Origin of the sequence: Mesorhizobium sp. M0047, from assembly GCF_040323315.1 — a bacterium.
Lineage (GTDB): Bacteria > Pseudomonadota > Alphaproteobacteria > Rhizobiales > Rhizobiaceae > Mesorhizobium.
Window position 1 is genome coordinate 1 of sequence record NZ_JAMYUW010000006.1, and the last position, 115,343, is coordinate 115,343.

A 115,343-nucleotide genomic window follows, 5' to 3' on the forward strand; every position below is an offset into this window, starting at 1 on the left:
TTTTTGAATGGCAACCGTGGCAAGGCGGCGCGCGAACAACTGACACTGATCCGGATTTACGAAGAGCTTTGCAGTCTCGGCTACGGGGGGTGGCTATGACGCCGTCCGCCGCTACGCGAAGAGCTGGGCGAAGGCGCAGGGGTCGGCGACGGCGGACGCCTATGTGCCGCTGTTCTTCGCGCCGGGCGAGGCCTACCAGTTCGACTGGAGCCACGAGATCGTCCTGATCAACGGCGTGACGGTGACCGTGAAGGTCGCCCATGTCCGGCTCTGCCACAGCCGCATGATGTTCGTCAGGGCCTATCCGCGCGAGACGCAGGAGATGGGTGTTCGACGCCCATGACAGGGCTTTTGCCTTCTTCGGCGGCGCCTGACGCGCGGCATCTACGACAACATGAAGACGGCGGTGGAAACGATTTTGTTGGCAAGGACCGCCAATACAATCGCCGCCTCCTCCAGATGTGCAGCCATTATCTGGTGCAGCCGGTCGCCTGCACGCCAGCGTCGGTCTGGGAGAAGGGTCAGGTCGAGGACCAGGTCGGGCTGGTGCGTGAGCGCTTCTTCACGCCCAGGCTGCGCTTCAAGACCTATGAGGAGCTGAACGCCTGGCTGCATGACAAGTGCATCGCCTACGCCAAGGCGCACCGTCACGTCGAGCAACCGGAACGAACGATCTGGAACGTGTTCGAGGAAGAGCGCGGCAAACTGGTCGAGTATCGCGGCCCCTTCGACGGATTCCACACGGTGCCGGCCTCGGTGTCGAAGTCCTGCACGGTTCGCTTCGACAACAACAAATACTCGGTCCTGTCGACGGCCGTCGGCCGCCCCGACAGATATTCCTGAACAACCTGACGCTTGAACGTGATGCTGTAGCTGCGGTGTCTTGCCATGGTTCTCTCTCCGAAAACCTGCGTGTTTCGGTAATTCCCGGACACCCTTTTCGCTAAATCCCGGACAGTGATTTCGGTAATTCTCGGACAGCGTTTCCGCTAAATCCCGGACAGTTTTCGGGAGCGGATTTAACGGTCGGTTCTCGGCTGCGCCGTTCTGGCAGTTTGGCCTCTCACGATGACGTTGAGAGGGGCCATGCCGAGACGGAAGCAAGCGAGACGAACGAGTGTGAGGGATATCCAAGCGATCTTGCGCCTGACCCATGAGCAGGGTCTTTCGGTGCGTGAGGTGTCAGAACGGCTGAAGATCAGCAAGACGACGGTATCGACCTATTTGCTGCGGGCGCGGGAGGCCGGGCTGGCATGCTGGCCGCTGCCGCCCGGCCACGACGAGGCGACGCTTGAGCGGCTGCTGTTTGGCCGTGCCGGTCGTCCGCCGCAAGACCTGAGCGAACCGGACTTTGCGCTGATCGCCAGGGAGTTGAAGCGCAAGGGGGTGACGCTGACGCTGATGTGGCAGGAGTATCGCGCCGCCCATCCGGACGGCTACGGCTACACTTGGTTCTGCGAGCACTTCGCCGCTTTCGAGCGCCGGACGAGCGCCACATTCCGCAACCGGCATGCGGCGGGCGCGGTGATGCAGACGGACTATGCCGGGCAGACGGTGCCGGTGATGGATCCGGCGACCGGCCCCATTTACCCGGCGCAGATTTTTACGCGGTGCTGGGTGCCTCCAATCTGACCTTCGCCTTTGCCAGCTCCAGCCAAAAGCTGCCGGACTGGATCGAGGGCCAGGTGCGAGCGCTCGCCTTCTTCGGCGGTGTCACCAGAGCGATCGTATGCGACAACCTGAAGGCCGGTGTCGTCAAGGCGCTGTGGTTCGAGCCGACGCTGAACGCGACCTTTGCAGCCATGGCCGAGCATTACGGTACCACCATCCTGCCGACCCGAAGCCGGAAGCCGCGGGACAAGGGCAAGGTCGAGGGCGCGGTGCTGATCGTCGAGCGTTGGATTCTGGCACGGCTCAGGAATAGATCCTTCTTCTCGATCGCCGAGCTCAACGCGGCGATCGCCGAACTGCTCGAGGATCTGAACAACCGGCCGATGCGCCATGTCGGCCAAAGCCGCCGCGAACTGTTCGAGGAGATCGAGCGGGCCGCCTTGAAGCCGCTGCCGGCAGCACCGTTCGAATACGCCGAGTGGAAGTCGGCGAAGGTGCATCCTGACTACCATGTCGAAGTCGACAAGACCTTCTACTCGGTGCCGCACCGGCTGATCGGGCGCACCGTCGAGGTGCGGCTTACTCATCGAGTGGTCGAGATCTTCCACGATCACCAGCGTGTCGCCAGCCATGTGCGTCGCTCACAGCGTTCCGGCCATGTCACCGTCAACGAACACATGCCCAAGGCGCACCAGCGCTACGCCAACACCACGCCGGCCAGCCTGATCAGCCGGGCGGCCGGGATCGGCCCCAACGCCGCCATTCTGGTCGAGCGCATGATGCGCGACCGGCCGCATCCGGAACAGGGGTATCGCTCGGCCATGGGCATTCTGTCGCTGGCGCGCCGCTGGTCTGGCCGGCATGGCTGCCGCCTGGCGCGAACTGGCCGAACGGAACAACGCCAACGAGCTCAGCCGTGATGAGTGGCTCGGCCTGATGCTCGACCGCGAGGTTGCCATACGGGCCGACAAGCGCGTCCGGAACCGGCTCGCCTCAGCCAGGTTGCGCTTTCCCGAAGCCTGCATTGAGGACATCGACTTGGCCGCGCCGCGCGGGCTCGACCGGCGCAGCACCATGGCGCTCGCCCAGGGCGAATGGCTGAAGGCGCATGAGAACCTAATCGTCACCGGCCAGACCGGAACCGGCAAGTCGTGGCTGGCCTGCGCCTTCGGCCGGCAAGCGGCACGGCTCGATCATTCCGTGCTCTATGTGCGCGTGCCGCGCCTGTTCGAGGATTTGGCGCTCGCTCGTCTCGATGGCCGCTTCCCACGCCTCATTGACAAGCTCACCCGCGCGCAACTGCTCATCCTGGATGACTTCGGAACCCACTCCCTCACCGACCAACAGCGCTTCCATCTGTTCGAAATCGTCGAGGAACGCTATCGCCGCAAATCCACCCTGATCACCGCCCAGGTCCCGGTGGCCAGATGGCATGACTTGATCGCAGACCCAACCGTCGCCGACGCCATTCTCGATCGGATCGTGCACAACGCCCACCGCGTCGTGCTCCATGGACCCGCGGCTCGCCAATCAAGGCTTGGCAATCGAAAGGGTTCGGCGGCTCCAGCAGATCGATGCCCTGCTGTTGTCGGCACGCGCGGAATGTTTTGGCCTTGGCGCGGACTTCTACGTCGTCGCTCAGAATGACGAAGAATGAACGCTCATCTGCATTCGTCGACTGGCAATGGCCTCGACGAGCAAAACGGGTTGAGTCAGGAGATTGGCGCAGATGAGTGACCCACAAATCCATCGCGACAGCCTGGCGGCATGGCGGGCGTTGTCGTCGATGGGCTGCTTGGAACCAAGCGGTCGTGACAAAGACCTCGTTGAACAGCTTAAACGGCGAATCAAGCCAAATGCCGAAGCTTGGAACAGGCGTTGAATGAAACCTCTGTCGCACAGTTCCTGGCTGTTCTTCTGGCTACGATACAGCCTTTCGCCGCTATGTTTCGCAACATCCTAACTGACGAATGGCTGGCCGCTTATCACCAGGGCGAGTGCCGGCCGCTGCCGCGAGGCATAGCGCCTGAAACCCAGCCGCCAGGCCTGGACGACGCCGCTCGGGTCCCGTTTGTAATGTCGTCGTAGAGATTGGTGCGGTCCACAGCCGCCCGAACTCGATTGGTTTGATAGGACATCGCGGATCTCCGCGACGGGCGCCGGAGGCTTTCCTTCGGCTCTCAACCCGTCACGAAAAACCGGCCCGCACTCTCGCGAAAGCGGCAAAACCAAGCCTTAGAGCTGCACGCCCGAGATGAGGCGCCTATCCGCAGCTTCGTCGTGGCTCGAAATGGAACTAGGCGATCGCTGCAGTGGGAGGCAGCAAGGCTGAGCAGGCGCAGGCTGGAAACGTCCTCAGCACGAGGACAATTATTTTTACTAGTAATCGCCAGGAAACGGAAACTTTGGCGCGGCGATTGAGATCCCGAGCTTGGTTTGAAGTGGACCCCCAAGATGGGCGCGCAAGGCGGCATCGCAAACGGCGTAACCCCAGTTCATCAGCTTGTCCTGGAGTGGACGGGGCATTCGCTCGAGCCTTGTCGGCAGTTCGGCAAGCGGCGTTGGGTCTCGCGACGCGCACTTCAAGGGATCGTCGACCAATTTGTAGTCATCAAAGCGCGTGCGTACGCCCCAGAATGTTCCTGTACGCTCACCACTGTTGAAAGACTCTATTAACTGGCGTTTGCGCAGGCTGCGAACCTGATTATCAACCGTGTCGAGGATGCGAAGAGAATGTCGGGGCCAGTCATGGTGTGGATTTTCTTCGGCGACGATCTTTTGTCCAGCGTCACTCACCAGGACCGTGGCGAACCGCTTGATCGTTTCCAACCCGAGATTGTCGTAGACCCCGCCGTCGCTCAAAACGGCATTTGTCGTGAAGGGAGCCCGGTTCAGGTCGGCTCCTTCCACGAGTTCGGCAGGCTGTGGGATTGGCAACGTCAGCGGCGATAAAAAGGGAGGGAAGGCGGAAGACGCGGCGACTGCGACGCTGAGCTTCACGTCAGGATTTCTGATAAGTCCTACCCTGTAATCTCCCATATAAGGCCGCGAGAAGCGCCAGATCGCACCTGACTGTATGTTCGTGGCATTGATCACGAAACGAGGTGCCGTGCCCGCCGTATCATCGGGCAGTTGCGCCAGGCGTGCTCCTTTGAACAGGACTTCGTCGTAAGCGTCGGCCAGTCGCTGGCTGATCGTGCCCGGCAAAAAGATGCCCCCGAATATGGCTCCGGCGTCAACGGTTGTATCCGCCATCGCTCGAATGCCGTCGACAAAGAGGTCGAAACGAGCCGCTTTGCCGCCCGAGAATTGAAGTTCGTTCCAGCGTAATCCCAGATAGGCGGAGGTAATTGAGCCTCCCGACACGCTGGATATCCTGGCGATTCTGCCAAGTAGGCCCACTTCGTTCAAACGATACAAAGCGCCAACGTGAAACACCATCGCGCGATAACCGCCACCTGACAGCGCCAACGCAACCGAATCAATGAAATTTTCTTTGGGGCGGTCCGCCAAGTCTGTCGGTTCGCTGGGCACAAAGTCTCCTCCAGAATCGCTGCTTGATATCATCGCATGAATAAAGTGTCAGAATCTAGCAATATTTGTAAAGCGGGGGCTTTTATCTCTGGTAAACTTCTTGCCATAGAGGATTCTGGAAAACACTAATTGCCACTGACGTAAGCGCCTAACCCATTCATGCGAAAGAATGCACGCCTAAAACCTGCAAAGGCCTGCGACGAACTCGTTTCCCATCGGATTTCGTCCGCGGCTTCCCTTTCTTTTTCCTGGGCCATGAGCTGGCGAGCCGCGTGCATTTTTGTGACGAGCAGTCTGAGGGTAGTGAGACACTTGCCGCGCTCCTCAAGAAGCTCCGTGCGGTTCAAACCAAGGATTTCGATCGTTTTCTCGGCTCTCGTCTTGATCCACGGACTGTCGGGGCAAGCGACCACGTAAACAAGCTTCGCGGTTTCCTTGACATGGTAAGCGAGGAAGTTTTCCGGGTCATCTGCGGCGTCACAAGGGTCGATCAGATAGGCGCGCTCACCGGCCAACGGCGTATTTTCCTTGCCAACACGGTTGGCTTCGCTTTCCACTGGAAAATGGTTGAGCTTGTAGCGCTGATTGCAATATCGGCAGCAGAACAGAAGGTTGTTCCAGTCATAGGCTAGCCACCAATAGCCGTCATGAGTTGGCGCCAGTGTCACTTCGGCCTTAGGCCGGAAATGGTCGATGTCAGACTCGCGATTTACATCGCGTCGCCTCTCACAATAACCACACTTTTTTCTTTGCATCGCCCAAAGGGCCCGGCGGACCTCCTTGTTTCCCCACAAGGTGGGAAACTCCTTCGACAACGGCTTACGCTTTGCAGCGATCGCCCTAATTGTGGTCTTTGCTTCAACGACCGCTGGACTTGCGAGCTCAATCGGGGCATTGGCCGGGCGATCGATACGGATCATGACATTCGACCTTCTGCCAAACTCTTTGCATCGACCAGGCGCTGTAAGTCTTCGATGTCACGTCTCAATTTTGCCTGCAATTCCGCGTCCCTTTGGTCATCAGCGGCTAAAGTAGACCGCGACTCCAAGGCATCTTCCTTCATCTTTATGTCTAGTTCATTGCCGCTTGCGCGAGCTTCACTGAGCTCCTCAACTATCCTTTGAGTGGTCACATCGCGCGCCGACTTGAGACCAAATGCGCTCGATGTCATGATCTGATCGTAGGTCCATCCGCGATAGGGTTCGAGTTTTTCTGCCAAGACGGCGTTGGAGGTTTGCTGAAAGCGATACATCGCCGCATCGCCCTCATCGAGGTCTGACAGGCCACCAGCGCAGAGTGGGGAGTGGGACGATGCGATGAACTGGACCTGCGGAAACTGTTGGCTTAGTTCGAGCACGATCTCACGCTGCCAACGTGGGTGAAGGTGCTTTTCAATCTCATCAATTACGACGACGCCCGAAATCTGTCCGGCGATGAGATCGGGGTTGTAGAGGAACGTCCAACCCAAGAGATCAGAGAGCCATGCCAGCGTCGCCAGATAGCCGTCGCCAATCGCACCCACCGGCACGAACGGACCCCAGCTCCCCTTTATCGAGAGGCCGGATTGGCCAAACTCCGTACTGTGTGGTGGAAGCCGCAAGACCTGCTCGATCTGTCGGCAGATTCTTTCCATGTCCGCGCCAGCGCTCATTAAACGCCGAAGGGCGAGCTCTGGATTCTGCAGCAGCGCCTTGGGGTCGAACAGACTCAAAACGGCGTCGGCAATTGCATAGCCAGAATAGGATTCGCTGCCGAAGCCATTGCGTAGAGCACCATAAGCACAAACGAACAGAGCTTCGCGCGGGAAGAAAGCCGATGTTGTCTGGCTCAAGTCGACGCGCTGATCCGCATTGCGGGCAAGTTTTGTTTCGGTCCAAATCTCCGGGTCGGCCGGATCGGATGACTGCAGCTGCACACGAATACGCCCCTCAGTCTTGCCTTGACGAAGCAGCTCACCCGACATCCGGCCCATAAGCCCGCTGGCGCCGGTCTGGTCGCAAAGCGCCATGGCGATGCTGCGCAGGATTGTCGTCTTGCCGAGACCATTGTCGCCAAGCAGCATGGTCCAGGGGCGCGGCTTGCCATCCTCAGAGAAATCGATCGTGATTGATTCAAAACATCTGATGTTTTCGAGCTCGACGCTGAGGATCTTCAGTGTTCTGATAGATTTGCCCGGAACAAGGGGGCGACTGCGGACGTCCGCCAGTATCCTTAGAATGACGTCAGAGCGGACTGCATAGTTCTGCGAGAGAAAGCCGCCGCTGGTGTGCAGGCCAATTGCTTGCCCACTCTCGAGGTCGACGACGAGAGCCCCTGAGTTTGTACCTGGCACCGTGCAATCGTGGCACAGCTGCGTTTCTTCAAGGCGCGTCAAGAAGCCGGGGGCGAGCGTCTTTCTGTCATGAACGTTGCCGTAGATCTGTTCCATCAACTGCCTGTCCTTGGCTCGGCTGTCGAATGTCAGGTACCCTATCGTCGCGACTGCCTGGTCCGGGAAGATGGTCGTGGCGAGCTCGATGGGCGTTGGCAAGCGGGCGTTGCCGGCATGTACATCGATTTCCAGGAACGCTACATCGGGGCCCGGGCGGTTCTCCACATGCAGCACTTTCATCACCCGAAAGAGCAGCGTGTTCAGGTCGTCGAACTCCCGGCGGAAGTCGATGGTCGCCGCAATCGGTCCATCGGCACCATTCCTAAAGGCAAACTCCTCTCCTACGCGCTCCACAAACACCTCTGCCACATGGCGATTGGTGACGAGAATGTTTTCGGCCACAAGCCAGCCGGCACCGACCCATTCGTAGCTGAAGCCGGTCAGTTCGATGCGACCCACTGTCCGGATCGCATGATCAAGTATCGGTCGTGCTGTCTTAAGTCGAGCGCTCCAAATCGCATCGTTTTCAATGCCATCGATGACAGCTACATCGTCTCGAATTGTCAGAAGCGGGCGCGCTTGGCGCAGCACCATGCTCTCAAGCGCCAAGTCTTGGTCAAGGTCCGCAGGACCCGCGCCTACTGGAGCGCTGGGTTTAAGGCTCGACGCAAGGTAAGGCCCATCTGTGCGGAGAGATGCATTGTATCTGCGCAGTCGTTGAAGCTGTTGCTCATTTGCCATCGCCGCCCGCCCCGCCCGAATGTCCGCGCCAAGATCTGTTCCCGACTGCCAGTTCACACACTGATAGCCCCGGCGAACCGATGCTACAACGGCCGAGTTGCAGGATGCACTTGGTCTGACCTTATGTTCAGCGATGAGATATCTCCCTCAAAGAAGAAAGCTGAGGCTGGTCGCCAGCAAACAAAAGACGAGGAAGCGAGATAACACTCGACCACCGGTCTGATCAGTGATCGCTCGGCAGTAAGCCCTAGCAGGCTGTTGAAAAAGGGGCTCGCGGTTGGGGTAGCTCCGTGATTCACTCATTTCGCGAGAATGCGGAGGGTGAATCGTGCGCGGCGGCGACAATCGAACTGGCGAGTTGTTCAGCTACGTTGATCTCGAGGCGCGGGTTCGGCGCGATCATCCACTGCGCGCGATCCGTCGGATAGTGAATGAGGCGCTGGCAGCGTTAGAGCGGGACTTCGCGGCGCTGTATTCGCCGATCGGGCGACCTTCGATCCCGCCGGAGAAGCTGCTCAGGGCAATGCTGTTGCAGGCGTTCTATTCGATCCGCTCTGAACGGCTTTTGATGGAGCGGCTGGAATACGATCTTCTGTTCCGCTGGTTCGTCGGCATCGGCGTTGACGACGCGGCCTGGGATCACTCGGTCTTCTCGAAGAACCGCGACCGGCTGCTGGAGGGCGACATCGCGGCGAAGTTCTTGAACGCTGTCCTGGCGCAGCCCAAGGTGAAGAAGCTTCTCTCCACGGATCACTTCTCAGTCGACGGCACCTTGATCGAGGCCTGGGCGTCGATGAAGAGCTTCAAGCGGAAGGACGGCTTGGATGAGCCACCGTCGGGTGGCGGGCGCAATGAGGAGGCGGACTTCCATGGCCAGAAGCGCTCGAACGAGACGCATGCCTCGACCACTGATCGTGATGCTCGGCTGTTCCGCAAGGGGAAAGGCAAGGAGGCCAAGCTCAGCTTCATGGGGCACGGGCTGATGGAGAACCGGCATGGTCTTCTGGTTGATGCCTGCCTGACGCTGGCCGACGGGCATGCCGAACGAGTGGCGGCTCTGCACATGATCGAACCCCGCGCCGAGCGACCGCAAGCCATCACCCTCGGCGCCGACAAGGCCTATGACGCGGAGGACTTCATTAACGAGTTGCGCTCGATGAAGGTGACGCCACACGTGGCGCAGAACACGAACGGGCGCCGTTCCGCTATAGATCGTCGCACGACCCGGCACGTCGGCTATGTCGTCAGCCAGCGCATCCGCAAACGCATCGAGGAGGCGTTCGGCTGGATCAAGGTCATCGCAGGTCAAGAGAAGACGAAGTTCCGCGGTCGCGACCGCGTCGGATGGGCCTTCACCTTCGCGGCTGCCGCCTACAATCTGGTGCGGCTGCCCAAGTTGATCGCGGTGCCGACATGAGCGCGCCGGCGGACTGCAAGCTGATTGACCGCTGGCATATCGTCGAGGCCGATCTGTGGGATTGCGGCTATCTCAGCCTCTGCGGTCCCGCCATGGTCACCATCGGGGCCGACAACACCGGTGAGATCGCCTTTGGCGCTCTGCAAGCCAGCCTCGATCTCAACTACGGTCCCTCGATGGTATTCTTCACATGGGCCGGCTTCGACGAAATGGACGAAGCCACTGGTGATGGCTCCGCCGAACTACTCGACGACGGCTCCATCGAGATCACATTCGCCTATCACAATGGCGATGAGGCCATCCTCAAAGCCAAACGGGACACTTCTTCAACAGCCTGCTAGAAGTGATTGATCTGGAGGCTTGACCCCACCCCGATTGCGAATGGCCACCATTAGAAATTCAAAGTAGGAGCAAGTAAAAAATTTGCAGGCTTGCGTGCCGACACCATTTGACTACAGTCACTTGGAAGCAGACTGGCGGAAAGGCCACGTCGCTGGTGCGGGGAGTGGCGGCAATGCCGACAAAAGAAAAACCTGGGGCGAGGACCGCCAAACCTGCGGCGAAGGCAAGACCACCAGCGAAGAAAAGACCGGCCGCCCCCGCGAAACTTAGGCGCATTACGGCGGCTGGACGCGTCGATCTATATTCCGCTCGAGGCTATCTTGACAGCGGCACGCTCGACGAACTGACAGTCAACATTCCGTTCGACGTTTATTTCCAGGATCCCGCAGTCCGCGAAGCGACCAAGGCCTACAATTTCGATGAGGCTTTCACTGTTCCTTGGGAGCCGGGCATCTCTCACGGCCCAACAAGTGCCCGCTTCGTTGTAGTCGACTATGACGGCACCACGGGGATGATCAACCCTCCCGCTGAATGGGATAAGGATGAAAACGTCTTTCGCGACGTCAATAAGGTCGTGCTCAATCGCAACAATCTCAAAACGCCGCAATTCCACCAGGTCAACGTTTGGGCAACGTTGCAGAACGCGCTCAATTTCTACGAGAGCGGGGCAGGCCTTGGCCGCCGTATCAGCTGGGGATTTGAAGGCAACCGCCTGATCATCGTGCCGCACGCTGGCTACGGTGAGAACGCCTATTACGATCGCGACAGCAATTCCCTGCAATTCTATTATTTCGACCACAATGGCGAGCGGGTGCATACCTGCCTTTCGGCCGATATCATCAATCATGAATTCGGCCACGCTGTGCTCGATGGGGTGCGGCCCCTTTATCGCGAGTCCGTGCAGGTCGAGACCGCTGCCTTCCACGAGTCCATTGGCGATCTCTCGGCGATCCTCATCGCGTTTCGGAACACCAAACTTCGCAAGCAGATCGGCGTGGTGACGGGCGGCGATCTCGACAAGGACAGCGCATTGTCCAGTCTTGCCGAACAGTTCGGGCGTAAAGACGAAAAGCCTTATCTGCGCACCGCGCTCAACAAGCTGACCTACAAAGATGTTAAGGACAGCCCAAGCCACCACTACATGTCGCAGGTGATAACCGGCGCCATGTTCGACATTTTGCGCGATGTGTATCGCTACAACCGAGATGTTCGAAAACACAGCGTGCCGCAATCGCTATGGTTCACGGCGAGCCGGATGCAAAATCTGGCCATACAGCCACTCGATTTGCTGCCGCCGGTCGATGTCACCTTCGCCGACTACGCCGAAGCGGTCCTACGTGCCGAGCAGATCGTCAACCCTACTGATCCCGACGGCTACCGCGGACTAATGTTGAGGGCCTTCGGCGAGCGCGGGCTCCTGAGCAAGGCGCGAATCAAGGAGCTGAAGAACGAGCCGGCCGTGCTGTCGCCCGTCGAGATGAGGGTGTTTCACGAAGCCTGCGATATCGCCGCCTCGCGAGCCAATGCCTATCGCTTCCTTGATGATAATAGGCGCCAGCTCTTGATCCCCTATGGCGCCGATCTCGTGGTCAGCGATCTGTCTACCGCGGTGAAATTCACGACACGTCGCCGCAGGCAGGCCAAGCACGTGCTGCTTCAGTATGTCTGGCGTGAGGATGTGCCGATTAGAGGGAGCGAGTTCGGGCAATTCGATGGCCAGACGACCGATCTATTGTGTGGCGGGATACTCGCTCTCGATATTGATGGAAATCTCCTTGCCTGGGCACGCAAACCCGGCACGCTGCCGCTCATCCGAGCTGCCCGGGGGGAAGACAAGAAGGTTGATCGTGAAGCAGACGCTGGCACCCTTCGCCGAAAAGCCTTTCTCTCTTCGCTCGCGGCTCGTATCCGGGCTGGAAACGTCGGCGGCGCACCGGCCGGTGGCGCAATGGGACTGCTGCAGAAATCGATTGCCCCGCTGAACTCCTATGTGGTTGACGGCACGGTCCGCTTCGGCGTCGCACCGCATATCGGCATTGGCGACCATACCGAGGACCAACACAACCAGATGGGAGACAGATCGTGGTCGATAAGCTCTTGATCCGGGCCTATTCCGTTGGCGTTGGCGACTGCATCCACGTGACGATTCCGAAGGCACGGACTGACGATGCCGACTTCCATATCCTGATTGACTGCGGAACGCGGGGAAAGGCTGAGGTCATCAGCCTCGCGCTTGACCATCTCAAAACAAATCTGCCCAAAATCGATGGCAAACACCGCCTCGACCTGCTGTTGGTCAGCCATGAGCATGAGGATCATATCAAGGGCTGTGACCCCGCAGGGTTCAAGGATATCAAGATCGACAATCTGTGGATGAGCGTGGCGATGAATCGTGAACATCCGCAGGCGAAGTTCAAGCACAAATTGCATGACGACGTCGCGCTTGCCATGCGCAGCATCGCTGAGCGAAATCTTTCGCTCAGTCCAGAACTGCAGGACATCGTCTCGCGTTACAACATCGGTAACGACGGAGCCGTCACTGCACTCACCAATTCGTTGCCCAAGCAAAACGGCATTAAGCCACTCTATGTCCATGCCGGGCTGGCGCCGGCCCAACTTAAGCCTGAGACATTGGCCGGAGCGGCGTTCAAGGTTCTGGGGCCCCAGGAAAATATCGACTACTATTATCTGGGCAAGGATGCCGGCAATGTCGTGCAGACTTTTGCTTTGGCGTCGACTGACGCCCTGCGCTCGCCAGCGCAAGCCGCGGCACTGGATGCCTCGCCGCCGGCGAACATCAGCGGTACCGACTTCCGGCGTTTGCGATCGCGCATGATGTCAACCGCCTTTGCCTTCGCCGAAGAGGAAGGAGAGGTCGTAAACAACACCAGTGTCATTCTCCTCATAGAGTGGCGTGGCCGCCGACTGCTGTTTGTGGGCGATGCCGAGTGGAATGCAGCCTATGTCGAAGGCAAGAAGAATTTCGCGTGGAACGTCGCCTGGAAAAAGCAAGGTCCCGAGCTCGGCAAACCAGTCGACTTTCTCAAGATCGGCCATCACGGGAGCACCAATGCGACACCGTGGAATGATACGGAGGACGGCAAGACTACTGAGCCGAGCACCATCCTCGATGCCATCTTACCAAAGCCCAAGGGCAACAAGAAACCCACTGCCTTTGCTGTCGTATCAACCGACCGGACCAAATATGATCCGATTCCCAAATCGCCCCTTTTGCTCGAAATCGGCAACCGGGTGAGCAACACCCGCGACTACTTCTCGCTTCTTGGCGAGGACCGGGCAAGAACTCTGCCGCTCTACGAAGAATACGAAAAGCCATGGTTAGACAAGCCGCAACCCTGGCGTACCGACATCGAGACGATGATCAGCGGCGACAGCTTCGTCGATATCGAGATCGAACCGGCGGCCGGCCACTAGCCGGGGAATAGCTTGGCCGTACGTTTCTTCTCGCTGGCCGAGAAATTGCTCAGGCGCCAAGGCAAGAATTTTTCAAAGATCACCAGTGAATTGATGGACATCAACAAATACTATCACTCTCCCGAGCACCCAATTGCGGACGAACGGGATGCCTTTCCAGCACCGCCATGAAATGGCAATGCGAACAATTGCGCCTGTCTTGGACTTGACCCGTGAATGCAAGCGACCGGTAACGGCCTACAACAAAAGCAAGCAGTTACCCTTGAAGGCGAGGTAAGCCGCTCGCCCCTATCCGTGCACAGTGTCGGCCTTGGCGATTGCCCCTCGCCACCCGGTCGGGTGGCACCCGCATCGCCGGAACTTCGGCAACCGTCGCTAAAAAATGGCGATTTCGCCGAACTTTTTCGACCCATAAGCCCGACCAGAGACCGTATTCTGCATGCTTGGTCCTTGAGGATTGCGAATGCACAAGCCAGCCAAACCGCCACTGTTCTCATATTTGGTCAAGCCGCACTTTCGGTTAAAATCGCCGGATCGCCTTCTCTCTGAAGCGGACTTTGATCTTGCCCGAATAACTGTAGAGGATTTTCGGTTCGTCACTAGGGAGATGACCACAAATCTGGCGGAACTGCCCGCTGAAATTCGCGGTCGCAGTACCATTCTGCGGCGTCTGCTATCGGAGAGAGACTTGTTCAACGCGGGACGCCTGTTGATCCCGAGTTCGGGCCTGAGAGTTCGCGCGCGGATGCTGGATTTCGACCCTATTCACCCCGCCGTGCTTTTGACGTGCGGTAACTACCCTTGGGCCGGGGATCGGCTCCCGAATATCGCTGCTGTGTTCTCGCTAAAGGGGCAACCTCCTTTGACCGGGACCCCTTGGCGATTTCGGGACGACGCCGACGTCTCCCTCTCGGAATATCTGGAAGGTCTCGCGATCGCGGTACTTGGAACACCGGTGCGGCGGAGAGAAGTCATTAAATACGTCGCGGATAAGAAGGCCGCGCATGTTTCGGATCGTCGGAAACACTTAAGCGAGCAAGCAATCGACAGAGCATGGTCTCACATGTCGATCACAATTGAAAGCCAAGGAAAAGAAAAAATTCAACTGAACATGGTATATCTTGAGCTTCTTGCCGTTATTCAGGCGTTGAGATCGAGCGAGAGCATCAATGACTATATCACTAGAATGGATAAGTGGCTGAAATCAGCCGAGATTGTCTATCCGGAAGGGGCCAGATACGAGAATGTCAACCTGCCCATTGAACCGCTTTAGCGACGGAAAATCGGCGCCGACATACGTCGATGAAGCCTACCCCAGAGCAGATACACAAGTGCCAGCAATTCGGGTTGTGGCGTGACCCAGAAAGTTCGAAAAGCTTCCAGGAACCCCAGCGCGCGCGCCGCCGGAACCTGGCCGAGAATGATGGCGGAGCCGGCAGCAACGAAATTGATGGCGACGCCGGAGACAATCTGGCCGCCCTAATGGGTGATCGAGGCGAAACTGTGCACCAGCGCGAACAATGACGGCGGTGAACCGCGGCCGCCCAGGCGCCCGCCAGGCAGGCGAGCAGCAACGGCCCGGAGAACACCAGTTGCTCGGCGGCGATGGTGCGGGTCGCATCCTGCACCGCCATCATGGCGGCGCCCGCCGAAGCGAGCATGGCGAGTAATCGGACAGCAGGCACAGCATTCAATCCCCGAAGGCGTCAGTCGACATTCGACAAGAGACATATGGCGCGGGCGCGAGCGCTGCGGCTGCACGACAGACGAAAGCGGTTCTCAATCCGAGGCGATGCCGTTCTTGATCCGTGTGAGGCGGCTTTCGCCTTCCTCCGGGCCGAAGCAGCTTTCGACATCATTGCATTCCCGGCAACTGGGCGCGCTGCACAGCGAAAAACCTTCGGCCTCGCAGAGCTTGCGGTAAAAGTATTTCTTCCATTTCATGTTTTGGGTGTTGCCGGCCGCCAGCGTCGGAAAATGCGAGGCGAGCAGGCGGCCGAGGTCGGTTCGATCAAAAAGGCCAAGGTCCTGCCAGAGGTGGTCATTGCGCATGGCACGCCGAGCGATGATCCTGGCGAAGCGGGCGCTCGCCTTGTCGCCCGGTCGGGCATGCGCCAGCAGCAGTCCATGCAGAAGTTCTTCCTCCAGATCCGGCTCGGGCTCGCTCACCTCTTTCAAGGCAAACGCGTTGATAGGAATAGCAGGGAAACAGCGGGCCAGGACATCGCGCAGCTCGGCGCGCGAAAGTCCGGTTGCCTCGGTCGCCGTCGCCTCGCCGGCCTCGATCTCCTCGAGCGCACGTGAAAGCACACAGGCAAGCACATGCTGGTCGAGCCTCCTCTCCAGCTCGATCTGCTGCCATTGGCCGGTGCTGAGCCGGGCATAGTGTTGGGCAAATCTGGTGCCGTTCACCTGGTTTGTCCTATCAAGTCATGCAGCGACCCGGCCGGCCGCAACTGGGTGGGGGAGTTCTTCGGGTAGAGGCAGTCGCGGAGCCTCGCGGTCGAGTAGTTCGGTAATTTTCGTCTGGTCCATCGGCTCTGTCGCAAATTCTGTGATTGGAAGAGGCGTTTCGCGAGCCCCCGCCCTGCCGTTTGCGCCTCATGGGGAACACCTCGGCGTCGGAAATGCACCTGCGGAGTGGGACGTGGACCGCCCCGGGAAAGAGGTCGCGCGCCGGTCCTTTCCAGGGCGGCCATATGGTCGACCCCATTCAAGCCCGCCAGACTCAGGGTTGAATGACGTCCGATTCAAAGCGTCAGCGAGTGAGTTCCAGCGCACGTTCAGGACAGGATCGCACGCCTCGTGATGCAGGCAGTTCATCCCCTTCCGCAACTTCAATGTCACCAAGCAGGATGTAACCGTCATCATCGAGTTTGAAGATGTCAGGCGCTTGCGCCGCGCATCGCGCGTGGCCCTGGCATTTGGCCTTTTGGACGATGATGCGCATGGCACTGCCTCCATTGTTTGTGCCCGGCTCGGGGCGGGCCTAAGACCAGTCCATGATCAAATTTTCGATCCCGAACACATGGCCGCCAGAAGTTATCGGCGCCGTACCCTGCTTGATCCTGAAAGCCGGGATGCGCGCCAGCCACTCCTCCAGGCCAATGACAATCTCCCGCCGGGCAAGGTGTGAGCCAAGGCAACGGTGGGGACCATAGCCAAACGCTGCGTGGCGGTTGTCCTCCCGCTCCAAATCAATCGTGTTGGGGCATGCGAATTCCGCCGGGTCACGATTGGCAATCATAGTGGCGCAGGAAACATAGTCCCCCTTCCGGATCGGCGCGCCTTCGAAGTCGATATCTTTCGTGGCCACGCGGATCAACTGAATGGGCGGATAGGCCCGCAGCAATTCTTCGGTTGCGAGCGGGATGCGGTCCGGTTCGCTCCGCAGCAATTGCTGGTCTTTGAGGTTGCGTGCGAGGTACGCCAAGTCAAAGCCTATAGCTGCTGCGACCGTGTCGAGCCCAGCGACGAAGACAAGCACGCCGATGCCGCGGACTTGGGTGTCCGTCAGCCGGCGGCCCTCGACCTGTGCCTGCACGATAAAGGTCATGAAATCGTCAACCGCCTCCTGGCGGCGCATGGCTGCAAGTTCGTCGATGAATGCCACGATCGTCCGGGCAGCCACAGGTCGTTCCTTATCGTCACCGTGGAGCAGATCTTTCCCCCAGCCGACGAATGTTTCGAGTCGGTCATCGGGCAACCCCAGAAAGCGAAGAAAGGTGCTCACCGCGAAAGGAAAGGCAAAATCCTTCATCGCGTCGCAGCTTGTGCCCGATGCGACAATTCTATCGATCAGCATGATCGCTTGCTCGCGGACAGCCGGCTCCAACACCCTCACCCGCTTTGGCGAAAGCAGCGGACTGAGCAGTGAGCGAAAGACGCCATGGGCCGGTGGATCGAGCTCAAGCGGGATCGTCGGCCAGTTTTCACCCAGTATGGAGGAGAAGATGCTGCGATGGCTGGAAAAAGTCTCTGCGTCCTGCAGCACCCTCCGCTGGTCCGCGGCACGGGTGATGACCCAGGTACCCCGGCCATCTTGCGTGTTGTAGCGGGAGTAAAAGATCGGAGGCCCGTCATGTACGCAAGCGACAGCTGCGTGTGGATCCCCGTCGGGTGTTGGTGGCATCCCTGGCGATGTAAACAGGCTGAAGTCCCTCACCATTTCGGGTGGGACATGATCTGGAACGGGGTTGGTCGCCATTTTGTTTTCTCTACATTGGCGTTCATGGCTCGATTGAGATCGCACGGCTGTTCATAAATTCGATTTCCAGCATGGGCACGTCTCTTGTCGGGCGCCTTCTAGATTCTGTCGCCTGATACAGCCCACCTGCACCAGCGCGGATGAGATCGGTTGCGAAGTCGATCAGAAGGGGCATCTCCGCCGCTCTGCGGTCATGAAGCAAAGCCGCCGCTATCCCCGTTGGGGTTGAGAGGCTGGTCAATCACCTCTGAGCTCCGTGACGCACTGCTGATGCCCTGCTGATCAAATCGTCGAAGCAAGTCGCGTGCCGGATAGGCGTACCCATGGCGCTGCACCAAGCAATGCCAGCCTGCACTGGGCCCGCGGCTGGGATCACCTGTCCATCATTCTTAGGACAACGTCCGACAACCGACATCCGTGGTCGGTTTTGTCGAGTCCGCGACATCAAGCTGTTCGGCTTGGCTGCTGCTGCACAGCCTTCCGGTCGACGAGCGAGGAGATCGCTCGCACGGCCCGGATTGAGCAACGACGCGATCCAGCGCAAGGATCGACTGCGGTCCGATAAGACCCGACGGCGCTTGCGCGCGATGATCGGAATATCAACAAGGTCGAGCCGCGCTTCGGTTCGGTGTTGATGGCGTATGCGTTTTCGCTCGCAGGCGCTGCAAGGATTTTCGGTCAGACGGCGATGCACTCGTGCGCACCGGTCCGGCCGGCGACCAGCTTGACTGTATCGATGCGGTCCATTCCGGCGTGCATCACCTGACCGTGCGCATCCGCTACGAGGGCAAGCCTTTCCGCTCATGGACCTAAATTTCCTCGCGAGCCGCTGTCGGAACGTGGTGCCGAGTCCTATAGCGGCCGGTTCAATCCGAGGGCCTGTCGGCACACTCTATACATCCCTGTCGCTCGGACCGGGAATGCGTGGCAGACTCTCGGCCAGAAATCGCCAGTCGCTGCGCTCGCGTTCGCCTTCCTTGCGCGTGCCGAAGAACTGGATGATCATCTTGCCGTCGGCGCCATAGGCTTCAATGGACGTGACGTGACCGTCCCTCGTCGGCTTGCGCACGGCCCAGACCTCGCGGATGTGATGGGTCCTCAGATGCAGATGGAAGGTCTCGTCGAGCACATTGATCCGCGGCCCGATCTGCTTGACCGACTTGATCGGGCCGGAATGGATCTGGATGCAACCACGATTGCCGACAAAGCACATGATAGGCATCTCGTCTTCGGCCGCCTGTTGGAACAGGGCGCCAACGGCATCATTGTCGAGCAGCCAAGCGTAATCTTCGTCGGCCATACGCATTGCCTGGCAGCGGCTGAGCTTCAGTGTCTTCAACATATGGTAGAACTGATGCACGTCGCTCAGCCGGCTCCAGTGCTCGCGTAGGTCGTCGGCCGTGGCGGCTTGGTCTGGACTCACTGCGTTATCGCGCGCACCGCCCGCTTCGACCGATATGATCGGCTCCTGGTCGTAGGATACGAGCTCTGCCGTCAGATCCTGATAGGCGTGCAGGTTCGAGGCGGGCCTGAGATGTACTTTGTGCATCGCCTCGCCGGCGGCATCAAAGAATTGCAGGCTGCGGCGGATCTCGGCTCCCTCGCGCTTCTCGACGGCGAAGCCATACGCCCACGCTTCCGGGAAGATGCGCAGGTCGATGTCGTCGCCGAGCACCATGGCATGCTGGTTGCCGGTGACCACTTTGTCGTAGACGCCGATCTTTTGGTGCACGGCACTTTCGTTGCGGGTGAGCGCCATCACCTCGCCGACCGCTTCGAGGCCCGTCAGCAGATCATCGACGCGCGGCTCGATGCGCACCGCGCCGTGACCACAATGCGCCGCGACCAATTCGGCTTCCGAAATGCCCAATCGAGCGGCGAGATCATGCTCCCGGATTTTCGGATTGTCTTTGCACGCCCGCCGTATTTCGTCGGGCGACGGTTTCTCGCGTTGGTCCATGTCTTACCCCTGCTTCCACCTACGTGTGAGGATCAGCTGCCCTGCCCGGGAATCTTCAGCCGATAAGGCGCGCCGAAATGCTCGATCCTGATCTGCTGCTGGCCCATGAACAAAGTGTCGCTGGACAGCGTGCACACGGCGTCGCACCCGCGCGAAAACCCGCGAGCAGGCACATGCCGATGGCAGCATCCCATCGAGCCGGTCGGCGGCTATTGGGCGGTGGTGAGCGAGTGTGGGTGTTGTCGCAATCGGCCAAGCGGGCATTCGGATGCCACGGGCGGCGCTGCTTTGCCAAGCGAGGCGTATCTGACCCGGTCCTGACATGTTGCTCCCTTGCTTCGCCCCATCCATCGCGAGGGCACCCACGGCATGATTGTGGATCGGCATGCTCTTGCCGCCCCGCCAAACGGAGCCTCAAAAACCGTGCCAATTGCGCCGAAGCAAGCTCAGAAGAAGTTCTGTATTTGGTGATGTGAGTTCAACCAAGAACTCAGGCCCAACATCCCTCGTGGCAGACCCGACAAACCCGACAGTACGTGTCGGTTGGCCGACAGCTTCGCAGCAATGCACTCACAAGAAGCACGGCAGTGTCAGAGATGCCGCGCTGTGTTGAAACCTTTCTTCGCTTTGGCACGGTGCATGCGACGTGATGCGCAAGCAGGTCCCGGACTGAGGAGAATGGAGCCATGATTACGCTCACCGACAACGCCGTTGCCGCCTTCAAGACTGCTCTTTCCCGCGCCAGCGAGCCGGCGGAAGGCTTTCGCATCATGGTCGAGGCCGGCGGCTGCGCCGGCTTCAAATACTTAATGGGCCTGGAGAGCGTGTCGCGCGAGGGCGACGCGATCACTGACACCGATGGGATCAAGCTGTTCGTGGACACGGGCTCCCAACCCCATGTCGCCGGCATGACCGTTGACTTCCTCACCGGGCTCGAATCTTCCGGCTTTGTCTTCGATAACCCTAATGCGCGCGAGAAGTGCGGCTGCGGCAAGTCCTTCAGTTAAACGCCCGAAGGCCCTATGCGGCCGTCGGACTCATTTTGCGGCAGAGGAGACTTATATGGCCGGCACGACAGATGTCCCCGTCCCAAAGACCAAGGAAAACGGATCTCGGGAGCCATTCGCTTCCGGTAAGGTGCAAAGAACGCCGCCTCCCGAAACAGCTCGGGTCCTGGTGTCACCCGAGCTGCTTGCGGACAGATCGCGCTGCTGTGCCAAATTCGGCTCATCGATAACGTTATCGCGTTCGCATCCTTACCTGCGGGCTGACGACGGGCACCGCGAAGATGTCCATCTCGACGGAGATCCGGTCTGCGTCAAACACTCCGGGCGTCTGCGCGGGCTGCCAGTTCAGGCCCATTATCATCAACGGCATGCGCCAGAGGCTCAACGAGTCGGTCCGCGCCGCGTCATTATGGTCAACTGAGGATCGCACCTATGAAGCCTGTCTACCTCGACAACAACGCAACCACACGGGTCGATCCTGCGGTCCTGCAAGCGATGTTGCCGTTCTTTAGGGATCAATTCGCCAACCCTTCGTCGGCGCACGCTCTTGGCGCCTCAGTCAGTGCGGCGGTGAGAAAGGCGCGGAGGCAGTTGCAAGCGCTGATCGGCGCGGAGTTCGACGATGAGATCGCCTTCACCTCGGGTGGGACAGAAAGCGACAATGCAGCGCTTCTTTCAGCGCTCGAGGCGGCGCCCAACCGAACCGAGATCGTTACGTCCGCGGTCGAGCATCCCGCCGTGCTGACGCTTTGCGCGCATCTTGAGAAGACCGGCCGCGTCAAGGTGCACAGGATCCCGGTGGATTGCCGTGGCCGGCTCGACCTCGACGCCTATATGGCCGCCCTCACCCCACAGGTGGCAATCGTTTCCATAATGTGGGCGAACAACGAGACTGGTGTGATCTTCCCCGTGGCCAGGCTTGCCGAGTTGGCCAAGGAAGTGGGCGCCCTATTCCATACCGATGCTGTGCAGGCGGTCGGCAAGCTTCCGATGGACCTGAAGTCGACCTCAATCGACATGCTGTCGCTCTCCGGCCACAAGCTGCACGGGCCGAAAGGGATCGGTGCGCTTTTCGTAAAACGTGGCGTGAACTTCCATTCGCTGATCAAGGGGGGCCACCAAGAACACAACCGGCGTGCCGGCACCGAGAATACGCCCGGCATAGCCGGGCTCGGGACGGCGGCCGAACTCGCATTGAAATTCATGGACGACGAGACCACACGGGTAAAGTCGCTCCGCGATCGTCTGGAGGGCGGGATCCTCCAGCGCATCCCAGGCACCTGTGTCACTGGTGATCCCGTGCAACGGTTGCCCAACACCGCAAACATCTCCTTCGAACATGTCGACAGTGATGGAATTCCACTTCTCCTCAGCCGCATTGGCATCGCGTGTTCCTCTGGCTCGGCCTGCACCTCCGGCTCTCTGGAACCAAGCCATGTCCTAAGCGCGATGAAAACGCCGCACGCGGCAGTCCGCTTCTCCTTGGCGCGGGACAACAGCGAAGAGGATATCGACCGGGTGCTCGAGGTCATGCCGGCAATCGTGGGGAAGCTGCGCAGCTTTTTCGGTTCTGGGCCGGGTAATCCGGTCTATGCGTGAGCGGCAGAAGAACAGGCTACCGGTCATGACCCGTCATGTCTCTCTCAACGATACGACCTTGCGCGATGGCGAGCAGGCGCCGGGCGTCGCCTTTACCACGACGGAAAAGCTGGAGATCGCCGAGTCTCTTGCGGCGGCCGGCGTCACAGAGATCGAGATCGGCACGCCGGTCATGGGCGCCGACGAGATCGAAACAATTCGCGCCGTGGTCGCGCGGCGTCTCCCGGTTCGGCTCATGGCCTGGTGCCGGATGACGTCGCTGGATCTCGATGCAGCGATCGAGAGCGGCGTCCACGCCGTCAATCTATCGCTGCCAGGGTCGGACATCCAACTTGCCGCCAAGCTCGGCCTCGACAAGGCGGGGGCGCTCCAGGTCATCGATCATATGGTCAGGCGCGCCGCCGCCGCCGGCTTCTTTGTCGCGGTGGGCTGCGAGGATGCCTCGCGGGCCAATCGGGATCATCTCGCCCGCGTCATCGAGACGGCTGCACGCGCCGGCGCAAGCCGCGTCAGGCTAGCCGACACGGTCGGTGTTCTCGACCCCTTTTCGACCTTTGAACTTGTCGCCCAGCTCGTGGCGCGGTCTCCAATCGACCTTGAATTTCATGCGCACAACGATCTCGGACTTGCTGGCGCCAACACGTTAGCCGCGATCCGCGCGGGCGCGCGCCATGCCTCCGTCACCGTCCTGGGGCTCGGCGAGCGTGCGGGCAATGCCGCGCTGGAAGAGGTGGCCGCCGCGATGGCGGTCTTCGGCGGCGCAGATACCGGCATCGAGCTGACCGCATTGCCCGGCCTCGCCGCCGAGGTGGCCTGGGCCGCCCGCCGGCAGACCGCGGCCACTAAGCCGGTCGTCGGCGCCGATGTTTTCACCCACGAATCCGGCATTCACGTCGCAGGGCTGCTGAAGGACTCGCGTACTTATCAGGGGCTTGATCCGGCTCTCGTGGGCCGCTGCCGGCGGATCGTCATCGGCAAGCATTCCGGCGCCACTGCGATTGCCCATGTGCTGAGCGAAAGCGGTCGCGATCTCGACCCGGATCTGGCAGCCGCGATGGTGGCCCGCGTCCGGCGCGAGGCGGCCGAGACCAAATCAACGGTCACTGCAACTCAACTGGTCGAGCTCTACGATAAAATGTGCAGCGAGGCGTCCCTCTTCGAGCTGTGCGGGTCCAGGTCGGCCGCGCGCGCGCGTGCAGAGGCCACAGTTTTGCGACCAGGGAGAATGCAATGAATTGTTCCGCTGACAGCCGCCCCATCGATGTCACAGACATCCTCGCACGACTGAAGCGCCTGTCGGCCGCGGAGGAGTTCTTCTCAGTCCTTGGCGTCTCCTATGACCCGAAGGTGCTGAATGTCTCGCGGCTCCATATAATGAAACGCGTGGGCCAATACCTTGCCGACGAAGATTTCTCCGGTCTGCCCGACCAGGTGATTGCCGCGAGGGTGCGCGCGACGCTCGAACGCGCTTACGAGGACTTTGCGATTTCCTCGCCGCTCACGCATCGGGTCTTCAAGGTGCTCAAAGACCACGATCCGAACAAACCTGCCGCGCCGAGTCACACCTTTGTCCCGTTCGACTCGGTACTGAAGCGGTTCGGACGGGAATGAGCGGCGACAAGGGTTGCGACGCGACAATGTCGAGCAGCCGACAAATCCGGTCATCACCACAGCGCCGTCAGAAGCAACCAGCCGAAGTTGTAGGAAAGGGGCAGCGCAAGAGACTTGGCACGAATTATGCGGATCAAGGAGATAACCGCAATGCCCGCACCCGGACAGGAGCCTAGAGAAACCGCCAATGCACATCGTAATCTGCATCAAGCAGGTGCCGGACTCGGCACAGATAAGGGTCCATCCGGTGACGAACACAATCATGCGCCAGGGTGTTCCGACCATCATCAACCCTTACGACCTGTTCGCCCTCGAAGAAGCGCTCAGACTGCGCGATGCCTATGGCGGCGAAGTCACTGTGCTCACCATGGGTCCGCCCATGGCAGAGGACGCGCTGCGCAAGGCGCTCGGCTACGGCGCCGACCGAGCGGTGCTCTTGACCGACCGCTATTTTGCCGGCTCCGACACGCTGGCGACCTCGTTCGCCCTTTCCCAGGCAATCGCGAAGGTCGGCGAGACGTTCGGCACGCCAGACCTCGTCTTCACCGGCAAGCAGACGATCGATGGCGACACCGCCCAGGTCGGGCCCGGCATCGCCAAGCGCCTCGGACTCCTGCAACTGACCTATGTCGCGAAGATCCCCTCTATTGACCTTGCTGCAGGCGAGATCAAGGTCGAGCGCCGCTCCGAAGGTGGCACACAGATGCTGAAGAGCAGGCTGCCTTGCCTCATCACCATGCTGGAAGGCACAAACGAGATCCGCCGGGGCTCGATCCAGGACGCCTTGTGCGCCGCGCGCAGCCAGGTCTTGAAATGGAGCGCGGCCGACGCCGGCATCGAGGATCTCACCAAATGCGGCCTGCGCGGCTCACCGACGGTCGTCAAGCGTGTTTTCGCCCCTGCTGCGCGAGCGGAAAAGGCGGCACTAATCGACACCGCCGAGAAGGCCTTGCGCGATGTCGCTGACGAACTCATCACCGCAATCTTCACTCGCCAGCCGGCGCTGGAACATGAGCTCGCCTTCAACGGCGGCGCGTGACGGCAAGGAGTAAAACGATGTCGACCGCGAACCGAGAAACCCCTCGCCCTGCCGCCGGCCGCGCCGGCATAAAGAAGGAGCTGCCCGCCCATTTCAAGGACTACCGGCACGTTTGGGTTTTCATCGAGCTCGAACGCGGCCAGGTCCATCCCGTATCATTCGAACTGCTCGGCGAAGGCCGCAAATTAGCAGACAAGCTTGAGGTCCAGCTTGCAGGCGTCGTGCTCGGACCGCCGGGAGAGGCCATCGGGAACGCCGTTGCCGAAGCATTCGCCTATGGTGCTGACCTTGTCTACATCGCCGAGGCGCCCCTGCTCGCCGACTATCGGAACGAGCCTTTCACCAAGGCGATGACGGATCTGGTCGATACCCACAAACCCGAAATCCTTCTTCTCGGTGCCACCACACTCGGCAGGGATCTTGCCGGCTCCGTGGCGACGACCTTGCAGACAGGGCTCACGGCCGACTGCACCGAACTCGATGTGGATACCGACAGTTCGCTCGCCGCCACGCGTCCGACTTTCGGCGGTTCCTTGTTGTGCACGATCTATACGCTCAATTTCCGCCCTCAGATGGCGACAGTGCGGCCAAGGGTCATGCCCATGCCGCAGCGGACGGATAAACCGGTCGGGCGTGTCATCCGGCACAAGCTCTCGCTTGCCGAGGACGAGATCGCTACCAAAGTCCTCGGCTTCCTGCCGGACAATCAGTCGGAAAAGGCAAACCTTGCCTATGCCGACGTCGTGGTTGCGGGAGGCCTTGGTCTTGGCGCGGCGGAGAACCTGCAGCTTGTGAAGAACCTCGCGCGAGCAATCGGCGCCGAGCATGGCTGTTCGCGCCCGTTGGTCCAGAAGAGCTGGATGCCAGCTGATCGGCAGATCGGCCAAACTGGCAAGACCATCCGGCCGAAGCTTTACATAGCGGCCGGGATTTCCGGCGCCGTCCAGCATCGGGTTGGCGTCGAGGGGGCGGATCTCATCGTGGCCATCAATACCGACCCGAACGCGCCGATTTTCGATTTCGCTCACCTCGGAATCGTCACCGACGCGATCCGCTTCCTGCCCGCACTGACGGAAGCCTTCACCCGGCGGCTGTCGCCCCACAGTCGCGATAAGCTTGCGAGCTAAGGGACGGACATGATCGAGGAAAACTTCGACGCCATTGTTGTTGGGGCAGGCATGTCCGGAAACGCAGCTGCTTACACCATGGCCAGCCATGGCCTAAAGGTGCTGCAGTTGGAGCGCGGTGAATATCCGGGCTCCAAGAATGTCCAAGGTGCCATCATGTACGCGAACATGCTGGAGAAGATCATCCCGGATTTCAGGGACGATGCGCCTCTCGAGCGGCATTTGGTTGAACAGCGGCTTTGGGTGATGGACGACACATCCCATACCGGGATTCACTATCGGTCGGACGACTTCAATGAGGCCAAGCCCAACCGATACACAATCATCCGTGCCCAGTTCGACAAATGGTTTTCGCGTAAGGTGCGCGAGGCCGGCGCGACGGTTCTGTGCGAGACGACCGTGACGGAGCTCATCCGTGACGCGAAGGACAGGGTGATTGGCGTGCGCACAGACCGGGCCGGCGGAGCCATCTACGCGGACGTGGTCGTTCTCGCAGAAGGTGTCTGCGGACTGCTTGGCACGCGAGCCGGCCTGCGGCAGATGCCGAAGCCACAAACCGTGGCGCTCGCCGTTAAGGAAATGCATTTCCTGCCCGAAGAGGTCATTGAGCAGCGGTTCGGCGTCAAGGGCGATGAAGGCTGCGTGATCGAGGCGGTGGGCACGACCTCCCGCAGCATGGCCGGGCTCGGCTTCCTCTACACCAACAAGGAGTCGATCTCACTGGGCATTGGCTGCCTCGTCTCCGATTTCGCCGCGATGGTCGAGAGCCCCTACGTTCTCCTCGACGCCTTAAAGAGCCATCCTTCGATCCGGCCGCTGATCGCCGGCTCGGAAGTGAAAGAATATTCCGCACACCTCATTCCCGAAGGCGGCTACAAGGCTATTCCGCAGCTCTTTGGCGATGGTTGGGTCGTGGTCGGCGATGCCGCGCAACTGAACAACGCCATTCACCGCGAGGGTTCGAACCTCGCCATGACCTCCGGCCGCATCGCGGCTGAGGCAATCATCGAGGTCAACAGCCGCAACGCTCCTATGACCAAACGAAATCTCGCTCTTTACAAAGCCATGCTGGACAAGTCCTTCGTGGTCAAGGACCTAAAGAAATACAAAGATATGCCGGCCTTGCTCCACACCAATTCCGGCAATTACTTCACAACTTATCCGCGGTTGATGTCGCAAGCCGCGCAGAACTTCATGCGTGTCGACGGCACGCCGAAGATCGAGAAGGAAAAGGCGACCACGGCGGCCTTCATCAAGGCGCGCTCGCGTTGGGGGCTGCTCAGCGACGCGGTCCGCCTTGCATTGGCGTGGCGCTGAAGGGAGACGAAATGACGATCGCAGTGACAAAGTCACGTGTCGAGGACAAGCTTTACCAGAACCGCTACTTGGTGGATTCCGGCCGCCCGCATATCAAAGTGCGACCGCACGAGAGGCCAAGCGCGAACTTGCTCGCGCTTACCCACGTCTGCCCGGCGAAATGTTATGAGTTGAACGACAAAGGTCAAGTGGAGATCACTGCTGACGGCTGCATGGAGTGCGGCACCTGCCGGATTTTGTGTGAGACCAGTGGCGAGATCGAGTGGAACTATCCACGCGGCGGTTTCGGAGTCCTCTTCAAATTCGGATGACCGACGCACGCACGTATTAAGAGGGTTGATCTTGATACAGTTTAGGTCTCGCCCAACGCCAAGTCTATCTTCGTTGCTTCGATCGTCGCTTTGACGAAGAGAAGCTCGTGAATACTGTGCTTTCAGAATTCAGATAAAAAAGGAGGAGCACTCTGGACCACAACCCCTGAGGTGTTTCCATGACCCACGGACCGCAAGATCGGGTCGACGAGGTTGGACCTCGGGAGACCCGCCCTGAACCGCCCATCAAAAGCATGCCCCAATCAGATATCGCGCTCAGAGGACTCTACGAGATATCGAAGGTGCTGACCGCCCCCAGCGAGCTGGAGATTACGCTCGCCAATGTCGTGAACGTCCTGCCTTCATTTCTGCAGATGCGTCACGGAGCAATCGTCGTCCTGGACGCTGAAGGAGAGCTGGAGATTGCCGCGACTGCCGGCAATACCCACGTACGTCAATCAGGCACTCGCCGCGTCATACCACAGGCCGTAACAGATCAAATCGTCGCTACGGGGACGCCGCTCTTCATACCGGACGTGCGCGAGTCCCAACTATTTCAGGCTGACCTTCAAACGTCTTCGAGCATCGGAACCATCCCAATTGCCTTTATCGGTATCCCGCTAAAGGCTGATCATGATATCCTTGGGACATTGTCGATCGACCGCGCCGGAGACGGCGCCACCGACTTTCGCGACGACGAGGACATTTATTTCCTGACGATGGTCGCCAACCTTGTCGGCCGGACCATCCGCCTCCATCGCGCCCTGAGTACAGATCGTCAGCGGTGTGGCCATGAGCAATCGGGACCGGAGAAATCGCCCAACGAGGGGAGGACCTACGGCCCTGCCCGGCATGCGGATGCCAAAATCGACGGGATCATCGGGGAAAGCCCCGCACTCAAGCAGGTGCTCGAAACCGTCTCGGTCGTAGCAGGGACCAATTCCACCGTGCTTCTGCGGGGTGAAAGCGGCACCGGCAAGGAATTCTTTGCGCAGGCCATCCATAAGCTCTCACGTCGGAGGAAGAAGTCTTTCGTCAAATTGAACTGCGCCGCACTGTCTGAAAGCGTTCTGGAGTCAGAACTGTTTGGGCATGAGAAGGGCGCTTTCACGGGTGCTATCTCCCAGCGCGCCGGTCGTTTTGAATTGGCAAATGAGGGAACGCTGCTACTTGATGAAATCGGCGAGATTTCGCCGGCCTTTCAAGCCAAGCTGTTGCGTGTCTTGCAGGAAGGCGAGTTGGAGCGAGTCGGCGGCACCAAAACGCTACAGGTCGACGTGCGCCTCATATGCGCCACCAACAAGGACCTCGAGACGGCCGTCATAAAAGGGGAGTTCAGGGCCGACCTTTATTACCGCATCAATGTCGTGCCAATTATCCTGCCGCCGCTCAGAGAGCGACCCGGCGATATTCCACGCCTTGCGAACGCCTTCCTCAACCGGTTCAACAAGGAGAACGATCGCGCACTCGCCTTCGCGGCGCCGGCGCTTGACCTGATCTCGCAATGTTACTTCCCTGGTAACGTCCGCGAGCTGGAGAACTGCGTCCAAAGGACGGCCACACTTGCGCGCTCAAGGACGATCACTCCATCCGATTTCGCCTGTGAGAAGGGCCAGTGCCTTTCCTGGCTCCTCTGGAAGCGAGCCGACCGCTCGAATGGCGGCAATGCCATCGACGATCTCGCACGGGTCAACGCAGTGCCGGTCGGATTGCGGCTGCCGGCCAGTTGCATCGGTGCCTCCGCAGGCAAGATATCTCCCCTTACGGCCGGCGATCCGAACGATCCCGCTTGTCCCCCGCGTCTGGCGGAACGCGACCGGGTGATCGACGCGATGGACAAGGCCGGTTGGGTTCAGGCCAGGGCGGCTCGTATCCTCGGCCTCACGCCGCGGCAAGTCGGCTACGCCCTGCGCCGGCATGGTATCGTGGTGAAGAAATTCTAGACGTCGTGATGACGTCAAGCGTAAGCAGCCCGGAGTGGTCTCGCTCACACTCTGCGCGCCCGAGGCTGCTAGCCTCGCGACCCTATTTGCTTGTCCACTGTCGTAAGCCCGACAAAGGTGTGTCGGAGCAATCCGAAGGAATCTGACACAACAAGCCTATTCGTGAACCGAAACAGCTCTTTGAGCTGGCATAGCTCTTGCGCTTTGAACTGCGACATCACGCAGCAACGGAGCCGTTCATGTCCGCACCGGCAATTTCGCTTGAGAGCCTCAGCACGACATTCGGTGACCAGTTGCTTGGCACCATGAAACCCGGTGGCTGCGCGTCTTCGTCCTGCGGCTCGTCGACAAAGCCCGACGACACGGATCCGGCTGTCTGGGAGAAGATCAAGGATCACCCCTGCTTTTCAGAAGAGGCGCATCACTATTTCGCGCGCATGCACGTCGCGGTCGCGCCGGGCTGCAACATCCAGTGCAACTACTGCAATCGCAAATATGACTGCGCTAACGAAAGCCGGCCTGGGGTGGCCTCTGAAAAGCTGACGCCCGACCAGGCGCTACGCAAGGTGATCGCGGTCGCCAGCGAGGTGCCGCAGCTTTCCGTGCTCGGCATCGCCGGACCGGGCGATGCCTGTTACGACTGGAAGAAGACGAAGGCAACCTTCGCGCGGGTTGCCAGGGAAATCCCAGACATCAAGTTTTGCATCTCCACGAATGGGCTGGCGCTGCCGGACCGTGTCGATGAGCTTGCTGACATGAATGTCGATCACGTTACGATCACCATCAACATGGTCGACCCTGAGGTCGGAGCAAAGATCTATCCTTGGATCTTTCATGACCATCGCCGCTACGTCGGCATCCACGCCGCCCGGATCCTGCACGAGCGGCAGATGTTGGGCCTGGAGATGCTGACCGCGCGCGGCATCCTCACCAAAATCAATTCGGTGATGATTCCTGGCGTGAACGATGAGCATCTGATCGAGGTGAATAGATGCGTCAAGGAGCGAGGCGCGTTCCTGCACAACCTCATGCCGCTGATTTCGGACCCGGCGCACGGCACGAACTACGGACTGAGCGGGCAGCGCGGCCCAAACGCAAAGGAGCTGAAGGCTCTTCAGGATCGTCTCGAAGGCGGCGCCCAGTTGATGCGCCACTGCCGGCAGTGCCGGGCAGATGCCGTCGGCATGCTTGGCGAGGATCGTGGCCAGGAATTCACGGCCGACCGGATTCCCGGCGAGGTCACCTACGATGCCAGCAAGCGTAACGCCTATCGGGAGCTGGTCGCGCAGGAGCGCCGTGATCACGTGGCGGCCAGAAGTGAAGCGATCGGATTGGTCAAGGCAGCGAGGCCCGGCAAATCCGTCCTCTTCGCGGTGGCGACCAAGGGCGGCGGCCGCGTCAACGAACATTTCGGACATGCGAAGGAATTCCAGGTTTACGAAGCCTCGCCGAGAGGCATCAGCTTTGTCGGGCATCGCAAGGTCGAGCAGTATTGTCTCGGCGGCTGGAGCGCAGAGGCCACCCTCGATGGCGTCATCGCAGCGCTGGAAGGCATAGATATCGTGCTGTGCGCCAAGATTGGAAATTGCCCGCAGGATCAGCTCGCGGAGGCTGGAATACAAGCGACCGATGCTTATGCCCATGACTATATCGAGACCGCAATCAGTGCGATTTGCGCCGCCGCATTTGGAACTCCCGCACTCGCGGCGACGGCCTGAGCTGTCTCATTCATTCGGACCAGGAGTTAAAATGGCTTTCAAGATCATCGCATCCCAATGCACCCAATGCGGCGCCTGCGAATTCGAATGTCCTTCCGGCGCGATCAAGTTCAAAGGCGAGAGCTACGTGATCGAGTCACAGAAGTGCACCGAATGCGAGGGGGTCTTCGATGCGCAGCAATGTGCCTCGGTATGCCCGGTGCCGAAGACCTGCGTTCCTGCGTGACCACATGGGCTGCCGACATGGTTGGGGCTGCCTACGCAGGACGCCTGGAACGCCTTGTTCACAATCTGCAGCCCCACGAGAAATCAGGGAACGGACATGTCGCTCGGACGCGAAAAGGAGATCGAAATCCGCAGGCCGCCACGCTTCATGCCGGGAGAGCGGGTACGTGCTACTCGCCACATAAAGAATGACGGCACCTATCCTGGCAGGGAGATCGGCGAAAATCTCGTGCGGAAGGGCGACGAGGGATATGTGCGCGACATCGGCACCTTTCTCCAGCAGTTCTTCATCTATGCGGTCGAGTGGATCGACCGTGGCACCGTCGTCGGCATGCGAGCGCGTGAACTGATGAGCCTCGACAAAGCCGAGGCGTCCTGCAGTGCTGAAAGCAATTCCAATGAAGGGACGGGCAGATGAAAGTCATGATCCGCAGGACCGATGCTGGCTTGTCGGCGTATGTTCCCAAAAAAGACCTCGAAGAGCCGATCATCAAGCTCGAGAAGGAAGAGTTGTGGGGCGGAACTATCACGCTCAGGAACGGGTGGCGGCTCCTCCTACCCGATCTTCCACGGGATACGCGTCTGCCGATCACTGTCGAGGCAAGGAAGGTTTCCGAAGAGGACTGATGCTGCCCCTAGGTGCGTCGCGAGGAAACGAGCATGAACACGATCCTGACATCGGACCACCTCGTCATCGTGCGGGACAGTTTTGCCGATAAGCTGCTTGACTTGGCGAAGGAAGCGCTCGCCGCCGATGAGGTGATCCCCTATCTCGGTCCGGGTCTTCTTGGGTTGAACTGTGCGGAACCGCCTGTGCCGCATACTCCGGAGGTCGTTGCCGCGGCGCTCAATGCACGGGCGCCCGCCCCTTCTAGGATCCGCACCAATATGTGGTCGGTTGCGCAGTTCATCGAACAGCGCCGGCATCGCCGGACGCTTCAAGCTTGGATGACCGAGATATTCGCATCGCCGGTGAGGCCAACCCTCCTCCACGCCTGGCTCGCAAGGCTGCCGCTCTCCCTCATCATCGACAGCTGGTATGACAGCGCGATGCGCACGGCTCTGGTAGAGACCGGCCGAACGGACGTCGTTGAGATACAAGGCGTCACGCGGGCGAACGAAATCGGCAACATTTGGACGAAAACCTACGATTTGTCCGGGAGGGAGCTCGACGCTCGATCGGGGGCAAAGACGGTCCTCTATGCACCTCACGGGAGTAGTAGGCCCTCGCAAAACTTTCTCGTCGCAGATTCCGACTATGTCGAAGTCCTGACCGAAATTGATATCCAGACACCGATCCCAGACGTGGTGAAGGAACGGCGCATCACCCGTGGATTTTTCTTCGTTGGCTGCCGCTTCAACGATCAGATGCTGCGCACCTACGCCAGACAGATCATGAAGCGCTCCTGCGGTCCCTACTGCACTGTAATGGACGCGGAAACCCTGACCAGAAACGAAGCGCGTTTCCTTGCGGCGAGCGGAATCACGGTGATCGACATGCCACTTAGTCAAGCGGCGGCTCGGCTTCTGGGAACGGGCAAGGCTGCAGGTTGTGGACAGGATTAAAATGGCGTCGCCTTTGATGATGCGTCCTTCGGCTTTCCTCGAAGGCGCAAAATGCAGTCGGGAATACACCCGTGAACAGTGATGCTGTCGGCAGCGCAACGAACGCTCTGAAGTCGTTGACCCATGTTGAAGCGGCCCGCTGGGGCCGGGATTTGAGTACGCTGTTGCGCATAACGCGTATGAATTTTCGGCATCCCTGGCAGGTCGCCTTCGCTATGGGCTCGACGATCATGGCGGCAATCCTCCAGTTGCTCATTCCCCAGCTTCTCGGCCGGGCTGTCGACCAGGCCCAGACAGCCATCGGGGGCGGTGTCGTCGGGAGCGCGGCAGGACAAGCGCTCTGGACCCCGGCTCTCCTGCTGCTCGCCGTCAGCGCGCTACGCGGCCTTTTCACGATGGCGCAGAACTATTTTGCCGAAGCCGTCGGGCATCATGTCGCGTACGAACTGCGGCTCGCCTACTACGACAAGATCCAGCGTCTCAGCTTTTCCTTTCACGACCGGGTCCATTCAGGCGATCTGATCACCATCGGAATGCTCGATCTCCAAGGCGTGCGGATGTATTTTTCCACCGCGCTCGTTCGCGTGGTCCTGCTCACCATGCTGATCGGGATCGGCGCCTACATGATGATCTCGACCGATCCCATGCTCGGCCTGGTCGCGCTGAGCTTCGTGCCTTTTGTCGCCTGGCGCTCATCGACCACACAGCTTAGGCTGCGCGCCACCTGGCTCGACCTCTATGAGCGCCTTTCGGTACTAAGCCGCGTGATGAAGGAGAATCTCGCAGGCATCCGCGTGGTCCGCGCTTTTGCGGCTCAATCCTATGAGATGCTGAAGTTCGACCGCGCTTCCAAGACCGCGCTCGGCCTCGCCAAGGATCTCGTTGACATCTACGTACCCAGCACGTCGGCGATGACCTTGTCCTTCTTTTTCGCAATGGGATTGGTGCTTTGGATCGGTGGCAACAAGCTCGTCGCTGGCGAGATCAGCGTCGGAACGATGGCGACCTTCCTGACCTTCATGACCATCCTGCAAATGCCAGTCCGCCAGATCGGCCTGATGGTCAATGCCTTTGCCCGCGCTTCCAGCTGCGGTTCGCGGCTTTTCGGTCTCCTCGATCAGGAGATCACGATCAGGGATGCTCTCGAGGCCAGACCGCTTGAGATAAGCGTCGGCACTCTGCGCTTCCACAATGTCTCATTTGCGTACCCCAATGTCGAAAACCGCGCCATTCTGAAGAACCTCAGCTTTGAGGCCCGGAGAGGCGAGACGATCGCGATCGTCGGTCCGCAGGGTTCCGGCAAATCGACGATGGCTCATCTGATCCCCCGCTTTTACGACGTGACCGGTGGCGCCATCACGTTGGACGGCCAGGATATACGCAAGGTCACGCTCGAGAGCCTTCGCAAGGCGGTTGCCGTTGTACAGCAGGATGCGTTCCTATTCACCACCACGATCGAGAACAACATCGCTTATGGCGACCCCTGGGCGAAGAGACAGCGAATTGAACACGCTGGCGAATTCGCCCAGCTCCACGACTACATTCTAGGGCTCCCAGCAGGGTATGAGACGGTCGTGGGAGAACGCGGCGTCTCTCTGTCTGGCGGCCAGCGCCAGCGTCTCACGATTGCTCGCACCATGATGCTGCGCCCCTCTGTCGTCGTTTTCGACGACTCGATGGCCGCGATCGATGCCGGCACCGAGCAGCGCATTCGCGCGGCGACGCGGCGCTTCGCCAAGGATCGGGTGACGATCATCATCGCGCACCGGCTGAGTGCGCTTATGCATGCCGATCAGATCCTTTTTGTCGATAACGGCGAAATCGTAGAACGCGGCAAGCATGAAGAGCTTCTGGCGAAGCGGGGACGCTACAAAGCCCTTTACGATCTCCAGACGCGCCCAGGTGATATCATATGACCCAGTATGGGGGCGCCCGCTGATGGACCAAGGCCCCGGCGAACTCGAAGCCGAACGTGACGACGGCAGACGCCCTCCGCGCGCGGTCGTCGGCTCGCACCGGATCGAGGAGGAGATGTTCGGCCGGGCTTTCGACAAGAGCATCCTCCGCCGGATCTGGGGCTTCGTCCATCCCTATCGGGCAAAGGTAGTTGTCACGATTGTCGCGATGCTGATCTTCACCGGGACGCAGCTTCTCATCCCCTTGATCATCCGCTACGCGATCGACAACGGCATGAACCCGGCAGGGAGCGATCGCTCAGCCCAGCTTGCGGCCGTCGGCGCGTTCCTTTCGGCGATTTTGGTCAATTTCGCCGCCGGTTACATGCAGGAAACCTTGGATGGGAAAATTGCCGAAACTGTTCTGTTCGACATCCGCCGCGCCATGTTTGGCCATCTGCAAAAGGTTTCGCTCTCTTTCATGGACAAGACTGAGGTCGGACGCCTGATGTCGCGCCTGCAAGGCGACGTTAACTCCATACAGGAGTTCCTGGAAACCTCGGTATATTCCCTAGGCGATGTTGCACTTCTCTTCGGCATCGTATTCGTAATGCTGTGGCTCGACTTTCGCCTCGGCCTCCTGACGCTGTCGGTTCTGCCGATCCTGGTGATCGTCCGCATTGTCTGGCTGCCGCGCGCCCGCGACGCCTTCATGGCTGCACACGAAACCAATTCCGTCGTCAATGGCGCGCTGGCCGAAGCCATTCACGGCGTGCGGACCATACAGTCGATGGATCGCCAGCAGGTGAATTTCATTCTTTTTGACGACCGGGCCCATGCCAACCTCAGGACCCAATTGATCGCTGCCAGATATGCACTGGTCATGGTGCCTATCGTCGATGGCCTCACCGGCCTCGCCTTGGCCGCCGTTATTGTGGTCGGCGGCTCGATGGTCGTGAATAGCCGTGTAGATGTGGGCGTGTTGGTAGCCTACCTGTTTTACATCCAGCGCTTCTTTGACCCGATCCGCTCACTCACCCTGCAATATTCGATCATGCAGCGCGCCATGGCCTCAGGCAAGCGCCTGACCGATGTGCTCGACGTCAAGATCGATGTTCAGGACAAACCCAATGCCGAGGTGCTTTCGCCCGAAATGGACGGCTCGGTCGAGTTTAGGGACGTCACCTTCGGCTACGATCCGGACCGTTCGGTTCTGAAAAATGTCTCCTTCAGGGTCAACCCCGGCGAGACGGTCGCACTGGTCGGACCGAGCGGTTCTGGCAAATCGAGTGCGATGGCCCTGATCCACCGCTTCTATGATGTTCAGCAGGGTCAGGTGCTGGTCGGCGGGCATGATGTGCGCGACCTCACCCAGGAATCGCTCGGCCGCCAGGTCGCCATGGTGCTGCAGGAGCCATTCCTGTTCACCGGGACGGTCTTCGAGAACATTCGATACCAGAAGACGGAAGCCACGCGCGACAAGGTGGTCGAGGCGGCGAAGGCGGTCGGCGCGCATGACTTCATCATGAGCCTCGCCGATGGGTATGAGACCCAACTTGGCGAACGCGGCGACAACTTATCTCTCGGCCAGCGCCAGCTTATCAGTTTCGCCCGCGCCCTCGTCGCTGACGCCAAGATCCTCGTGCTCGACGAAGCGACCGCCAACATCGACAGCTACACGGAATTGCAGATTCAGAAGGCTCTGATCAAGCTGCTTGAAGGGCGGACTGGCCTCGTCATCGCCCACCGTCTCGCCACGATCCGTGGGGCCGACCGCATCATCGTGCTTCAGAATGGCCAAGTTGTTGCGACTGGCAACCACGATGAGCTAATAGCTATGGGCGGCCTGTATTCCAAACTCTACTATCTCAACCACGCCTCCTTCGACGACATTCCCGAACACGAGACCACCGCCCAAGCTGGCTCCCAGACCTGAGTTTTTGGCGGCCTTGTGGTAGTGGCGTTGACTTTCGGGCGTGTCGACGGACCACTCAGGCACCGCAGAGGGCCAGCAGGCAGCATTCAAGGACAAGCACTCCTCGCAGTTCGTGAAGACCGGCTGCGAACGATTTCCTCCAGCATCGTATCCCGACCGCGGTGCACCCCCATCATCGGGCGATCTCGCTTCCGTTGGTGGCTGCGCGCAGCAAAGCCGCTCGCGAGCGCGCCCTCAACAGCGCCGTAGCGAGTGGCGGCTTTGCTACCGCCGGGCCGCTGATGAAGCTGGATTAATGGGCGCCGCACCGACGCCGCCCCGGGCGAGAAGAACCTCCTGCGGCTGGCTATGGGCAACGACTAGCGCCAGCGCGACGAGCAGACGCGTGCCGGCATCGTGACGCGCTCGGCTACCCTCTCCTTAGGATCGTGCATGTTCACACGATGGTCCGCCAGCCAACGCACAAAGCTGGTATTCTGTGCCGCCTGCTCGTCGTCAGTTTGGCCTCCTCCCGATTGCCCGCCCCACCACGTGCACGCTCGATCACGTGAGTGTGAGGAGCGCTGCACAAGGATTTAACCTCAGACCGCGAATTTCATGGTCAGCCAAGTCGAGCCATGATTTCGGATTGAATGGTCTTCGCGGTGTAAAGGGAAGCATCTAGCGGCAGATTTCCAAATGCCATTTGACAAAGCAGGTAGTTGGCACCTGCCTCTTCCAACTGATATAGCAGAGCTTTTCGCACAGACTCTGCTGATCCTACCACGCACAATTCACTCTCGACTGCCGCATCGAAGGTCAGCGGCAAGTTTGGTGGAGTGGGGATAGCGTTAAGCTCGTAAAGGAATTGGAAGCTCTTGAGCCAGCGTGCGTAAGCAGGTGCCGCGAGCGAATAGGCATGTGTGTCACAACGCCCAATCACGACCATGCGGAGCAATCCGACAAATCTCCCTTGATCCCCCCCGCCTGCGTTGTCCTCTCGATAGGCGCGGAACGCATCAGTAGTTTTGCGAACAGAAGAGGAAGGTCCTACACACGCGATATTTGTTCCATTCGCAGCGGCCCAAGCTGCGGACTCGGGTCGATTGGCAGCGACCCATGTGGGCGGATGTGGACGCTGATGAGGTCTTAGCGTCAAAGGAACGTCATTGAGATCAAAATGGCGGCCTTGATAGCATAGCGTGCCGACCTCCCTCGAATTAGCAAGTATTTGCATAAGAATTTCGCTGGCTTCGGCATAACGGCCCGGCACCGCGTCCGCACCAATCCCGAAGTAGCCCAATTCGGTCGGGAGAGCACCGCGCCCTATGCCCAGTTCGAGCCTGCCACCGCTCAACTGGTCCAGCATACAGATCTCTTCGAACGCACGCAGCGGATGATAAAGCGCAAGCAGCATCACCAAGGGTCCGAGACGCAAGCGCCGGGTGCGCTGGGCGACGCTCGATAAGAACAGATTCGGCGATGGACCTCTCCCATGGGGAGTACAGTGGTGTTCTGCGAGATGATAGGCATAGAACCCTAGCTGATCGCACGCCTCTGCTAATATCAGGCGATCTTCGTATTGCCGACCGATGTCGCGGCCATCCTCGTCCAGATGATCGAAGATGCCGAACGCTAGGTTTGAAGGAAAGACGTTTGTCACTCGATAAGTCCCCGATTTTAAAAGCAGGCTGTTCTCTTGCTGGGATGACCAAGCAAGTCGGAAGAGATGTGTGTGATCGCCGATTAGCGTCAGCGTAACGAAGAAGCAGAGCCTGACGCTTCCCTGCCCTTGGAGCTTGGCACCGTTAAGCTTCCAGCAATGTCGCCAGCGGCAGCAAGAAATTCATCCATCTGCTCTTTTGTGCCGATGCTGACGCGGATACAGTGTTCCAAGCCTTTGTCCGGAAAAAACGCGACAAGTATCTTTTGCCTCTCCAATGCGGCTTGCCACCATGAGCCGTCCTGTCCCGCGGGCACACGGGCCAGCAAGAAATTTGCGCGGGAGGGTGTTACGGAAAATCCGAGTTGCGATAGTGCAAGTGTCACTCGCTCTCGTTCATCCTTGATGTGCTTGTGGTTGTCTGCGTAGGCGCCGCGATGCGCAAGCACGCTGATACCAACGGCATGCCCGACCACGTTCATGTTGAAGACGTTCTGGATGTTTCGCAGCCTTCCAATAATTTCAGGGTGACCGAAACCGAAACCGACGCGAATGCCGGCGGCGGCATAGCTTTTCGAGAATGACCTCAAGATCAGAAGGTTCGAATACCGGTTGATGAGGCGCAGTCCGTGATCGGGTGCAAAGTCGACGTAGGCCTCATCAAGCACAATCAAGCGGTCCGATTGTGCTACGAGGCGTTCGATATCGCTTATCGGGAGGAATGTTCCGGTCGGATTGTTTGGATTGGCCAACATAATAAACTTGGCGTCTTTTGCCGGACCGGAAAGCAATTGCTCCATTGGCAGGGAATGAGCTTGACATCCGATTTCGAGGAACTCAGCGCCCTGAAGCATGGCAAGTTTGCGGTTGAACGAAAACCCTGGCGACATCATCGCAGCCTTGTCGCCGGGTGCGAGGAAAGCTCTGTAGATCAGTCCGAGCAGTTCAGACGACCCGTTGCCAGCGATGACCTGATCCCTGGAAACGCCATAGGTGCTGGACGCTGCTTCCCTCAATCTGAAGTTATCGTCATCCGGATATAGATACTGGCGCTTGAGGGCCGCCACTGCACTTTGCATTATGATTGGCGGCAGCGGAAACGGGTTCTCATTCGTATTCAACTTGATAAAATTTGCGTCCGGCGCTGGTCCGTTGGACGGAAGAGCATCCAACTGTCGTGTCACTTGCGAAAGAGCCGAAAGCACAGTTTGCAGTTTTGCATCGGACATATTTAACTCCGTTTCAGTCACACAGGGGGCATCCGTATGAGCTCGCAACGAGAGCAACATGGCGGACGGGATTGACGATGGCAGGGTTGCCTTTCACACAATGGTCGCAGCGCCGGCTGACATGGGAATTCAGCCAGGCTGTCCTCGGTCGAATCGAGTTGACGCGGACGCGGATCTGCATCGCTGCGCGGCGCCAGGGCGCTAAGCGGCTCAGCTCATGCCCAGGGTCATGCTTTCAAAGACGCTTGATCTCGACGCCGTATTTCCTCAGCACGTAGCCAATCTGGCGCGGGGTCAGCCCAAGCAAGCGCGCTGCCTTTGCCTGCACCCAGCCACATCTTTCCATGGCAGCAATGACGCGCTCTATATCGGGCGCCCTCGCGCCAATTGGGTGGGTTGCGCCGGCAAGCGGGACTGTAGTCGCGGCCGAACTGGCGGCCTCGTCCGGGGGCGTGGCCAAATTCGCTGACTCCGGCAGGATCGGCGGTAGTTGCAGCGCGGCCTTGCCCGATCTGCACTTCCACAGCGCCTCGGCAAAGCATTGGCCTTGGGAGCAGGCAAAGTCGTTTCTCCCGATTGACAGTCCCTCGGCCAGGATCGCTGTCCGGTGCACGCAATTTTCAAGCTCGCGAATGTTGCCGGGAAACTCACATTTCATCAGCACTTCAATCGCACGCGGATCGAAGGTGAGCGTACAGCCGTTCTCGTCGTTGAACTTCTTGAGAAACTCAGCTGCGAGGAGCGGAATATCGCTGCGCCTTTGGCGCAATGCTGGTACCAGCAAGGGAACCACGTTGATGCGGTAGTATAGGTCGGCGCGGAACTCATTCCTTGCAACCGCCTCTTCCAGGTTCCTGTTCGTGGCGGCAATCACGCGAACATCGACCTTGATGGTCTGATTGCTGCCGACACGCTCAAACTCCTGCTCCTGCAGCACGCGCAGTAGCTTTGCCTGGAACGAGGCCGAGATCTCGCCAATCTCATCCAGAAACAACGTCCCCTTGTCAGCGAGCTCAAAGCGCCCCTTGCGGGAATTGAATGCGCTTGTGAAGGCACCCTTCTCATGACCGAACAATTCGGATTCCAGGACTGTCTCTGGGAGCGCTGCACAATTGAGTTTAACGAAGGGCCGCTTGGCGCGCGGCGACAACTCGTGAATTGCCTTGGCAGCCAGCTCCTTCCCGGTACCGGACTCACCTCGCAGCAGAACTGTGGTTTTTGCCTTGGCTACGACCGCGATCTTGTCCAGCAGGGCGCTTATCGCCGGACTGTCACCAATCATCCCCTCGACGTGAACCTTTTTGCGCCGGGGTGCAGGGTGCTTAACATCAGAAAATTTCGGTTGCAGCCGATGTTCCAGCTCCGGCGTTCGCTCGCGGTCGGCCGCGGAGAAGCGATGCAACTTGACTGTCTGTCCCACCATGTTGGCAATCATGGTAAGCAGCCGGACATCATCGTCGAGCCGATAGCTTGACCTGCTTTCCAAAACCCGGTCCAAAGTCAGCGCGCCTATGGCGTTCCCATCAACGCGAATGGGAACGCCGATGAACGACACGGTGTCGGAGGCCCCAAGCACCTCGATATCAGCGGCAGTGAAGGTCGGATGCATCGCTATGTCCTCGGCGACGAGCGGCGTGTCGGTCGTCACAATCTGATCGATGGCGTTGCGCGGCAGGCGCGACCGGGAGGGCTCATTGCCGTTCGTGCCGCAGCCGCTGGCCACTGTGATGTCCAGTCCGCCCTCGGCATCGCAGAGAGCGATGATGCCGTGCCGCATCTGCACGAACGAGTGCAGGAGATCGACTACCTTGGCCAACTTGAGTTCGAGCCGGGCGGCATCGGCGAGTACTTTCGATATTTCGAAGATGCCGGTTAGCGCGCGCTCGTGCAATGCCACATTCGCAGGATTCGTGTCGGACTTTGGACAACCCTTTATCGCATTCGGCAGCGATATGCCGCACTCGCGGGCATTCTGTTCTGACTTGCTAATGTTGTGGTGCATGTGATCCTCGATCTCGCGCCATCAAATCTAGGCTGGCGGCATGTGCGGCCGCGACGTCGCGGGCACGCGCGAAAATGCTCCGACGTGAACTCGTGCCGCCGCCGTGTGGTCGAGTGCAAAGCGGGTCTAGCCCTGACGCATCGCTTGGCTACTCCCTCTACGAAGCTTGGCCATGTTATTGGCTTGCCCCCGGGCAAACACACGTTGTTTTCAAAAGACTGGAGCGAGGCGGCATAGTCAATCGAGCTTTCTTTCATCTGTGAAAGGAAACCTCGCGGCCTATGATAGGATTCATCAGTTCTATCTTTGCGTTGAAGCAGAAATACCTGGGCCGGCCATGCGTTGCCCGAGCGGCTGACCGCGCGGAGTGTAAATGCGGGGCCGTGCCATTCACCAGCGCCCGCGAAGGAGGGGCGGGAGCGATAATAACCGCCAACGGCACTGGTCGGTTGCAGTAACCGCCATCTTTCTCGAGTTGACCAGGCGGCAGCGATGTCGCGTGTGAAGGCGCGAAGCTGGCGTCGAGTACGACTTCGTAGGCGGTGCTCGCAACTTCTGAATCGCATCGTCGTGGTCAGCACCATCACCAGCCTGGGGCCGAAATCGGCACACTCAATGAGCGTATCGAAAAGTCTGAACAGATTACGATGCGACCGCTTGGAAACGGCTGCCCCTGCTGCGGGCGTTGATTTGCAAAATGGGTCCAAAGGGCCGTCTGAATTTATTCTGTGCATTGCAGTGGCTGCATGGTCGCTGTCTAGAAACGAGCGCTTCCGAACAGGGGTAAGTTAGCCTGTCATCTGGACGGCCTTGAACAGGCGACCTATTGGTACGCGCTGGCGCCAACGATAGGGCCTGGTCCAAAGCCGGCTAACGATGAACCCACCACGCTCTGTGCAACAAAACCGCAAGCCAGAGGGACCGACCGGCAGCACTCTGCCAGAGACCATCAAGGGCGTGCCGGACCGCGGCCTATCCCGCTGGTCTGACACCGCATTCCTCCATTATTGGCGAGCCCACGTCAGTTCAGGTCATGCGGATTCATCTGGCATGGGTATTGCGGCGGCGTTGGTGCAGCGTTCGACCGGAGCGCCGCGATAGGGAGAAGCCCGGGAGAAGTCACGCCACCTCGATCCGGTCAGGGAGAGAGAAACAGTGTCAGCTGCACAAGTCCGCGGCGCGAGTCCCGCGCCCCGCAAACCCTTCTACACCAAGCTCTACGCCCAGGTGCTTGCCGCCATCGCGCTCGGCGTCGCAATTGGCTATTTTTATCCGGAGACCGGCGAGAGCCTGAAGCCGCTGGGTGATGCCTTCATCAAGCTGGTCAAGATGATCATCGCGCCTGTCATCTTCCTGACAATTGCCACCGGCATCGCCGGCATGAACGATCTTCATAAGGTCGGCCGGGTCGCCGGTAAAGCAATGGTCTATTTCCTCACCTTCTCGACGCTCGCGCTGATCGTCGGCCTCATCGTCGCCAATGTCGTCCAGCCTGGCGCCGGCCTCAACATCGATCCGGCCTCGCTCGATGTCCAGGCCGTGAATACCTATGCCGCAAAAGCCAGCGAGCAGTCGGTCACCGGCTTCCTGATGAACATCATCCCGCCAACGATCGTCGGTGCCTTCGCGGAAGGCGACATCCTGCAGGTGCTGTTCTTCTCGGTTCTGTTCGGCATGGCGCTTGCGATGGCCGGAGAGCCGGGCAAGCCTGTCGTTTGCTTCCTCCAGGCGCTCATTGTGCCTGTCTTCAAGCTCGTCGGAATTCTGATGAAGGCCGCGCCGATCGGCGCTTTTGGCGCCATGGCCTTCACCATCGGCAGATATGGCATCGGTTCGGTAGTCAACCTCGCGATGCTGGTCGCGACGTTCTATTTCACCGCCTTCCTCTTCGTGTTCGGGGTTCTCGGCGCAGTCTGCCGCTACAACGGCTTTTCGATTTGTTCTCTCATTCGTTACATCAAGGAAGAGCTGCTGCTTGTCCTCGCAACGTCCTCCTCGGAGGCGGCGCTCCCGTCGCTGATGGAGAAAATGGAGAAGGCGGGCGCCAGGCGTTCGGTTGTGGGTCTCGTCATCCCGGCCGGATATTCGTTCAATCTGGACGGCACGAATATCTACATGACGCTAGCGGCTCTCTTCATCGCACAGGCGACGAACACGGATCTGTCCATCGGCGATCAGGTGCTGCTGCTGCTCGTAGCAATGCTTTCCTCCAAGGGCGCTGCAGGTGTGACAGGTGCGGGCTTCATCACCCTGGCGGCTACGCTCGCGGTAGTTCCGAGTGTTCCCGTTGCTGGGATGGCACTGATACTCGGCATCGACCGATTCATGTCCGAATGCCGGGCGCTGACGAATTGCGTCGGCAACGCAGTGGCATCCCTCGTCGTCGCACGCTGGGAAGGAGAGTTGGACCGAGCACAGATGAAAGCTGCCTTCAGCGGTCATCAGCTTACCGAGGCATCAAACCGGCTACCCTCCTGCAAGTAAGGTGGGCGGCCCACGACCTGTCAAGTCGCTTAGCAGGTCACATAACTGAACGACCGACCCGCAGCCTCTAAACGGCTCCTCACGGACCATGTATCAGAGGCGCTAAATGTGTGAGTGCAAACCGTCACCGCCCTTTAAGCGAATGAGCCTTTCAGTATACCCGGCCGGTTTACGTCTGCAATGATGTTCGTCCAACACGCTGTGCCCATTCCTATGGGGACGTCTTCACTTTGCCACCCGAAACCGAAACGCGTTAGGCGACAGAGAGCCGGCCCGCGTCAAAAACCGATCAGAATAGGACCTATGACCAAGCGCCCCACAATTGCCGATCTCGCCCGCGAAGCCCGAGTCAGCGTAGCAACGATCGATCGGGTTCTGAACGCCCGCCATCCGGTGCGCGAGGAGACCGCGCGGCGGGTCCACGACGCCGCCCACACGATCGGCTATCATGCTGCCGGGCTAATCAAGCAGCGCTTGCGGCGAGACCTACCGCACTACCGTCTGGGCTTCATCTTGAGAAAACCGGCCCAGCATTTCTACCAAGATTTTGCGCGCGAGGTCGAAGCATCGGTCAATTTGGCCCAGTCCTTCCACGGCATTCCGCTCGTCGAATTCGCCCCGTCACATATGCCGAGCGACCTGATCGCGCCGCTCAAGGAGTTGGGCGCACGCTGCCATGCAATCGCGATGGTGGCACCGGACCACCCGAAAATCACAGCAGCGGTTGAGGACCTCAAGGCCAAGGGCATTCCGGTTTTCTCGCTGCTTTCCGACTTCGCCGCCGGCGTGCGACAGGGGTATATCGGCCTCAACAACCGCAAGGTGGGGCGCACGGCCGCTTGGATGGTGTCCAAGGTCGCAAAACGGCCCGGCAAAGTGGCGGTGTTTGTCGGCAGCCATCGTTTCCAGGGTCACGAGCTCCGTGACGTCGGCTTTCGCTCCTATTGCCGTGAGAACGCGCCCACGTTCGAGGTGCTGGATCCGGTCATGAACCTCGAGAAACGGCAGATCACCTACGAGGCAACGCTTGATCTCATGCAGCGGGAGCCCGAGCTCGTCGGCTTCTATGTCGCCGGCGGCGGCATGGAGGGCGCCATCTCCGCGCTCCGAGAAGAGGGCAAAAGTCGGGATCTCGTCGCGATCGTGAATGAAATCACACCTGAGTCTCGGGCAGCGCTCGCAGATAACATCGTCACGATGGCGGTCGCCACGCCAATGCGCCGGCTTTGCCAGGAGCTGATAACGCTGATGACACGGGCTATCGAGACCGGCACCGCTGAAACACCTGGACAGACATTTCTGCCGTTCGACATCCATCTGCCGGAAAATATATGAAGGACTCTATCCTAAGCGGGGAGTTTCCTTTCATAACGAGAGAAAGTTGAATGATGATCCCTCCACACGGGTGGGCGCACCCACGGGCTTTAGCCGCGGCCCAGGACGAAGAGCCAAATTGGGTACGGCCGCGCCTTAAGGCGGAAGCGCGAGGTAGATTGCCTGGATCCGCAGCGTCAACCTCCACCGGCTTCACTTGCCAACATGCCCGACGTTCTCGTGCAGGGGGTGTGGTCAATGATCTCCCACAGCAATAGCAGAGCGAGGCCAGCACAGTCCATTTGGGATCGACCTCGTCGACCGCCATCTCCTCGCCTGGCTGCACGTGAAAAGCCGCGGCACAGCTGGCAAGGTAGGAATTTAGCCGGGGCTAACCATCTTCTGGGACTTCGCACGCAAATCGAGGCGCCAGTCAATTCAGTAGCAGCCCGGGCGTGTGTTCTGCTCGTTCCGGCCCTCGCACTTAGCAGGAACTGCGCCGCTCTGCCGGGCCAAAGGCCCGACGCCCGAAGGCCAACCGCTCCTACGCGATCGCGTCCGCCTCCAGAAGCCGCCATCGAAAAGAATGCTCGCGTCGTCACCACCACCTACGGCAAAAGCGGCAATCAAGGCAGCTGACCTCACTGTGCCACACATCCTCGACGAGCAACTCGCCTGAGATCAGCCCCAGAACGTAGGTAACACGCGTCGCGCCGGCGCTTGTCGAACATGCTGATCAGCCTGTCTTACAGGCGGCGATTAGGTGGGGCTCAACATCTTCCGGGACTTCGCACGCGAAATCGAGGTGGCAGTCGGTACCAACAACCGAAAGGTCGGATCGGCGTGCCCGAGACGCTCAATTATTTCAGGCAAAGGCGCCAGGCGAGATGCCTCCTGCAACATCATTTCCCGCATCCACATGCTTGCCGGATCACTATTGTGAAGCTCAGGCCATTGGACGGCTTCCGTGAATGCAGCAGGAGGAAGTGGCGGCGGAAGTTGGACAATCCGCAGGGGTGTTGCTTTTGCGAAATGCTGCGCCAGCCGTACGGGCATGGTCCCGATGCGGTTGGTGCCTGACAGGACGGGCGGGATCAGGCTAAAGCCCTGTACGACAACTTCGATACGTCTCTCGAAACCGTGCTCGAGCAAATACCATTCCTCCATGGTGGGCTGCCGGGTGTGCCTGAATTTGAGCACAACATGTCCCATGCACAAGTATCGCTCGAATGTAAGTGGCTCCGACAGCTGCTTGTTCGTGCCGCAGCCTACGCCTACGAGCTTATCTTCGAACAGGGCTGCGCGAGGATGTTTCGACATGAACACTTCCGGCATGATCAGAAAATCAACGTCGCCGCGCCGGAGAAGCTCCTCGGGGTCGTCGCAAATAGGCAGACATTCAAAGCGAACGGCGGGAGCTTCCTGCGCAGCGCGCTCTACTATCTTCCTAAAAAATACGAGCGTGATGTAATCGGAAAGCATGATTCGGAAGAGACGATCCGATTGGGCCGGGTTGAAGGCGTCGGGGGAAATAATCGATAGCTGGATGTGCAGCAATGCGTCCCGGACTGCTGGGGCGAGCCCGTCGGCGCGCGGCGTCAAAATGAGCTCGCGGCCATTCATCGTAAATAGCTCATCGTTAAAATAGGCGCGTAGCCGAGCAACGGCGGCGCTCATGGCCGGCTGGCTCAGGTTGATACTGCGAGCCGCGGCAGTGACTTTACGCTCCCTCATCAGAGCGTCCAGCACAACGAGGAGATTTAGATCCAGCCCTTTAAAACGCATGTCATGTTCTATCCAACGTGTGGATGCGTATCATTCAAACAATCAATTTTACGAATTTACGAGCCATGCATTAGAGGAACGGAAAGTGAGCGACGTCAAGCTCAAATCGACGACACGGGCCGGAACTCGAGAGAGCGTCTGGCTCACCTTCGCCAACGACAACGGCTGAGTGCAGCCACCAACGCCGCTTTGGTCGAGTAATGCGGCCGCAAAAACCAATATGAAGAGAGGTCCTGAATGCGCCATCAGGTGCAGTGGAAGTTGTGCTGGGAAAACGAGTTGCAGCTCTCCGATCACGTTAAGCTCGCCGAGTTCTTTCGTGATACGTACGGGCCGACTGGGGCGTCCAACGCAGAACCGTTCGAAGGTAGTCGAAGCTGGGCCGGAGCCAGGCCTGAACTCCGCGTAATCGCCTATGATTCAAGCGGTGTAGCGGCTCACATGGGCATACTGCGCCGTTTCATCAAGGTCGACGCGGTCGACCTGTTGGTGGCTGAGCTGGGCCTGTACGGGGTACGTCCGGACCTTGAGGGTCTGGGAATCGCCCATTCAATCCATGTCATGCTTCCAATACTGCAGGAGCTTGGCGTTCCATTCGCTTTCGGAACGGTCAGGGACGCGCTGCGGAATCATGTTGAGAGGTTCGGACGGCGATACAGCCCTATGGCCGTTTTGTCGGGAATTCGCGTGCGCTCCACCCGACCAGAGGCCCGCCTCGACTTGCCGCCCACACGCATCGATGACGCACTCACCATTGTTCTGCCAGTTGGACGGCCGATCAGCGAATGGCCCACGGGCACGATGATAGATCGGAACGGACCAGAGCTATGAGCCGGTCCGATTGCTTGTACGAAGTGCGCCGTGAGTGCTCTGACGGCACCGGCCGTCGAAGCGTTTATCTGACGTTTGACGACGGTCCCAATCCACTTTTCACACCGGAGATTCTCGACGTGCTGGCAGAGCAGCGGGTGCCGGCGACTTTCTTCGTCATCGGCGCCTACGCCTTAGAGCACCCAGATCTAATCCACCGGATGATCGCAGAAGGGCACGAGGTAGGCAACCACACGATGTCTCATCCGGACCTGTACCAATGCGGTTTCGGCGAAGTGCAACGTGAGGTCTTTGAAGCGAACGACGCCATCATGAGAGCGTGCCCGCAGGCCTCGGTCCGCTTTGTTCGCGCGCCCTACGGCGCCTGGAGCGAAGAAGTCTGCACAGCATCACAGATCGCCGGGCTGGCGGCCCTTCATTGGTCCGTCGACCCTCGAGATTGGTCTCGCCCTGGAGTCGAGGCGATTATTGATAGAGTGCTCGCCTCTGTCCGGCCGGGCGCAATTGTACTCTTGCACGACGGATGCCCTCCCGGCGAGTTGAGCCAGGGCGCTCACGCCGGCATGCGCGACCAGACGGTCACGGCGCTGTCCCGGCTGATTCCAGCACTGCGTGAGCGCGGATTTGTAATCCGCTCACTTCCTCAACATCACTGAACAAACGAGATCCCATGACACTTCTTGGTACAACCAGCACTGTGGCCATTTCGCTTTATGCACTGCTCTCGACTGCCTATAAGAGCATGCAAGGGCTTTATGCTATGCCGACAAAGGATTCGTCGGCGTTGGAGGTTCTCGTCGGCTCCGACAAACTGCCCAGCGTGGATGTCATCGTCCCCTGCTTCAACGAGGATCCGCGCACGCTTTCAGAGTGCCTGGCTTCCATTGCCGACCAAGAATACGCCGGAAGACTTCGGGTCTATTTGGTTGATGACGGTTCTGGAAATCGCGAAGCCTTAGGAACTGTCCACGAAGACTACGCGCGCGACCCTAGGTTCGACATCATTTTGCTTCCCGAGAATGTTGGAAAGCGCAAGGCGCAGATCGCCGCGATACGCCGCTCATCAGGGGATCTGGTGCTTAACGTTGATTCAGACACGGTACTCGCGCCCGACGTCATTTCCAAGCTTGTACCGAAGATGCGAGATTCAGCGGTCGGCGCAGTCATGGGTCAGTTGACGGCCAGTAACCGAACCGAGAGCTGGCTGACCAGGCTGATAGACATGGAGTACTGGCTGGCTTGCAACGAGGAGCGCGCGGCACAGGCTCGCTTCGGTGCCGTTATGTGCTGTTGCGGCCCATGTGCCATGTACCGCCGGTCTGCGCTCCTTTTGTTGCTGGACCAGTACGAGTCGCAATTTTTTCGGGGCAAGCCAAGCGACTTCGGTGAGGATCGCCATCTCACTATCCTGATGCTGAAAGCAGGCTTTCGAACCGAATACGTTCCGAGCGCCATCGCGGCCACAGTCGTTCCGAACAGACTCGGACCGTATCTGCGCCAACAACTCCGTTGGGCACGAAGCACATTCCGGGACACGCTGCTTGGGCTGCGCTTGCTGCCTAGCCTAAATAGCTATCTCACGTTGGACGTGGTCGGACAGAATCTCGGCGCGCTACTCCTCGCCCTATCGGTATTAACGGGCCTCGCACATTTCGCACTGACAGGCACTGTGCCTTGGTGGACAGGACTGATGATTGTGTCCATGACCATGCTCCGATGCAGCGTGGTGGCATTTCGTGCTCGACAATTTCGATTTCTTGGCTTTTCGCTGCACACGTTCATCAACGTCTTTCTCTTGCTTCCGTTGAAGGCCTACGCGCTGTGTACCTTGAGCAATAGCGATTGGCTGTCGCGAAGCTCTGCTGTCGCTACATCGAACACTGGGGGAAAACAGGCCCCCACCCAAACTCCGATCACTGGTTCCAGCAGGGCAGAATTCTCGCCCCATTCGGCTCCGCTTCGCAGGCTCAATCTTGCGCGGGATTCTTCGGAATTAGTCCTGTCGGACAACATTTGCGGCGACGAGTGATCGCTAATTACCTAATGGACGAGAGGTGCACGAGTTTGACCCAGAACGCGAATCATCAGTTGCTTGATCGGGAATTGGCCGCAGACGATCCGTGGCGCCTCGACGGCAATCCGTTCGAGCGGAAGCGCCACACGCAAATGCTCCAGCTGGCGCTTGCCCAAGGCTCCATTACAAATGCCCTCGAAGTCGGGTGCGCTGCCGGCGCATTCACGGAAAAACTAGCCCCCTACTGCCAAGGGCTCACCGTCATCGATGTCGTGGCGCAAGCGATTGCTCGAGCACGTCAACGGATAAAGGAGCCGTCGCGCATCAACTGGATAGTCTCCGATGTTCAACAGTTTTCGACCGACGAGTTGTTTGACCTGATCGTTGTGGCGGAGGTCCTCTACTACCTCGGAGACATAGCCGAGATGCGCGCGGCCGTCAAAAACCTGGTGCGGGTGCTTGCGCCAGGCGGGCATCTGATCTTCGGATCGGCAAGGGATGCTAATTGCCGTCGCTGGGGTCACGCCGCTGGTGCTGAGCCGGTCATCGCCATGCTGAACGAAACGTTGATCGAGGTAGAGCGTCTTGAGTGTCGGGGCGAGTCGGTCAACGAAGACTGCTTGCTCGTCCGTTTCCGGAACCCGATTTCCGCTTCCTGATGAATCGAATCTATCGCCGTTAACGTGGAGACACTATGCGCATCTGTGGTACCAAGCTGACCCATGATGGGGCGATCGCCCTGGTCGAGGATGGACGGCTCGTCTTCTGCGTTGACCAGGAAAAGCGGCACAACGATCCGCGTTACCAATCCATCGATAATCTCGACGCAATTGTTGCCGCTTTAGCGGAGCAGCGGCTAGATCCTTGTGATGTCGATCAGTTCGTTATCGACGGCGGGGATGGCGAAGACGAGTCACAGTTTCAGGTCGGCAGGCAACCAAGCAACCGCCAGTTTTGTCGTCCCTCTCGGTAAAATGAACCCATGTCCATGGTAGCGATCGACCTTACTGACGTAAGCAAAACTTATGACAAGCTCGTTGTCGACAGGCTGTCGTTCCGCGTTGCGGCGGGGGAATGCTTCGGGCTCTTGGGACCGAACGGCGCGGGCAAAAGCACGATTGCGCGTATGGTCCTCGGCATGACATCGCCTGATGCGGGGAAGATTACTGTGCTCGGCGCTCCAGTGCCGGCGCGCGCGCGTTTGGCACGTATGCGCATCGGCGTGGTCCCGCAGTTCGACAATCTTGATGCCGCGTTCACTGTACGCGAGAACCTGTTGGTGTTCGGGCGCTACTTCCGGATGAGCAGACGCCAGATCGATGCGGTCATACCATCGCTGCTTGAGTTCGCCCGCCTCGAGAACAAAGCGGATGCGCGCGTCGCCGAACTGTCCGGCGGCATGAAGCGGCGCCTGACGCTCGCGCGTGCGCTGATCAATGACCCGCACTTGCTGGTGATGGACGAGCCGACCACCGGCCTCGATCCGCAGGCCCGCCACCTGATCTGGGATCGGCTGCGATCGCTGCTGGCGCGGGGCAAGACTATTCTTTTGACTACCCATTTCATGGAAGAGGCCGAGCGGCTGTGCGATCGGCTGTGCGTTATGGAGGAGGGGCGCAAGATCGCCGAAGGTCGCCCGTCCGAACTCATTGACGAGCAGATCGGCTGTGACGTGGTCGAGGTCTACGGCGGCAATCCGCATGAACTGGGCGCGCTGATCCGGCCGTACGCACAGCGCATCGAGGTGAGCGGTGAGACGCTTTTTTGCTATGCACCCGATCCGGAGCAGGTGCTGGCGCAGCTACGCGGGCGCACGGGTCTACGCCTTCTGCAGCGTCCCCCCAATCTCGAGGATGTGTTTTTGCGGTTAACCGGGCGCGAGATGGAGGACTGAACAATGGGCGAACGTTATGCGGCGGGCATGCCCGCCAATGCGTGGAATTGGGTCGCGGTTTGGCGCCGCAACTATCTTGGATGGAAGAAAATCGGGCTTGCATCGGTTCTGGGCAACCTCGCCGATCCGATGATCTATCTGTTCGGTCTCGGCTTTGGCATCGGAACAATGATAGGTCCTGTTGAGGGCACTTCGTACATTGCGTTTCTTGCGGCTGGCATGGTTGCCACAAGCGTGATGGCATCGGCGACCGCTGAAACGGTCTACGGGAGTTTCGGCCGCATGGGCGACCAGCGCACCTGGGAAGGAATGCTATGCACTCAGCTGACGCTCGGCGATATCTTACTCGGCGAATTGGCGTGGGCAGCCACGAAGGCCCTCATGGCGGGCACAGCAATCACTATTGTTGCCACCACGCTCGGATACGCATCGTGGCCATCCATCCTCTGCTTGCTGCCAGTCATCGCTCTCAATGGCCTCGCCTTCGCGAGTCTAGCGATGGTCGTCACGGCGCTTGCGCCCAGCTATGAATATTTCATATTTTATAATACGCTTGTTATTACACCCATGCTGTTCCTTTGCGGCGCGATGTTTCCGGTCAACCAATTGCCCGGCGCTTTTCAGTATGCTGCCTCCTTATTGCCGCTCGCACATGCAATCGACCTCATTCGTCCAGCGATGCTTGGCCGTCCGATTGACAAAATGGGCCTGCATATCGGCGCGCTTTGCATATACACGGTTTTGCCCTTCTTCTTTTCGATTGCTCTTTTTCGTCGAAGGCTGATGCGTTGACGCTACTCACCATTCGAATTGAATGTTTGGGCGCAACCCATTCACACGCCGCCTAGATTAAGACATGCGTTTTAAAGGACTCGATCTGAACCTCCTCGTTGTGTTGGACGCTCTGGTCAGGGAACGTAAAGTCACCGCGGCGGCCCGCAGTATCAACCTGAGCCAGCCGGCAATGAGCGCCGCCGTTGCTCGGTTACGCGCCTATTTCAGCGATGAGCTATTTACGATGAGCGGCCGCGAGCTCATTTTGACACCGCGCGCTGAGGGGCTCGCCCCAGCAGTCAGGGAGGCATTGCTGCACATCCAGCTATCGATTATTTCCTGGGACGCCTTCAACCCAGCTCAATCGGATCGTCGCTTCCGGATCATCCTTTCCGATTACATCACGCTCGTATTTTTTAAGAAGATCGTAGAACGTGCTGCGCGGGAAGCTCCCGCCGTCCGCTTTGAATGTCTCCCTATTTCCGACGACCCCGAGGAGCTTCTCCGGCGCGGCGACGTTGATTTTCTAATTATGCCGGAAGTATTCATGTCGAAACATCCTCGCGCAGCCCTGTTCGAAGATAAGCTCGTATGCGTAGGCTGCCGCACGAACAAGCTGCTGTCAGAGCCACTTACATTGGAGCGATACTTATCGATGGGGCAGGTTGTCCTAAAATTCGGGGACACCCGGCAGCTCTCCGTCGAGGAATGGTATCTGCTTGAGCACGGTTTCGAGAGACGTATCGAAGTTGTCGTACACGGCTTTAGCCTGATCCCGCCCGTTGTATCCGGCACCAGCCGCATCGGGACCATGCCCTTACGGCTGGCGCAGCATTTCGCAAAAACAACGCCCCTGCGGATTGTCCAACTTCCGCCGCCACTTCCTCCCGCATTCACGGAGGCCATCCAATGGCCTGCGCTCCACAATAGTGATCCGGCAAGCTTGTGGATGCGTGAAATGATGTTGCAGGAGGGATCTCGTATGATTCCTCTGCCTGAAGAGCACCGGACGTCTCAGTTGTCCGCAAATTGAGAAACTGCCCCCCCTCGACTATGAGAGGAGGCATGGATGGCGATTGGAATTGGGAGATTCCTGCATTGTCGAGAACGATGTGGAGAGAGCTGATGCTTCAGCCTGAAGAGGTAGCAGCGATGCTGCGGCTGCATGATCTTGGCTGGTGGAGCGAACCGATGGGCGAAGGAATTCGGGTGCGCGCGCAACACGGTGCGTCGGTATCTCCGCGACGGCGGGACCGTTCCGTTTGGTAAACCTGTTCGGCCGACCGTGTTGACGGGCTGGACGATTGGCTGCGGGAGCGCTTGTTCCGGTCCCCCGCCGCCTGCGAGCCCGCAACTGCTCAGCAGAAGGGCGAAGCGAACGAGAGTGCATCCATTTCGTAAATGTGTGCCTATCCAAGCAATCGATTTCTCCAATTGTCCGATGACGAATATGAACGACTTAGGCAGGGGCATCATTAGGAGTATTTTCGATGGCAAACATTATCGAGGGTGGCCCGGGTGCCGAAACACTCATCGGCACCGATCGTGAAGATTGGATGGAGGGTTTCCAGGGCGGTGACTGGATTGACGGTCGTGGCGGCAACGACGAGATCTCGGGTGGCCCGGGCAGTGACCGAGCCATCGGCGGCGAGGGTAACGACCGCATCTTCGGCGGAGATGGCTGGGACGATCTCTCCGGCGACAACGGCCGCTTCAACGCGCGCGTCTCCGGTGAGGACAATGACAGGCTCAGCGGCGGTCCCGGCCAGGATGTCCTCTACGTGGGTGACGGCCAGGACACGTTGACCGGGGGCACCGACAGTGACACGTTCGTGTTCCAGTTCCACAATCCGGTGCCTGGGGTTGTCGGGTCGACATCGGACATTACCACTATCACCGATTTCAACCCGGCGGAGGACAAGTTCGCCTTCGATGCGGTAGGCCTCTACAACGACGGTTTTGGCGCGAACTTCGTCAACAACGCCAGCATACAGTCCGGCTACCCGGTGAGCAGCTTCTACAGTGGTGCGGCCTCGGGTGCGAACGGCGAACACGTCGTGGTGATCACTGGCGAATCTTTCAACTCTGCTAATGAGGCGGCGAGTGCGATCTCCGGCGAGCACGCCGGCGACATCATTGTCTACCAAAGCAGCTACACCGACAAAGTCGCAACTCTGGCCTATGTCACCGCCGACGGCAGCGCGCACGAGTTCGCCCACCTGGGCGGTGTGGTCACCGTGGCCGACCTAGGCCTGACCGCGTCGGACTTCACCTTCGTTTGATCCAGAAACCCATACGGAACCGCGCCCCGCCCCCTGGGCGGGCGCTTTCCCGTTTCCGCTACTTGCCATTGGCAGGGGCGCCCGAGGGGCGCCCGGGAGCAGTCGCAGCGTGGATAGCTTGACCAAGCCCTGCGCGTCGCGCTGGTCGTGCACCGAAATCTCCTGAAGGTGTGGAGGCGGATTCGCCTGTTCGGGCCCTTGCGGCCGACCACGATGAATCCCTTCCAAACCTTCAGCCGGACGGTGTTGTTGACCCGCTCCATTAAATGCCGGGACCCCAAACACATTCGGCGGGAGCACTCCTGAACCAGCGAGCGGATGCAGTCGGTTGCCGGTCGGGGAGCAATATAGGGAGCCGGGTCGCCAGCCTCCGGAGACTTACGTGACAACCATTCCTTAAAGGATTCAGCTTTGAGACCCTTCCCTCTGACTTCCGCGATTTGGGGCATTGTGTTGATCAGCGCCGTGGTCAACGTGCTTGCGCTGATCTCGCCGCTGTTCATGCTTCAGGTCTATGACCGCGTTCTGGCAAGTGGCAGCGTATCCACGCTAGTGGGGCTCGTCGTGCTTGCTGCGGGGCTTTATGCGTTCCAATGCCTGCTCGACATTTTGCGCGCCCGCGTGCTGCTGCGGATTGGCGAGCGTTTCGATGGTCAGTTTTCCGGACGCGTTCACGATGCGATCGTTCGCCTTCCGCTTTCAACGCGCATGCCGGGCGACGGCTTGCAGCCGCTTCGCGATCTCGACAATGTTCGCGGCTTCTTAGGTGGAAACGGTCCGACAGCGTTCTTCGATCTGCCATGGATGCTGTTTTATCTCGGCATTTGCTTCCTCCTTCATTTCTGGATCGGCATGACGGCACTTATCGGGGCGGTCGGTCTCACATCTCTGACACTCCTTGCCAACACTCTCTCGCAAGGGCCGATAAGCGATACCGTTGCCCACAACATGGCACGCAATGGTCTGCTGCAAGCAGCGCGTTGCAATGCCGAGGTCGTGCAAGCTCTCGGTCTTGGAAAGCGGATCGCTGCCCGATGGCAAAAGGCCAATGCCAAGTGTCTGGCCGCCAACCGGAAAGCTGGGGACGTGGCAGGTGGGCTGGGTGCCATTTCAAAGTCGCTGCGCGTGCTGCTGCAATCGGCCATTCTTGCCGTCGGTGCGTACCTTGTGGTCAGGGAAGAGGCTACGGCCGGGGTCATGATTGCCAGTTCGATCATGATGGGGCGTGCGCTGGCTCCGGTCGATCTCGCCATTTCAAGCTGGAAACCCTTCCTCATGGCGCGCCAGGGTTGGGCGCGGCTGGAGGACCTCTTGGAAAAGGTTCCTGAAACCGCTCCTGTCATGCTAATGCCTGCACCTGAACGCGAACTGCGCCTCGAAAGCGTGACAATCGTTCCGCCCGGCGAAAGCAAGCCGACCGTGACCGGCATTGCGTTTGCCATTCAGGCGGGAAGCGCACTCGGGGTCATCGGTCCATCGGGCTCGGGCAAGTCGACACTCTCGCGCGCCATCGTCGGCGCATGGACGCCGGTCGCCGGGAAGGTTCGCATCGACAGCGCAAGCCTCGATCAATGGGACCGGGAAGCACTAGGCCGTCACATCGGCTATCTGCCGCAAGGTGTTGAATTGTTCGATGGCACCATTGCCGAAAACATCGCTCGTTTTGAAGATGATCCTGACCCTGAGGCTATTGTCGCCGCGGCGAAAGCAGCGGGCACGCACGAACTGATCCTCCGATTTGAGCACGGCTACGAAACTGCGATCGGTGAGGCCGGATCGGCACTTTCCGCCGGGCAGCGCCAGCGTATCGGTCTTGCCCGTGCTCTTTATCGAGACCCTTTCCTTGTTGTGCTGGATGAACCCAATGCCAATCTCGATGCGGAAGGCGAGGCTGCGGTCGTTAAGGCGATCGCCTCCGTGCGCGAGCGCAAGGGCATTGCGGTTGTCGTCGCCCATCGGCCGAGCGCCATCCGCGCCGTGGATTTGGTGTTGGTGATGGAAGGTGGACGGCAGCGAGCATTCCGTGCGCGTGATGAAGCGCTTTCCAAGGTCCTGAAGGGGACAGCAATGGCACGAGGCGCTGGCGTGAAGGCCATCGAATCTACACAGGATAACGTGGGAGAGCGCGCTGACATGGAGGATCCCGGTGTCCGGCATTCATCAGAACAATGACGTTTCCAGCTCCATTCGCCGCCACCTGGTGGCGGGCCTTCTGGCGAGCGTAATCTTTGTGGGAGGAGCCGGAGCCTGGGCGGCCTTCACGAATCTCTCCGGTGCGGTTGTCGCGTCCGGACACTTTGTCGTCGATTCCTATGTCAAGAAGGTGCAGCACCCGACCGGCGGGGTTGTGGGAGAAATCCTGGTGCGCGAAGGCGATAAAGTAAAAGCCGGCGACATCCTCATGCGGCTCGATGCCACCCAGACGCGCGCTAATCTCGCCATAGTCACCAAGCGGCTCGATGAGCTCGCCGCCTACCAGGCACGACTCGATGCTGAGCGTGACGATCTCGCGGAGATCGCCTTCCCGGACTGGCTGCTCGCCCGAAGAGATGTTCCGGACGTAGCTTCGGCAATACATAGCGAGACGCTGCTGTTCGAATTCCGCAGACAATCCCGCGACGGAAAGCAGGCGCAACTGGCGGAACACATTACTCAATATCACCACGAGATCGAAGGATTCAAGGCGCAGGAAATTGCCTGTGAAAACAGGATCGAGGTTCTCCAAAAGGAAATTGCTGTTCTGAGTGGGCTGCGCGACCAAGGCATTGTCTCGGACCAACGGTTGAACAGCCTGAAGATCCAGGTTGCCACTTTCGGTGGCGAACGCGGTGAGAAGATCGCAGATCAGGCACAGACAGCAGCCCGCATAGCCGAAACGCGCCTGCAGATCCCGCAGATCGATCAGGATTTCAAGACCGAAGTCGGCCAGGAGCTCAGAGCGGTTCAGGCGCAGGTCGGGGAGTATCGTGAGCGCAAGGTGGCGGCTGAACAGGAACTGCGACGGATCGATATCGTCGCGCCGCAGTCAGGCACCATTCAACAACTCGCAGTTCATACGGTCGGCGGAGTGATCACGCCCGCCGATCCGATCATGCTAATCGTGCCGGAAGGCGACGATCTTGCGCTGGAAGTACGGATCACCCCGAAGGACATCGACCAAATCCAGCTTGGTCACAAGGCCGTGCTGCGGATGTCAGCCTTCAATCTGAGAACCACGCCGGAATTGAACGGATATGTCAGCCGGATCGCAGCCGATCTGGCGACGGACGAAAAAAACGGCATTTCGTATTACCTGGTGCGTCTGTCGGTTCCGCATGCGGAACTGACGAAGCTCAAGGACCTGACGCTCGTGCCCGGCATGCCGGCCGAAGCGATGGTCCAGACGGGCGAGCGCACGGCGCTTTCCTATTTTGTGAAGCCGCTGTCGGACCAAATCAGTCGGGCATTCCGGGAGGAATGAAATAACCCATAGAAATATATTGTTGGTATTTCTGTTCGTTTCTATGAGCGTGGTAAGACCTGAAAGCACAGACATATTTCCTCACTTGCCTGTGGGCACAACTACTTCTTTCTGCGCGAATTCAGCATCTTAACGTGCCCTCAAATGCAGAAATGTCCGCGTTTCATGTTGCAACTGAGTATCCTTGGTTTTAAACGGTTTTTACTGGTGCGCGGCTGGTGAAACGCGACTGAAAAACCCGCCACCAGCAGCAGCGGGCTGTTCGTTTCTCTTCTGCGGAATGAAAGTCAGTCAGTGCCGCGTGGCTGACATCGCCTCGAACATATCCCAAGCCGCATCTCGGTTTCGGTGCTTGCCGGGAATGGGGACCCAGCACTGCTTCGCAAAGATCCGAGCTTCTGGATCCTCGTCAGGATGAGTATCGGTCACAAGCGCCGCCCAGTCCCACTTCCGGGCTTCGCGGCGCATCACGTCGACCACAAACCAGCCGGAAGGCGGTCGATCACGTTCGGTCGTTCGCATGGCAGTTTCCTTCTGAACGAAAGATCATTGCCGTTCACTCAGCGGCCTGAAGTCAACGCCGACAGTCTGCAAGACGAGCAGCGCACGCGTGGCTGGCGAGGGCACCGTTTCCATGTCGGGCTACAACTCTCGGCCATCGTAGCGGGAAATGGTAATGCGCCGCAAGAGTGTTGCAGGGCACGAGGGCTGTTTGGCGGTAGGGGTTGCGCTCGCCAGGGTAGATGTCGCGCATAAGCAGCAGACGTTCGAAGAACAGCCACTCACTGTAGGCTTGCAGCAGTTCCTCCTGGGAGGGCAGAGGCGCCGGTTGCGGCGGGACATGCGCCGCGGCAGCGCCTCTTATGGCCGGAATAGAGGCGATGGCACCGAGCAGGGTGCGGCGGGAAAATCTTCCAAGGAAGGCAGCGGCCCTAGCTTCGCCGGCCTCTGGAAGAGGGGTGTTAGGCATTTGGGTCTGCATTTGCGATAACGTTGCACCAATGGTATAAGGCTGCACGTATCGTACAATCGGCACTTTTAATGTAGGGTTTAATTAAAATGACAATTTCACCATCTCAATGCCGGGCGGCCCGGGCGCTTGTTGGATGGTCGCAGGATCAGCTGGCAGCGGCCTCCCAGGTAGCCAAGACGACCATTGCCAATTTCGAAGCTGGCAAGCGGACGCCATACGACCGGACGTTGGTCGACCTGCAGGCCGCTCTGGAGGCTGCCGGGGTTGAGCTCATTCCGCAGAATGGAGGAGGCGCCGGCGTGAGGCTCGCAAAGCCGTAGCCGGGCCGGCGCTTGCGTTCGCGCTCAACCGGCGCGAAGCTGCCTTTTGGGGAACGGGAGGGCATACGTATGGCAATCAGATGTCGGGCGACGACAACGATCCGGCTCAACACGGATGGCATATGGGGTGCTTGGATGTTGATCGTGTCTCCGCTGGTGCAGGCGATTAGCTGGTACTACTATTTTGCGAAGCCGGACTATGGATGGCTCGGCCTTATTGCCCTCACCAGCGTGACAGTGCCCTGCGGCTTCGTGCTGCTACTGATCGGCCGCGACTATGACAGTATCGTCGACGAGACGAACTGACGCGTCGCCGATGGAGCGGCGCGATGCCCAAGGACAATACGTCTGGCATGCAGCGGGGGAAGGAAGACCGGCTGGCGCGTCCCGATGGGCTTTGCCGCGTCGCTCTGGCTACATTCCTGCTTGGAAGGCATTGGCCCGACTACTCGACGATCTGCCGAGATGGCGAAGGCGGCGCCATTTGCGCCCGAGAATGGATCGGCGCGGCAAGCGGATGGATGGCAGCGAGTGCGGCCGCCGTTGCGATCAGGCCGCTGCTAGGTCAGTTGCGGGAGCAGCGCAGACAGACGGAATTCGCACTGGGCTACGCGCCGGCAACGCTCAGCGCGACCCATGTGAAAAACGGCCTCGAGGACGCCGTCATTCACATAGTGAACTGGAACCGGTTCCCAGCCGACGTCCTTGACGTCCGGATGGATGCTGGCCGGATGGCGGCCGGGATGTCGAACTCCAGAATTAACGTCTCAGGCGAGCAACTGGCACGCGATTCGGGTGAGGAGGCCATCAAAGGCGTTGTGCGCATAGACGGATGGGAGGACCGGAATTCGCGACCGCCTTTCGTCGATGTCACGGTCTACATCACTTTTCACGATGGCGCGCCGGCGATCGTCCCTGTTGAATTCGAGGTGGCCCTAGTGGTCTACGCCGAGAAACCCTATCGAACAACGCTAGGCGCATCGATGAATGTCCGCGTCGAGGGCACCTTTCAGATCGACGAAACTCGATGGTGTTTCAGCCGTAACCCTCGCCGGCAGAATTAACTTGCTCACAGGCTACCGTGTGCACTCCTCTGCGATCCTGATGATGCGACCGATAGATACATTGCCGCCAGGTGGACGGCGGCAGTGACCCCTTGCACGGTTTATGAAAGTGGATAACTCTTCCGGCATGTCGGTACGCCAGAACATTCAAGACGCAGAATTCGTCGGGGTAGGCTCCTACACCGTCGGAGAGGCCGCGCGCCTGATAGGGACGTCTGCGCTCAATATTTCGAGGTGGATGAAGGGCTACACCTTCCGCCGCGAAGAAGTTGAGCATCGAATCGCGCCGCTATGGTCTCGCAGTGGTCGATCATCGACAATCATCTCGAGATCGGATTCCGTGACCTGATCGAGCTCCGCTTTGTCAAAGCATTCACAGGGGCCGGCGTCGGCCTTTTGGCGGTTAGAAATTGCATCGAGTACGCACGTGAGTGTGTCAATGACGAGCGCCCGTTCTCAACCAGGCGCTTCCAGACTGACGGCAGAACGATCTTCCTCGAAGGAATAGAGCGTTCCGGTGAAACCAAGCTACTCGACCTGAAGAGGCGGCAGTATGTTTTCCGCCAGGTCATAGAGCGGACGTTCAAAGACCTGGATATCGAGGATGACGCGGTGGCGCGCTGGCGGCCCTTCAATGGCAAGCAGTCCATCGTGGTCGACCCCCATCGTTCGTTCGGTCAGCCGATCGCCTCCAAATATGGCGTCCCGACCGCGGCGCTTGCGCAAGCGGTAGAAGCCGAAGGATCCGTGGAAAAGGCGGCGCGCCTTTTCGAGGTCTCAGCTACCGCTGTTAGAGACGCCATGAAATTCGAAGAGAGCCTTCAGAGCGCCGCGTGAAAGCCCCTGGTCGACGAAAACCTGTCGCCCGCTCTCGCCCGTTCGCTAAATGCCCTGTTCGCCGGGGAGCATGAGATCGTCCATATCAGAGAGAAGTTCGGCCCCGGCGTGAAAGATGTGGCCTGGATCGGCCAGCTGAGCACGGAGGGGCGTTGGATCGTCATTTCTGGCGATCGACGCATTACCCGGAACAAGGTCGAATATGCTGCATTTCGAAGCTCTCGGCTCGTCGGGTTTTTTCTTTTGAAGGGCCTCTACAAGGCTCCGTTCGTCAAGCAAATGGAGCGGCTACTCACCCTTTGGAGCACGATCGAAAAGCAATCGGAAATTGTCGCGGGCGGCGCGATGTTCGAACTTCCAATAAAGAGCACGCGCATCGAGCAACTGAAGGTGTAGTCTAAAGGCAATCGCTACACTTTCGCTTTCCGCCAGCCCGCCCACCACGCTTCCCATTGTGAGCAGAACCAGCGCTCTCCTCGAGCTGGGTTGACGCGCGTAGCAGAGTAATATTCCTGCCCCGGCATATGGTAGATATGCTCGCCGCGCTCGTTAATGTTGCCCTTGATATCGCAGCCCGCCTCGCGGACAGCCGCGTTGCTGGCCGACGAATCGCCGCCATGGTGAACGCGCGGCAGCTCGTGCCGATCGTAGCCGACTGCAAGATAGCCCGCGGAAGTCGCCCCGAGCATCACCAGAACGGCGGCCAGACGATAGCGGAAAAGCGAGCGCCACCAAGGCCGTCGCCTCTGCAACCTCGTAGCATGAACAGAATTGCCCATGATCCCTTCCCCGAGGCGAGAATGCGTCGTCTGAAGCCCGGAGTCCAGTATCAGGCCGCAGCGCAGTAGTCCGCTTCCTTGATAAGGCGCCCGCGACGCTACAGGCGCGAGACATGGTCGGCATGACCGCTCCCTCCTGATGGTGGCGCTTGGCGCCTGTCCCTATCGCTCCCGTGAGAGTAGGCCAGGAGCTGCACTTGTCAGGCAGCGTGGCATGTAGGACTATGGTCCGCGTTGCGGCGAACCCCATCAAGCGGAGATCGCCAATGGCCCAGAAACAAACCTTCCGAACAGCTTTCTCGGGCTGAAATCCGAGCGCTTCCTGGCGGCAGCCGAAGCGGCTGCACAAGAGCATCGTCGGGCCGCTTCTGCGATCGATTGCGCTCAGAAGACAGAACCCGTCAACTCCACAATACAAGTATTTGGCCCGGAACATTAGTGGTCCCTTAAGCACTTCTCCACAATCGGTACTTGTCCGGCTTGGCGCGTTTTGCTAATGAGCCCGTACAAACGGGGGTTTGGATAATGTCGAAACGCAATTTCCTGTCACCAATGGCCTTGTCGGCCACGATGATTCTCGGTGGCCAAATTCAGGCTGCAGTCCTTGTCGAATCGGCAAATCAGCCTTCGGCCAAGCTCGCTGAAGCTGGCATTGTTCCGGCGGACCTCGGCTACGGTGAGGTGCTCGACCGCTCAAATGGTACAGACGTCATCATGGCGTACCACGCCAGCCATTCAAGCCATGCTAGTCATGGGTCTCACTGCTCTGGCTACAGTTATTGTTGATGTCGGACACCTCTCGCGATAGCGAGTTCGTCCAGACTGCCCAAGTCAAGTTTGATCTGTCAGTCTTCAGCCTCGACTGTGTAAAGCGCGCAGCGTATCGGGTAACCGGCAACGCTGCGGTTGAGATCACGATCGAAGGCGGCTTGGCAGTATGCACGATCAACTTCAGCAAGGCGGCCGCGCGAACTTCAGCCGACGCAGCGGTAGAAAGACTGCGGCTAGAGGTCTTGGATCAGGACCTGCGTAGCAGCATCGCCGCCGAAACCGCCACTGTTAGAAACGCGATACTGGCGCTTGCGTTTTCCAGATCGGGCCTACAGTCCGATGACTAAGTTTGCTCCGGCAACTGAGTTCCAACGACCGTTGGACGACACATATCAGCTCGCGTACTTCCGTTTTTCCCAGTTGGACGACGAGCGGTATGTGCTGACCAACCAAGCGGGCGAATATCTGGTATTGCGGCGCGCCGTGCTGGCTTCGTTTATCAAGCACGAGCTTCCCAGCACACACCCCGCCTACTCCCGCCTGCGCAGCAGGCAGTTCCTCTTTGATGCATCCTCCAATATCGGCAAGGAGCTGCTGGCGCTGAAGGTTCGGACCAAGGCAAAAAGGCTTGAGAACTTCACCTCGCTTCACATCATGGTCGTGTCTTTGCGGTGCGAGCACTCCTGCCCCTACTGTCAGGTATCTCGCCAAAGCGGAGATCGTTCAGCCTTCGATATGTCAGAGGAGACTGCCGAGAAAGCGTTGGCGCTCATTTTCCAGTCTCCAAGTCCGGCTATCAAGATCGAGTTCCAAGGCGGCGAGCCGCTTCTGAATTTCCCGTTGATCCAACACGTCGTGCATCGGGCTGAAGCGATCAACAAGGTCGCCGGGCGGTCGCTGCAATTCGTTATCACGACGAATCTCGCCGTCATCACCGACGAAATCTTGGAATTCTGTCGCGAGCACAGGATTCTAATTTCAACGTCGCTCGATGGACCGGCCACTCTTCACAATGCCAATCGACCGCGCGCGGGAAAGAACAGCTACGAATTGGCCGTGGCAGGTATCCACAAGGCCAGACTGGCTCTCGGCCATGAACGCGTCAGCGCACTTATGACAACGACCAAAGCCAGCCTTCCACTGGTGCGCGAGATCATTGACGAATACGTGCGGCTAGATTTCCCCGGAATATTCCTTCGGCCGCTTTCCCCTTACGGCTTCGCGGTCAAGACGAAATCGTATGCTGCCTATGACGTGGACCACTGGCTCGACTTCTACTTCGACGGGCTGAATTACATCCTGGAACTGAACCGGAACGGCATTCCTTTCAAGGAGTTTTACGCGGCCACCATCCTTACAAAGATGCTCACGCCTTTCGAGCCGGGATATGTGGACCTGATGAGCCCGGCAGGCATCGGTATCTCCGCCGTTGTCTATAACTATGACGCCAGCGTCTACGCATCCGACGAAGCGCGCATGTTGGCTGAGATGGGCGACAAGACATTTCTGCTCGGGAACGTCCACGAAAACACCTACGCTGAGATTTTCGGGTCCGACGCTCTCCTCGATCCTATCGAGCAGTCTTTTGCAGGCTCCGTACCGATGTGCGCCGAATGCGCCTACGAGCCTTTTTGTGGGTCTGATCCAGTATTCCACACTGCAACGCAGGGCGACTTTGTTGGCCTCAAAACGCGGTCAGGGTTCTGCAATCGCAACATGTCGATCTTCAAGAGGCTGATCGACCTTATGGAGAGGGACGTTACCGCCCGAGAACTCTTTTTAAGTTGGGCGAATTAGGATGTTGCGACTGAGTGGCTTCGCTGCGTCAGCAAGCGTCGGTGATTTCTGCCAGCGAGTGGCACTCAGGCTCGTGACGGGCCAAGCTGATCAGGCGCCTAACCCGGAGCATGATGCCTATCTTTTCAAGGGGCAGGCGTTTCATTCTGAATGCCAGTGGGTTGTCACCTTTGAGGAGCACCGGCCGGAGGCTGAGCGACTGTTTTCAGACCGACGACTAGTCGTTCTGCCCCACGACTTCGACTACCTCAGCGAGGGAGACGTTATCCGCTTTGTGCCTGATCGTAAGGCAGTGCGTGTCTTGTTCAGAAAAGGTGCCAACGCCAACTATTTCCTCGTAACGGAGCGATGCAACCACCTGTGCTTGATGTGCTCCCAGCCACCCAAAGACGTTGACGATCGCTGGTTGGCGCGGGAGATTTTAGATGTGCTGCCCTTGCTGCCCGCAACGACCCCATTTCTCGGGATCACTGGCGGTGAGCCAACGCTAGTGGGTGAGGACTTTTTTGACATTTTGTCCTCGGCTCGTGACCACCTTCCTTCTACGCCAGTTCACATTCTTTCCAATGGCCGGACGTTTAAGGATCAGCAATTCGCACAGCGCTATCAAGCGATTGGACATCGTCGCCTTTCGGTAGGCATACCGATCTACTCAGCTGACCCGGAAGTGCATGACTATGTGGTTCAATCCAAAGGCGCTTTCGACGAGACCATCCGCGGAATCATGAACCTGAAATCCGTCGGGGCTGAGGTTGAGATACGAGTTGTCGTTCACAAGCAGACCTACGAAGGTCTCGCCGACCTGTCAGATTTCATTTTTAGAAACCTCACCTTCGCAGACCACGTGACGTTCATGGGGCTGGAGATCACTGGCTTCACAAGGGCAAATATGGATAAGCTCTGGATGGACCCGTTCGACTATCGAAGTGAGTTGCGGGCGGCCGTGCAATATCTGGCTGCGGCAAGGATCAATGTTTCAGTCTACAATCACCAGCTTTGTCTTCTTGACGGCTCCATACATAGATACGCAAAACGGTCGATCAGCGACTGGAAAAATGAATACGTGGATGAGTGCACAAGCTGCTCCAGACGGAGCGAATGTGGCGGCTTCTTTTCATCAAGCAATCTCGCGCGAAGTTCTCATATCTCGGCGTTTCGGTAACTATTTAGATCCTAGTGGGGGGGTGGATGGCACGAACAGGCTGCGAGAGCCGGGCACTTGTATTCCGGCAGTCGTGCCATGTCCTGCTACGACAGCCCTTGTTGGCTTACGTCACGTACAGTGTGGATGACATCCAAATCAGGAGCGGCATTTGAGTTTCAACCTCGTCAGGCTAACGCTCTATGGCCTCATCACAGCGATCGATGCTGACTTGCGCGCGCTTGTGAGGTTTCAGTTGGGTTCATCAACGGCCATCGAGGCGATTTTCCCTGCAGATACCTTGGCCAAGTTGCGAGATCGGGCCGCTCGAGACGGCGCGGCCGACGACGACGACATTTATGAGTATCTGGACTTCGCCGATTCGGCGCAAATTCTGCGTGGGCACAAAGTATCACTGGACCCGGCGATCGCCAAATTTGTCAATGTAAATTCAACTGAACTCGACCGTCTGATCCCGATTCGGAATCGCGTTATGCACGCTCGACCACTTCAATTTGCTGATTACTCTACCGTTGATATATTTGTTAAGCAACTACACTCTTACCCGAAGGCCTTGTTCCCTCGCGTCATCGAATTTGAGGAGCGTGTTAGAGAAAATCCTAACTTTGTTTACTCGGTCGACATCTCGCAGGCCGATCAACAGGTCGATCGTATCCCGCATAATTTGCCATTGCCTGACTATGATGAAACGGGTTTTCTGGGCCGAGAGCAGGAGACAAGCGAGCTTCTCGCGGCCTGCAAGAGCAATTGGCCTGTGGTGACTGTGGTTGGAGAGGGCGGCTTCGGCAAGACTGCCCTCGCTTTGAGAGTGGCTTACGATCTATTAGACGACGAAACCGCAGGCTTCGAAGCGATCGTGTGGACCACCGCCAAGCGCACGGTTCTCACGCTCAATGATATTCAGACCATTGATGGCGCTATTCAAAACTCGCTTGGGTTGACTAGATCGGCGTCTGATGTCTTGGGGGGCGTCGGATCCGATGAGGCAATACTCGACGAAGTGGCCTCCTATCTCAACACCTTCAAGATTCTGCTGGTTCTCGACAATTTGGAGACCGTGCTTGATCCGCTCCTCACGCGTTTCATCAGAAAATCTAACGGCAACAGCAAGATCTTGGCGACGTCACGTGTCGGGATCGGTGAGATGAGCTATCCATTTAAATTGGGCGGACTCAATAGCCAAGAGGCCGTGCAACTCCTCAGGTTAACGGCCAAGGTTCGCCGGGTTCCGGATATCTATAAGGCGAAAAATGAAAGCCTGAAGAAATACGTGCAACAGATGAAATTGAACCCGGGATTCATAAAATGGTTCGTGTCTAGCGTCCAATGTGGGAAGCGGCCGGAACAAGCGCTGGCCAATCCGAAGATCTTCTTGGATTTTTGCCTTTCCAACGTCTACGAATTCCTGACAGCTGACGGAAAGACGGTCTGCAAAGCTATGATTGCGGTTCCGGGAAAGCAATCACTTCCGCTCATATCTTATTTGACCGAGATTTCTGGAGATCGCCTCCAAGAGGCGCTCGCGGGACTTCAATCGGCGAATATTCTTCAAATGTCCAGCACGTTAACGGAGGCTGGATCTGAAACGGTCTTTCAACTGAATGAGCTTCCCCGTTTGTTCATACTCCGCAACCATCCGCCGAACGCGGTGGAGGACGCTATTTTCAAGCAGCGAATGCGTGACGTCTCGACGCAGTACGAAAGGCTGCAAGCAGAACGAGGAGCCAATAAATACAATCCCCGTGTGATTGCGTGTCGCAATCAAGCTGACGCGATAACTGCCAAGCTACTATCGGAAGCGCTAGGGAGTGTTTACTCCAACGACAGGGAGAAGGCGCTGAACCTAGTGGAGCGAGCAAAAGAACTCGACCCTGCCTTTTATGAGGTGTACCGGGTTGAGGCATGGGTGCACGCGCACACAGATAATCCTGCTGCTGCCGCCGACGCGTATCAGAGTGCGATAGTGTTCGAGCCCCGGTCCGCTCCGACACGCTACTGGTATGCTGGCTTCCTGCTGAGGCCGCACATGATCCAGATGGAGCCCGCGAGCAGCTTTTGGTGGCCGAGGGGCTTGACCCGGATTCCGCCGCCGTCCTCGTGGAACTGGCACGGGTGGAGATGTTTCTTGGGCACAATGCAGAGGCCGACGGCCGCCTGCAGCGCGTGTTCAATAATCCAGACGTCTCGACTAGGCAACAGCGTGTCGCTTACGACACTTGGTGTCAGGTGGCACTCAGGAAAGCTTCCGCATTCTTTGACGAAGGGCGCTATTCGGACAGCCTATCTGCTTGCCAAGATGTTCTGACGCGATTTCGTAGCGTACCTGACGAATTGTTAGATGAGCGAATTGTTTCGACCGGGAAGCGTACTCTTGGCGTACTTTCCCAACTGGCCGATCAACTCTCTCTAAGCAGCCTGCTGCCGGAAGTGCAGCGATGCTATGCTGATATAGAGGATATTAGGTTCAATCCCGTTGCAAATATCAAGCTTCCGGTTTCATCTCGCGGTGACGCGACTGGGGACCTCGCCCTATTGCAGCGAATCGGGACGATCTGCACAGGCTCTATCGACAGGGTGAACGTCCCCAAACGCTACGGGTTCATTCGCTTCGAGGGCGACAAGAGGGTTTTCTTCCACTTCTCGGCCTTTCCTCACGCCCTCACCTTTGCGATACCCGGGAATGAGGTCCGTTTCACGATAGTCGAACGAGAGGGGCGGCCAGCCGCCGGCGAAATTGCGATGGTGGGCACTCAATTGGCTGCCGAGGAACCGAGCCAGCCGGGTTGGATAAAGAGTGTATTTCCCGACAAATCGTTCGCTTTCCTTACTGACTCTGCCGGTCATGACTATTTCTTTCACCGAACTAATTTGGCAGCTAGGGTGGAGCTGGAATCTCTAAATGTAGGTGACCGTGTGACATTCCGGATTGGCCAGAACCATAAGGGTCCTGTCGCGGACGATGTTCGCCCACATCCAAGCGAGTTGATCGTTGTCGGACCGTCTTCACCCGCCGGTGCAGACGTCTAGCGATCATGCTGGGTATACCCCTGGGTGACGTAACCAGCCGGCGATGCGTCGGCGTACATCTGGGTTGAAATCGACTATTTGTGACAAGGTAGCGTTGGCCAAACCTTGAGGTGACAGGCTATCGCTCGCATTGGTTACGCTCGCGTCAGCTCTCGAAAGCCAGTATGCAAAGCTGAAGGCTGAGGGCTGCGAAATTGTCCGTTCCGAGAAGGTGTCGGGTGGAAGTCGCGACGGGCGCACCGAGTTGGCGACTGTTTTGGACTTCCTACGGCCAGGCGATGAACTTGTGGTCACAAGGCTGGACCGCCTCGGCCGCGATACACGCGACGTCCTAAATCTAATCTATGAGTGTGAACAGAAGGGAGCGTTCGTCACGGTCCTTGACCCGCATCGTTTCGACAAGAGCTTGCCCTCCCCGGTTAGTTTGATCGCCCCTATTAAGCCTTCAAGAACGACGAAGGAAAGGCTCGGCTTATCGCCCTCGCGCAGAATGTCTTCGTTGGCCTGATATTTCTTCTCCTGAATCGAGATATTCCCCAAGATCGCAATGTCTGATTCTGCGAGTTCCGAGATGGCTTTGAGCTTGCGGATCAAGATTTTGAAAGAAGGAGCATGTGCCATCAAGAACCTATTCGGGTTTGCTCCCAACTTTTAGTTCGCGCTAATGTTCCCGCTGCCCAGAGGAGACGAAGGCCAATGGTCAGTGCGTCGATGATGCGGGCAAAGTTCAGCTTTCCTCAATCCATTTCGCCTGCCGCACCCTGTTCGAAACGGCCGGATCACAACCTGCTTTCCACCGGATTAACGAATGCTATTGCGCGCCAGGAACCTTAAGAGTTCGCAGCCGTTCAACTGTTGGGGCGCACGAAGCAGGCTTTCAATGTCATCGGGTTCCGTGCTGATCGTGGAGACGTCGAGAACTCTCTCCGGGAGGCCGGGTTCGAGGTGATCGCCGGCTTAAAGGGCCTTGAAGCGATTGCGACTTTCGATCGTGAGCCGGAGCGAGTTGCGGCTCTCCTGACAGATATCAGACTTGGGGACGGCCCAAGCGGGTGGGATGTGGCCCGGCACCTCGGTAGCGCCGATCCTACTCTGCCAGTTATATGACAGCGTTGGTCGATGCCATGGCCTGCTACGCAATTGACCGACATCAAATCGACATCCTGTCTCTCGGCTGCGTTGAATCGGAGTTCGCCTTCACTAAGGGCCAAATCGCCAAGGGCGGTATCTGGCACTGGCGCGAGATCATTTCTGCCGCCATGCGCCTGCAAAGCCAGAATGCACTGGGCCAAGCTGGGCAGCTGGTAGGACAACACCGTTTACTACGCGTCGACGGAGCACCTATGAAGTCTAATCCGATCGACCTCGACGACTACACCCGGTCCGCCGCAGAGTTACCTGTTATTGCTGCCTCACTGGTCAAGCAACATGAGGAACGGCTGGCGGCGCTTTTCGCTGCGCCGCGTCCACCCTACAAAGCGGTGTATGGGCCAAGGTCTCAGGACCCGTAAATAGCCACCTGTTCTTCGCACGATGTCGGCTTTCAGAAACCGCCTAAAGCGATCCCGATATTGGGCGCAATGGCCATCCGTTCTGATTAAGTCGTCTTGGCCAGCCGTGGTCTTCACTCGACCCCGCATGATGAGGTATGACCAAGAAGGATGTAGACCAAACCGGAAGAGACAAGGTGCAGGTGCAAGGCGTTGAGAGAAATAGCAGGAACCGAACCAATCCACAGGAATATTTTGTTGGTATTTATGTTGGTAGCAGATGCGGCTAACATTCCCCTAAGTATCTGAAAGCAAAAAAGGATCTTCTTCACTTGAATTCCGCCTCTGGGCACCATCTATTCTTCTCAAGCCGTCTCAGACAGTCTCACACAGCGCGAATTTCGCTGTATTTTCTGCCGCTCGACGTGCTGAACGGGCTTCTCAAGTCGTCCCACGTAGTCTCATTTCATGCGTCGATTTTGAGGCTGCTTTTGAGAGTATTGGGCCAGGTCGACAAGGAGATACCCTCAGAATGCCGCTGTCCGAAGTCCAAATTCGCAAGGTTTTGGCAGGCCGGCGGCGGCGCCAAAATCGCACCGTGGGCTCAGTGCTTTGTTTGGAGCGGCACAGTCTCCAATGTGGAGATCAAGGCCGCGACGCCTCTGGACAGGGATCATGGCTGTTTGGCGGTTGGCTTTGGATAGGCTTTGGTCAATTTGAGGTGCGCCTGTTTGGTTGAGCGAGCGCAATGAAAACGGCCTGGCAGGTTCACTGGGCGTGCCGGTCGGCCGAGGACAATGACCGATCCCAGGGATCGTCGGCGGCGGGTCAGGACATCCTACTTTTTTGCGGCGGACCGGGCCGATAGCGATGCCGCGCGCGCGCAGCGACCTATATCAGTTTTCATGCCGGAGGCTGCCATGGACATGAACAACAGAAAGACGCGGTTCAATATTTGGTACTGGATCGCCGCCTTCTCAGGCGTGATGGTCTTCCAATATTTCTATGCCACGACGCAGCACGTCGCGCAGATCCCATACAGCGAGTTCGAGACCCTGCTGAACGGCGGCAAAATCGCCGAGGTGCAGGTTTCCGATCGTTTCATCCAAGGCCGCTTCAAGGAGCCACAGGGTGGCAAGCCGCTATTCATCACCACGCGGGTCGAGCCTAACCTCGCCCGTGACCTGCAGGAGCACGGTGTCACGGTCACCGGCCAGGTCGAAAGCACTTTCCTGAGCGACCTGCTTTCCTGGGTTGTGCCGGTGCTCGTCTTCTTTGGCCTGTGGATGCTGCTCCTAAGACGCATGGACGGCGGCGTCGGTGGCTTGATGCAGATCGGCAGGAGCAAGGCCAGAATCTACGTCGAAGCCAATACCGGGGTGACGTTCGACGACGTGGCGGGAGTGGACGAGGCCAAGGCCGAGTTGCAGGAGATCGTGGACTTTCTGAAGAACCCGGGCGAATACGGCCGCCTCGGCGGACGCATGCCCAAAGGCGTGCTGCTGGTCGGGCCGCCAGGCACCGGCAAGACCCTGCTCGCCAAGGCTGTCGCGGGCGAGGCCAAGGTGCCGTTCTTCTCGATCTCCGGTTCCGAGTTCGTCGAGATGTTCGTCGGGGTCGGGGCCGCGCGCGTGCGCGACCTCTTCGAGCAGGCTCGGTCCAGGGCTCCAGCGATCATCTTCATCGACGAACTCGACGCGCTTGGCCGCGCCCGAGGAACCACGGTCGGCGGCCACGATGAAAAGGAACAAACGCTCAACCAGCTTCTGGTCGAACTCGACGGTTTCGATCCACAGATCGGCGTCGTGCTGCTGGCCGCGACGAACCGCCCCGAGATCCTCGATCCGGCACTTCTGCGGGCTGGCCGCTTCGATCGACAAGTGCTGGTCGACAGGCCGGACAAGCAGGGTCGCATCAAGATCCTGCAGGTGCATATGGCCACGTCGAAGCTGGCAACGGATGTCAATGCGGAAAAAGTGGCCGCACTGACGCCCGGCTTTACCGGCGCCGACCTGGCCAATCTCGTGAACGAGGCGACATTGCTCGCCACGCGCCGCAAGGCGGATGCCGTAACAATGGAGGATTTCAACAACGCGGTGGAGCGCATCGTCGCCGGGCTCGAAAAGCGCAACAGGCTGTTGAACCCAAAAGAGCGCGAGATCGTCGCTTATCACGAAATGGGCCACGCACTGGTCGCCATGGCGCTGCCTGGCGTCGATCCGGTGCACAAGGTATCGATCATACCACGTGGCGTCGGCGCGCTCGGCTACACCATCCAGCGCCCGACCGAAGACCGCTTCCTCATGACGCGCGAGGAACTGGACAACAAGATGGCGGTGCTGCTCGGCGGCAGGGCGGCGGAGTGGATCGTATTCGACCACCTGTCCACCGGAGCCGCTGATGATCTCGCCAAGGTAACCGACATAGCGCGCGCCATGGTGACGCGTTACGGCATGTCGGCAAGCCTCGGCCATGTGGTTCTGGAAAAGGACCCACGCTCCTTCCTGGCCCCCAACCCGCTCGCCGGCGGGCCGCGCGAGCACGATTACGGCGAGGCCGCCGCCGACGCCATCGACACTGAAGTGCGCGGCATTGTCGAGGCGGCTTTCGAACGAACGGTGGGCCTGCTCACCGAACGGCGCGATCTCCTCGAAAAGGCGGCACGCAGGCTGCTCGAGACCGAGACGCTCGACGAGAACGCGCTCGCGTCGCTGGTCGGAAAGGTTCAGGCAGGGCATCGCGCCTTTCGGGAGGACGGTCGTCGTGGGACTGCGGCGCTGCGAGCGGCCGAAACCCCGCGTGCAAAGCCTCCGAGAGTCGCTGGTCCTGGAACATTGTAATTCATTCGCAGCAATGAGCCGGAAGCTGTAGACCAGCTGGCAAAGGCGCTGCCGGATCCCGGCCGGATCGAGCGATCACCGTTCACGATCGAATGGTATTCGAGCCCCGCTTTGCAAGGCAGTGCCAAGCCGGCCCGGTCGGGAACGCCGGGCTGACAAGGGTGAGTGGCATTTGCTATTCTCCCAAGTTTGCTATTTTCCCAGGGAGGATTGCGACCGAGAAGGCCGCGTCGGCACCGTTGGCGCCGCTTGCTGAGCTTCGGCGACGTGTCTGATCTCCCCTGGCAGGGAGTCCCAGACCTTGTGCATCTGTCCTTCTCCGACATGATGGGCAAGCACCTTGGACACAACCCTGAATGCATCCTTGGAATCGACCGGACGGGTGAATTCCAGCTCCGCCTCGATTTTGGCGAGAAACTCGTCGAGCGACCGCATCTTCTCGGGAGCTTTGGACGGCTGATATTGGTCGTAGAAGGCGCCGCGCACCAGAATCGGAAGCTGCGAGCCGAGGTGGGCTGCAAGATCCGGCTGCATCCGGTCCCGCAGCGCGTGCAGTACCGCGCCGAGAACATGCCAGGCGATTTGCCGATCCGGCCCGATCTCGTCCATGATCTCGTCGAGCCAGATATTCGTCGTCTGCAGTGTCTTGTCGAATACGTCGAGTCCGGTGGCACTCATCGAAATGCTCCTTCCAATCAAATCCGATCACGGCTGTTGTGACCAAACAGCCGTGTCTGCCTGTTGTTCCCGGTGCGCGTTCCCCAGTCGGCATTCAGTGTTGTCGGCGGCTCCGTCTTGACCGGATTCGAGCTGGCCTTCGTCTCGACGACAAGAGCAAGACCGGCAATCGGGGAAATCGAAGTGGAGCAGCCGGACAGTCGTCTAGCGCCGGGGATCGTCCGTCGCCTCGGAAACGCCTTCGAGGGCGATCTTGGCGGCTTCCTCGTCGGTGCGACCGAGGTCGGCCAGGGCAATGACGCCGACGAGGCGCTTATCGTGGTTGATCACCGGAAGGCGGCGCACCTGATGCCTGGCCATGATCTTCGCCGCATCACTGATGTCGGCATCGTCGAAGCACCAATAGACATGCTCGGACATGACCTCGCGAACAGTGGTATTGCCGGCTGAGCGCTCCTCGGCGACGCCGCGCATCACGATGTCGCGGTCCGTCACCATGCCGACCAGCCTGTCATTCTCGCCGACAGGAAGGGCTCCGAGATTGTCGCCCGCATTTTCCGGGCGGCATCCCTGATTGTCGTGTTCGGGCCGACCAGTTCGGTCCGATGACTCATGATCTCCTGAACTTGCATGGGATATTCCTCTCTCTGATTGCCGAGGCAACAAGTCGCCAAAACGCGGCCGTTGCTGGGGATCGCGAGGTTGCCGGGTGGTCGGACGAGGCTCGTACAGATCACTATCTGCAGTGTTCTCGATCCGCGCTAATGCGCGTGATGGCACCTCGCGATCGAAACTATTCTTGGAACGTCCAAGCAGCGAGCGAGTTCCAAAAGAGTGCCGGCGCCGCAGGCTTGTTCACGGGAGTAGCCGCAGGCTAGCCGTTGAGGCCCAAGGCTCAAGCAGGTTGGGGAAGACATACTCTGGGAAACAGATGCACGCGGATCGAAAATCATGGCTATCGTCTTTTCAGATCGCCGCGAGGGCCGGGAACGCCGAGCTTGCGCACGACGAGGACGTCGAGCGGTGCCTTGAGTGCCTGCGCGACCTCGTAGCCAACCGGCACGCCGCCTCGGGGCAGCGCGCCAACACGATCACGTCGTCGCGCCCGGCAAAGCGAACGAGCTCTTCGGCTAGTTGCCGCCCGGCCGCCGACAATTTCGTCGTTCAGGACCCGTACGCCGGAGGGCGCGATTGCCCCCATGGCCAGTTCCTCGTGGCCGGTCTCGCGATCCCGCCAGATGTCATCGACGCGGTCGCCGCAAAGGAGGAAAAAGAGCTTCTGCGCCGCGAGCACCTTTATAGGGGCGGGCGGCCCCCGCCGCGGTTGAGCTCCTTGGTGTCGGCCGGTGGTACGTGGATTTCTCACAGACGAGCGATCAAGAGGTCCGCGCGCTCCTCGCCAAATCCGTGCCCAAGCCTGCCGCTTCCAAAGAGGTCTCGCTATCCGAAGAGGCATCGGCTGGGCACGCGGCCGCCGGCTCGGCGCGCGGCAAAAGATCAACGTAGCGGAGGTGGGTATGGACGGGGTTTCAGTCAGCGAGCAGGTCGTGCGCGTTCCCGCGGATCGCGTCAAGCTTGAAGGCAATCTGTCGATGCCCCCGGATGCTCGCGGCCTTGTGCTCTTCGCCCATGGCAGCGGAAGCAGCCGCCACAGCCCGCGCAACCGCTACGTGGCCGGACGGCTGAACGAGGCGAGCCTCGCCACGTTCCTCGTCGACCTGTTGACGGCCGAAGAGGAGCGGATCGACCAAGTCACTGCCGAGTTGCGCTTCGATATCGGACTGCTCGCCGACCGGCTGATCGGCGTCACGGACTGGCTCGGCGCCTCGCCGAACACGTCGCTCCTGCCGCTTGGCTATTTCGGCGCAAGTACGGGCGCCGGTGCCGCCCTGGTAGCGGCGGCCGAGCGGCCCGACCAGGCCGCGGCCGTGGTTTCGCGTGGTGGCCGGCCCGATCTTGCAGCGCTCGCCCTGCCGCAAGTCCGGGCGCCGACCTTGCTCGTCGTCGGAGGCGCGGACACGCAGGTGATCGCGCTCAACCGCTCGGCGCTGTCGGCGCTCCACTGCGAAAAGGAACTCGCCATCGTCCCTGGCGCGACGCATCTGTTCGAAGAGCCAGGCGCCCTGGACGAAGTCGCGGACCTCGCGAGCCGTTGGTTCTCGCGCCATCTGAGTTCGGAGAGATCGACATCCTGATTGCCGCGCCTTGGATCACCCGGCCCGGGATCATTTGCGTCCTCAACGCGTTAGGACCTCATGTAGGACAGAGACAGCGAGCACTGCCACCCGAATGGCTGTCGCAACCCTTATGTGGGAGAAAGACAATGCCGGATAAGAAAACCATCGAGAAGGCCCAAAAGGACAAACGTGAGGGCAAGTCGCCGAGCACCCAGGCCGGCGAATTCGTGCACGAGGAGATTGACAAAATCCGCCAGGGCGAACACGGCGCGCGATCGACCCAGCAGGCCATCGCCATCGGACTTTCCGAGGCAAGACGCGCAGGCGTAGACCTGCCCCCGCCCAAAAAGGGCAAGGTGAAGGAGAGCACGCGCAAGAGCGCCGAATACGCCTACGAGGCCGGCCAGGGCGAACGCAGGCCGAAACGCCGCCCGCAGGTCTCGAAAGCCGTCTCCAAGGTGCTGGAGCACGAGCCGAAGAGCACGGCGTCGCACGAGGCGCTCTCGCAGCAGGCCAAGCGTGCGGCCTCGCGCCGGACGGCTGAGGAGCGCTCGGCCGCCGCGAAGAAGGCCGCCGAAACGAAAGGCGCTCGCGGAAGGAAGCAGGCAGCGCAGAAGGCCGCCAGAACGCGGGCACACCACGCATAGCGGATAACGCGTCGGCAAGGATCGGCTGAACAGTCCCAGCCACCCAGTCCGGCTAATGCTTGCGCACCTCACTCGACCAGCGCTTCACCTCGTCTTCGGCAAGGCCTCGCCATCGCCCACCAGTTCGGGCGCGGTCGTCCGGATGTCATGGGCGAGACCGACGTCCTCCGAAAACCGCAGGATGACGATATTAGCGTTCGAGAGCGAGGTGGCTCGCTTGAAGACGAGATGTTCGTCGAGAGGAGAGCCATTCGAGTTGACGCAAAGCCCGCCCGGGCATGCCCAGGCGGGCTAACAGCATGCTTGTCAGCTCTTGCAGGCGGCCAAAACCCTCAGAGCCTTGTCTGCACTCGAATAGCTCGAGTACATTTTCTTGCCGATGGCCGTCATCTTTACTCCGTCGGGCTTCGAAGAGACCACCGTGCATGTCTTCGTGCTCGTGTCCTTGGCGACCCAATAGTGAGTCGCAGCAATTGCGGGAGCACCCAACAAGCCCATCAGTGTGGCGGCGATTACAAGGGTTCGTTTCATAGCTTCCTCCATTTTTCGTCTTTCAACAGCAGGCGCCTGCGCCAAAGATCGAGTAGCGGACGACACGACCGGACGGGTGAGTCCGGGCGGCGAATGAACGATGATTAGGAAGCTTTGTTCCCGCCGAAATTTCTTGCCGGCCCGCAAACTATATCCGCCAGGAGTATGACCTTGCCCGGAATTTCCCGAGCTAAGGATTTCCTCGTAACCGGAGCGAGAGTTGGAAGGGACACCCTACACACCGCGCGCGCCATCGCCTTGCCGCACCGTCGGAATGGCACGCCGTCGACGGCGTCATTGCCGTTCACTGAGTATCCCGTCGGGTCGCAGGGAGTATCGCGTCGGGTCGCAGGCCTTCGTTTATTCGGACCGAGCGGGAGTTGCCGCGAGAGTGCGCTTCCGCAGCGATGACCCCTGCACTCCTTGCCGCTTTCAGCAAGGCCTTTTGCGCGTCGCGCGCGCTGCGCCAGCCGTCCAGCGCGTCGCGACAGGCGCGCGCGGCTGCGCGCCAGTTGCGTCCGCGCGCCCATTCGGGCCACTGTTGGTCCAGGCACTCCAACGCCTCGAAGCTGCTTGCGACCTTGCGCGATGCGGTGCGGAACTTAAGGAATACGGGTTCCGGAAAGCGAACGTCGTTCATCACTTCCTCCATCTTTTTCGACGTCTTTTGCGAGCAAGCAATCGGTGCGCCATCGCGGCACGCCGTTCGAGATGGTGATGGTCTGCGCAACGTCAAGTGCACAGCCGGGCCGTCCGCATCCAGGTGCGCAAGGAGGCACGAGAGCCTTTTTCAATGGCTTGGTTTCAAGGGATTTGGTGACGGCAGTAGTGACGGCGAAATCACTTTGCTCACATCAGGCTGCTGGCGGATTTGATTTGCTTGGTGATCCCCCAACCTTAGGGCAAACTGCCTGCCGGGGCGCTAGGAGGAGAAATGAGAGCACGCGCAGCAACGCTTGGGGATCTGGAGGATGTGTTTCACGGCCTCTCCAAGCGGATGTCGGATGAATACGTGGCGGCCGGCAAGGACAGCAAGATCGCCTACGACAATCTGATGATGAATTTGAAAGAAGGCCGTGCTCACGCACTCGTCGAGGGCGACAAGGCCGTGGCGATCATCGCCTGGCATGAGAACAGCGACGCCGCCGATACGCTGTTTGCAGCGCAGGAGGATTTCTTCCGTGCCGCGACCGTTCGCTTCTGCAAGCGGCATATCAGGCACATCCAGGCGCTCGCCGGCAACCTCCCCATCCACTCGCGCAGCTGGCTCCAGGGACCTGACGTCGCCAGATGGTTTCATATCATCGGCTATGTCGAGCGTGGCCAGGAGAGCGGTGCCACTCTGTACGAGCTGCCCCCGGCCTCAGCCAAATAGAAATCGGCGCTTGTTGCAAAGCGCAGCGAGCGATAGAGCCGACGAAGCGCTCTCCCGGGGCGCCGAGACGCTCCGCCATCAGCCGTCCTGGTTGAGCCTGACGCGCTGCCGTTGATTTCCAGAGGTTTCCTGCGACTATCGGCATGCGCCTGCGACAGATCGAGGTCGAAACAATGTATCCCGAGTACTCCGATGACGTTTTCGTCGATCTCGTGCCCGAGCTGTTCGGCCCGTCGGAAACAATCGTGGCCCGCTATCGGGGACTTCTCGCCACCGCCTTTCGCTATCGATCCGGTGTTGCCGGTCTTCGGATCAGCAACGCAAAGGGCGAAATCGTCATGCTGCCCTTCCAGGGACAGCAGATTTGGGACGCAACGTTCCTCAACCGCTCCCTGACCATGCGCTCGATGTTCGACGAGCCCGTCGTGACCCGGGACTACCTCTCGAACTACGGCGCGTTCTTCATTCACTGCGGCGTCACCGCGATGGGCAATCCTGGCCCGGATGACCGCCACCCGCTTCACGGCGACCTGCCAAATGCGCCCTATGGGCATGTGCAACTGGTCGCCGGCAGCAATTCCGAAGGGCCCTTCATGGCCTTGACCGGGCACTGCCGACAGACCGTCGCCTTTAGCCACGACTATGTGATGAAGCCTACCGTGCGGCTGCAGCGCGACGCCACAAGCGTGGCTGTCGACATTGCCATCGAGAACCTGAAACGCTCGCCCATGGAGCTGATGTACCTGGCGCACATCAACTTCAGGCCGGCCGATGGCGGGCGCCTGATCGACACCGTCGCCGATGATCACGCCGACATTGTCGTGCGCCAAGTGCTTCCACCCTTTTTTGAACCGAGCGAAAGCTATCTTGCCTATCGCGACGCCGTCGTAGCCGACCCTTCGCGGCATCGCATATTGACCAAGGGCGAGCCGATCGATCCCGAACTCGTGCTGACGATGAAGGCGAAGGCAGACGCCGAGGGCTGGGCGCACGCCCTGCAGGTCCATCCGGACCGGACGGCGGATTTCGTCAGCTTTCGCCCCGACGAGCTCAATTATGCCGTGCGCTGGATCACGCGTGGTGCTGATCAGGACGCGCTTGGCCTCGTGCTGCCGGCGACCGCCGAACCCGACGGCTATCTTGCGGCGAAGGAAAGAGGTCGCCTGGTTCGCGTCGCGCTGGGGGAAACATTCCGCTGCGCCCTGCGCTTTGGCGCTATGAACGCGGAGGAGGCCACGCAACGAGAACAGGTCATTGAAGCGTTGAGGGGTAACGGCCGGTAGCTGGGGCCCCTCACCGCCGATTGACGGTGACCGTCAGGATCGACATGTGGTTCTCGCAGGCATGCACCTCGAAGCTGGGGTGCACGCAGGGAAAAGCATCAAGATGCTTCGCCATCGTCCGCTCGAATTCGTCTGTGCGTCTCACCTTCGCAGCAGCCACATCAGCATCGGGCCGCCGATCAGCGTGGCGACGAGGCCGGCGGGGATCTGGCGCGGGAAGATGGCTGTGCGACCGATCCAGTCGGCGACGACCATGATCAGCGCGCCGGCGAGCACCGCACCAATGGCCTGCGGCAGCGCCCGGGAAAGGCCAAGGCGACGGGCAAGGTGCGGCGCCATCAGGCCGATGAAGGTCAGCGGGCCAACGATCAGCGTCGAGGCGGCGGTGAGCGCCGCGACCATCAGCAGCACAAGAAGCCGCGTCCTCTTCAGGTTGATGCCAAGGCCTTGCGCGGCAGCGGAGCCAAGCGGCAGGATGTCGAGCCAGCGTATGAAGAGAGGCGCGAGCGCGAAGAGGCAGACGGCGATGCCACCGGTCAGCAGGGCGGCGCCAATATCGACGCCATAGGTCGAACCAGTGAGCCAGTTGAGCAGCAGCATTGCGCGAGGATCGCCGGTGGCGGTGAGCACAAGGATCAGCGCATCGAACAAGGCCGTCAGTGCAATGCCAGCAAGCAGCAACCGCTCCGGCGCATAGGCGGCACGGCGGCCGATCGACAGCGTCACCAGAAGAGCGCTGAAGGCGCCGATGGTTGCCGCCGCCGTCTGAACCGGGCGTCCGGCATCGGAGAGCGCAAACAGCGCCACCATCATGCCAAGCGCGGCACCGGCGCTGATGCCCAGCACTTCGGGGCTGGCCATCGGGTTGCCGGTCAGCCGCTGCATCATAAGCCCGGCGAGCGCCAGCATCGCGCCGGCGCTCAGGGCGGCAAGCACGCGATGCCACCGCCACGACAGCAGAGGCTGCAGCTCATCGCCGAAAGCGAAGGTCCAGCCATGCGGCCCCGGGCCATAGAGCAAAGCCAGGCCCAGCAGCAAAAACAGAGCCAAGCCGATCGCCGCAAGCATGAGTCCGGGCCGGCTTGCGCGTGGCAGGCGCGCGGCCGTCAAGGCCGGGGGTTCCAAGCCAGGGGCAAGTCGCGGCAGCAGCCAAAGCAGCAGCGGCGCGCCGAGAAGTGCTGTGATCGCCCCGGTCGGCAGCAGGTCGCCTTGCGGTCCGGTGGCGATCTGCACGGCTTGGTCGGCGGCCCACAGCAACGCGCCGCCGATAAGCGGCGCCATCACCAGCTGCTGGCCCAGCCGTCGTGCGCCGCCGATGCGCGCAAGGGTGGCTGCGGCCAGGCCGACGAAGCCGATGACGCCGACAGCGGCAACGACGAAGGCGATCAGCGCGACGGCGGCTGCCAGTCCGGCGAAGCGATAGGCGCCGAGCGGCACGCCAAGGCTGCGCGCGCCTTCATCGTCGAGGCCAAGCAAGGTCAGCGGCCGCGCCATGAGGAAGATCGCCAGCGCAACAGTGCCGATGCGTGGCAAAAGCCACAGCGTCGTCGACCAGTCCTGCTGGCCGAGCGAACCGGCGCCCCAGATGAACAGGCTGGCAAGCCATTCATGCCGCAGCACAATGAGAGCGGCACCGATGGCGCCGGCATAGAGGCTGATCACAAGCCCCGCCAGCACGACCGAAAGCGGCGACAGGCCCTTGTGCCAGGACAGAGCGAAGACGGCGGCCAGCGCCGTGAAGGCGCCAGCCAGCGCCACCCATTCGCGGCCGAACGCAAGCAGGGACGGTGACAGAAGCGTCGCCAGTGCCAGCGCCAGATAGGCGCCGGCCGAGACGCCGACCGTTTCGGGCGAGGCGAGCGGATTGCGTAGAACCTGTTGCAGGACCGTTCCAGAAAGCCCGAGTGCGGCGCCGCACAAAAGGCTGACCGCAAGCCTGGGCAGGAAAGCGTAGTGGACGAGCACCTGCCGCATGTCGGCGATAACGGGGGCGGCGAGCGATTGGAGCCAGAGCGCCGATGGCAGCTGCACCGTGAGGTTTGAGACGGTTGCCGCTACCCCCGCCGCGACCAGCATGGCGCAAAGCAGGATCGCGCCTACCGGCTGGTTGCCGAGAAAGCCCCCTGGCAAGGCTCGGCCGGCCGACGCAGGCTTTCCCTCTTGAACGATGGTCGCAGCACCGTCAGCCATGAGCAGCTTCCGCGGTCATTGCCGACGCCAGGACCCGGGCAAAACGGGTCGCGGACGGAAGCGCGCCGAACATCAGCACGGCGGGAAGACGCATGATCGAGCGGTTGCGCACGAAAGGCATGGCGTTCCAGACCGGACTTTCGGTCAGCGTGCCGCCGGCGCCCTCGGGCAAGGGTTCGAGATAGGCCAGGCGTGCGTCGCTGGTTGTCGCCAAACCGTCGATGCCGACGGTCGAAAACCCCCAATAATTGGTCTCGCCCGTCCAGGCGTTGCTGAGCCCGATGCGGTCGAACACCTCCTGAAACAGGCTTTTTGCGCCAAAGACACGCACATTGCGCGGGTCCATGAAGCTGACGACATAGATCGGCTGCGCCGAAAGCGGCGCCAGCTGCTGGCGAACTTCTGAAAAATAAGCATCCGTTGCTGCGATCAGCGCTTCGCCTTCGCTTTCCTTGCCGACAAGCCTGGCGAGTTGGCGCGTCGCCTCGACGGCGCGCCGATAGGGCTGCCCGGCTTCGGTATAGAGCCCGATCGTCGTCACCGGCGCCACGCGTTCGAGCAGCGGCTTGATGCCGTCGAGATACGGCATGGCCAGGATGATGTCGGGCCTGAGTTGCTGCAGCAATTCGAGATTGGGTTCGAGCAGCGTGCCGACATCGGCGATATCGGCCGGCAGCGGCGGCTCGACGACCCAGGTCTCCCACACTTGACGGTCGGCAATGGCAACCGGCGTCACACCCAGCGTGAGCAAGGTCTCGGCCAGCCCGTCATCCAGGCAGACGATGCGTGGCCGGCGGGGTTCGGCCGTCGCCGACGCCATGCCCGCGAACGGCAGCGTGAAAAGCCCCAGTGCCCGGCGCCGGGTCATTCGACACGGACGATCGGACGTGGCTCTCGGCTGGAGCTCTCGGTCTCTCTGCACTGCGGCGCGCCTGCTTTTCGATCTGGACTCCCGATTGAATATGAAACATGAGATTAATCGTCAACATTTACGCGCTCCGACAGGTCTGCTTTTTTGCCCGACCGAATGTCAGGCGCAACCCGTCCGCCGGCCGCAGGCGATTCGGCCTGCGGGAGCCCCGTGCGCATCACGCGAAAATCGCAGTCCGCGAAACGCAATCCGCCTGCCGAATCATTTTTCCTCCACGACTGCATCCCATGATAGAGGGACGGCAATCGCCGGGTCCCGGATAGCCAGAGACCCGAAGACGGTCAGGGCGCGAATCAAAAAGGCGGCTGTGAGCCCCCGGCCAAATGACGTCAAAAGACCGGTCGAACGCATCAAGGCAGTGCGATCGGGTTGCGCTCGGCAAGGCTTGATGATTTGTTGCCGCTATACGGAGAACGAATGATGCGAGAGCCTGTCGGTCAAGACGAGTATGGGTCGACCAACCCCTTCGATCCGGACGACCTGCCGACGTTGAACGCGATCGGTCCGAGCATGGGAAGCGGCAACGATTTCGAGAAATACGCCGTTGCCGTGATCATCGTGTTCGGCGCGCTGATCATTGGCGGATTGATGGCCGCATCGATGGTCTTCGGGCACCGCAACGGCTTCCTCTTCGCGCTTGGCGGCGCCACGTCCGCCTGGATATCCGGCAACGCGCTGCTGCTCGACCGACCGCGCATCTACGCGCTGTTCGTCGGCATTGCCGCCGTGATGCTGATTGCCTCCACCATCACGCTGGTCTTGTGACGACCATCGCTTCTATGCGCCAATCCGCTTGAGCAGCGGGCCCAGCCCGAATCGCCACGCTGCTCCAAGCCCACTCCAGCCTTGCCAAGCTCAGTATCCGAGCGCCTCGCCAGAGGCCGCGCGGCTGTCGATGGCGCCGTTATAGCGCGCGCCGCCGCCCTTCTCGATTTCCGCCAGACTTTTGCCGCCGACCAGGATGCCCGCCGCCTGGCCCCAGGTCTGGTCACCGAGATCGAGGTGATAACCCATGCCGGCCAGCAGCTTTTCGGTATCCGGCGACAGACCGAACGGCTCGATATAGACCTTATCGGGCAGCCACTGGTGATGGATACGCGGCGCGTCGATCGCCTCCTGGATGTTCATGCCGTGGTCGATGACATTGACGATGGCTTCCAGTGTGATGGTGATGATGCGCGAGCCGCCGGGGCTGCCTATGACCATGAACGGCTTGCCGTCCTTGGCCACCACGGTTGGGCTCATCGACGATAGCGGCGTCTTCTTGGGCTGGATGGCATTGGCCTCGCCCTGAACCAGACCATAGAGGTTGGGCACGCCAGGCTTCTGGGTGAAATCGTCCATCTCGTTGTTGAGCAGGATGCCGGTGCCATCGGCGACGACGCCGGCGCCGAAGGAGCCGTTCAACGTGTAGGTGACCGCGACCGCGTTGCCGTCACTGTCGATGATCGAATAATGGGTTGTCTCCTTGCTCTCGCCAAAACCCTTCGGCATCAGGTCCTGCGACACGCCGGCCCGGAACGGGTCGATCTTGTCGCGGATATCCTTGGCGTAGGCCTTATCAAGCAGTTTCGTGACCGGGTTGTCGACGAAACTGGGATCGCCTAGCGCCGAATTGCGGTCGACATATGCGTAGCGCATCGCCTCCACCATGACATGGACCGTCTCGGCCGAGCCTGCACCGAGATAGGACAGCGGATAGCCTTCCAGCACGTTGAGGATTTCGCAGATGATGACGCCGCCTGAGCTTGGCGGCGGCGAGGAGGTGATCTCGTAGCCGCGATAGGAGCAGGTCACGGGCTTCAGTTCGCGGACCGCATATTGTTCGAAATCCGGCTTGGCCAGGATGCCGCCCTTGGCGCCACTCGCCTTGACGATGGCGTCTGCGATAGCGCCTTTATAGAAGGCATCAGGACCTTTTTCGGAAATGGCGGCGAGCGAGGCCGCAAGATCAGGCTGGATCAGCCTCTCGCCGATGCCATAGGGCTTGCCGCCGGGTTTCAGGAAAATGGCGGCGGCGGCGGGGTCCTTCGCCAGCCTGTCGGCGCTGCCGGCAAAAGAGACGGCGTCGCCCTGATTGAGGATGAAGCCATCCTTGGCAAAGCTGATTGCCGGCGCCATCAGATCCTGGCGGGACAATTTGCCGTATTTTTCGCGTGCCATCTCGAAACCAGCCACCGAGCCCGGCACGCCGACGGCGAGATAGCCGTCGAGGCTGGCACCCTTCACCGGGTTGCCGTCCTTGTCGAGATACATGGTCTTGGTCGCCGACAGCGGCGCCCGCTCGCGGAAATCGAGGAAGGTCGATTTGCCATCCTTGAAGCGGATGGTCATGAAGCCGCCGCCGCCGATATTGCCGGCATTGGGGTAGACGACGGCGAGTGCATAGCCGACGGCAACCGCCGCATCGACAGCATTGCCGCCCTTCTTCAAGACTTCGATGCCGACTTCGGAGGCCAGATGCTGGGCCGTCACCACCATGCCGTGCTCGCCTTTGGCCGGCGCCGGCGAGGCAGCAAAAGTCAACTGTAGTGGCGCAATCGCAAAGGCGACGGAGAGACTAACGGCGATCAGGGTTCGACGGTTGAGAGGCATGGCGGTTCTCCGGGCGGGGGGTGCGCCTAGAAGAGCCTCTCGGATCAATCGAGTCCATTCACAAAACGGTCCCTCACGAAGCAAACCGGTGAGGGGCAATATCGGCTGGGAGTTCGCCTCAGACAATGCCGCCCGAACCGCCGGCGACCGCCGGGCGTTCCGCGGCGACCTTGGCGCGGTAGCCCGCCGCCCGATAGGCCGCAACCGGGTCGATGGCGCCGCCGGTCTTCAATCGCGCCATGGCCAGGATCGGCTCGACATCGGTGCGGTAAGCGACTTTCAACGTCTGCGTCGCCATCAGCGCGTCGTTGCCGTCCTGGTACCCTTCGAGCGCCTTGCGGTCGACCAGCAGCGCCTGCGCATAGGCGCGCTGCACCTCGACCGCCGACAGCATCAGGCTTTCGATCGGGTCGGTGACATTGTGGCTTTGGTCAAGCATATGCGCGGGATCAAAACCCTCGGCGCCCGAAAGCTCGGCATCGACCAGTTCATTGAAGACAAGGAACAGCCGGTAGGGATCGATCGAACCGGCGTCGAGATCGTCGTCGCCATATTTCGAATCGTTGAAATGGAAGCCGCCGAGTTTTTTAAACTGGATCAGCCGCGAGACGATCATCTCGATGTTGACGTTGGGGGCGTGGTGGCCGAGATCGACCAGGCAGAACGCCTTGTCGCCCAGTTCCCTAGCGATGATGTAGTTGGTGCCCCAATCCTGCACGACGGTGGAATAGAAGGCCGGCTCGTACATCTTATGTTCGCTGAACAGCCTCCAGTCAGCGGGCAGCCCAGCATAGATCTCCTTCATGGCGTCTAGATGGCGCTCGAATGCCTTGGCGAAATTCACCTGGCCGGGAAAGTTCGAACCGTCGCCGATCCACACCGTCAGCGCCTTCGAACCCAGCGTCTTGCCGATCTCGATGCATTCGAGATTGTGCTCGACCGCTTGCCGGCGCGTCCCGGCATCGGCATGCGAGAGCGAGCCGAATTTGTAGGAGAGTTTCTGGTCCTTCGCATCCGAGAAAGTGTTGGAGTTCATGGCGTCGAAGCCGAGGCCAAAGCGCGAGGCTGCCTGCTTCAGCCGGTTCGGATCGGCCTTGTCCCACGGAATGTGCAGCGATACGGTCGGCGTCGCCTGAGTCAACTGCTTGATCACGGCGCAGTCCTCGATCTTGTCGAAGATGTCGCGGGGTTCACCGACGCCGGGAAAGCGGGCAAAGCGGGTGCCGCCGGTGCCGACGCCCCAGGACGGAATCGCCACCGCGAATTTCTCGACCTTGTCGCGGATGGCATCGATGGCGATGCCGCGACGGTCGAGGCGTTCGCCGAGCGAGGCGTAGTCGCGCTCGAGGTTGGCTTTGCGCGCGGCGTTGTCTTTGCCGACGACGTCGGCGGAGATGATGGTTTCGGACACTGCTATTCCTCCCAAAATGCTTTCGGCCGGCGCTGCCCGTCATCCGCCTGCCGGAAGCGCTTCGGCGTCGGCGGCGCCGCCTTCAGATCATTAGCGCGTAAAACTCTGCGCGTTGCCCGCGTCGACATTGATGATGTTGCCGGTCGACTTGGCCGACATGTCGGAGGCGAAGAAATAGATCGCTTCGGCGATGTCTTCCGGGAAGACCGAGCGCTTCAGCATCGAACGCGAGCGATAGTGCTCCTCCAGATCGTCGGTCGACATCTTATAGGCGGCGGCGCGCTGTTCCTTCCATTCGCCGCTCCAGATCTTCGAGCCGCGCAGCACCGCGTCCGGGTTGACGACATTGACCCTGATCTGGGCTTCCGCTCCCTCCAGTGCGAGGCAGCGAGCGAGATGGATCTCGGCGGCCTTGGCGGTGCAGTAGGCGGCGGCGTTGGGCGAGGCGGCGAGTCCGTTCTTGGAGGCGACGAAGACGACGTTGCCGCCGATGTTCTGCACGCGGAACAGCCGGAACGCCTCCCTGGAGACCAGGAAATAACCGGTCGACAGGATATCCATGTTCTTGTTCCACAGCTCCAGCGCCGTCTCCTCGATCGGCGCCGAGGAGGCGAGGCCCGCGTTCGACACCAGAATGTCGATGCCGCCGAACTCGACCGCCATCTCGGCAAAGCCGGAGATAACCTGCTCCTCCGAGGTGACGTTGATCGGCACCGGCCGGACGAAATCCTTGCCATAGGCTTTGGACAATTCGTCATTGGCGCTGGCGAGCGCTGTCTCGTCGATGTCGGCCAGCACGACGCAGGCGCCTTCGCGCAGCAGCCGGTTGGCGGTCGCGCGACCGATGCCGCCGGCGCCACCGGTGACCAGCGCGATCTGGCCGGCAAGCGCCTTCGGCTTCGGCATGCGCTGCAGCTTCAGATCCTCGAGCAGCCAGTACTCGATGTCGAAGGCTTCCTGCGCGGGTAGGCCGACATAGGACGAGACGGTCGAGGCGCCGCGCATGACGTTGATGGCGTTGACATAGAATTCGCCCGAGATGCGAGCCGTCGCCTTATCGCCGGCGAAAGTGAACATGCCGACGCCGGGCATCAGATAGACAACGGCGTTGGGATCGCGGATGGCGGGCGAGTCGGCGTGCTTGCAGCTGTCGTAATAGGCCTGATAGCCAACACGATAGGCCGCGACGTCGTCGGCGAGGCGCGCGATGACGGCATCGACATCGGGCTTTGCCGGATCGAACTCGATGACCAGCGGACGGATCTTGGTGCGCAAGAAGTGGTCAGGGCACGACGTACCGAGCGCCGCCAGCGGTCGCAGATTCCTGGAGTTGACGAATTCGAGAACGGCGGGCGAATCGTCGAAATGACCTGTTTTGTGGCTCTTTTCCGAGATCAGGCCGCGGATTTTCGGCATCAGTTTCGCGGCAATGGCGCGGCGTGAAGTGGAATCGAGCGACTTGACTGCTTCGCCGCCGAAGATGGCGACGCCTTCGGAGCGGCGCTCGAACCATTCGATCGCCTGATTGATCACCGAGATCGTCGTCTCATAGCATTCCCGAGGAGTGTCGCCCCAGGTGAACAGGCCGTGGCTTTCCAGGATGACGCCCTTGGCCGCGGGATGTTCGAGGCAGAATTTCTCCAGCCACAGGCCGAGTTCGAAGCCGGGACGCTTCCACGGCAGCCAGCCGATGGCGTCGCCGAAGATCTCCCCGGTCAGCGCCTTGGAATCCTTGGCCGCGGCAATGGCGATGATGGCGTCCGGATGCATGTGATCGACAAAAGGCTTCGGCACATAGGCATGCAGCGGCGTGTCGATCGAGGCGGCGCGCGGATTAAGGTTGAAGGTGCAGTGCGGAAGGAAGCCGACCATTTCGTCTTCGTGCTCAACGCCGCGATAGAGGCCTTTGAGCGCGCGCAGCTTGTCCATGTAGAGGGTGGCAAAGCCGTCAAGCTTGATCGAGGCGCTGTCGCCGCCCGAGCCCTTGACCCAAAGCACCTCGACATCCTCGCCGGTGAGCGGGTCTTTCTGCCATATCTTCGAGGAGGTGTTGCCGCCGCCATAATTGGTGACGCGCTTGTCGGAGCCAAGCGTGTTCGAGCGATAGACCAGAAGTTCCGGCTCGCTCATCGCTTGAGCCTTGGCCTCGTCCCACAGATTGGCGAGCCGCGTGCCGGTGCGCTTGTCGAGCATATGCAATCCTCCCGAAGGCACGCAAACGGTGCGGCCAATTTTTCCCGAATTTCCACGGAAGCAGCCGACTTGTCAATCACAAACGATCAAGGCCGATCATATTGCACTGCACAATGAAATTATATGATCGGAAATGATTGACACTGCGCGTTTTGGGTGCCTAGATGCCGAGGCAGGGAGGAACCATGCACGAAAAAGAGCGCCACAGGATCATTCTGTCCGCCGTCCAGGAAAAACCTGTGGTGACGGTTCAGGAGATGGTCGACCTGACGGAGTCCTCCGAGGCGACGATCCGGCGTGACATCGCGGCACTCCATGTCCAGAAGCGCCTGCGCCGTGTGCGTGGCGGCGCTGAAGCAATCTCGCCGCCGCAGTTCATTGGGCTGGCCGGCCGGCCCTTTTCCGTCAATGAAACGATCAACGCCTCGCAGAAGCGGGCAATCGCGAGTGAAGCGGTCGAGCTGTGCAAGGACGGTGAGCCGATCATCATCAATGGCGGCACCACCACCTTCCAGATGGTGCATTTCCTGACCGGCCGCCGCATGCCGATCTTCACAAATTCGTTCCCGATCGCAGAGCACCTGCTCAAGCACTCCAAGAATACGGTGATGCTGTCTGGAGGTACCATTTATCGCGAGCAGAACATCATCCTGTCGCCCTTCGACAATGACGTGACGCGCAATTTCTATGCGCGCCGCATGTTCATGGGCGCGCAAGGGCTTGGGCCGCTCGGTTTGATGGAGGGCGACCCGCTGCTGATCCAGGCGGAGCAGAAACTGATCGACCAGGCCGACGAACTGGTGGTGCTGGTCGATTCCTCGAAATTCCGCAAACGCTCCAGCCTGATCCTGTGCGGCCTTTCGCGCATCGCCACCGTCATCACCGATGACGGCATCGAGGATCGCGAAGCCAAGATGTTAGAGACCGCCGGCGTGACGCTGATCGTCGCCCGCAAGTCGGCAAAGGAAGAATCTTCGCTGCAGGCCTGAGACACTCTCACGCCAGCAGCGGCGATGGAATGCAACGCTCAAGGGAGGATATTCGATGAGCTTCTTGAAGAAATTGATGGTGACCGCGGCTTTTTCAGCCGCCATGTTCGTGAATGCAGCCTATGCCGAGAACGTCAAGATCGCGCTGGTGGTGAAGTCGCTCGGCAACGGGTTCTTCGATGCCGCCAACAAGGGCGCCGAAGAGGCGGCCAAGGAACTTGGCGACGTCGACATCATCTACACCGGCCCGACCAAGGCGACCGCCGAAGCGCAGATCGAAGTGGTCAATTCGCTGATCGCCCAGAAGGTCAACGCCATCGCCATTTCGGCCAATGACGCCGACGCGCTGGTGCCGGTGCTGAAGAAGGCGATGGAACGCGGCATCACCGTCATCTCCTGGGATTCGGGCGTCGCCAAGGAAGGCCGCCAGCTTCACCTCAACCCGTCCGACACCGGACTGATCGGCGAGACCATCATCAAGCTTGCCGCCGATTACCTGCCGGAAGGCGGCGAAGTCGCCATCCTGTCGGCCTCCTCGACCGCCACCAACCAGAACGCCTGGATCGATGCGGCCAAGAAAATCCTGCCGGAGAAGTTCCCCAAGATCAAACTCGTCGCCACCGTCTATGGCGATGACGATTCGGCCAAGAGCACGGACGAGGCCAAGGGCCTGTTGAAGTCCTATCCGAATCTCAAGGCGATCATTGCGCCGACCACCGTCGGCGTCGTCGCCGCCGCCCAGGTCGTCACCGATGCTAACCTGATCGGGAAGGTCAATGTCACCGGTCTGGCGCTGCCGTCCGAGTTCAAGAAGTTCATCGACAACGGCGCCAGCCAGGCGGTTGCGCTGTGGAACCCGATCGACCTCGGCTATTCGGCCGTCTACCTCGCCCATGATCTGGCGGTGAAGAAGGAAGAGGCGAAGCCTGGTGCCACGCTGTCGATCGGCCGCGTCGGCAAGGTCACGCTCGACGACACCAACTCGGCTGCGATGGCTCCGCCCTTCCAGTTCGACAAGTCGAACATCGAGAAGTTCTCCAAGATCTATTGATCCTGGGCGCTCTTCAAACGGGCGGGGGGGCACCTCACACCCCCCCGCGACTTCAAACGGACCTTGTTTCAGGGCTTGATACGACTATGGACGCGACAGCCCAACACAGCGCGGCAACCGAGCGGCCTCCGGCCTTGGCTCCACGCCTGACGCTGTCCGGCATCTCCAAGAGCTTTCCCGGCGTGCGCGCGCTGCACAATGTCAGCCTGTCGCTCTATCCGGGGCAGGTGACCGCATTGATCGGTGAGAACGGTGCCGGCAAGTCGACCCTGGTCAAGATCATGACCGGCATCTACCAGCCCGACACGGGCACAATCAGCATCGACGGCCAAGCCGTCACCCTGCCCAGCGCGCACGCGGCTTTCGGACACGGCGTCACCGCCATCCACCAGGAAACCGTGCTGTTCGACGATTTGACGGTTGCCGAGAACATCTTTCTCGGTCACGCCCCGCGCACGCGTTTCGGCACCATCGACTGGCGCACGATGCGCAAGAATGCCCGCGAAGTGCTCGACACCATGCATGCGGGTCATATCCACGCCGACGCCCGGCTGAAGGATCTCGGCATCGCCAACAAGCATTTGGTCGCCGTGGCCCGGGCCATGTCGATCGACGCTCAGATCGTCATCATGGACGAGCCGACCGCCGCCCTTTCGATGAAGGAGATCGAGGAGCTCTTTTTGCTGATCGAGTTCCTCAAGAGCGAAGGCAAGGCGATCCTGTTCATCAGCCACAAGTTCGACGAGATCTACCGCATAGCCGACCGCTACACGGTGTTCCGCGATGGCGAGATGGTCGGCGAAGGCCTGATCAGGGATGCGGGCCAAAGCCAGATCGTGCGCCTGATGGTCGGCCGCGCTGTCGACCATATCTTTCCGCAGCGCAAGGCTGAGATCGGCGCGCCGGTGCTTTCCGTTTCCGGCCTGTCGCATCCGACCGAGTTCAACGATATCAGTTTCGAACTGCACAAGGGCGAAATCCTCGGCTTCTACGGCCTTGTCGGCGCTGGTCGCAGCGAGGTGATGCAGGCGATATCGGGCATCACGCGCACCTCAGCCGGCACGATCACGCTCGAAGGCAAGGCGATCGCGCCGAAATCGGCGGCGGATTCGATCGAAGCCGGCATCGTCTACGTGCCGGAAGAGCGCGGCAAGCAGGGCGTGGTGATCGGCCTGCCGATCTTCCAGAACGTCTCGCTGCCTTCGCTCAAGCGCACCTCCAGATCCGGCCTGCTGCGGCTGTCGGAAGAATTCGCGCTCGCCCGCTCCTTTACCGAGCGGCTCGACCTGCGCGCCTCCTCGCTCAGCCAGGATGTCGGCACGCTGTCGGGCGGCAACCAGCAAAAGATCGTCATCGCCAAATGGCTGGCGACGGCTCCCAAGGTGATCATCCTGGACGAGCCGACCAAGGGCATCGACATCGGCTCCAAGGCCGCCGTGCACGGCTTCATGGCCGAGTTGGTGGCGCAGGGCCTGTCGGTGATCATGGTGTCGTCGGAACTGCCGGAAATCCTTGGCATGTCCGACCGCATCGTGGTCATGCGCGAGGGTCTCGTTGCTGCTGTCTTCGACAACAAGGGCCTGGACGCCGAGACGCTGGTCAGGACGGCAGCAGGGATCGCCGCATGAAGGCATTTTTCAAATATCGTGAAATCTGGTTGCTTGCCGCCATCGTCGTGCTGATCGGGCTGATATCGACGCGCTTCCCGGCCTTTGCCGATCCCGGCAATTTGCGCCAGGTGTTCAACGACACCTCGATCCTGATGATCCTGGCGCTTGGCCAGATGGTTGTGATCCTGACCCGGTCGATCGACCTGTCGATGGCGTCCAATCTCTGCTTCACCGGCATGGTGGTGGCAATGCTGAACGCCGCGCATCCGGCAATCCCGATTCCGCTGCTGATTGGCATCGCCCTGGTCGTCGGCCTGGTGCTCGGCGCCATCAACGGCCTGCTGGTCTGGCGGCTGAACATCCCGTCGATCGTGGTGACATTGGGCACGCTGACCATCTATCGCGGCGCCACCTTCGTCCTGTCGGGCGGCGCCTGGGTCAATGCCGACAAGATGAGCCCGGACTTCATCGGCTTCCAGCGGGCGGCATTCCTCGGCATTCCGGTGCTGTCCTGGATCGCCATCCTGGTCATCGTGCTGTTCTTCGTCCTGATGACGCGCACCGCGCTCGGCCGCTCGATCTATGCCATCGGCGTCAACCCGACGGCTTCGGTCTATGCCGGCATCGATGTCGGCCGGACGAAATTCATCGTCTTCTGCATCTCCGGCATGATCGGCGGCCTCTCGGGATATCTCTGGATCTCCCGCTATGTGATTGCCTCGGTCGAGGTCGCCAACGGCTATGAACTCAACATCATCGCCGCCTGCGTCATCGGCGGCATCTCGATCGCCGGCGGCATCGGCTCGGTCGGCGGCGCAGTTCTCGGTGCGCTGTTCCTCGGCATCATCTCCAACGCACTGCCGGTCATAAACATCTCGCCCTTCTGGCAGATGGCGATCTCGGGCAGCGCCATCATTCTGGCCGTCGTGCTCAACGCGCGCGGCGAACGCCGGCAGGGCCGCATCATCCTGAGAAAGGTGGAGGCGGCATGACCGACATCCCTGCCCCGCGCCACATTCCCGACCGGCTCGACAAGCCGCTGCGTTCGGCGATCTTTTCCTGGGAAGCGCTGCTGGTCGTGGTGGCGGTGGCGATCTTCGCCATCAACAGCTTTGCCTCGCCGTATTTCCTCGACCCGTACTCGCTGTCCGATCTCACCTTCAATTTCACCGAGAAGGGTCTGATCGCCTTCGCCATGGCACTGCTGATCATTTCGGGCGAGATCGACCTGTCGGTGGCCGCGATCATCGCGCTGGCGTCGACCATGATGGGCATGGCGGTGCAGGCCGGGGCCGGCATGCCGGTGCTGGTGCTGATCGGCATCGTCGTCGGGCTCGGCTGCGGCGCCTTTAACGGCCTGCTGGTGACAAGGCTCGGCCTGCCCTCCATCGTCGTCACCATCGGCACGATGAGCCTGTTTCGCGGCATCGCCTTCATCATCCTCGGCGACCAGGCTTACAAGGGCTATCCCGATGGCTTCGCGTTCTTCGGCCAGGGCTATGTCTGGCGGGTGGTGTCGTTCGAACTGGTGCTCTTCCTGATCGCGGCCGTCGTTTACTGGTTCCTTCTGCACCGCACGAGTTTCGGCCGTCGTGTCTTTGCCATCGGCAACAACCCGGTCGCAGCACAATTTTCCGGCGTGCGCGTCGGCCGCACCAAGTTCATCCTGTTCTGCCTGACCGGGCTGATGTCGGGCATCGCCTCGGTGCTGATCACCTCGCGGCTCGGTTCGACCCGACCCTCGATCGCGCAGGGCTATGAACTGGAAGTCATCACCATGGTGGTGCTCGGCGGCGTCAGCATTCTCGGCGGCGCCGGCAGCATTCTGGGCGTCGTGCTGGCCGCCTTCATCATGGGGCTGGTGACCTTCGGGCTTGGCCTGCTCAACGTGCCCGGCATCGTCATGTCGATCTTCATCGGCCTGCTCCTGATCATCGTCATCGCTCTGCCGATCGTCTGGCGGCGGCTACGCGGAGGACGTTGATGCCGCAGAAATACGCGTTCAAGATGAAGCTGAAACCCGGCATGAAGGCCGAATACAAGAAGCGCCACGACGAGATCTGGCCGTCGCTGGTCGCACTCCTGAAACAGGCCGGCGTTTCCGATTATTCCATCCATCTCGATGATGAGACCAACATCCTGTTCGGCGTGCTGTGGCGTCGCGACGACCACGGCATGGACGACCTGCGGAAGCATCCGGAGATGCAGCGCTGGTGGGCCCACATGGCCGACATCATGGAGACGAGGCCGGACAACGAACCGGTGGCCGTGCCGCTGGAAACCGTGTTCCACATGGAATGAGCACGATACGCCACATCGCCGTCATCGATATCGGCAAGACCAACGCCAAGTTGGCACTGGTCGACCTCGCGACGCTGAGCGAGGTAGCATTGCGCCGCGTGGCCAATGCGTCGGTGCGGCAGGCGCCCTACCCGCATCATGATGTCGAGGCCTTGTGGACATTCATCCTCGACAGCCTTGCCGGCCTCAACTGCGAACAGCGCATCGACGCCATATCGATCACCACACATGGCGCGACGGGCGCACTGGTCGACGCCGCGGGCGGACTGGTGCTGCCGGTGCTCGACTATGAGTTCGACGGCCCCGACAGCCTGGCAGCGGACTATGACGCGATCCGCCCACCTTTCGCCGAGACCGGCACGCCGCGCCTGCCGCTCGGCCTCAATCTCGGCGCGCAATTCTTCTGGCAGCAGAAAAGCTTCCCGGCGCAATTCGCCAAGGCCGCCGCGATGCTGATGTATCCGCAATATTGGGCCTTGCGCTTGACCGGTGTCGCAGCCAACGAGGTGACGTCGCTCGGCTGCCACACCGACCTTTGGAACCCGTGGACGGCCGATTTTTCGTCATTGGTCGACAGCGTGGAATGGCGCGGCTTGATGGCGCCGGTGAGGCCAGCCAGGGACCGCCTCGGCCCGATCCTGCCCAGTGTCGCGGTGCGAACCGGCCTTGACCCGCAAACGCCGGTCTTCTGCGGCCTGCATGATTCCAACGCCTCGCTGCTGCCGCATCTTCTCTCCGACAAGCCGCCCTTCTCCGTCGTCTCGACCGGCACCTGGGTGGTGTCGATGGCGGTCGGCGGCAAACAGATTGCGCTGGATGCGGCACGCGATACGCTGGTCAATGTCAACGCACTCGGCAATCCCGTTCCCTCGGCGCGCTTCATGGGCGGTCGCGAGTTTTCCGTGCTGACGAAGGACCGGCCGGAGCAGTGGAGCGAAGATGATGTCAGCGCCGTGTTGGCGCGAAAAGTGCTGCTGCTGCCATCGACCCAGCAAGGATCGGGGCCGTTCCCGCATCAGGCCGCGACATGGCTCAACGCCGACGACATGAACAATGGCCAGCGCTTTGCCGCCATCTCGTTCTATCTGGCGCTGATGACGGCGACCTGCCTCGATTTGATCGGTGCCGACGGCCCGACCACTGTCGAAGGCCCCTTTGCCCGCAACCGGCTCTTTGTCGGCATGCTGGCGGCAGCGACGGGGCGCACCGTGGTCGCATCCGAGGCTGCTACCGGCACCAGCATCGGCGCCGCGCTGCTGGCGTCGGGTCCGGTAACAGCGCACGGCAAGGGCGAACGAATAGAACTGCCGACCGACCCGGTCTGGGCCGACTACGTCAGCGCCTGGCGCGCGGCGGTCGAAGCGCAAAGCTGACTACAAAATCCGCTTGCCGAAAGCCGACATGACGAAGTTGACCACGTCGGCGCCGATCCGAGGCTCCAGATCCGCGGTCAGACCGGAAACATCCATCGACAGCAGTCCGCCGGAGAGCGCGATCGCCTCCATCGCCTGATGCGTTTCGCGCACGGTGAGGCCGCCGGAGCCCGCCGCCCAGCCGGCGAATTCGGTTGCCGTCGGCGAATAACTGACGTGAAAACCTTGCGTGCCCGAGGTGGCAATGCGGATCGCTTCGTGCATCAGGTCGCGCATGCCCATGGCGTCGATGTCGGTCATGGTGAAGGCCGACACGCGCGAATCCTTCAGCACCCGCGCTTCGGCCGGATCGGCATGGCGCAAGCCGACGATGACGACATTCTCCGGCGACAGCTGCGGCTGCAGCGCACCGGCCTTGTGGTCGAGACCGAGTGTGCGCGCCAGCACCGAGCCTTCCGGCAGGTCGATGCCGTCCTCTTCCTCGGGCATCAGGGCGGCAATGGAATCGATCCAGATCAGGCCGAAGGAATGCGTCGCGCGCGCCGTTGCGGTCAGCGCCTTGTGAGCGATGCGACGGTCGGCGCCGGCAGTCAGCCGGATCAGTCCCGATGGCGGCCGCTCGACATCGGCCAGTTCCACCACGTCGAAATTCATCGCTTCCAGCCGCGCACCGGTGCCTTCACGGGCCAGGATGCCGGCAGCCCCTTGCTCGGCGGTGATCTGCACCATCTTGCGGCCGGAGAAGTCCTCGACATCGTGCATCGGGGCCTTCTCGACATATTCCGAGGTCATCGCCAGCAGCATGGCGCCATAGCTCATGCGGAAGGCGACGCGGTCGCCAACGGTCAGCGGCGGATCGGCATCGGCAACATCCAGCAACAGGTGGTCGCTGGAGGCGCCGAGCACCCGTATCCCCTTGGCAATCGGCGTCAGGCCCTCGACCAGCACATCCTCGCGGCCGATATTGGCAATGGCGCGCAGCCTGTCGCCCTCGTCGGGGAAGACCGGCTGGTTGCCGAAGGCGTCGAAGCCGGATTGGCCGATCGGCCGTGACGGCTTGAGCTTGACCTCGATGATATCGCTGGTCAGCCGGCAGGCATCAGGTTCGAGTTCGGCCCATGGCATGTCGCGGAAGGTCTCGACGCCGCCTTGCAGGATCGCCTCGCCGACCCGCAGATTGTTGATGCCGGCCGGCAGTCTGCCTTCGAGCAGCAATGGCAGCGACGACGAGGCGCCGCCGGAAATCACGTCGAGGCTTTTGCCGGACAGGCGTTCGGTCTTGTAGGCGTGGGCGACGAGCTGGCCGAGATTTTCCGGCGTCGGCATGATGGCGCCGAAGCAGCCGAGATTGGTGCCGATGCCGGCGATGCGCACCCCTCTGTACTGCAGGATCTGCTCGACCGTCGGGATCAGATCATTCGGCCAGATGCCTTCGCGGAGATCGCCGAGATCGATCATCAGCATGATGTCGTGGACGCGGCCCATGCGCTCGGCGATGCGCGAAATCTCGCGGATGGTGGCGAGTTCCGACTGCAGGCTGATGTCGACGGTGCGCACCACCTCCTCGACACGCGCCATCGGTGGGCTGCGTAGTAGCATGATCGGCGCGTTGATGCCGCTGTCGCGCAGCCGGCGGATGTTTTCGAAGCGGGATTCCGCGATGCCGGCAACGCCACCGCGCAGCATGGCGCGCGCCACTTGCGGCATGCCGCAAGTGCCCTTGGTGACGCCGAAGACCTTGATGCCCGAGAGCGCGCAGCGCTCGACGATAGTGCGCGCATTGCGCTCGATGCGGCCAAGGTCGATGGCGACTTGCGGTCCCGACATCCTAGCCCCCGTAGACCAGCCCTTGCGGGTCGATCTCCGGCTTGCGGCCGGCGACGAGGTCGGCAAGGAATTTTCCCGAGCCGCAGGCCATGGTCCAGCCGACATGGCCGTGGCCGGTGTCGAGATAAAGATTCCCATAGCGCGCCCGGCCGATGACCGGCACCGAGTTCGGCATCATCGGCCGCAGGCCTGCCCACAGCTCCGCCTTCTTCTCGTCGAAGGCACCAGGAAACAGGTCCTTGCCGGTCCTGAACATGGCGGCGAAGTCGCTGGGCTTATGGCTGCGGTCAAAGCCGATGAATTCGGCGGTCGAGGCGAGCCGCAACCGGTTGCCAAGCCTGGAATAGGCGATCAACTGGTCCTCGTCGGCGCCGCCCATGGTCGGCCCCTTGCTCTCGTCTTCCAGCGGAATGGTCGCGGTATAACCCTTCACCGGATAGACAGGCAGGTCGATGCCGTAGCGGCGGCCGAGCAGGCCGCTTTCCGGTCCCATCGAGATGACCACGGCATCCCCGGTGACCGGTCCGGCCGAAGTCATCACCGCACTCACCCGGTCGCCCTCGATGGCGAGGCCCTCGACCGTCGTTCCGCAGAGGAAGTTCACGCCAAGTTTTTCGGCTGAATAGGCCGCGAGTTTTTCCACGAACTGCCGGGAATCGCCGGTCTGGTCGATCGGCGAATAGACGCCGCCGGCGATCTTTTCCTTCACGCCGGCAAGACCGGGTTCAAGCTCGACCAGCCGCTCGCGGCCGACGATCTCGATCGGCAGGCCATGCTCGGCCAGATAGCGATAATTGTCGGTGCCGGTGTCGAGACTGTGCTGCGAGCGGAAGAAGTAAAGGATGCCCTTCTTGCGCTCGTCATAGCGAATTCCGGTATCGGCGCAGATGGCGTTGATGCAATCGCGCGAATAGAGCGCCAGGCGCAACTTGACCCTGCTGTTGGCGCGCAGGCGCTCTTTCGTGCACTGGCGCAGGAAGCGCAGGCTCCAGGCGAGGAAATAGGGATCGAAGCGCAGCCGGACCTTGATGCCGAGATCGTGGTTGTAGAGCGCGCGCAGGAACGTCTTCAACGCCGCCGGCGAGGCCCAGGCGGTGGCATCACCCGGAGACACCAGGCCGGCGTTCGACTGGCTGGTGCCACGCGCTGGCGCCGGATGGCGCTCGATCACGGTGACCTCGTGGCCGTCGCTGGCCAGATAGAAGGCGGCCGCCGTACCGACGACACCGGCCCCGAGCACCGTTATTTTCATGCCATCCCCCCAAAGCGCCTCGCGGCGCGGCGCCTCCATGCCGTGCCGCGAATGCCTTCAATAGCGCTTCACTGCCCGCCTTGCGAGCCCTTGCGAGAACCTGGCTCAGCCCCGAGCGGAGTTCTTGCCGGTCAGGATGCGCTCCCAGGCGAGCGCGTCGGCAACGATCTGGTCGAGGTCGTCGCGTTGCGGCTCCCAGCCGAGTTCGGCGCGGGCGAGATCCGAATTGGCAACCACCGCTGCGGCGTCGCCGGGACGGCGATCGCCCATCTTCACCTCGAAATCATGGCCGAAGGCACGCCGCACGCTGTCGATGACCTCGAGCACCGAGTAGCCATGGCTATAGCCGCAATTGGCGACGAGGCTTTGTCCGCCGGCGCGCAGCCGCTGAAGGGCCAGGCGGTGCGCCGCCGCCAGATCGCTGACATGGATGTAGTCGCGCATGCAGGTGCCATCCGGCGTCGGATAATCGGTGCCGAACACCTGCATGAACGGCCGCTTGCCGAGCGCCGTCTCGCAGGCGACCTTGATCAGATGAGTGGCGCCCGGCGTCGACTGCCCGGTGCGGCCCTTCGGGTCGGCGCCGGCGACGTTGAAATAGCGCAGCGCGGTATAGCGCAGGCCGTGCGCGATCCCCGCGTCGCGCAGCATCCATTCGCTCATCAGCTTGGACAGGCCATAGGGCGATTCCGGCGCCAGGCGGGCATCCTCGCGCACCGGCTCCAGTCCGGCGCCGCCATAGACGGCCGCGGTCGAGGAAAAGATGAAATTGGGCACGCCTTCGCGCACCGCGGTCTCGATCAGCGTGCGCGTCTTGCAGGTGTTGTTCTCGTAATAGCCAAGCGGATCGGCGACCGATTCCGGGACCACGATCGAACCGGCGAAATGGATGATCGCGTCGACCTTGTTTTCCCTGATGATCGAGCCGACCAATTCCCTGTCGGCGACATCGCCAACCACCAGCTTTGCCTCCGGCGCTACCGCCCATTCGAAGCCGGTCGAAAGACGGTCGAGAACGACCACGCTCTCGCCGGCATCCAGCAGCTCCCAGACCATATGGCTGCCGATATAGCCGGCGCCGCCTGTTACCAAAACTGTCATCCGCGACCTCGCATCTCAAGATTTATCGGAAACTGTCTCAACCCCCGCCTTACTGGAAAGCCTGCCTGGTGGCCATTAGAACTCATGGTAACCAGCATTGTCTGCACGTGGCATCGTCCTGAAACAAAATTGATCCACATCAAGGGAATAGGCCACGATCCGTGGTCGATAGGAACATGTCCGGGGCGTGGCATTTTGACCAGAAAGGCCTGGTGGACGACCAATAGGGCAATGATTATGATCCCGCGCAAAAATTGGGAAGCCGACATGAACTACCAGCGGTTCTTCGAGGAAGCGATCGACCAGCTCCATGCCGAGCGTCGCTACCGCGTTTTCGCCGACCTCGAGCGAATCGCGGGCAAGTTTCCGCGCGCCATCTGGCGTTCCAACGGCCGCGCCGAGGAAATCACCGTCTGGTGCTCCAACGATTATCTTGGCATGGGCCAGCATCCCGATGTCATCGCCGCGTTCCAGGATGCAGCCGGCAGGATGGGCTCGGGCGCCGGCGGCACCCGCAACATTTCCGGCACCAGCAACCCGCTGGTAGAGCTCGAACTGGAGCTTGCCGACCTGCACGAAAAGGAAGCGGCACTCGTCTTCACCTCCGGCTTCGTTTCCAACGAAGCCTCGATCTCGACCATCGCGCGGCTTTTGCCCAATTGCCTGATCATCTCGGACGAACTGAACCACGCCTCGATGATCGAAGGCGTACGGCGCTCGGGCGCCGAGAAGAAGATCTTCCGTCACAATGACGTCGCGCACCTGGAAAGCCTGTTGCAGGCGGCGGGCCGCGAACGCGCCAAGCTGATTATCTTCGAAAGCGTCTATTCGATGGATGGCGACATCGCGCCAATCAAGCAGATCGTCGAGCTCGCCGAGCGCTACAACGCCATGACCTATATCGACGAAGTGCATGCCGTCGGCATGTACGGACCACGCGGCGGCGGCATCACCGAGCGCGAAGGCCTGGCCGACCGCATCGACATCATCGAAGGCACGCTGGCCAAGGCATTCGGCACGCTAGGCGGCTACATCGCCGGCACCAGTGCAGTGATCGACGCCGTACGCTCCTATGCGCCGGGCTTCATCTTCACCACCGCGCTGCCGCCGGCGATCGCGGCTGCCGCGACCGCGTCGATCCGCCATCTCAAGCGCTCGCAGGCCGAGCGCGACGCCCAGCAGCAGCAGGCCGCGAGGACCAAGCAGATACTCTCTGCCGCCGGCCTGCCGGTGATGGACTCGCCGACCCACATCGTGCCAGTCTTGGTTGGCGATCCGGAACTTTGCAAGATGGCCAGCGACCGCCTGCTCGGCGTTCACGGCCTTTACATCCAGCCGATCAACTACCCGACCGTGCCGCGCGGCACGGAGCGGCTGCGCATCACGCCGACGCCGTTCCACTCCGATGCACTGATCGCCGAACTGCAGGACGCGCTGGTCGAGACCTGGGACGCGCTCGGCATTCCCTACGGCTCCGCCGGTCGGCCGTCCGTGGCCAAGAGCGACCGGATCATTCCGCTGCTGGTGCCCAAGTCAGGCGGCTGAAAAACTCTCCTCCGGCGGCCATCTGACGCGGGTTTCTGCGTCAACGGCTCAAACAGTCTTCATCCAATTCGCCAGACGATGCGCCGCTTCCTCGATCTGGTCGAGGCGGCGGTGGAAGCACAGCCTGAGGAAGGCTTCGCCGCCGGGGCCGAAAGCCGTGCCGGGAGCCAGGCCGACATTGGCTTTGTCGACGATGTCGAAGGCAGCAGTGCGTGAATCTGTGATGCCGTCGACCGTGAAGAAAAGATAGAACGCACCTTGCGGCACGGTGAACCGGGCACGGCCGGCGGCGCCCAGAATGCCGCAGACCAGATCGCGCGCCTTGCGCGCCCGCTCTACCTGTTCGGCAACGAAGGCATCGCCTTCATCAAGGGCCGCAACCGCGCCGCGCTGCATGAACTGGGCAACGCCGGAATTCGAATACTGGATCAAGTTCTCGAACACCTGCTGCAGGGACGGATGTGTCTTGATCCAGCCGACACGCCAGCCGGTCATCGCCCAGTTCTTGGAAAAACTGTTGACGTAGAGGATGCGATCCTCCGCCGTCGCGATGTCGAGGAAAGACGGCGCGCGGCCAGGGTCATAGTGGAACAGCGAATAGATCTCGTCGGCGATGATCCAGATATTTTTGGCGCGCGCGAGATCGAGGATTGCCTGCAAGGTCTCGTGATCGGCGGTCCAGCCGGTGGGATTGGACGGCGTGTTGATGAACAGTGCCTTTGTGCGCGGCGTGATCGCCGCTGCGATCTTCTCGACGTCGCAGGACCAGCCATTGCCGGAATGGTCCAGCGTGACCGCAACAGGAATGGCTCCCGCTATCGCCGCGGCGGAGTCGAAATTCGGCCAAGCCGGTGACAGATAAACCACCTCGTCGCCGGCGCCGGCGAGCGCGTCGAGCGCCAGCTGGATGGCATGCATGCCGGATCCGGTGACGATGAATTGTTCCTCCGGGAAGGTTTTGCCGAAATGCCTGGCGTAGTAGCGGGAAAGCGCCTGCCTGAGATCGGGGATGCCTTTCTGCCAGGTGTAGAACGTTTCGCCGCCGGCTAGCGCCTTCGACGCGGCATCGGTGATGAACGGAGGCGTCGGCAGGTCGCCCTCACCGGCCCAGAGCGGGATCATGCCCTCGCGCAAGCGGCCGTAATTGACCACGGCGACAATGCCGCTTTCGGGCGCGGCGCGGGCTTCGGCGCGAAGACTGTCGATCAGGGTCATGGGCGGATCCGTTCCGATCTCGGGCGTTGATCAGCGCTCCTTACCAGATGCGAAAACAGAAAACCCCGGCCGCCAACGACCGGGGTTTTGGTCCAGAGGAGCTGATCCGTCTATCTTCTGGCGAGCAAGTCGCGAATTTCGGTGAGCAGTGCGACATCGGCAGGCGGCGGAGCGGCCGGTGCAGCGGGCTTCTCGCGTTCAAGCCGCTTGCGCATGTTGTTCACCGCCTTGACCATCAGGAAGATGATGAAAGCGAGGATAAGGAAGTTCAACGCCACGGTTATGAAGCTGCCATACGCGAAAACAGCGCCTTGCTTCTTAGCGTCTGCCAGCGAGGTGGCGTTGACGGCCGAGGAGAGCCCAAGGAAATAGTTGTTGAAATCCAGGCCGCCGAAAATCGCGCCGACGATCGGCATGATGATGTCGTTGACGAGGGAATCGACGATCTTGCCAAAGGCCGCGCCGATGATGACGCCGACCGCAAGGTCCATCACATTGCCCTTGGAAATGAATTCCTGGAACTCTTTCAGCATTCGACCCTCCTTGTCATGACCGGCCGAGCTGCCGTTTCCCGTCCTCAGGCATCGACCCGAGGACAAACATAACAAAAACCTCCGGTTGCAACATCGGCAAAAAGCAGGAAGCAACCGGTTTCTCCTTCCCGGACGGCCGCCCGGCAAAGCGCGTCACGCCGTGCTTTGGGCCGCTTGTTCTTGCGCATGCCGTTGCCCAAAACTGCCGCGCTCCTTGGTCGACATGCATCGGAAATCACAGCCTTCATGCATCCAAAGCCGTGATGGACTCAGAAGCCAAGCTGTGATTGCGTCTGGGCAAGCCGGGTTGAAATTCGGCACAAGGAGGATATTGCCGGCGTGCAGGGCTTGTTCATCGTCATCATCGCGATCGCCTATGTGACGCTGCTGTTCGCCATCGCCAGCCTGGGCGACCGCCGCTCGGCCATTTCCGAGCCAAGCCGGGCCCGCCCCTTCATCTATGCGCTCAGTCTGGCGATCTACTGCACGTCATGGACGTTCTTCGGCTCGGTCGGCCTCTCCTCCGAACGCGGCCTCGAATTCCTCGGCATCTATACCGGCCCGGTGCTGGTGTTCGTGTTCGGCTTTCCGCTGCTCAACCGCATCGTCCGGCTGGCCAAGACCGAGAAGATCACCTCGATCGCCGACTTCCTCGGCGCCCGCTACGGCAAGAGCTTCACTGTCGCGGCGATCGCCACGCTGATCGCCACCATCGGCGCGGTGCCCTATATCGCGCTGCAGTTGAAGGCGATCTCCGGTTCGGTCAGCCTGATGGTCGAGCACTATACGGGATCGCCGCCCTCCTTCGATCCCTTCGTCAGCGACATCTCGCTGGTCGTCGCCATGCTGCTGGCGCTGTTTGCGGTGTTGTTCGGCACACGCCACGCCGACGCCACCGAACACCAGGACGGGCTGGTGCTGGCGGTTGCGGTGGAAACCGTGGTCAAGCTTGCCGCTTTCCTGGCGATCGGCCTGATGGTCACCTTCCTGATCTTCGGCGGCCCGGGCGATATGTTCGACAAGCTTGCCCAGAATGCGCAGGTTCGGCAGGCGATGAGCTACAACACCTCGCTGGCCACCTGGCTGGTGCTGACTTGCCTGAGCGGCTTTGCCATCGTGATGCTGCCGCGGCAGTTCTACGTCACCATCGTCGAGAACCGTGGCGAGGCCGAATTGCGCACCGCGACATGGGTGTTTCCGCTCTACCTCGTAGCGATCAATCTGTTCGTGCTGCCGATCGCCTTTGCCGGCCTGTCGCTGGTCGGCACGGGGACCAGCAGCGATCTCTACGTGCTGTCGCTGCCCTTGTTCAGCGGTCATGACGTGCTGGCGATGGCGGCCTTTATCGGCGGGCTGTCGGCGGCAACCGCCATGGTGATCGTCGAGAGCGTGGCGCTGTCGATCATGATTTCCAACGACCTCGTCATTCCGCTGTTCGTGCGCCGCCTGCTCAAGACATCGACCTCCGAGAACGAAGATTGGTCGACGCTCATCCTCAACGTGCGGCGCGGGGCGATCTTCATCCTGCTGTTCATCGCCTTCCTCTACTATCGCGAGAGCACCAACAGCGTGCGCCTGTCGTCGATCGGCCTGATGTCGTTCGCGGCCATCGCCCAATTCGCGCCGGCGCTGATCGGCGGGCTGATCTGGCGCGGCGCCAATGGCCGGGGTGCGGCGCTGGGCATGGTCGCCGGCATTCTCGTCTGGGGCTACACGCTGCTGTTTCCATCGCTTGCCGCATCCGATACCGGCGTCATCGTGCACGGGCTATTTGGCTTCGAGGCGTTACGGCCGCAGGCCCTGTTCGGCACCGTCGCCGAACCGCTGAACCACGGCGTGTTGTGGAGCCTGTCGATCAACGCGGTGTTCTTCGTGCTGGGTTCCCTCTCGCGCGCATCGGTTCCGCTGGAACGCATCCAGGCGTCGATCTTCGTGCCTCGCGATGCCGGTCCGATGCCCAGCCTGCGCCGCTTCCGCACCGCCATCACCGTCAACGACCTCAAGGATACGATCGGACGCTACCTCGGCGTCGAGCGCACCGAGCGCTCCTTCGAGTCGTTCGAAAGGACCAACGGCACTTCGCTGCACGGCAACGAGCAGGCGAGCATGGACGTCATCCGCTTTTCCGAGCAACTGCTGGCCAGCGCCGTCGGTTCCTCCTCGGCACGGCTGATCCTGTCGCTGCTGTTTCGACGCCACGACCGCGAATCCAGTGACGCCTTTCGCTTGCTCGACGACGCCACCGAGGCGCTGCAGCACAACCGCGACCTGCTTCAGATTGCGCTCGACCAGATGGAGCAAGGCATCACTGTCTTCGATCGCGACTTCCGCCTGATCTGCTGGAACCGGCAGTACCGGGCGCTTTTCGACCTGCCCGACGAGATGGGCCAGGTCGGCGTCTCGCTCGACCGCATCCTGCGCCATCTTGCCGAACGCGGCGACATCCCTGCCGACCAGCGCGTGGCCATGCTCAACCGGCTGACCAGTTTCGTCAGCCCATGGCAGATGGAGCTGAAGACCAGCGGCCGCATCCTGGAGCTGCGCTCCAACCCGATGCCGGACGGCGGCATCGTCGCCACCTATGCAGACATTTCCGGACGCGTCGAGCAGGATCTGGCGCTGAAACGGGCCAATGAATCGCTGGAGCAGCGCGTCAAGACCCGCACCATGGAGCTGACGCGGGTCAACGAGGAGCTGGCGCAGGCGCAGATGCTCGCCGAAGAGGCCAATCTCGGCAAGACGCGCTTTCTCGCCGCCGCTGGCCACGACATCCTGCAGCCGCTGAACGCCGCCCGGCTCTATTGCTCATCGCTGATCGAGAAAGCCGGCAAGGGGCCTGCCGGCAAGGCAGCGGTCAACATCGAATCCTCGCTGGAATCGGTCGAGACCATCCTTGGCGCCGTGCTCGACATCTCCCGCCTCGACGCCGGCGCGATGAGGCCGGACGATACAGCCTTCAACCTCGACGGATTGCTGCGCCAGATCGGCAACGACTTTCGGCCGCTCGCAGCCGAAAAGAAGCTCGAGTTGACGATCATGCCGTCATCGCTGACCGTGACGACGGACCGCAATTTGTTGCGCCGCCTGATCCAGAACCTCGTCTCCAACGCCATCAAATACACGCGCCATGGCCGTGTGCTGGTTGGCGTCAGGCGGCGCGGCGAACTGGCCGAGATCCAGGTGATCGACACCGGAATCGGCATCGCCGGCGACAAGCTGAACACCGTCTTTCGCGAATTCACCCGGCTCGACGAAGGCGCGCGGGAAGCCGAGGGCCTCGGCCTCGGCCTCTCCATCGTCGACCGCATCGCTCGGGTGTTGCGCCTGGAGATCCGGATCTTTTCCAATCCGGGCAAGGGTACGCGCTTTTCCGTCATCCTGCCGGTGGCGGCCGTGCAGGAGCCGCGACGCGAAATCGAAACCAGGGCTCCTGCCCGCGCGACGGCTTCGCTGGCCGGGTTGCACGTGCTGTGCATCGATAACGACGCCCGCATCCTCGACGGCATGCGGCTCCTGCTCGAAGGCTGGGGCTGCAACGTCGATACGGTGTCCGGCTCAAAGGATCTGGAGAGTTCTGCGATGCCCCGCCCGGACATCGTCCTTGCCGACTACCATCTCGACGGCGAAACCGGTCTCGATATCATCGCCAGACTGCGCGCGATCCATGGCGATGACCTGACGGCCGTGCTGGTCACCGCCGACCGTTCTAACGAGGTGCGCACGGCCGCGGGCGAGCTTGAGATTCCGGTGATCAACAAGCCGCTCAAACCGGCGGTGCTACGCTCGATGATGGCCAGGGTCAGGCCGCTGGCATCGGCGGCCGAATAACGTCAAAAGGCGGCCCGCCATCAGTTCCGCGAGCTCCAACGCGCGACCGATCGGGCGGACCGAGGTTCAGTACTTTGATTGAATAGTATTCTGATCGAACAGGGCGCCCTGGCGATCAGCTCGCCGGCTGCAGCGGGTCGCTGCCGATCTTGGACAGGAGGATCACCGCCTGGGTGCGGCTGTCGACGCCGAGCTTCTGCAGGATGGCGGAGACATGCGCCTTGATGGTCGCCTCCGAGACGCCGAGTTCATAGGCGATCTGCTTGTTGAGCAAGCCCTCGGCCAGCATGCCGAGCACGCGGGTCTGTTGCGGCGTCAGCGCCTGGAGGCGCTTGATCAGGTCTGATATTTCGGGATCGCGCTCGACGCCGAGATCGACCCCGACGGGCGCTGCAATATCGCCGGCAAGCACTGACTGCACGGCGCTGCGGATCTCCTCCATGCTGGCCGATTTGGAGATGAAGCCGGAAGCGCCGAGATCGAGCGCCCGCCTGATGGTCGCCGGATCGTCGTGCGCCGACACCACGACCAGTGGCACCGCCGGATGGATACCACGCAGCGAGATGAGGCCGGAGAGGCCGCTGGCACCCGGCATCGACAGGTCGAGCAGCACCAGATCGACATCCTCGTTGGCCACGACCAGCGCCTTGGCGCTCTCGAAATCGCCGGCCTCGTGGATGGCGGCGACATTGCCGATGCCGGCGAGCGCTTCGCGCAGCGCACCGCGAAACAGTGGGTGATCGTCGGCGATGACGAAAGAATAGCCCGACGGCAAATGTCCCTCCCCGAATCCCACGATGATTTTTAGCCTTTCCGGGATCAGTTGGACGATTATGAGGGGCGGCGCGCTGTTTTCAAGCGGCAAAGCCAGCGCGCCGCGTTTTCCCTCGTTGGAGCCCTCAAGTCTTCTGCGAGTTGAGCTGGGCGCCGTCGTCCTTGTCCATATCCTTGACGATGCCCATGAAGCCACGCAGGAACCGCTCCATGTAGCTCATCGTCTTGTTGAAATCCTCTTCGCTCGGCAGTTTCGATTCGAGGCGGGCGGAGAGCGAATTCTCGAGCTTGGTGACGCGCTCGTCCATCGCCTTCATCGAGGTCTGCAAGCGGTCGACCTCGTCCTGAAAGGCGGCGCGCTCGTCGGCCGCCACCTTGCAGACGAGCTGGCCGGACTGTTCCTCGCAGATCGACATGGCGCCGGTCTGGGTATCCATGCGGACATAGCCGTTATCAGACTTTTCCAGCCGGTAGCGGTCGGTTTCTTCCGAATAAGCTGAAGCCGCGACCAGCGAAACGAGCGCGGCGGGGATCAAGATGTGCTGCAGACGCATGTTGTCCTCCATGGCCAAGGCCTGAAATATCGCATGTTTGCGCCGGAAATGGGGAAGACCCTTGGCGTGGCCTTTCCCGCGTGGCTGGTTCGGACTATAGCGCAACCATGTCTCAAATTATCTACAAGATAACCCCGCAAGCGCCTTGGCGCGAGGCCGAAACAAACGGCCGCTTCACCGGCGCGCCGATCGATGTCGCCGACGGCTTCATCCATTTTTCCACGGCAGCGCAGGTCAAGGAAACGGCGGCAAGGCACTTTGCCGGCCAGACCGACCTTCTGCTGGTCGCCATCGACGGCGCTAGCCTGGGTGCTGCTTTGAAATACGAGGTCTCGCGCGGAGGCGCGCTGTTTCCGCATCTTTATGGTCCGCTCGACCTCAACGCCGTGCTGTGGGTGCGACCGCTGCCGCTTGGCGCAGACGGCGTGCACCAGTTCCCGGCACTGGAGGGGCAATGAGCATGCTCGACCGGCTCGGCCAGAGGCTGCTGTTCGCCTTCGATCCGGAAACCGCGCATGGCCTGTCAATCACGGCGCTGCGATGCGGCCTGCCGGTCGGGGGACGGACGACACGCGATGCGCGGCTGACGGTCAGCCTTTGCGGGCTCGATTTTCCCAACCCGCTTGGCATGGCCGCCGGCTACGACAAGAACGCCGAAGTACCCGACGCGCTGCTTGGCCTCGGCTTCGGCTTTGCCGAGGTCGGCACGGTCACGCCACTGCCACAGGCCGGCAACCCGAAGCCGCGCATCTTCCGGCTGACGGCCGACGACGCGGTGATCAACCGGCTGGGCTTCAACAATGAAGGCCATGCAGCGGCCGAAAAGCGCCTTGCCGCCCGCAAGGGTCGCCCTGGCATTGTCGGCGTCAACATCGGCGCCAACAAGGACAGCACCGACCGCGTCAGTGACTATGAGCGCGGCGTTGCCCGTTTCGCGCGATACGCCAGCTATCTCACCGTCAACATCTCCTCGCCCAACACGCCGGGCCTGCGCAATATGCAGGCGCGCGAGCAGCTTGGTGAGCTCTTGTCGCGGGTCATGGCAGCGCGCGCCGCGGCAACAGCTCAGCCGCCGGTGTTCCTCAAGATCGCCCCGGATCTGCTCGAGGCGGAGTTGGAGGACATCGCCGCCGAGGTCACCGAGAAACGGATCGACGGTGTCATCGTCTCCAACACCACAATCTCCCGGCCGGCGCTGCGCAGCGGCAACGCCGCGCGTGAGACCGGCGGGCTCTCGGGCAAGCCCTTGTTCGATCGCTCGACCATCGTTCTGGCCAGGATGCGCAAACTGCTCGGGCCGGAGCTTGCCATCATCGGTGTCGGCGGCGTCGATTCCACCGACACGGCACTGGAAAAGATCCGGGCTGGCGCCGATCTCGTCCAGCTCTACACCAGCATGATCTACGCCGGGCCGGCACTGCCGGGCCGGATCGTCGCCGGAATGGTCCGTTTCGTCGAAAAAGAACGGCTGAAGTCGATTTGCGAGTTGCGCGACAGCCGCCTCGACTTCTGGGCGTCCAAGCAACTCTGAACTGCTCTCAGGAGCGTAGATTGCGACTGACGGCCCGCTCGCAGATGGTGCTGCCGCCGATGGCAGGCAAAACCCCGAAGAGAAGCAACTGTGCGGTTCCTCCGATGCCAGAAACCGCGGAGAGAATGAACGCAGCGAGCAATCCCAGCGCCGCGCCCAAGACATATGGCAGGTAGCTTCGCATAAGCTCACCCTGGAACAATTGGTGCATCAAGTCTGTTGGAAGTCGACTGGAAGTGCAAGTTCACCCGACGGCGCAGCAGGGCAACGAATTCGGGTTAACGGGTTCCTTCGGAGCCTTCGCCGGCGCGTAGGCTGACGGAGCATTAAACGAAAAACCCGCCTGAGCGGCGGGTCACTGGCGCAAATCAGCACCATGGACGAATATGTACCATAGCTGAGGGCACGAAATCAAGAAAAAATTCCTATCGCAAAAAGCTACCGGCACAAAAGTTGCCGACACCGCCGAACTGGCTGCCGCCAGGCCATTGCTGACCTGGGGTTCGGAGCTCTGGACGGCGCAGGCCCTTCCGGGGGCACTGTCTAAAACGCGGTTCGCACCCTGAGCCGCAGGATCGTCAGCAGGCTGAAGCCGCGTGCGAGCAGGAAAACGTGCAACGCCGCCCAAAGTCCATTGTTGCCGAAGGCTGGCGCAAGAGTCAGCAGCGCGGCCGCGAAAACGAGGAACGACAGCAGCATCATGTTGCGCATGTCGCGCGACCAGGTCGCGCCAATGAACACGCCATCCATTTGGAACGCCAGCACACCGCTCAGCGCGGTGAATGCCGCCCACGGCAGGTAGATGTCGGCCATCGAACGGACTTCCTCCGATGTCGTCACAAGAGCGACCAGACCGGCGCCGCCAAACAGCAGCACCAGCGTCGCGGCACCCGCCAGCCCGAACCCCCAGAACAGGGTCAGCCGCACCGCCTCGCGGAAGGGCGCAGCGGCACGCGCGCCGACGGCACGACCGGCCAGCTGTTCGGCGGCGGTGGCAAAGCCATCGAGAAAGTAGCCGGCAACGAGAAAGAAATTCATCAGTACGGCGTTGGCGGCCAGCGTCACCGTACCGAACTGCGCGCCTTGGCGGGTGAACAGCGCGAAGGCGGCGAGCAGCGAGAATGAGCGGATCATGATGTCGCGGTTGAGCGACAGCATGCGCACAAAGGCAGCCATGTCGAGCAGGCGATGGCGCGGCAAGGGCGGGGCCGCCCGGAACCGGCGGATGACGATCGCCAGGCCGAGCAGCATGGCAAGGAACTCACCGGTCACGGTCGCCCAGGCGACGCCGACGACGCCCCAGCCTAGTTCCAGGCCGAGCAGGAAGCAGAGCGCGATGTTGATGCCGTTCAGCACCAATTGCAGCATCAAACCGAGTCCGCCCTCGCCGCGCCCCAGCACATAACCGAGAACGGCATAGTTGATCAGTGAGAAGGGTGCGGCGAGCAGCCTGATCCTGATGTAGACGCCCATCGCCTCGCTGACGCGCGGTTCGGCGCCCATGAACTTCTGCCCGGCGATGGCGACCAGGGGCGCAAGTGCCGCGAGCACGATGCCGGCGACAACCGCGATCAGCACGGCGCGCCAGAAAACCGCCTGTTCCTCCAGCGCATCGCCGCGCCCGAACGCCTGGGCGACGAGACCGGTGGTGCCCGAGCGCAGGAAATTGAAAGTGGTGAAGACGACGTCGAAGATGAGCGCGCCGGCCGCCAGGCCGCCGAGCAAGGCGGCGTCGCCGAACTGTCCGACAACAGCTGTGTCGACCAGGCCGAGCATCGGCGTCGTCAGATAGGCAAGCGTCATCGGCACCGCGATGGCCAGCACGGAACGGTTGGTGACGACAAAGTATCTGGCGTCGGCTGGGGTTACACCCTTGTCCAAGGATTGCTGCCTTGCTGATTGCTGCTTGATCGAACCGCCGGTGTGCCCCATTTTCCCGGCATCGCGCAATCACTCTTCCCGCGAAGGCCAACCGAATTTCCCGGTCTGGCGCGAGCCTGCCGGATCCAGTTCATGCCTTTGCAGATCGTCCATCACCCCGACTACGACGCCGGCTTCGCGGTCAACCATCGCTTTCCGATGAGCAAATACCCGCTGCTGATGGAGGCACTGCGCGCACGCGGTCTGGCCGGGCCCGACGCGCTCAACTCCGCGGAACCCGCGCCGGCGTCATGGCTGAAGCTTGCTCATGCGGCCGACTATGTCGACCAGGTCATCAGTTGCTCCGTGCCCGAGAAGATCGAACGCGAGATTGGTTTTCCGATCGGGCCTCGTGTCTCGCTGCGCGCGCAGCTTGCCACCGGCGGCACGGTGCTGGCGGCGCGGCTCGCCCTGCGCCACGGGATCGCCTGCAACACCGCCGGCGGTAGTCATCATGCGCGGCATGCGCAAGGTGCGGGCTTTTGCACCTTCAACGATGTCGCCGTCGCATCGCTGGTCTTGCTCGCCGAAGGCGCCGCCACAAACATCCTGGTGGTCGATCTCGACGTGCATCAGGGTGACGGCACTGCGGATATTCTCGCTAATGATCCGCGCGTGTTCACCTTTTCCATGCATGGCGACCGCAACTACCCTGTGCGCAAGGTCGCCTCCGACCTCGATGTCGCGCTGCCCGATAGCACGGGTGACGCCGCTTACATGGAAAGGCTCGCCGCCACCCTGCCGGAACTGTCCGCCAAAGCGCATTGGGACATCGTCTTCTACAATGCTGGCGTCGACGTCCATGCCGAAGACCGGCTTGGCAGGCTGTCGCTATCGGATGACGGGCTGCGCGCGCGCGACGATATGGTCATCCGCCATTTTCGCGCGCTGGGCATTCCCGTCTGCGGCGTCATCGGCGGCGGCTATTCCATGGACGTGCCCGCACTGGCGGCGAGGCACGCCATCCTGTTCGAGGTGGCGTCGGACTATGCCCGGTAGCTACTTCCGATAGTTGGCAAGCCTCAGCAGGATGAAGGCCGGCACGACGACCGCCGCACCGAGCAGGATGTAGCCGAAGAAGCGGTCGATGGCGTGGAAGCCAAGATTCCACAGGTCGATGAAGAACTTCCGGATGCCGTAGAACACATCCATCGGCGACCAGCCGAAGGCATTCATGACCAGGCCGACAAGGAACGACACGACCAGCAGTTTCAGGATCACCTTGAGCGGCGAGTCGCCGAGAAAGCGTGTCAGTGCGGACAAGGCCCGTCTCCAGATTGAGGTACCCAGACTCGAGGGCGTCGGCCAGACATACGCACTTGGCTTGCCGGCTTCAAGCCGGCAGTTTTGCGGATGGCGAACACCTCGAGCGAGGCATTGGCGTGGCCGCAAGCAGTGCCAAGGCGTGGCGGCCGGCCGACGGCCGCGTCCGATCCCGCTGGCTTATCTGTTTTCTAACCAATTGCCGCTATTCCCAATCGAATAGCGGGAGCAAGGCCTTTGGTGGAGACGCAGAAAAACACCGCGCGACGCGGCGTCATGCTGTCGGTTGTGGTCCCATGCTATAATGAGCTGGACGGGGTGGCCGAACTTCATCGACGGGTGACGGCGGCATGCCTGGAACAGGGCTCCTCGTATGAGATCGTCCTTGTTATCGATGGCGCCACCGACGGCTCGCGCGATGCTATTTTCAAGCTGGCCGAAAAGGACGACCACGTCGTCGCCATCGACCTTGCCCGGAACTACGGCCACCAGATCGCGTTGAGCGCGGGGCTCGAATTCTGCCGCGGCCAGCGCATTCTCATTCTCGATGCCGACCTGCAGGATCCGCCTGAATTGCTCGGCGCGATGATGGCGAAGATGAACGAAGGCTTCGATGTCGTTTACGGCCAGAGGCTGAGCCGTGACGGGGAAAGCTGGTTCAAGCTCACCTCCGCTTCGATATTCTATCGCTTGCTGCGCCGCATGGTCGACGTCGACATAGCCCCGAATTCCGGGGATTTCCGGCTGATGAGCCGCCGCGCGCTCGACCATCTGAACGCGATGCCCGAGCGCTACAGGTTCATTCGCGGCATGGTGAGCTGGATCGGGCTGAAACAGGTGGCTTTCCCCTATGAGCGGCACCGGCGCTTTGCCGGCACCACCCACTATCCCCTGAAGAAAATGGTTCTTCTGGCGATCGACGCGATGACCAGCTTTTCCATCGCGCCCCTGCGGTTCGCCTCGCTGCTCGGAATGATGTTCG

The 115,343-nt window shown here is 60.5% G+C and carries 99 protein-coding genes and 9 pseudogenes (1 of these 108 running past the window's edge); 72 read left to right on the plus strand and 36 right to left on the minus strand.

Annotated elements, in window-relative coordinates:
• From istA (NKJ89_RS07285) to istB, 3 genes and pseudogenes are all read left to right on the plus strand, one after another.
• A pseudogene (gene istA / locus NKJ89_RS07285) lies at positions 1–828 on the plus strand (IS21 family transposase); the annotation flags it as partial.
• Between the two features lie 258 nt (positions 829–1,086).
• Positions 1,087–2,471: pseudogene (istA, locus tag NKJ89_RS07290) on the plus strand (IS21 family transposase); the annotation flags it as partial.
• 1 nt (position 2,472) lies between these two features.
• Complete coding sequence (gene istB / locus NKJ89_RS07295) at positions 2,473–3,258, plus strand: IS21-like element helper ATPase IstB (protein WP_352601173.1); 786 nt, start codon at positions 2,473–2,475, stop codon at positions 3,256–3,258.
• Positions 3,259–3,990: 732 nt separating this feature from the next.
• Here the strand turns inward: istB and NKJ89_RS07300 are convergent.
• From NKJ89_RS07300 to NKJ89_RS07310, 3 genes are all read right to left on the minus strand, one after another.
• On the minus strand, positions 3,991–5,145 hold the full coding sequence (locus NKJ89_RS07300) for a patatin-like phospholipase family protein (protein ID WP_502904100.1): 1,155 nt from the start codon (positions 5,143–5,145) through the stop codon (positions 3,991–3,993).
• A 125-nt stretch (positions 5,146–5,270) separates the two neighbouring features.
• Positions 5,271–6,065 carry a retron system putative HNH endonuclease gene (locus NKJ89_RS07305; RefSeq protein WP_352601175.1) on the minus strand — a complete coding sequence of 265 codons (795 nt, stop codon included), beginning with the start codon at positions 6,063–6,065 and terminating at the stop codon, positions 5,271–5,273.
• Positions 6,062–8,110 carry an AAA family ATPase gene (locus tag NKJ89_RS07310; protein WP_352601177.1) on the minus strand — a complete coding sequence of 683 codons (2,049 nt, stop codon included), beginning with the start codon at positions 8,108–8,110 and terminating at the stop codon, positions 6,062–6,064. Before NKJ89_RS07310 ends, NKJ89_RS07305 begins: the two co-directional genes overlap by 4 nt.
• A gap of 475 nt (positions 8,111–8,585) precedes the next feature.
• On the opposite strand from NKJ89_RS07310, the gene NKJ89_RS07315 reads away from it, so the two are divergent.
• The 6 genes from NKJ89_RS07315 (at position 8,586) to NKJ89_RS07340 (ending at position 14,724) form a co-directional block, all read left to right on the plus strand.
• Positions 8,586–9,674: an IS5 family transposase gene (locus NKJ89_RS07315; RefSeq protein ID WP_023827759.1), complete on the plus strand. Its 1,089-nt coding sequence runs from the start codon at positions 8,586–8,588 to the stop codon at positions 9,672–9,674.
• Positions 9,671–10,015: a hypothetical protein gene (locus NKJ89_RS07320; protein WP_019859992.1), complete on the plus strand. Its 345-nt coding sequence runs from the start codon at positions 9,671–9,673 to the stop codon at positions 10,013–10,015. The genes NKJ89_RS07315 and NKJ89_RS07320 overlap by 4 nt, the downstream gene beginning before the upstream one ends.
• Positions 10,016–10,179: 164 nt before the next feature.
• Positions 10,180–12,117: a gluzincin family metallopeptidase gene (locus NKJ89_RS07325; protein WP_352601180.1), complete on the plus strand. Its 1,938-nt coding sequence runs from the start codon at positions 10,180–10,182 to the stop codon at positions 12,115–12,117.
• A complete protein-coding gene (locus tag NKJ89_RS07330) occupies positions 12,099–13,451 on the plus strand; it encodes a ComEC/Rec2 family competence protein (RefSeq protein WP_352601182.1) in 1,353 nt (450 codons plus the stop codon). Before NKJ89_RS07325 ends, NKJ89_RS07330 begins: the two co-directional genes overlap by 19 nt.
• 12 nt (positions 13,452–13,463) lie before the next feature.
• Positions 13,464–13,622: a hypothetical protein gene (locus tag NKJ89_RS07335; protein ID WP_352601184.1), complete on the plus strand. Its 159-nt coding sequence runs from the start codon at positions 13,464–13,466 to the stop codon at positions 13,620–13,622.
• A gap of 292 nt (positions 13,623–13,914) precedes the next feature.
• Positions 13,915–14,724, plus strand: a complete 810-nt coding sequence (locus tag NKJ89_RS07340) for a hypothetical protein (protein ID WP_352601186.1) — start codon at positions 13,915–13,917, stop codon at positions 14,722–14,724.
• 137 nt (positions 14,725–14,861) lie between these two features.
• Here the strand turns inward: NKJ89_RS07340 and NKJ89_RS07345 are convergent.
• A pseudogene (locus tag NKJ89_RS07345) lies at positions 14,862–14,969 on the minus strand (ABC transporter permease); the annotation flags it as partial.
• Between the two features lie 2 nt (positions 14,970–14,971).
• Here NKJ89_RS07345 and NKJ89_RS07350 point away from each other — a divergent pair.
• Positions 14,972–15,121: a hypothetical protein gene (locus tag NKJ89_RS07350; protein ID WP_352601523.1), complete on the plus strand. Its 150-nt coding sequence runs from the start codon at positions 14,972–14,974 to the stop codon at positions 15,119–15,121.
• Between the two features lie 109 nt (positions 15,122–15,230).
• On the opposite strand, the gene NKJ89_RS07355 is transcribed toward NKJ89_RS07350, so the two are convergent.
• The 5 genes from NKJ89_RS07355 to hemP form a co-directional block, all read right to left on the minus strand.
• Positions 15,231–15,863, minus strand: a complete 633-nt coding sequence (locus NKJ89_RS07355; protein ID WP_502904101.1) for a nitrogen fixation protein NifQ — start codon at positions 15,861–15,863, stop codon at positions 15,231–15,233.
• 346 nt (positions 15,864–16,209) lie between these two features.
• Positions 16,210–16,401, minus strand: a complete 192-nt coding sequence (locus tag NKJ89_RS07360; protein ID WP_352601188.1) for a ferredoxin — start codon at positions 16,399–16,401, stop codon at positions 16,210–16,212.
• Between the two features lie 39 nt (positions 16,402–16,440).
• On the minus strand, positions 16,441–17,658 hold the full coding sequence (locus tag NKJ89_RS07365; protein ID WP_352601190.1) for a cytochrome P450: 1,218 nt from the start codon (positions 17,656–17,658) through the stop codon (positions 16,441–16,443).
• Between the two features lie 892 nt (positions 17,659–18,550).
• Positions 18,551–19,618, minus strand: a complete 1,068-nt coding sequence (locus NKJ89_RS07375; RefSeq protein WP_031210704.1) for a hemin-degrading factor — start codon at positions 19,616–19,618, stop codon at positions 18,551–18,553.
• A 32-nt stretch (positions 19,619–19,650) separates the two neighbouring features.
• Positions 19,651–19,755 carry a hemin uptake protein HemP gene (gene hemP / locus NKJ89_RS07380; protein ID WP_352601191.1) on the minus strand — a complete coding sequence of 35 codons (105 nt, stop codon included), beginning with the start codon at positions 19,753–19,755 and terminating at the stop codon, positions 19,651–19,653.
• 549 nt (positions 19,756–20,304) lie between these two features.
• Here hemP and NKJ89_RS07385 point away from each other — a divergent pair.
• The 16 genes from NKJ89_RS07385 (at position 20,305) to NKJ89_RS07460 (ending at position 36,912) form a co-directional block, all read left to right on the plus strand.
• Positions 20,305–20,625: an iron-sulfur cluster assembly accessory protein gene (locus NKJ89_RS07385; RefSeq protein WP_352601193.1), complete on the plus strand. Its 321-nt coding sequence runs from the start codon at positions 20,305–20,307 to the stop codon at positions 20,623–20,625.
• A gap of 432 nt (positions 20,626–21,057) precedes the next feature.
• Positions 21,058–22,224: a cysteine desulfurase NifS gene (gene nifS / locus NKJ89_RS07390; protein WP_352601195.1), complete on the plus strand. Its 1,167-nt coding sequence runs from the start codon at positions 21,058–21,060 to the stop codon at positions 22,222–22,224.
• A gap of 25 nt (positions 22,225–22,249) precedes the next feature.
• Positions 22,250–23,458 carry a homocitrate synthase gene (nifV, locus tag NKJ89_RS07395; RefSeq protein ID WP_352601197.1) on the plus strand — a complete coding sequence of 403 codons (1,209 nt, stop codon included), beginning with the start codon at positions 22,250–22,252 and terminating at the stop codon, positions 23,456–23,458.
• Complete coding sequence (gene nifW / locus NKJ89_RS07400) at positions 23,455–23,835, plus strand: nitrogenase stabilizing/protective protein NifW (protein ID WP_352601199.1); 381 nt, start codon at positions 23,455–23,457, stop codon at positions 23,833–23,835. Before nifV ends, nifW begins: the two co-directional genes overlap by 4 nt.
• A 187-nt stretch (positions 23,836–24,022) precedes the next feature.
• Positions 24,023–24,874 (plus strand): electron transfer flavoprotein subunit beta/FixA family protein, encoded by an 852-nt coding sequence (locus tag NKJ89_RS07405; protein WP_352601201.1) that lies wholly within the window; start codon positions 24,023–24,025, stop codon positions 24,872–24,874.
• Between the two features lie 17 nt (positions 24,875–24,891).
• Entirely contained in the window at positions 24,892–26,001 is a 1,110-nt protein-coding gene (locus NKJ89_RS07410) for an electron transfer flavoprotein subunit alpha/FixB family protein (RefSeq protein WP_352601203.1), read from the plus strand.
• A 9-nt stretch (positions 26,002–26,010) separates the two neighbouring features.
• Entirely contained in the window at positions 26,011–27,318 is a 1,308-nt protein-coding gene (locus tag NKJ89_RS07415; protein ID WP_352601205.1) for an FAD-binding protein, read from the plus strand.
• Positions 27,319–27,329: 11 nt separating this feature from the next.
• Positions 27,330–27,629, plus strand: coding sequence for a ferredoxin family protein (locus tag NKJ89_RS07420; RefSeq protein ID WP_023678245.1), 300 nt, complete (start codon positions 27,330–27,332; stop codon positions 27,627–27,629).
• A 179-nt stretch (positions 27,630–27,808) separates the two neighbouring features.
• Positions 27,809–29,572: a nif-specific transcriptional activator NifA gene (gene nifA / locus NKJ89_RS07425; RefSeq protein WP_502904103.1), complete on the plus strand. Its 1,764-nt coding sequence runs from the start codon at positions 27,809–27,811 to the stop codon at positions 29,570–29,572.
• A gap of 239 nt (positions 29,573–29,811) precedes the next feature.
• A complete protein-coding gene (gene nifB, locus NKJ89_RS07430) occupies positions 29,812–31,290 on the plus strand; it encodes a nitrogenase cofactor biosynthesis protein NifB (RefSeq protein WP_352601207.1) in 1,479 nt (492 codons plus the stop codon).
• A 31-nt stretch (positions 31,291–31,321) separates the two neighbouring features.
• Positions 31,322–31,516: a 4Fe-4S dicluster domain-containing protein gene (locus NKJ89_RS07435; RefSeq protein WP_023672218.1), complete on the plus strand. Its 195-nt coding sequence runs from the start codon at positions 31,322–31,324 to the stop codon at positions 31,514–31,516.
• A gap of 96 nt (positions 31,517–31,612) precedes the next feature.
• Entirely contained in the window at positions 31,613–31,933 is a 321-nt protein-coding gene (locus NKJ89_RS07440; protein ID WP_352601209.1) for a nitrogen fixation protein NifZ, read from the plus strand.
• Positions 31,930–32,142 (plus strand): putative nitrogen fixation protein NifT, encoded by a 213-nt coding sequence (gene nifT, locus NKJ89_RS07445; protein WP_023795981.1) that lies wholly within the window; start codon positions 31,930–31,932, stop codon positions 32,140–32,142. The genes NKJ89_RS07440 and nifT overlap by 4 nt, the downstream gene beginning before the upstream one ends.
• 33 nt (positions 32,143–32,175) lie before the next feature.
• Positions 32,176–33,081, plus strand: a complete 906-nt coding sequence (locus NKJ89_RS07450) for an SIR2 family NAD-dependent protein deacylase (RefSeq protein ID WP_352601212.1) — start codon at positions 32,176–32,178, stop codon at positions 33,079–33,081.
• Between the two features lie 71 nt (positions 33,082–33,152).
• The gene (locus NKJ89_RS07455; RefSeq protein ID WP_352601214.1) at positions 33,153–34,997 is read left to right on the plus strand and encodes an ABC transporter ATP-binding protein; all 1,845 of its coding nucleotides are present in this window, start codon (positions 33,153–33,155) and stop codon (positions 34,995–34,997) included.
• A gap of 22 nt (positions 34,998–35,019) precedes the next feature.
• Positions 35,020–36,912: an ABC transporter ATP-binding protein gene (locus tag NKJ89_RS07460; RefSeq protein ID WP_352601216.1), complete on the plus strand. Its 1,893-nt coding sequence runs from the start codon at positions 35,020–35,022 to the stop codon at positions 36,910–36,912.
• A 601-nt stretch (positions 36,913–37,513) separates the two neighbouring features.
• Here the strand turns inward: NKJ89_RS07460 and NKJ89_RS07465 are convergent.
• The 3 genes from NKJ89_RS07465 to nifA (NKJ89_RS07475) form a co-directional block, all read right to left on the minus strand.
• Positions 37,514–38,554, minus strand: coding sequence for an LLM class flavin-dependent oxidoreductase (locus tag NKJ89_RS07465; RefSeq protein WP_352550134.1), 1,041 nt, complete (start codon positions 38,552–38,554; stop codon positions 37,514–37,516).
• An 89-nt stretch (positions 38,555–38,643) separates the two neighbouring features.
• Positions 38,644–39,783, minus strand: a complete 1,140-nt coding sequence (hisC, locus tag NKJ89_RS07470; protein ID WP_352550135.1) for a histidinol-phosphate transaminase — start codon at positions 39,781–39,783, stop codon at positions 38,644–38,646.
• Between the two features lie 235 nt (positions 39,784–40,018).
• Complete coding sequence (gene nifA, locus NKJ89_RS07475) at positions 40,019–41,785, minus strand: nif-specific transcriptional activator NifA (RefSeq protein ID WP_352601219.1); 1,767 nt, start codon at positions 41,783–41,785, stop codon at positions 40,019–40,021.
• Between the two features lie 1,155 nt (positions 41,786–42,940).
• Between nifA (NKJ89_RS07475) and NKJ89_RS07480 the strand changes: the two genes are divergently transcribed.
• Together NKJ89_RS07480 and NKJ89_RS07485 are read left to right on the plus strand one after the other, a co-directional pair.
• The gene (locus NKJ89_RS07480) at positions 42,941–44,269 is read left to right on the plus strand and encodes a dicarboxylate/amino acid:cation symporter (protein WP_352550137.1); all 1,329 of its coding nucleotides are present in this window, start codon (positions 42,941–42,943) and stop codon (positions 44,267–44,269) included.
• 303 nt (positions 44,270–44,572) lie between these two features.
• Positions 44,573–45,604 carry a LacI family DNA-binding transcriptional regulator gene (locus NKJ89_RS07485; RefSeq protein ID WP_352601221.1) on the plus strand — a complete coding sequence of 344 codons (1,032 nt, stop codon included), beginning with the start codon at positions 44,573–44,575 and terminating at the stop codon, positions 45,602–45,604.
• Between the two features lie 738 nt (positions 45,605–46,342).
• Here NKJ89_RS07485 and NKJ89_RS07490 read toward each other — a convergent pair.
• Positions 46,343–47,368 (minus strand): LysR family transcriptional regulator, encoded by a 1,026-nt coding sequence (locus tag NKJ89_RS07490; protein ID WP_352601223.1) that lies wholly within the window; start codon positions 47,366–47,368, stop codon positions 46,343–46,345.
• Positions 47,369–47,605: 237 nt separating this feature from the next.
• On the opposite strand from NKJ89_RS07490, the gene NKJ89_RS07495 reads away from it, so the two are divergent.
• The 12 genes and pseudogenes from NKJ89_RS07495 (at position 47,606) to NKJ89_RS07550 (ending at position 58,623) form a co-directional block, all read left to right on the plus strand.
• Complete coding sequence (locus NKJ89_RS07495; protein ID WP_023694280.1) at positions 47,606–48,199, plus strand: NodA family N-acyltransferase; 594 nt, start codon at positions 47,606–47,608, stop codon at positions 48,197–48,199.
• The gene (gene nodB, locus NKJ89_RS07500) at positions 48,196–48,855 is read left to right on the plus strand and encodes a chitooligosaccharide deacetylase NodB (protein ID WP_352550140.1); all 660 of its coding nucleotides are present in this window, start codon (positions 48,196–48,198) and stop codon (positions 48,853–48,855) included. The genes NKJ89_RS07495 and nodB overlap by 4 nt, the downstream gene beginning before the upstream one ends.
• 14 nt (positions 48,856–48,869) lie before the next feature.
• Positions 48,870–50,228, plus strand: a complete 1,359-nt coding sequence (gene nodC / locus NKJ89_RS07505; protein WP_023806352.1) for a chitooligosaccharide synthase NodC — start codon at positions 48,870–48,872, stop codon at positions 50,226–50,228.
• Positions 50,229–50,242: 14 nt separating this feature from the next.
• A complete protein-coding gene (nodS, locus tag NKJ89_RS07510; protein WP_352596284.1) occupies positions 50,243–50,872 on the plus strand; it encodes a nodulation methyltransferase NodS in 630 nt (209 codons plus the stop codon).
• A 35-nt stretch (positions 50,873–50,907) separates the two neighbouring features.
• Positions 50,908–51,141 (plus strand): annotated as a pseudogene (locus NKJ89_RS07515) (carbamoyltransferase N-terminal domain-containing protein); the annotation flags it as partial.
• Positions 51,142–51,195: 54 nt separating this feature from the next.
• A complete protein-coding gene (gene nodI / locus NKJ89_RS07520; protein ID WP_023706355.1) occupies positions 51,196–52,107 on the plus strand; it encodes a nodulation factor ABC transporter ATP-binding protein NodI in 912 nt (303 codons plus the stop codon).
• Between the two features lie 3 nt (positions 52,108–52,110).
• Positions 52,111–52,899: an ABC transporter permease gene (locus NKJ89_RS07525; RefSeq protein WP_023687364.1), complete on the plus strand. Its 789-nt coding sequence runs from the start codon at positions 52,111–52,113 to the stop codon at positions 52,897–52,899.
• Between the two features lie 64 nt (positions 52,900–52,963).
• Entirely contained in the window at positions 52,964–53,914 is a 951-nt protein-coding gene (locus NKJ89_RS07530; RefSeq protein ID WP_352601225.1) for a LysR family transcriptional regulator, read from the plus strand.
• 32 nt (positions 53,915–53,946) lie between these two features.
• Positions 53,947–54,210 (plus strand): annotated as a pseudogene (locus NKJ89_RS07535) (helix-turn-helix domain-containing protein); the annotation flags it as partial.
• A 161-nt stretch (positions 54,211–54,371) separates the two neighbouring features.
• On the plus strand, positions 54,372–55,163 hold the full coding sequence (locus NKJ89_RS07540) for a calcium-binding protein (protein WP_352601227.1): 792 nt from the start codon (positions 54,372–54,374) through the stop codon (positions 55,161–55,163).
• Between the two features lie 411 nt (positions 55,164–55,574).
• Positions 55,575–57,335: a type I secretion system permease/ATPase gene (locus NKJ89_RS07545; RefSeq protein WP_352601229.1), complete on the plus strand. Its 1,761-nt coding sequence runs from the start codon at positions 55,575–55,577 to the stop codon at positions 57,333–57,335.
• Positions 57,310–58,623, plus strand: a complete 1,314-nt coding sequence (locus NKJ89_RS07550; RefSeq protein WP_352601231.1) for an HlyD family type I secretion periplasmic adaptor subunit — start codon at positions 57,310–57,312, stop codon at positions 58,621–58,623. Before NKJ89_RS07545 ends, NKJ89_RS07550 begins: the two co-directional genes overlap by 26 nt.
• 291 nt (positions 58,624–58,914) lie before the next feature.
• Here the strand turns inward: NKJ89_RS07550 and NKJ89_RS07555 are convergent, their stop codons facing one another.
• Positions 58,915–59,145, minus strand: a complete 231-nt coding sequence (locus NKJ89_RS07555; RefSeq protein WP_352601233.1) for a hypothetical protein — start codon at positions 59,143–59,145, stop codon at positions 58,915–58,917.
• Between the two features lie 537 nt (positions 59,146–59,682).
• Here NKJ89_RS07555 and NKJ89_RS07560 point away from each other — a divergent pair.
• From NKJ89_RS07560 to NKJ89_RS07580, 5 genes and pseudogenes are all read left to right on the plus strand, one after another.
• A pseudogene (locus NKJ89_RS07560) lies at positions 59,683–59,910 on the plus strand (helix-turn-helix domain-containing protein); the annotation flags it as partial.
• 141 nt (positions 59,911–60,051) lie between these two features.
• Entirely contained in the window at positions 60,052–60,222 is a 171-nt protein-coding gene (locus NKJ89_RS07565; protein WP_023703258.1) for a hypothetical protein, read from the plus strand.
• 215 nt (positions 60,223–60,437) lie between these two features.
• Entirely contained in the window at positions 60,438–60,980 is a 543-nt protein-coding gene (locus tag NKJ89_RS07570; protein ID WP_352601235.1) for a hypothetical protein, read from the plus strand.
• 291 nt (positions 60,981–61,271) lie between these two features.
• Positions 61,272–61,817 (plus strand): hypothetical protein, encoded by a 546-nt coding sequence (locus NKJ89_RS07575; RefSeq protein WP_352601237.1) that lies wholly within the window; start codon positions 61,272–61,274, stop codon positions 61,815–61,817.
• A 6-nt stretch (positions 61,818–61,823) separates the two neighbouring features.
• A complete protein-coding gene (locus NKJ89_RS07580) occupies positions 61,824–62,213 on the plus strand; it encodes a PIN-like domain-containing protein (RefSeq protein WP_352601505.1) in 390 nt (129 codons plus the stop codon).
• Positions 62,214–62,227: 14 nt separating this feature from the next.
• Here the strand turns inward: NKJ89_RS07580 and NKJ89_RS07585 are convergent, their stop codons facing one another.
• Positions 62,228–62,596, minus strand: coding sequence for a sunset domain-containing protein (locus NKJ89_RS07585; RefSeq protein ID WP_352601239.1), 369 nt, complete (start codon positions 62,594–62,596; stop codon positions 62,228–62,230).
• Between the two features lie 525 nt (positions 62,597–63,121).
• Between NKJ89_RS07585 and NKJ89_RS07590 the strand changes: the two genes are divergently transcribed.
• The 9 genes and pseudogenes from NKJ89_RS07590 (at position 63,122) to ftsH (ending at position 73,683) form a co-directional block, all read left to right on the plus strand.
• Complete coding sequence (locus tag NKJ89_RS07590; protein WP_352601241.1) at positions 63,122–63,382, plus strand: hypothetical protein; 261 nt, start codon at positions 63,122–63,124, stop codon at positions 63,380–63,382.
• A complete protein-coding gene (gene hxsD / locus NKJ89_RS07595; protein ID WP_352601243.1) occupies positions 63,382–63,714 on the plus strand; it encodes a His-Xaa-Ser system protein HxsD in 333 nt (110 codons plus the stop codon). Before NKJ89_RS07590 ends, hxsD begins: the two co-directional genes overlap by 1 nt.
• Positions 63,715–63,745: 31 nt before the next feature.
• Entirely contained in the window at positions 63,746–65,164 is a 1,419-nt protein-coding gene (hxsB, locus tag NKJ89_RS07600; RefSeq protein WP_352601245.1) for a His-Xaa-Ser system radical SAM maturase HxsB, read from the plus strand.
• A gap of 1 nt (position 65,165) precedes the next feature.
• The gene (hxsC, locus tag NKJ89_RS07605; RefSeq protein WP_352601247.1) at positions 65,166–66,326 is read left to right on the plus strand and encodes a His-Xaa-Ser system radical SAM maturase HxsC; all 1,161 of its coding nucleotides are present in this window, start codon (positions 65,166–65,168) and stop codon (positions 66,324–66,326) included.
• A gap of 151 nt (positions 66,327–66,477) precedes the next feature.
• Positions 66,478–68,631, plus strand: a complete 2,154-nt coding sequence (locus NKJ89_RS07610; RefSeq protein WP_352601249.1) for an NB-ARC domain-containing protein — start codon at positions 66,478–66,480, stop codon at positions 68,629–68,631.
• 269 nt (positions 68,632–68,900) lie between these two features.
• Positions 68,901–69,353 carry a cold-shock protein gene (locus NKJ89_RS07615; RefSeq protein ID WP_352601507.1) on the plus strand — a complete coding sequence of 151 codons (453 nt, stop codon included), beginning with the start codon at positions 68,901–68,903 and terminating at the stop codon, positions 69,351–69,353.
• Positions 69,354–69,473: 120 nt separating this feature from the next.
• Positions 69,474–69,744 (plus strand): annotated as a pseudogene (locus NKJ89_RS07620) (recombinase family protein); the annotation flags it as partial.
• Between the two features lie 712 nt (positions 69,745–70,456).
• Complete coding sequence (locus NKJ89_RS07625; RefSeq protein ID WP_352601251.1) at positions 70,457–70,864, plus strand: patatin-like phospholipase domain-containing protein; 408 nt, start codon at positions 70,457–70,459, stop codon at positions 70,862–70,864.
• Positions 70,865–71,763: 899 nt separating this feature from the next.
• Positions 71,764–73,683, plus strand: coding sequence for an ATP-dependent zinc metalloprotease FtsH (ftsH, locus tag NKJ89_RS07630; protein ID WP_352601253.1), 1,920 nt, complete (start codon positions 71,764–71,766; stop codon positions 73,681–73,683).
• A 192-nt stretch (positions 73,684–73,875) separates the two neighbouring features.
• Here ftsH and NKJ89_RS07635 read toward each other — a convergent pair whose 3' ends face one another.
• From NKJ89_RS07635 to NKJ89_RS35720, 4 genes and pseudogenes are all read right to left on the minus strand, one after another.
• Positions 73,876–74,361, minus strand: coding sequence for a DUF2267 domain-containing protein (locus NKJ89_RS07635; protein ID WP_352601255.1), 486 nt, complete (start codon positions 74,359–74,361; stop codon positions 73,876–73,878).
• 204 nt (positions 74,362–74,565) lie between these two features.
• A complete protein-coding gene (locus NKJ89_RS07640) occupies positions 74,566–74,859 on the minus strand; it encodes a CBS domain-containing protein (protein WP_352601509.1) in 294 nt (97 codons plus the stop codon).
• A gap of 6 nt (positions 74,860–74,865) precedes the next feature.
• Positions 74,866–75,141 (minus strand): annotated as a pseudogene (locus tag NKJ89_RS07645) (hypothetical protein); the annotation flags it as partial.
• 175 nt (positions 75,142–75,316) lie between these two features.
• A complete protein-coding gene (locus NKJ89_RS35720; protein WP_502904105.1) occupies positions 75,317–75,655 on the minus strand; it encodes a hypothetical protein in 339 nt (112 codons plus the stop codon).
• A 223-nt stretch (positions 75,656–75,878) separates the two neighbouring features.
• Between NKJ89_RS35720 and NKJ89_RS07655 the strand changes: the two genes are divergently transcribed.
• Both NKJ89_RS07655 and NKJ89_RS07660 read left to right on the plus strand, forming a co-directional pair.
• Positions 75,879–76,556, plus strand: a complete 678-nt coding sequence (locus tag NKJ89_RS07655; protein WP_352601257.1) for a dienelactone hydrolase family protein — start codon at positions 75,879–75,881, stop codon at positions 76,554–76,556.
• Between the two features lie 128 nt (positions 76,557–76,684).
• Complete coding sequence (locus NKJ89_RS07660; RefSeq protein ID WP_352601259.1) at positions 76,685–77,185, plus strand: DUF6496 domain-containing protein; 501 nt, start codon at positions 76,685–76,687, stop codon at positions 77,183–77,185.
• Here the strand turns inward: NKJ89_RS07660 and NKJ89_RS35725 are convergent.
• From NKJ89_RS35725 to NKJ89_RS07675, 3 genes and pseudogenes are all read right to left on the minus strand, one after another.
• Positions 77,130–77,431: pseudogene (locus NKJ89_RS35725) on the minus strand (nucleotidyl transferase AbiEii/AbiGii toxin family protein); the annotation flags it as partial. The gene NKJ89_RS07660 and the pseudogene NKJ89_RS35725 overlap by 56 nt on opposite strands.
• Positions 77,432–77,491: 60 nt before the next feature.
• The gene (locus NKJ89_RS07670) at positions 77,492–77,716 is read right to left on the minus strand and encodes a hypothetical protein (RefSeq protein ID WP_352601261.1); all 225 of its coding nucleotides are present in this window, start codon (positions 77,714–77,716) and stop codon (positions 77,492–77,494) included.
• Between the two features lie 304 nt (positions 77,717–78,020).
• On the minus strand, positions 78,021–78,356 hold the full coding sequence (locus NKJ89_RS07675; protein WP_352601263.1) for a DUF982 domain-containing protein: 336 nt from the start codon (positions 78,354–78,356) through the stop codon (positions 78,021–78,023).
• A 294-nt stretch (positions 78,357–78,650) separates the two neighbouring features.
• Here NKJ89_RS07675 and NKJ89_RS07680 point away from each other — a divergent pair, with 294 nt between their 5' ends.
• Complete coding sequence (locus tag NKJ89_RS07680; protein ID WP_023758000.1) at positions 78,651–79,091, plus strand: hypothetical protein; 441 nt, start codon at positions 78,651–78,653, stop codon at positions 79,089–79,091.
• A 143-nt stretch (positions 79,092–79,234) separates the two neighbouring features.
• Entirely contained in the window at positions 79,235–80,374 is a 1,140-nt protein-coding gene (locus NKJ89_RS07685; RefSeq protein ID WP_352601265.1) for a DUF4432 family protein, read from the plus strand.
• Between the two features lie 141 nt (positions 80,375–80,515).
• Here the strand turns inward: NKJ89_RS07685 and fhuB are convergent, their stop codons facing one another.
• Positions 80,516–82,564, minus strand: a complete 2,049-nt coding sequence (fhuB, locus tag NKJ89_RS07690) for a Fe(3+)-hydroxamate ABC transporter permease FhuB (RefSeq protein ID WP_352601267.1) — start codon at positions 82,562–82,564, stop codon at positions 80,516–80,518.
• On the minus strand, positions 82,557–83,432 hold the full coding sequence (locus NKJ89_RS07695; protein ID WP_352601269.1) for an ABC transporter substrate-binding protein: 876 nt from the start codon (positions 83,430–83,432) through the stop codon (positions 82,557–82,559). The genes fhuB and NKJ89_RS07695 overlap by 8 nt, the downstream gene beginning before the upstream one ends.
• Before the next feature lie 480 nt (positions 83,433–83,912).
• Here NKJ89_RS07695 and NKJ89_RS07700 point away from each other — a divergent pair, with 480 nt between their 5' ends.
• Positions 83,913–84,260 carry a hypothetical protein gene (locus NKJ89_RS07700; protein WP_032907080.1) on the plus strand — a complete coding sequence of 116 codons (348 nt, stop codon included), beginning with the start codon at positions 83,913–83,915 and terminating at the stop codon, positions 84,258–84,260.
• 90 nt (positions 84,261–84,350) lie between these two features.
• Here the strand turns inward: NKJ89_RS07700 and ggt are convergent, their stop codons facing one another.
• The 3 genes from ggt to NKJ89_RS07715 all read right to left on the minus strand — a co-directional run bounded on the left by ggt (position 84,351) and on the right by NKJ89_RS07715 (position 89,694).
• On the minus strand, positions 84,351–86,090 hold the full coding sequence (gene ggt / locus NKJ89_RS07705; protein ID WP_352601271.1) for a gamma-glutamyltransferase: 1,740 nt from the start codon (positions 86,088–86,090) through the stop codon (positions 84,351–84,353).
• Positions 86,091–86,208: 118 nt separating this feature from the next.
• Entirely contained in the window at positions 86,209–87,501 is a 1,293-nt protein-coding gene (gene rhaI, locus NKJ89_RS07710; protein ID WP_352601273.1) for an L-rhamnose catabolism isomerase, read from the minus strand.
• A gap of 90 nt (positions 87,502–87,591) precedes the next feature.
• Positions 87,592–89,694 carry a bifunctional rhamnulose-1-phosphate aldolase/short-chain dehydrogenase gene (locus NKJ89_RS07715; RefSeq protein WP_352601275.1) on the minus strand — a complete coding sequence of 701 codons (2,103 nt, stop codon included), beginning with the start codon at positions 89,692–89,694 and terminating at the stop codon, positions 87,592–87,594.
• A gap of 185 nt (positions 89,695–89,879) precedes the next feature.
• On the opposite strand from NKJ89_RS07715, the gene NKJ89_RS07720 reads away from it, so the two are divergent.
• The 7 genes from NKJ89_RS07720 (at position 89,880) to NKJ89_RS07750 (ending at position 97,018) form a co-directional block, all read left to right on the plus strand.
• Complete coding sequence (locus tag NKJ89_RS07720) at positions 89,880–90,683, plus strand: DeoR/GlpR family DNA-binding transcription regulator (RefSeq protein ID WP_352601277.1); 804 nt, start codon at positions 89,880–89,882, stop codon at positions 90,681–90,683.
• A 55-nt stretch (positions 90,684–90,738) separates the two neighbouring features.
• Positions 90,739–91,734: a rhamnose ABC transporter substrate-binding protein gene (gene rhaS, locus NKJ89_RS07725; RefSeq protein ID WP_023758010.1), complete on the plus strand. Its 996-nt coding sequence runs from the start codon at positions 90,739–90,741 to the stop codon at positions 91,732–91,734.
• Between the two features lie 86 nt (positions 91,735–91,820).
• Complete coding sequence (locus NKJ89_RS07730) at positions 91,821–93,362, plus strand: sugar ABC transporter ATP-binding protein (RefSeq protein ID WP_352601279.1); 1,542 nt, start codon at positions 91,821–91,823, stop codon at positions 93,360–93,362.
• On the plus strand, positions 93,359–94,336 hold the full coding sequence (locus NKJ89_RS07735) for an ABC transporter permease (RefSeq protein WP_352601281.1): 978 nt from the start codon (positions 93,359–93,361) through the stop codon (positions 94,334–94,336). The genes NKJ89_RS07730 and NKJ89_RS07735 overlap by 4 nt, the downstream gene beginning before the upstream one ends.
• Positions 94,333–95,328, plus strand: coding sequence for an ABC transporter permease (locus NKJ89_RS07740; RefSeq protein ID WP_352601283.1), 996 nt, complete (start codon positions 94,333–94,335; stop codon positions 95,326–95,328). The genes NKJ89_RS07735 and NKJ89_RS07740 overlap by 4 nt, the downstream gene beginning before the upstream one ends.
• A complete protein-coding gene (gene rhaM, locus NKJ89_RS07745; RefSeq protein ID WP_352601285.1) occupies positions 95,328–95,645 on the plus strand; it encodes an L-rhamnose mutarotase in 318 nt (105 codons plus the stop codon). The genes NKJ89_RS07740 and rhaM overlap by 1 nt, the downstream gene beginning before the upstream one ends.
• Positions 95,642–97,018: an FGGY-family carbohydrate kinase gene (locus NKJ89_RS07750; protein WP_352601287.1), complete on the plus strand. Its 1,377-nt coding sequence runs from the start codon at positions 95,642–95,644 to the stop codon at positions 97,016–97,018. Before rhaM ends, NKJ89_RS07750 begins: the two co-directional genes overlap by 4 nt.
• Here NKJ89_RS07750 and NKJ89_RS07755 read toward each other — a convergent pair whose 3' ends face one another.
• The 3 genes from NKJ89_RS07755 to galE all read right to left on the minus strand — a co-directional run bounded on the left by NKJ89_RS07755 (position 97,019) and on the right by galE (position 101,198).
• Positions 97,019–98,845 (minus strand): alanine racemase, encoded by a 1,827-nt coding sequence (locus NKJ89_RS07755; protein WP_352601289.1) that lies wholly within the window; start codon positions 98,843–98,845, stop codon positions 97,019–97,021. It lies immediately after the preceding gene.
• Position 98,846: 1 nt separating this feature from the next.
• On the minus strand, positions 98,847–100,097 hold the full coding sequence (locus tag NKJ89_RS07760; RefSeq protein WP_352601291.1) for a D-amino acid dehydrogenase: 1,251 nt from the start codon (positions 100,095–100,097) through the stop codon (positions 98,847–98,849).
• A gap of 105 nt (positions 100,098–100,202) precedes the next feature.
• Positions 100,203–101,198, minus strand: coding sequence for a UDP-glucose 4-epimerase GalE (gene galE, locus NKJ89_RS07765; protein WP_352601293.1), 996 nt, complete (start codon positions 101,196–101,198; stop codon positions 100,203–100,205).
• A 267-nt stretch (positions 101,199–101,465) separates the two neighbouring features.
• Here galE and hemA point away from each other — a divergent pair, with 267 nt between their 5' ends.
• A complete protein-coding gene (gene hemA / locus NKJ89_RS07770; protein WP_023758017.1) occupies positions 101,466–102,743 on the plus strand; it encodes a 5-aminolevulinate synthase in 1,278 nt (425 codons plus the stop codon).
• 48 nt (positions 102,744–102,791) lie between these two features.
• Here hemA and NKJ89_RS07775 read toward each other — a convergent pair whose 3' ends face one another.
• Both NKJ89_RS07775 and mscL read right to left on the minus strand, forming a co-directional pair.
• Positions 102,792–103,958 (minus strand): pyridoxal phosphate-dependent aminotransferase, encoded by a 1,167-nt coding sequence (locus tag NKJ89_RS07775; RefSeq protein ID WP_352601295.1) that lies wholly within the window; start codon positions 103,956–103,958, stop codon positions 102,792–102,794.
• Positions 103,959–104,068: 110 nt separating this feature from the next.
• Complete coding sequence (gene mscL / locus NKJ89_RS07780; protein ID WP_013533610.1) at positions 104,069–104,491, minus strand: large conductance mechanosensitive channel protein MscL; 423 nt, start codon at positions 104,489–104,491, stop codon at positions 104,069–104,071.
• 339 nt (positions 104,492–104,830) lie between these two features.
• Here mscL and NKJ89_RS07785 point away from each other — a divergent pair, with 339 nt between their 5' ends.
• Complete coding sequence (locus NKJ89_RS07785; RefSeq protein ID WP_352601297.1) at positions 104,831–108,319, plus strand: PAS domain-containing hybrid sensor histidine kinase/response regulator; 3,489 nt, start codon at positions 104,831–104,833, stop codon at positions 108,317–108,319.
• 115 nt (positions 108,320–108,434) lie between these two features.
• Here NKJ89_RS07785 and NKJ89_RS07790 read toward each other — a convergent pair whose 3' ends face one another.
• A complete protein-coding gene (locus NKJ89_RS07790; protein WP_352601299.1) occupies positions 108,435–109,094 on the minus strand; it encodes a response regulator transcription factor in 660 nt (219 codons plus the stop codon).
• Between the two features lie 124 nt (positions 109,095–109,218).
• Positions 109,219–109,647: a hypothetical protein gene (locus tag NKJ89_RS07795; protein ID WP_352601302.1), complete on the minus strand. Its 429-nt coding sequence runs from the start codon at positions 109,645–109,647 to the stop codon at positions 109,219–109,221.
• A gap of 107 nt (positions 109,648–109,754) precedes the next feature.
• Here NKJ89_RS07795 and NKJ89_RS07800 point away from each other — a divergent pair, with 107 nt between their 5' ends.
• Entirely contained in the window at positions 109,755–110,105 is a 351-nt protein-coding gene (locus NKJ89_RS07800; protein ID WP_352601304.1) for a DUF952 domain-containing protein, read from the plus strand.
• Entirely contained in the window at positions 110,102–111,178 is a 1,077-nt protein-coding gene (locus NKJ89_RS07805; protein ID WP_352601306.1) for a quinone-dependent dihydroorotate dehydrogenase, read from the plus strand. The genes NKJ89_RS07800 and NKJ89_RS07805 overlap by 4 nt, the downstream gene beginning before the upstream one ends.
• Before the next feature lie 543 nt (positions 111,179–111,721).
• Here the strand turns inward: NKJ89_RS07805 and NKJ89_RS07810 are convergent.
• Positions 111,722–113,059, minus strand: a complete 1,338-nt coding sequence (locus tag NKJ89_RS07810) for an MATE family efflux transporter (RefSeq protein WP_352601511.1) — start codon at positions 113,057–113,059, stop codon at positions 111,722–111,724.
• 132 nt (positions 113,060–113,191) lie between these two features.
• Here NKJ89_RS07810 and NKJ89_RS07815 point away from each other — a divergent pair, with 132 nt between their 5' ends.
• Positions 113,192–114,097 (plus strand): histone deacetylase family protein, encoded by a 906-nt coding sequence (locus NKJ89_RS07815; protein WP_352601308.1) that lies wholly within the window; start codon positions 113,192–113,194, stop codon positions 114,095–114,097.
• Here the strand turns inward: NKJ89_RS07815 and NKJ89_RS07820 are convergent, their stop codons facing one another.
• The gene (locus tag NKJ89_RS07820; protein WP_352601310.1) at positions 114,098–114,361 is read right to left on the minus strand and encodes a DUF6460 domain-containing protein; all 264 of its coding nucleotides are present in this window, start codon (positions 114,359–114,361) and stop codon (positions 114,098–114,100) included. It lies immediately after the preceding gene.
• A gap of 276 nt (positions 114,362–114,637) precedes the next feature.
• Between NKJ89_RS07820 and NKJ89_RS07825 the strand changes: the two genes are divergently transcribed.
• Positions 114,638–115,343 carry the 5' portion of a glycosyltransferase family 2 protein gene (locus NKJ89_RS07825; protein ID WP_352601513.1) on the plus strand. 284 nt of this gene lie beyond the right edge of the window, so only the first 706 of its 990 coding nucleotides appear in the window; its start codon is at positions 114,638–114,640; the stop codon falls past the right edge of the window.

Bases quoted from the DNA above. Each gene is read 5' to 3' on its own strand.
- istB (WP_352601173.1), top strand. From the start codon at position 2,473: ATGGCTGCCGCCTGGCGCGAACTGGCCGAACGGAACAACGCCAACGAG.
- NKJ89_RS07305 (WP_352601175.1), bottom strand. From the start codon at position 6,065: ATGATCCGTATCGATCGCCCGGCCAATGCCCCGATTGAGCTCGCAAGT.
- NKJ89_RS07310 (WP_352601177.1), bottom strand. From the start codon at position 8,110: ATGGTGCTGCGCCAAGCGCGCCCGCTTCTGACAATTCGAGACGATGTA.
- NKJ89_RS07320 (WP_019859992.1), top strand. From the start codon at position 9,671: ATGAGCGCGCCGGCGGACTGCAAGCTGATTGACCGCTGGCATATCGTC.
- NKJ89_RS07340 (WP_352601186.1), top strand. From the start codon at position 13,915: ATGCACAAGCCAGCCAAACCGCCACTGTTCTCATATTTGGTCAAGCCG.
- NKJ89_RS07350 (WP_352601523.1), top strand. From the start codon at position 14,972: ATGACGGCGGTGAACCGCGGCCGCCCAGGCGCCCGCCAGGCAGGCGAG.
- NKJ89_RS07360 (WP_352601188.1), bottom strand. From the start codon at position 16,401: ATGCGCATCATCGTCCAAAAGGCCAAATGCCAGGGCCACGCGCGATGC.
- NKJ89_RS07365 (WP_352601190.1), bottom strand. From the start codon at position 17,658: ATGGCGACCAACCCCGTTCCAGATCATGTCCCACCCGAAATGGTGAGG.
- NKJ89_RS07375 (WP_031210704.1), bottom strand. From the start codon at position 19,618: ATGGACCAACGCGAGAAACCGTCGCCCGACGAAATACGGCGGGCGTGC.
- NKJ89_RS07385 (WP_352601193.1), top strand. From the start codon at position 20,305: ATGATTACGCTCACCGACAACGCCGTTGCCGCCTTCAAGACTGCTCTT.
- nifS (WP_352601195.1), top strand. From the start codon at position 21,058: ATGAAGCCTGTCTACCTCGACAACAACGCAACCACACGGGTCGATCCT.
- nifV (WP_352601197.1), top strand. From the start codon at position 22,250: ATGACCCGTCATGTCTCTCTCAACGATACGACCTTGCGCGATGGCGAG.
- nifW (WP_352601199.1), top strand. From the start codon at position 23,455: ATGAATTGTTCCGCTGACAGCCGCCCCATCGATGTCACAGACATCCTC.
- NKJ89_RS07405 (WP_352601201.1), top strand. From the start codon at position 24,023: ATGCACATCGTAATCTGCATCAAGCAGGTGCCGGACTCGGCACAGATA.
- NKJ89_RS07410 (WP_352601203.1), top strand. From the start codon at position 24,892: ATGTCGACCGCGAACCGAGAAACCCCTCGCCCTGCCGCCGGCCGCGCC.
- NKJ89_RS07415 (WP_352601205.1), top strand. From the start codon at position 26,011: ATGATCGAGGAAAACTTCGACGCCATTGTTGTTGGGGCAGGCATGTCC.
- NKJ89_RS07420 (WP_023678245.1), top strand. From the start codon at position 27,330: ATGACGATCGCAGTGACAAAGTCACGTGTCGAGGACAAGCTTTACCAG.
- nifA (WP_502904103.1), top strand. From the start codon at position 27,809: ATGACCCACGGACCGCAAGATCGGGTCGACGAGGTTGGACCTCGGGAG.
- nifB (WP_352601207.1), top strand. From the start codon at position 29,812: ATGTCCGCACCGGCAATTTCGCTTGAGAGCCTCAGCACGACATTCGGT.
- NKJ89_RS07435 (WP_023672218.1), top strand. From the start codon at position 31,322: ATGGCTTTCAAGATCATCGCATCCCAATGCACCCAATGCGGCGCCTGC.
- NKJ89_RS07440 (WP_352601209.1), top strand. From the start codon at position 31,613: ATGTCGCTCGGACGCGAAAAGGAGATCGAAATCCGCAGGCCGCCACGC.
- nifT (WP_023795981.1), top strand. From the start codon at position 31,930: ATGAAAGTCATGATCCGCAGGACCGATGCTGGCTTGTCGGCGTATGTT.
- NKJ89_RS07450 (WP_352601212.1), top strand. From the start codon at position 32,176: ATGAACACGATCCTGACATCGGACCACCTCGTCATCGTGCGGGACAGT.
- NKJ89_RS07460 (WP_352601216.1), top strand. From the start codon at position 35,020: ATGGACCAAGGCCCCGGCGAACTCGAAGCCGAACGTGACGACGGCAGA.
- hisC (WP_352550135.1), bottom strand. From the start codon at position 39,783: ATGTCCGATGCAAAACTGCAAACTGTGCTTTCGGCTCTTTCGCAAGTG.
- nifA (WP_352601219.1), bottom strand. From the start codon at position 41,785: ATGCACCACAACATTAGCAAGTCAGAACAGAATGCCCGCGAGTGCGGC.
- NKJ89_RS07485 (WP_352601221.1), top strand. From the start codon at position 44,573: ATGACCAAGCGCCCCACAATTGCCGATCTCGCCCGCGAAGCCCGAGTC.
- NKJ89_RS07490 (WP_352601223.1), bottom strand. From the start codon at position 47,368: ATGCGTTTTAAAGGGCTGGATCTAAATCTCCTCGTTGTGCTGGACGCT.
- NKJ89_RS07495 (WP_023694280.1), top strand. From the start codon at position 47,606: ATGCGCCATCAGGTGCAGTGGAAGTTGTGCTGGGAAAACGAGTTGCAG.
- nodB (WP_352550140.1), top strand. From the start codon at position 48,196: ATGAGCCGGTCCGATTGCTTGTACGAAGTGCGCCGTGAGTGCTCTGAC.
- nodC (WP_023806352.1), top strand. From the start codon at position 48,870: ATGACACTTCTTGGTACAACCAGCACTGTGGCCATTTCGCTTTATGCA.
- nodS (WP_352596284.1), top strand. From the start codon at position 50,243: ATGGACGAGAGGTGCACGAGTTTGACCCAGAACGCGAATCATCAGTTG.
- nodI (WP_023706355.1), top strand. From the start codon at position 51,196: ATGTCCATGGTAGCGATCGACCTTACTGACGTAAGCAAAACTTATGAC.
- NKJ89_RS07525 (WP_023687364.1), top strand. From the start codon at position 52,111: ATGGGCGAACGTTATGCGGCGGGCATGCCCGCCAATGCGTGGAATTGG.
- NKJ89_RS07530 (WP_352601225.1), top strand. From the start codon at position 52,964: ATGCGTTTTAAAGGACTCGATCTGAACCTCCTCGTTGTGTTGGACGCT.
- NKJ89_RS07540 (WP_352601227.1), top strand. From the start codon at position 54,372: ATGGCAAACATTATCGAGGGTGGCCCGGGTGCCGAAACACTCATCGGC.
- NKJ89_RS07555 (WP_352601233.1), bottom strand. From the start codon at position 59,145: ATGCGAACGACCGAACGTGATCGACCGCCTTCCGGCTGGTTTGTGGTC.
- NKJ89_RS07565 (WP_023703258.1), top strand. From the start codon at position 60,052: ATGTTGATCGTGTCTCCGCTGGTGCAGGCGATTAGCTGGTACTACTAT.
- NKJ89_RS07570 (WP_352601235.1), top strand. From the start codon at position 60,438: ATGGCAGCGAGTGCGGCCGCCGTTGCGATCAGGCCGCTGCTAGGTCAG.
- NKJ89_RS07575 (WP_352601237.1), top strand. From the start codon at position 61,272: ATGGTCTCGCAGTGGTCGATCATCGACAATCATCTCGAGATCGGATTC.
- NKJ89_RS07585 (WP_352601239.1), bottom strand. From the start codon at position 62,596: ATGGGCAATTCTGTTCATGCTACGAGGTTGCAGAGGCGACGGCCTTGG.
- NKJ89_RS07590 (WP_352601241.1), top strand. From the start codon at position 63,122: ATGTCGAAACGCAATTTCCTGTCACCAATGGCCTTGTCGGCCACGATG.
- hxsD (WP_352601243.1), top strand. From the start codon at position 63,382: ATGTCGGACACCTCTCGCGATAGCGAGTTCGTCCAGACTGCCCAAGTC.
- hxsC (WP_352601247.1), top strand. From the start codon at position 65,166: ATGTTGCGACTGAGTGGCTTCGCTGCGTCAGCAAGCGTCGGTGATTTC.
- NKJ89_RS07625 (WP_352601251.1), top strand. From the start codon at position 70,457: ATGACAGCGTTGGTCGATGCCATGGCCTGCTACGCAATTGACCGACAT.
- ftsH (WP_352601253.1), top strand. From the start codon at position 71,764: ATGGACATGAACAACAGAAAGACGCGGTTCAATATTTGGTACTGGATC.
- NKJ89_RS07635 (WP_352601255.1), bottom strand. From the start codon at position 74,361: ATGAGTGCCACCGGACTCGACGTATTCGACAAGACACTGCAGACGACG.
- NKJ89_RS07640 (WP_352601509.1), bottom strand. From the start codon at position 74,859: ATGGTGACGGACCGCGACATCGTGATGCGCGGCGTCGCCGAGGAGCGC.
- NKJ89_RS07655 (WP_352601257.1), top strand. From the start codon at position 75,879: ATGGACGGGGTTTCAGTCAGCGAGCAGGTCGTGCGCGTTCCCGCGGAT.
- NKJ89_RS07660 (WP_352601259.1), top strand. From the start codon at position 76,685: ATGCCGGATAAGAAAACCATCGAGAAGGCCCAAAAGGACAAACGTGAG.
- NKJ89_RS07670 (WP_352601261.1), bottom strand. From the start codon at position 77,716: ATGAAACGAACCCTTGTAATCGCCGCCACACTGATGGGCTTGTTGGGT.
- NKJ89_RS07675 (WP_352601263.1), bottom strand. From the start codon at position 78,356: ATGAACGACGTTCGCTTTCCGGAACCCGTATTCCTTAAGTTCCGCACC.
- NKJ89_RS07680 (WP_023758000.1), top strand. From the start codon at position 78,651: ATGAGAGCACGCGCAGCAACGCTTGGGGATCTGGAGGATGTGTTTCAC.
- NKJ89_RS07685 (WP_352601265.1), top strand. From the start codon at position 79,235: ATGCGCCTGCGACAGATCGAGGTCGAAACAATGTATCCCGAGTACTCC.
- fhuB (WP_352601267.1), bottom strand. From the start codon at position 82,564: ATGGCTGACGGTGCTGCGACCATCGTTCAAGAGGGAAAGCCTGCGTCG.
- NKJ89_RS07695 (WP_352601269.1), bottom strand. From the start codon at position 83,432: ATGACCCGGCGCCGGGCACTGGGGCTTTTCACGCTGCCGTTCGCGGGC.
- NKJ89_RS07700 (WP_032907080.1), top strand. From the start codon at position 83,913: ATGATGCGAGAGCCTGTCGGTCAAGACGAGTATGGGTCGACCAACCCC.
- ggt (WP_352601271.1), bottom strand. From the start codon at position 86,090: ATGCCTCTCAACCGTCGAACCCTGATCGCCGTTAGTCTCTCCGTCGCC.
- NKJ89_RS07715 (WP_352601275.1), bottom strand. From the start codon at position 89,694: ATGCTCGACAAGCGCACCGGCACGCGGCTCGCCAATCTGTGGGACGAG.
- NKJ89_RS07720 (WP_352601277.1), top strand. From the start codon at position 89,880: ATGCACGAAAAAGAGCGCCACAGGATCATTCTGTCCGCCGTCCAGGAA.
- rhaS (WP_023758010.1), top strand. From the start codon at position 90,739: ATGAGCTTCTTGAAGAAATTGATGGTGACCGCGGCTTTTTCAGCCGCC.
- NKJ89_RS07730 (WP_352601279.1), top strand. From the start codon at position 91,821: ATGGACGCGACAGCCCAACACAGCGCGGCAACCGAGCGGCCTCCGGCC.
- NKJ89_RS07735 (WP_352601281.1), top strand. From the start codon at position 93,359: ATGAAGGCATTTTTCAAATATCGTGAAATCTGGTTGCTTGCCGCCATC.
- NKJ89_RS07740 (WP_352601283.1), top strand. From the start codon at position 94,333: ATGACCGACATCCCTGCCCCGCGCCACATTCCCGACCGGCTCGACAAG.
- rhaM (WP_352601285.1), top strand. From the start codon at position 95,328: ATGCCGCAGAAATACGCGTTCAAGATGAAGCTGAAACCCGGCATGAAG.
- NKJ89_RS07750 (WP_352601287.1), top strand. From the start codon at position 95,642: ATGAGCACGATACGCCACATCGCCGTCATCGATATCGGCAAGACCAAC.
- NKJ89_RS07755 (WP_352601289.1), bottom strand. From the start codon at position 98,845: ATGTCGGGACCGCAAGTCGCCATCGACCTTGGCCGCATCGAGCGCAAT.
- NKJ89_RS07760 (WP_352601291.1), bottom strand. From the start codon at position 100,097: ATGAAAATAACGGTGCTCGGGGCCGGTGTCGTCGGTACGGCGGCCGCC.
- galE (WP_352601293.1), bottom strand. From the start codon at position 101,198: ATGACAGTTTTGGTAACAGGCGGCGCCGGCTATATCGGCAGCCATATG.
- hemA (WP_023758017.1), top strand. From the start codon at position 101,466: ATGAACTACCAGCGGTTCTTCGAGGAAGCGATCGACCAGCTCCATGCC.
- NKJ89_RS07775 (WP_352601295.1), bottom strand. From the start codon at position 103,958: ATGACCCTGATCGACAGTCTTCGCGCCGAAGCCCGCGCCGCGCCCGAA.
- mscL (WP_013533610.1), bottom strand. From the start codon at position 104,491: ATGCTGAAAGAGTTCCAGGAATTCATTTCCAAGGGCAATGTGATGGAC.
- NKJ89_RS07795 (WP_352601302.1), bottom strand. From the start codon at position 109,647: ATGCGTCTGCAGCACATCTTGATCCCCGCCGCGCTCGTTTCGCTGGTC.
- NKJ89_RS07800 (WP_352601304.1), top strand. From the start codon at position 109,755: ATGTCTCAAATTATCTACAAGATAACCCCGCAAGCGCCTTGGCGCGAG.
- NKJ89_RS07805 (WP_352601306.1), top strand. From the start codon at position 110,102: ATGAGCATGCTCGACCGGCTCGGCCAGAGGCTGCTGTTCGCCTTCGAT.
- NKJ89_RS07815 (WP_352601308.1), top strand. From the start codon at position 113,192: ATGCCTTTGCAGATCGTCCATCACCCCGACTACGACGCCGGCTTCGCG.